Raw genomic sequence first — 107,963 nt, 5'->3', positions numbered from 1 at the left:
GTTGTCGAACTTCGACTTCGTCACGGCGTCGTTCACGTTGATCGCCGGGAAGAGCAGGGTGCCGTCGCGGTGCATCTCGTACAGACGGTGCACACCGGTCGTGGTCTCCTCGGTGACACCGCGGATCTCCGAGGCCAGCCTCGCCCAGTCCAGGGAGCTGTTCTCCAACAGGGCGCGTACAACTGCCAGTTCGTCGTTGTCCGCAGCGGGAAGCTCGCCCGTCTTCTGGTACTCGACGCCCTTGTGGACAAGCAGCGTGGCATCACCGCCGTCGTCCAGAATCATGTTCGGGCCGGCATGCCCGGGCCAGGTCAGCGCCTGCTCCGTGCACCACCAGTACTCCTCCAGCGTCTCGCCCTTCCAGGCGAAGACCGGAATCCCCGTGGCGGCGATCGCGGCGGCCGCGTGGTCCTGGGTGGAGAAGACATTGCAGGACGCCCAGCGCACCTCGGCACCCAACGCCACCAGCGTCTCGATGAGGACGGCGGTCTGCACGGTCATGTGCAGCGAACCGGTGATCCGGGCGCCGGCCAGCGGCCGGGCCGCGGCGTACTCCTTACGGATCGCCATCAGACCGGGCATCTCATGCTCGGCGAGGGCAATCTCCTTACGGCCGAAGGCGGCCAGGGACAGGTCGGCGACCTTGAAATCCGTGAAGTCAGCGATGTTCTGCGAGGACATGCCGTGCACTCCTTGAGGTCAGTACGTTGCGGTGGATATCCAGCGCCGCCGTGGAGCGGTTGAGCGTGATGTAGTGCAGTCCCGGGGCCCCTTCGGCGAGGAGGCGCTCGGCCATGGCGGTGGCGTATTCGACGCCGATGCGGTGGCCGTCCGCAGGGTTGTCGCGCGCGGCCTCCAGGCGGTGCGCCAGTTCCTCGGGGAAGGCTGCGCCGCTGAGCTCGGCGAAGCGTCCGATCTGGCGGACGTCGGTGGCCGGCATGATCTCCGGGATGATCGGGGTGTCGCAGCCCGCAGCGGCCACCCGGTCGCGCAGCCGCAGATAGTCCTCGACATGGAAGAACATCTGGGTGATGGCGTAGTCGGCACCCGCCCGGCACTTGGCGACGAAGTGCCGGATGTCGCTCTCCCAGTCCGGCGAGCGCGGATGCTTCTCGGGGAACGCCGCCACGCCGATAGTGAAATCGCCCAACGAGCGGACCAGTTCGACGAGTTCGCTGGCGTGCGTCAGGCCGTGGGGATGCGGCCGCCAGACGCCTCTGGGGTCGCCCGGTGGATCACCGCGCAGGACGAGCACATCCCGGACGCCCGCATCGGCGTACTGGCCGATGATCCGGCGCAGCTCCGCCACCGAGTGGCCGACCGCGGTCAGATGGGCGACGGGCCGTAGGGTCGTGTCGGCCGCGATCCGGTGCGTCACCTCGACGGTACGGTCCCGGGACGAGCCGCCGGCCCCGTACGTGACCGATACGAAGGACGGCGCCAACCGCTCGATCCGGCGGATCGCCTGCCACAGATACCGGGCTCCGGCGTCGGTCTTCGGCGGGAAGAACTCGAAGGAGAAGGACAGGCTCTCCCGGTCGAGGGTGTCACGCAGCGTCCTCACTGCCGCCCTCCGGGGCCGAAGCGGCCGCCGTCACGGGGAAGCCCGGGGCAGAGCCGGGACTTCTCGCCGGGCTCGGCGCCGGGCGCTGCACGCAGAGCCGGGGCCCGCCCGCGCTGTGCCGCCGCACTCATGACAGTCCCGCAAGCCGCGGTTCGACGGCGCGGGCCACATCATGGCCGTAGGCCCGGTCGATGCGAGCGATCAGGTCCGGCGGGATCAGTTTGTACTCCTGCGTGCCGACCGACTCCAGCACGGTGGTGGCCAGGGCGCAGCCGAGCCGCGCGGCCTGCTCCAGCGGCCACTGCCACGCCGTACCGGCGAGGAATCCGGACCGGAAGGCGTCGCCCGCCCCCGTGGGGTCGGTGATCATGTCCGTGGGTACGGCGGGTATCCGCAGGGCGGGGGCGCCGGACCGGGCCAGCGACACGCCGGCCTCGCCCAGTGTGGTGATCCAGGTGCCGACCCGGCCGAGAAGCTGCTGCTCCGTCCAGCCGGTGCGGTCGAGCAGCAGGGCGGCCTCGTACTCATTGGTGAACAACCACTGTGCCTGGTCGACCAGTTGACGGGCCTGCTCCCGGTCGAGGCGGGCGAGCTGCTGGGAGGGGTCCGCGGCGACGGGGATGCCAAGGCGGTGGGCCGTGGCGGTGTGCCGCAGCATGGCCGCGGGATCGTCGGCCCCGACCAGGACGAGCGTGGGCCGGCCGGTGCGTTCGGCGATCGTGGCCAGGTCGATCCGGGGGGCCTCGGCCATGGCGCCGGCGTAGAAGGTGGCGATCTGGTTCTGGTCCTCGTCGGTGGTGCATACGAAGCGTGCGGTGTGCAGAGTGTCGCTGACCTGTACCGAGGACGTGTCGACGCCGTTCGCCCGCAGCCAGGTGTCGTACTCGGCGAAGTCGATGCCCGCCGCACCCACCAGGATCGGGTCGAGCCGGAGCAGGCCGAGCCCGAAGGCGATGTTGGCGGCGACGCCGCCTCTGCGCACCTCCAGCCGGTCGGCGAGGAACGACAAGGAGACCCGTTCCAGCTGCTCCTTGAGGAGCTGTTCGGCGAAACGTCCGGGAAAGACCATCAGGTGGTCGGTCGCTATCGATCCGGTTACGGCAATACGCACGGAAAGCACTCCTTGAGCCTGGGGCCGCTGTCGACGAAGGATCGGCTCCGGTGGCGGGCGCCACGCGGTGAAGGGGCGTGCTAAGCGGGGAGGCGGTGCGCGGCCGGGGGAACCGCGCACCGCCGGCTGTCGCGCCGGGGGTTTCCGGCGGCGCTCCGCCGTCAGCCCGCTGCCGCTGCCTTGCGCAGGGCGTCGGCGCGGTCGGTGCGCTCCCAGGTGAAGTCCGGCAGCTCGCGGCCGAAATGGCCGTAGGCCGCGGTCTGGGAGTAGATCGGGCGGAGCAGGTCGAGGTCGCGGATGATCGCGGCCGGGCGCAGGTCGAACACCTTGGCGATGGCTGCCTCGATCTTCTCGACGGCGACCGTATTGGTACCGAAGGTCTCGACGAACAGGCCCACCGGATCGGCCTTGCCGATCGCGTACGCCACCTGCACCTCACAGCGGGCGGCGAGGCCGGCCGCGACGACGTTCTTGGCGACCCAGCGCATCGCGTACGCCGCCGAACGGTCCACCTTGGAGGGGTCCTTGCCGGAGAAGGCGCCGCCGCCGTGGCGCGCCATGCCGCCGTACGTATCGATGATGATCTTCCGCCCGGTCAGGCCGGCGTCGCCCATGGGGCCGCCGATCTCGAAGCGGCCGGTCGGGTTGACCAGGAGGCGGTAATCGTCGGTCTCCAGCTTGATGCCGTCGTCGGCGAGCTGGGTGAGGACGTGCTCGACGACGTGCGCGCGAATATCGGGGGCGAGCAGCCCGTCCAGGTCGATGTCGCCCGCGTGCTGCGAGGAGACCACGACCGTGTCCAGGCGGAGCGGCCGGCTGCCCAGGTACTCGATCGTGACCTGCGTCTTGCCGTCGGGACGCAAGTAGGGCACGGTGCCGTCCTTACGGACCTCCGTCAGGCGGCGCGAGAGGCGGTGGGCCAGCTCGATCGGCAGCGGCATCAGGGTGGGAGTCTCGTCGGTCGCGTACCCGAACATCAGGCCCTGGTCGCCCGCACCCTGACGGGCCGTCTCGTCGGCTTCGCCACCCGCGGTGGCGCCCTCGACCCGGGACTCGTACGCCGTATCGACGCCCTGCGCGATGTCCGGGGACTGCGCGCCGATCGACACCGACACCCCGCAGGAGCCGCCGTCGAAACCCTTGAGCGAGGAGTCGTAGCCGATGTCGAGGATCTTCTCCCGGACCAGGGTGGCGACGTCGGCGTAGGCGGAGGTCGTCACCTCGCCCGCGATGTGCACCTGACCGGTGGTGATCAGGGTTTCGACCGCGACACGCGAGGCGGGGTCCTGACGCAGCAGCGCGTCGAGGACGGTGTCGCTGATCTGGTCGGCGATCTTGTCGGGATGCCCCTCGGTCACGGACTCCGAGGTGAACAAACGGCGGGACATGACACTCCAGACATGGTGGGTGGACACATGGCAACAAGTGGTGCGCGGTGAACCCTTCGTGGCAATGTCTCGTGTTCTTCCAAGCTCGGCGGCGCGCGATACCGGCCGGGGTGCGCCGCGCCGGCCCCTGGTGGGCGGAGCCGGCGTGCCGTCGCTCCGTTGCCACCAGGGGCTTCGCGGGTTGGTGACACCGAGCCGGTCCCGGCGGGGCCCACCGCGTTGCTCCGTGCACCGCGGCCGTCGCGTTGCCGGGCCCCGGCTCGGGCCGCCCCGAGCGGGATCAGCGGTTCGCGCCGCTTGTCACTGCGCCTTGCCGAGCTTCCGGAAGACCCAGTAGTCGGCGCCCTCTTCCGCTATGTAGTTGGCGTTCTTCACCGTGAATTCCAGCGAAGCCAGCTCACCGATCTCGCGCGACCGGGCGAAGTCCTCGAAGCCCGTCTCCGTGGCGTAGCTGCCGCGGGTGGACACCAGGATCAGCCCATTGGGCCGGGCGTACTCGATCAGCGTGCGCAGCGCCGTCGGGCGCACATGGCCCAGAGTGAAGACGCCGCTGCTGACGACGATGCCGTACTGGTCCAGCCGCTCGTCCCGCACCGGCTCCGAGAGGTCCACGCCGCCGTAGACCTTCCGGTACGCGTTGGTCTTGACCGCCTCGGCGGCCATGTTTTCCGACAGATCGACACCGTCGATCACATAGTTTCCCAGCGTCTGCAGGAAGGTGCCTACGAGGCCGGTCCCGCAACCGGCATCGAAGATGGTGGTTTCCCGCGTCCCGTAGGCGGAAGCGAGAAAGTGCACGAAATTGGCCGCGACCCGCGGAGCCACCCACTTCTGATCCGCCAGGTCCACGTCGTACCGCGTTGCCCAGTCCTCGTAGTAATTCTTCAGGCCGGAGGCGTCGTCGAAGAACACATGAGACTGCTTGATGTTCGTGAAGGAGTTGCTCATTGTTTTTCCTCCCTGTCGGGCCAAGCCAACGATCATGACTGTTCTTTTCCGTCCCGCTATGTCACCGCGGGCACTTCCGGTGCGTCCAATCCTTCCTTCTCGCTGCCGCCGCTACGGTCCTTCGACCGTGAATTCCTCACGTCGAACACCATGTAGACGCAGATGCCGGCGAGAATGAACAGGGCGCCGCCGACCTCCACCCAGGTGGGCACCCGCTGTTCCACCGGCAGGCTCAGGATCGCTCCGAAAATCGTCTCCGTGGCGAGCAGCGGCCCGACCAGCGGGACCGGGATGCCCTGCGCCGCCTTCACCCAGATGTACGTGCCCCACCAAGAGCCGATGACTCCGAGGAATATGCACCACGCGATAATCTTGAAGAGCGGGTACGGCTCGAAGGTTTCAGCCGGCGTGGAGGCAATGGCGAACGGCAGCAGCACCATGGAGGCACCGCCCGCCCCCATTGCCACCAGAGCCGCCCAGATCTTGGGGTCCGGCTTCGTCTCCCAGGTTCGCTGCGACTGGGCGTTGCGGACCACGAAGTAGGACCAGGTCAGCATGGCCATAATAGCCAGACCGATCCCGAAGATCGAGTCGCTCGTGGTCTCCGAACTCTTCCCCTCGATGAAATCCGAGACGCTGAGGAGAGTGATGCCGACGAGAATCAGGATGACCGGCGCGACGAGTTCGCTCCAGGACATGCGCTTTTCCGCGAAGTTGCCGGCCACGGCGATCGTGATGGGCGACGATCCCACGACGACCGCGGTGATGAATCCGCTGCCCATGGTCGCGGAGTACGAAACGCAGATGTAGAAGACGAAGTACCCCACGAAGCCTATGTACAGGCCGAAGAGGGTCCTCCGGATCGGCATCAGCTTGAGCTGGCTCCAGCCTCGGCACAGCACGTAGAGGCCGCACAGGCCGAACAAGGAGTACCGACCGGTGACCAGGAGCAGCTCGCTCGCGGGCTGCACGGCGGCCGGGGCGACGAAGGCGAAGGCCCAGAGCAGGGCAGCCGTCAGCGCGGCGATCACATTTTTCGGCGTGCTTCCCATTACCGAGTCGGCTCCAATTCACGATTCTCACCGGTGCCGAAGCCGTTCTGCGTCAGCCAGTCCGGGTTGTAGATCTTTGACATGTACTTGTTTCCGCTGTCCGGCAGGACCGTGACGATCGTTGCCGGCTCCGCCAACGTGCGGGCGACTTGCACGGCTCCCCATACATTCGCTCCGGAGGTGCCGCCGCACATGAGCCCCTCGCGTGTCGCCAGGTGCCGGCACGTGGCGAAGGCATCGGCGTCCGAGAACTGAATGACGTCGTCGACGACCGAGAAGTCCATGCATTTCGCCAGGTGATCCTCGCCCGCGCCCTCGACGAAATAGGGCGCAATCTGTGAAGGATCGACAACGCCCTCGTGGAAATATCGGTGATAGATGGACCCGACCGGATCGAGCAGCACCGACGTCACGGAGGGGTTCTTCATCTTGAGGTACCGCGAGGTCCCGGAGATCGTGCCACCGGTGCTTCCCGACGCGACGAAGGCCGTCACCGACCGCCCGAGTGCGTCCCAGATCTCGGGGCCGGTCGAATGGAAATGAGCCTCCCCATTGAGCGGATTGTCATACTGATTGAGCGTGAATGAGCCCGGCGTCTCGGCATGGATACGCCTCGCGCACGACACATAATGCTTTTCGGAACCCGGCGGAGCCGACGTCGGGCAGATGATCACCTCGGCCCCCATCGCGCGCAGCGCGTCCTGTTTCTCCTTGCTCACCTTGTCCGGCATCGTCAGAATCGCCCGGTAGCCACGCGTCGCCGCCAGCGCCGCGATCGACGCCCCGGTATTGCCGGAGGTGTTCTCGACGATCGTCGCCCCTGGCTTGAGAACACCGCGACGCTCGGCATCATCGAGGATGTAGCTGACGATTCGGTCCTTGATGCTGCCCCCCGGATTCATGAACTCGACCTTCGCGAATATCCGAACGCCGACCGGGACATCGAAGGTCGTCAGTTCGACAAGGGGCGTACTGCCAATGAACGATTGGATCTTCATGCCGGTTCCTTACTGAATGCTGCGGAGCGAGGATGTGGCCAGGCGTGACGGACGACGCCAAGGAATGCGGACGGGTCGCGAACCCGGTGGCGGCGGCCGAGCTTTCCTGGTCGGCTCGCCGGCCGCCTCGCGCCCCCTCCGTCATCGCCGGAGGCCCGGTGATGACGGAGGGGACGCGGCTGGGCGGTGGGTCAGGCGGCGGTGTCGGGGATCCGGACGGAGTCGAGGATCGCGACGGTGTGGCCGACCTTTTCGCCCTGCTCCACCAGGGCCAGGGCGTCCACCGCCGATATCTCATGGCGCGACAGCGACTCTTCGATCTCCAGAGCCCGTGCGCCGGCCTCCGCGACGGAGAGGCCCTTGAAGGTGTCGCGCAACACGCTCACCGGGTAGAAGTGGAACGGCCCCAGCCCTTCCCGCTCCCACCGGGCGTAGCCCCCGACCACGTCGTGCGGCTCGGACTGCACCTTCCACGTGTAGGTGAGAATGCTGCCGTTGTAGCCGGCGGCCCCGGACAGGGCCAGGACGGCCGACAGCGGAATGCGCCCGCCGATGGAGGACAGGACGCGGCCGCCGGCCCGCAGGACCGGCCGGGCCTGGCGCAGGGCCAGGTAGTGCAGCGTGATGAGGTTCTTCTCGGCGAAGTCCGGAATCTCCTCGCGGCGCTGCGCGATGAAGGTCGAACTCGTCTGGCCGTCATCGAGGTCGCTGCTCTCGGCCATCGGGATGTTGGGCAGGTTTTCATAGACGACGTCGACATCGGACAGCGCGCCGGCCACGGGAGCCAGGAGATCTCCCGCCCCGTCGATCAGCTCCACGCCCTGGTCCACCAGGTTGCTCTGAATGTTCTCCCGGGCGTGCGCGACCACATCCTCGTGCAGGTCGGTGAAGCCGGCGGTGCGCGCCCCCAGGATTTCCACGGCAGCAAGCACATCCAGCCCCGCCCCCGTCCCGATCGTGCAGAACCGCGGCGCCGACACCCCCATCTGTGCCAGCGTCTTGAACGCCGGCACGGCCACGCTCGCCACCCAGTCGGCGCGCGGGTCGTCCGCCTTGGGCAGATACGAATGATCCGACAGCTTCAGCCCGATGGACGAGCGGATGCGCGCCGTCTCCTTCAGTTCGAAGAACTCGGTCGGCGACACGACCAGTGCGGCATGGTCGACTTGGGTACTCATCTGTGTCTCCCTCGACGTGACAGCACTACCTCGACAAGAAATCCCGGCCCATCCGCGCCGGAGAACGACCGGCGGCCCCGAAAAAAGCGGCCCGCACCGTGGTCGAACTCGCCGCAACCCATCCCGCCCGCAGCCGATCCGGGCATGGAGAATGACGCCTGTTTGTGACGGGTGATGCCTTTGCGGCGGAAGTAACTTCACTATCGTCGGCGCCTGCAAAGTTCTACAAGGGCCTCCCTGTTGTCTCCCGCAAGGCAACAGGACGCAACACCGTGAAAAGCTCCCGATCCGCAGGGCGTTGTTGCAGGCCACATGGTGCGGCCGGCGGTTGTGCGGTCGCCGCCCGCCGATGCCCGGCCAAGGACGGCGATCACGCGCTCCCGGTGCCGAACCCGCCTGGGAGGAGGGCGCATTGACGCGGCGCGGGCGAGTCGGCCCAGCGGCCCCCACGGACTTCTTCAGCACGACCGCGGGCCGACAGGGCGTCACGAAGCCGATGACGTGCGGTTTTTCCTGGGCCCCGAGGTACCAGGAGCTTCGGACGAGCGCAAGAGGATGCTTCCGGTCGCCCGGAAGTGGACTGTTGACGCCGGGAAGAACACATCTCTAGGATGTAACTAGACCGGTGGGTATACATCACCGGGGACGACCTCTCCCCAAGGAGATGCACGCATGTCGCTCAGCCTTGCAGGAAAGGCTGCGAACGGGGCCCCTGAACTCCCCTTGCCCGCCGCCGGATTCGACCGGGTGGCACACGCAATGGGCACTCGGGGGATCCGTCGACGGACCCGGCAGGCGGGTCGAATCCCCGGCATCACATTGTGTGGCCTTCCGTAAGGAACCGGTTCCGGTGAATTCCTGAAGATTCGTCGCGAGAGTACCTCAATTCTCGCTGACCCCTCCCCCACCTACGCAGGGATCAGTCTTGCCCAGAATCAGCCGTCCGACGCACGGCAGAACTCAGATGAACAGCTCGTTAATTCCTTCGGCGATCCTCTCGACGGCATCGCATCGCCGGCCGTACGCGGAGCGCACCGCCCGGCCGGCCCCGGCCCCCGTCGGCGCACTCCGGACTGTCACGGCAGTCCCGCAGGCTCGCGCAGGAGGAGAGAACCCGTGAAGCCCGTATACATCGACGAGGACGCCGAGCGGCAGCGTGCACTTCTCTCGGCCGCCTGCCGCGCCCTGCACGAGCGCGGCTGGATGCCGGGAACATCCGGCAACGTCTCGGTACGATCCGGTGAAGCGGTCGTGATCACAGCCGGTGACCAGCGCAGGGGCACGATCACCCACCACAACACGGTGATGGTCGACCCCCTCGAAGGACTTCCGTTGCTCGGCGAGACCGAGTGGCCCCCGGCCGAAACCCCGGTACACCTCGCCATCTACCGCCAGCTTCCCGACTGCGGGGCGGTCGTCCAGGCACACGCGCCGTACTCCACGGCCCTGGCCACCCTCATCGGCAGCGCCGGTTCCGTCGGCCAGGCGGTCTTCCAGGAACTGGAACTGGCGAAGGGCCTCGGCGTGCCCGATCCCAGCCTGGTCGGGGTGCCGGTCTTCGAGAACTGGCCGGACGCGTCCCGCATCGCCGCCGATGTGACCGCCTATCTCGACGAGTCGGCGGCCGCGGCCCCGCCCGTCCTGCTCATCGGCCGGCACGGCGCAACCACCTGGGGCCGCGACATCGACGAGGCCCGCAACCGGCTGGAGTGTATCGAGGAGCTCAGCCACCTGACCCTGCTGACCGGTGCCTTCGGCCCCGGCACGGCGAAGGAATGCGTCCGATGACACTGCTGCAGATCATGCCGGAAGACGCGCCGGAGACGGTACAGCTGCGCACCGAGGACCTGGACGTCATCCGCGAGAAACTGCTCAGGATCGGTGTACGTTTCGAACGGTGGCACGCCACCCACCGGCTGCCGGCCGGTGCCGACGACTCCACCATCATGAGGGCCTACCGGAGCCACATTGCCCACACCCGTACCGAGGGCGGCTACGGGTTCGTCGACATCGTGCACATGGGGCCCACACCGGCCCACCCGGACCGGCCCCGGAAGACGCGTGCGGCCCGAAAGAAGTTCCTGGCGGAGCACTTCCACGACGACGACGTGGTGCGCTTCTTCGTCACGGGGACCGGCTGTTTCTATCTCCATGTCGCGGGTCGCGTCCACGCCGTGGTGTGTACGGCGGGGGACCTGCTGTCCGTACCCAGCCGGACAGTGCACTGGTTCGACATGGGAGAACGCCCGGACTTCACCGCGATCCGCTTCTTCCAGAAGGAGGACGGCTGGGTCTGCAGGTTCTTGCCGGACAGCATCTCCGCCCGTTTCCCGACCCTCGACGACCTGCTCGTGACGACATGAGCCACGCCGCCGTCCCGGACACCGTCGTCCCGGACGCCGAAGCCATCACGAGCTCCACGGCACGCGTCCAGGACGGCCCGTCCCCTGTGCCCGGGCACCGCCCCCGGTAACCGGCCGCTCCTTCCGGCCACGAGGGCCGGCGCGTCCCAGTGCACACCGGTGCGCGCCCGAAAGCCGGACTCGGCCAGGGAGCCCGGCCGCGCGCCGGCTGCCGATGCATCCGCCGCGCCTGCCGACATGCGCCTGCCCCTGTGCATGACGGGTGCCGGAACCCGATCGACGACTAACAGACCATCGAGCCAACTCCGCTCTGGGGATGGCCACTTAGAAGATCGATCTCTACAGCTCGAAGGGATTGACAGTGGTACGAGAACCGGCGCAGGGCTCGAAAGTGCACCAGCTTGCCCACGGGGGCGCCGACCGCACCCCCATGGCCGGCACTCCGGCGACATTCGGGCAGTTGCTCAGGGCACGCCGCTTACAGCTGGGCCTGTCGCTCGCGCAGCTGGCCGCTCGGGTGCACTTCGACCGGGGTCACGTCAGCAAGGTCGAGACGGACAAACGACCGCCCTCGGTGAGCTTCGCGGAGGCTTGCGACCAAGCGCTGAACGTCGGCAGCACCTTCACCACCATCGCGACGGCTCTGGAGGCGGCCGGACGTCAGCAGCAAGGCTGGGTACGTCCCGCCCAACTGCCCGCGGCGAAGCGTAACTTCGTCGGACACCGAGATGACATGAACCTGCTCGGCAAGGTGCTGCACGGCGATGAGCAATCCCTTGCCGTACCCGTCGCGGTCGTCAACGGCCCACCGGGCGTGGGGAAGACCGCGCTGGTGGTCCAGTCGGCACAACGCGCCGTCGACGCGGGCTATTTCGCCGACGGCCAGCTGTTCGTCAACCTGCAGGGCCCTGGGCGGGGAGCCGCGGCCGAACCGTTCGACGTGCTGAAGGACCTGCTCCGCGCACTGGGCGTCCCCGCCGAGCACATCCCGGCGGATCTGGACCAAAGGGCCGCCACTTTCCGTTCGGTCCTGCACGGCCGCGAGATACTGCTGGTACTGGACAACGCCGCGGACACCCAGCAGATCCTCCCTCTGTTGCCCGGCTCTCCGGGCTGCGCCGTCGTGGTGACCAGCCGCTCCCGGCTGCCCGGGCTGATCTCCCTGGCGGGCGCGGTCACGCTGACCTTGCCGGAGTTGTCCCGGCGTGAGGCGGCCCTGCTGATCCGTTCGGTCATCGGCGACGAACGTGCCGACGCCGACACCGCGGCCGTCGCCGTGCTGGCCGAACGCTGTGGACATCTCCCGCTGGCGCTGGTCCTGGCCGCCGAGCACATCGTGAGCCATCGGCACCACAGCGCCGGGTGCCTTGCCGCCGACCTGAAACCCGAGCATGCCCGGATGGAGCTCGCCGCGGGCGAGGTCGTACTCCGTCATGCGTTCGACACCTCCTACCGAACGCTCGACGAGCCGACGGCACGCATGTTCCGGCTGCTGGGCCTGCTCCCCCGCTATGCGATCAACGCTGCCGCCGCTGCGGCGACCGCGGACGTCGGTCAGGACGAGGCGTCACTGCTGCTGCGCAATCTCGCCGACGCGCATCTGATCCGGCACCAGGACGAACACCACTACCGCTTGCACGAGTTGCTGCGCGCGTACGCGACCGACCTGACGAAGCACCTGGATGCCGAGTCCGAACGTACGGAGGCGATGCGCCGGGCGGCCGACTTCTACCTACGGTGAGTTCTTCGGACAAAGCTGCGGGGAGCTCGGCAACACACCGGGCTCCCGCGCAGCCGCGTCCCTCGGTGACCGGAGGACGAGACCTTGCACATCGCCTGTCACCTCGGGGTCAGGTCGTCGCAGGGTGCCCGGTGAGTGACCTCTCGATGAGAACCGCGGCCATCCGCTCGGCGATGTCGACCGCCCCCTCCACCGAGTGCATGGAATCGGCGATGCAGGCCCCTTCATGAAGGATCAGCAGCTGACCGGCCAGTTCCTCGGGGTCCTCGGCGCGGGCTTCCGTCGCGAGGTCTTCCATGTAGTCGAGGAACCATGCCTTCTGCTCACGGGCGACCTCGCGGCCGGGGTGGTCCGGGGGCAGTTCCACGGAGGCGTTGACGAAGGCGCAGCCGCGCGGATTCCGCTCGCGCATCCATTCGCCCAAGGCGCCGAACGTGGCCAGCAGCTTCTGCGCCGGAGGGCCGTCGTGACCATTGATGTGCTTCACCAGGGTGGAACGCCAAAGTCCGTCACGAGCACGCAAGTAGGCAACGATAAGACCCTCTTTCGAGCCAAAACGATCATAAAGGGTCTTTTTGGTGACGCCTGCTTCCTCGGCGATCGCCTCCACGCCGACCGCGCGGATCCCCTGCTCGTAGAAGAGCCGGGAAGCGGTCTCAAGGATCTTCACGCTGGCCGGCGTCAGGTGCTGCATGCCACGCCGCTTGCCGCCCCGTCCGGTGGTCTCAGTATTCATAGTCACGCCTCGACGGTACACCCAGCGGTATGGTTACGCGCTTTGTCGTACCGGTGCACTTGATTTCGCAACGCCGTGCACCGCGAACCAGTCATCCCGGCGCCGCTCGCGACCCTGCGCAGCTCCGGCTCCAACCGTGCCGTCACGATCCTGATGTGGCAGGTCATCACGGTCGGCGCGGCGCTCCCGCCGCGGGCGATTCACCCTCGAGCGGGACCGGCCGGCACCCCGCGAGGCCGCGCTCCGGGCGCTGACCGGCAGCTTCCCCCTTCCCCCGGAGTGTGCACCCGACTTGGGCGATCCGAAGGAGTACCAGCGTACTTCGGGCCACTTCGGGGCCACTTCGCGGCCACTTCGGGACCGTTGCGCCTCCGGCGGGCCGGGTCCTACCGGTGCCAACGGTACGAGAGGCCCACTGGTGGCGTAATGCCGACCTTGGGCCGTTCAGCCGGGCCAGGATGTGCTGCGGGGGGGGCGGTCGCGCCCGCTCTGCGCCCGGCGCGGTCCACCGGCACCGCCGGCGCCGTGGGAAGTTCCGGGCCGCCTCGTGCCCGACCACCACAGGGAGGAGACCTGATGGCTGAGGCATGCGACATCGACGTCGTCGTCTTCGACATCCTCGGAACGATGGTCGACGAGCCGAGCGGGCTCCGGGCGGCCATTCGCGACGCGGTGCCCGCGCCCGACGGTGCAACCGCCGACCAGCTGCTCACCGTGTGGCAGCACCATGTGGGGCACGAACAGCAACGCATCCACAACGACAGCCGGACGTATGCCAACAGCGACATCATCGACCGCGAGGCAGCCCAGCACGTGGCCGACCGTGCCGGGCTCACCGAGCCGGCGGCCATCGAGCAACTGGCCACCGCGGGTCGGCGCCTGAAGCCCTGGGACGACTCCCTCGCCGGACTCGCACGCCTCGCGCGGCGATTCCCCGTACTGGGGCTCTCCAACGCCAGTCGCGCGGCTCTGCTCCGTCTCAACACATACGCCGGGCTGCGCTGGCACCAGGTCCTGTCCGCCGAAGACGCCCGCTCCTACAAGCCCGCACCGCAGGTCTACCAGCTCGCGGTCGACGCGGCAGACTGCCCGCCAGAGCGCGTGCTGATGGTCGCCGCTCACGCCTGGGACCTGCGCGGAGCCCAGGCACTGGGCATGCGCACCGCCTACGTCCAGCGGCCGTCCGGGGCCCCCCTCGGAGCACGGACACCTTCACATGGCGGTCGAACAGTCTGAACGAGCTGGTAACCATGCTGACGACTCCGTAAAAGGACCTCGCCACCTCGTGCCCGGCAGCTACGGCCCCCTCGTGGACCTGCGGGCTGCTGTGCCCGTTCAGTGCGTCCGGCGTGTTTTCCGAGCACCGCCGATGACGGCGGGCGGGATCACGCAACCAGCGGCTTGGACTGACCCTCACCTACCACTCGGGAAAGCAAAAAGTGCTGGCCGAGATCAACCTCGACCAGCACTCTCACGGCACCCGTGGGCTACCAGTTGGTGTCCGAGGGGGGACTTGAACCCCCACGCCCGATAAAGGGCACTAGCACCTCAAGCTAGCGCGTCTGCCATTCCGCCACCCGGACTAGGTGTTGTCGGCGCGGGGCTTGCCCGCGGCGACATGGACAACAATACCAAGGTTTCGGAGTGGGTTTCACACTCGGATGCGGGGTGGCATAAGCGAGAGTTATGAGTGGGGCGCCAACTCGGCCGGAGGGAGGCGAGTGGAGGTTTGGGCTGGTCACGAGGGGTGGTGGATGGAGGTACGGATTGTGAGGGAGGGAGTGGGGTGCGGGGCGGGGCTAGGTGAGGGGGTTGTCAGTGTGAGGTAGTGGTGGGGACATTCTCTGGGAGGGGTTGCACTGCGTGAGCCTTCGGTTACGAAATGGAGCGGGAGGGGGCCGTCTGCGAAGGTGCCGCGCCAGGAGGTACCGGTGCCGGTGCCGCCAGAGAGTTCTGCACGGTCGCCTCGGGAGCGGTGCGGTTGGGGCCGGTTGAAGGCGCTGATCTGGGGGCGCGGCGGCGGCGTTGATCAGTGGACCGTAGTCGAGGACGGGGAGCGGGTCGGCAGGGTCGGCGACCGCCAGGGGCGGCCGAAGCGGACGTCCCGTACGGCTGGGAGGTACGCGGCCAGGAAATGGGCGAAGGCGGAGCGCTGGACTACGAAGCGGGGGTAGACGGTGCAGCGCTGCTTGGCGTACTCGAAGGTCCTGGCAAGGAGAGGGGTGAGGGCGGGCGAGAGCTCGCTGCTGGACCCGCTGACGAAGGAGTGCGGCACACCCCCACAGCGGACCAGCGCACAAGCCAGGGTGAGGCAGGCCACGCCGCCGTCGGTCGGGGTCTTGCCGATCAAGGCATTGCCCACGTCCGCCTGGGCGAGTTTCCAGGGGTTGCCGATCTTCCACATGAGGAGGAGCGCGGGCAGCTCATGGTGGGCAGCGAGGGCGTCCAGGGTGGCGACGACGCCTTCACTGCGGCCGAGGACACCCTGCCCGACGCGCATCTGTGGAGCAGCGGGCGCATCTTCTGGTTGCTGGGCATGTGGGTGTTCTTTCAGGCGGCCGGTGGCGTTTCCGGCGGAGAAGCTGCGCGAAAGCGGCGGCTGCCGGCCCGTAACGCCATGATGCTGGCGCCTTGGGGACGTTCCTGGGCTGCCTGTCCCCGGCGTACGTGCCGCACGTCGTCGTCGCGTACAAGTGGGCCCGGAGCACAAGGGCGGTAAGACGGGCCTGGTCAACGGCGGTTTTGCGTACGACTCCGTGCCGTTCGTCCGTCTTCCTCTTCACCGCCTATCTGGACCTGAGCAGCTATCAGGTGGTGGTGGTGTCCGTGGCGCGGTGCTCCCGATGGTCGCGGCGAGCGCCGGTGGTTCTCCAAGGACCGCCGAAGAACTGGGGGCGCACGGCGCAGGCGCTGCGCAACGCTGCGCAAAAACCCGCCGGCAGCGAGCCAGTTCACGCCCCGCGAGGCCGTCTGCCGTCTGCCGGGCTGTCGCTTTTCGTGAAGCGGCCGGTGGAACGGGCGGGGGTGACAGCCTCATCCCCGTACGCTCGCCGCATGAGCATAGGATCTTGTGATCTCGAAGCGTCGGGGGCGTTCCCGGCCGGCGTCACGGTGCGGCATCCGCGCCCCTCGGACCACGCGGTGCTCCAGGGGGCGCTGACCGACTGGTGGGGCGGTCAGGGTGGCGAGGCGGGCGGGCAGCAGCGCCGCCTTCTGTTGCCGCGACTGTTCCTCCAGCACTTCTCGGAGACGAGCTTCTACGTGGAGCGGGCCACGGCGCTACGGGCGTTCCTCATCGGCTTCCTGTCCCAGAGCGACCCGGAGACGGCGTACATCCACTTCGTGGCCGTACACCCGGAGGAGCAGCGCGGCGGTCTGGGCAGCGCGCTCTACCGCCGCTTCTTCGATGTGGCCCGTGGCCACGGCCGGTCCCGCGTCCGTGCCATCACCAGCCCGGCGAACCGGAACTCCATCGCGTACCACACCCGCATGGGCTTCCGTATCGAGCCGGGTGATCGCACGGAGGACGGCGTGGGTGTCTGCACGGACTACGACGGTCCGGGCCTGGACCGGGTGTCCTTCGTACGGGAGCTGTGAGCGCTGCGCCCGGTAGCCGCGTCAGACGCCGTTCTCTTCCGCTCCCGCACTCTGCGCGATCGCTTTGTGGTGTCGGACGACCTCTTCGATGATGAAGTTGAGGAACTTCTCGGCGAATGCCGGATCGAGTTTGGCGTCTTCGGCGAGCCGGCGCAGCCGGGCGATCTGCGTGGCCTCACGTGCCGGGTCGGCGGGCGGCAGGCTGTGCCGCGCCTTGAGTTCGCCGACCTGCTGCGTGCACTTGAAGCGCTCGGCGAGCAGGTGCACCAGGGCGGCGTCGAGGTTGTCGATGCTGCCGCGCAGGTACAGCAGCCGCTCCCGCGCCGCCTCGTCCGATACGGAGGCCGCGTCGGAGCGCGGTTCTCCGCCGGCCGTGGTCGGCGCGGCGGGCGTCCACTCGCTCATGTGGTGTCGCCAATCTGGGTCGGGTAGTGCGTGATCGTGGGGCACACTACCCGGCCCGGACGAGGAGCACGTAAGGGACGGAACCCCGTCTCACGGAGTGGCTGCCTCAGGCGGCGACCGGCCGTCCGGCGGCGGAGTCGCGGCTATCCCCGCAGGTGGCGGAGGTGGGAAGCCGAGCGGCGGGCCGTGGTGAGGGAGCCGGCGGGGTTGGCGGCGGGGTCCACGGCGTTGTCTCGTTCAACAATCCAGTTGTGGTACTTGCGGTTGGGCAGGCGGCCCACGCGGCTGAGGAAGTGCCGGTAGTCGATGTCGCCGTCGCCCACGTCCACCATGTGGTAGCCGTCGCGCGCCGCCTCGTCGTGCTCGCCGTCCTTGACGTGGAAGAGCGGGTAGCGGGCGGGGTCGGCGAGCACGTAGTCGAGCGGTTCGAAGGGGGCCGGGGTGCCGTCCGGGCGCTTGGAGAAACGGTACTGGGCGACATAGGCCCAGTAGATGTCCATTTCGAGGCGCACGAGGCTGGGGTCGGTCTCGGCAAGGAGGACGTCGTAGAGCCGCACCTTCGGGTTGTCCGTGGCGAAGGCGAACTCCTCCGCGTGATTGTGCTGGTAGAAGTGCATGCCGCGAGCCTTGGCCGCCGCTCCGTAGGCATTGAAGTCCGCGGCCGCGCGCTTCCAGCCGTCGACGGTGTTCCCGTAGCGGTCGGGCCCGGAGGCCGTGCCCACGTACGGCAGGCCGAGGGCCTGGGCGTCGTCGAGGACCTTGGTGAGGTTGGTCGCGAAGGTGTACGCCTTGGGGTCGGACGAGTAATAGCCGACGTGGCTTCCGATGCCACGCAGGCCGTTGTCCTTCATGAGCCGCTTCAGCTGCGCCAGAGTGATGGCACCGGCCGAGCCCTGGGTGTACCCGGCGAACTCCACCTCGTCGTACCCATAGCGGGCGAGTTCTTCGAAGACTCTGGCGAAGCCCAGGGTCGAGGTCTTGTCGCGGAGTGTGTAGAGCTGGATGCCGAGACGGCCGGGCGGGACGACGGGGCGGTGGCCGTCGGTCGTGGCGGGGCCAGGGCGCGCGCCGGACTGGGCGGCCTGGGCCGACTGCGCGCCGAGGACGGCGGCCGCGGCGGCACCGGCGGCCACGCCGAGGAACCCGCGGCGGGCGAGCCGGTGCGCGAGCTCGGGGTTGCGGGACGTGCGCGGGTTGGGAACGTCGCTGGTCATAACGGCTCCAAGGTCGATTGTCAGTGCCGTGCGGCAAGCTTGAGGAGCAAGGACTTCACGTCGGTCGCAGCGAGGGGGGTGGTGAGCGTGCCTGCGGTGGAACAGATCAGGACGGGTCCGTCGTCCTCGTGGTCCGGGATACGCCCGTGACTGCCGCGCACGGGCTCGGGATCGAGGGGGACGACGGCCATGCGGTAGCGCATGCCGGTCTTCTTGCGGGCGAGCGCGGTGGCGGCGCGTAGCCGTACGTAGGGGTCGCGCGGGTCCATGAAGAGCTCGGCGGGGTCGTAGCCGGGCTTGCGGTGGATCTCGACGAGGCGTGCGAAGTCCGGCGCCCGGGCGTCGTCGAGCCAGTAGTAGTACGTGAACCACGCGTCGGGTTCTGCGACGGCGACGAGTTCGCCGGCGCGTGGATGGTCCAGCCCGTGCTGCTTCTTGCCCGCGTCGTCGAGGAGTTCGCCGAGCCCCGGCAGGTCCGCGAGGGCTTCCCGGGTCGCGTCGAGGTCTTCGGGGCGGCGTACGTAGACGTGCGCGATTTGGTGGTCCGCGACGGCGAAGGCACGGGACGCGGTCGGGTCGAGGTACTCCATCCCGTCCTGGGTGTGCACCTCCAGCAGCCCGGCCCGGCGCAGCGCGCGGTTGATGTCGACGGGGCGGCGGGCGCGGGTGATGCCGTACTCGGAGAGGGCGACGACCGTGACGCCGGCCGCGCGGGCGTCGTCGAGGAGGGGCGCGATGACCGCGTCGAGTGCGGCCGCGGCCGCGTGCGAGCGGGGGTCGTCGGGACCGTAGCGCTGGAGGTCGTAGTCGAGGTGCGGGAGGTAGGTGAGAGTGAGGTCGGGGTGGCGGGTGCGCAGGATGTGACGACTGGCGTCGGTGATCCACTGGGAGGAGGCGAGAGAGGCCGTGGGCCCCCAGTAGGTGAAGAGCGGGAAGGGACCGAGCAGTTCGGTCAGCTCGTCATGGAGGGCGGGCGGTCGGGTGTAGCAGTCGGGTTCCTTGCGGCCGTCGGCGTAGTAGATGGGCCGGGGCGTGACGGTCCAGTCGACGTCCGCGCCCATGGCGTACCACCAGCAGATGTTGGCGACGGTGTAGCCCGGGTGGGCGCGGCGGGCGGCGTCCCAGAGCTTGTCGCCGCCGACGAGCGCGTTGTGCTGCCGCCAGAGGTGGACCTCGCCGACGTCGCGGAAGTACCAGCCGTTGCCGACGATGCCGTGCTGGGAGGGCGGCGCGCCGGTGAGGAAGGTCGACTGGACGGTGCAGGTGACGGCCGGGAGGACGGTACGCAGCGGGGTGTACGAGCCGGCCGCGGCCAGCGCCTTGAGGTGCGGCATGTGGTCGAGAAGCCGAGGGGTGAGGCCGACGACGTCGAGGACGAGGAGGGGCTGCGGCGGCGCGGCGTCGGCGTGCGGCGCGGCGGCGTCCGCGGGGCTGCTCTCGTGCGCGGTCATGGCAGCTCCTTGAGGCCGAGGTCGGTCAGCAGGTCGCGAGCGAGGGCGAGTTCGGCGGCGATGCCGTCGGCGAGCCGGGCGCGGGTGCGCGGCCGCAGCTCGGGCGGCAGGGCCTGCCAGGTGTACGTCTCGACCTCCAGGTGGTGGGTGCGCGGCGGCGCGGCCGGGCCGACGAGGCGGGCGAGGGTGTCCTGGAGCACGGGGAGGGTCGAGGTGAGCGGGGGCTGCGGCGACGCGTGCAGCGGTACGTGGAAGTGGGCGCGCCAGGGGGTGGTGGTGGGCAGACCTGGCTCGGCGGCCGGCAGGCCAGGCCCGGCAGCGGGAAGGCCAGGCACGGCGGCGGGCCCCTGTGTCCCGCCGAGCGCCTCGTCGAGGTCGTCGGTCGCGAGGAGTTCGCCCTGCTCGGTGCGGGTGCGGGTCTGGTGCAGGAAGCGCGGTTCGGCGAAGGCGCCGAGCGCGGCGCGGACGTCGGCCTGTTCGGGGTGCTCGGCGTGCAGCGCGGCGGACAGCTGCGTCTTGACGACCGGGATGCCCGCCCGGTGCAGCGCGTCGAGGGCCGGGCCCGGTTCCTCGAAGGAGGTGGCGAGGTGACAGGTGTCGACGCAGACGCCGATGCGGTGGGTGGGCACGTCCGCCGCGCCGGTCAGCGCGCCGAGGGCATCGGCCAGGGTCTCGATCGTGCAGCCGGGCTCCGGCTCCAGGCCGACGCGGATGCTGCGGCCGGTGGTGTCCTGGAGCGCGTCCAGGCGCGCGGCGAGGGTGCGGAGCGCGGCCAGGGCGGTCGCACGCCGGTGCTCATCGAAATCCGTGCGCCAGGCGAGCGGAAGGGTGGAGATGGTGCCCTCGGCGGCATCGTCCGGCAGCAGCACGGTCAGCAGTCGTGCGAGGTCGGCCGTGTACTCCAGCCGGGCCGGTTCGGTCCAGTCGGGCCGGTAGACCCGGTACTTGACGTGGCTGTCACCGAAACCTTCGTAGGGGAACCCGTTGAGCGTGACGACCTCGAGGCCGCGCGTGTCCAGCTCCCGGCGCAGCCGGCGGAGAGCGACGGGGTCGGAGGTCAGCGCGCGGGCCGCCGCGCGGGCGAGCCACAGCCCGATGCCGAGCCGGTCCCGGCCCAGCCGTTTGCGTACGGGCTCGCAGTGGTCGCGCAGCTGGGCGAGTACGCCGTCGAGCGTCTCGGCGGGGTGGACGTTGGTGCAGTACGCGAGGTGGACGGTGGAGCCGTCGGGGTGCCGGAAGCGCATCGGTCCGCCGCCTCCTCATTCCCCGCCGCGGAGGATGGAGTTGCCCTCGTGGAGGACGCCGGGGTCGGTGATGTCGAGGGAGAGTCGGCCGCTCTGGCCGTAGAAGGCGACGGGGTTGCGCCACAGCACCTGGTCCACGTCGTCGTCGGAGAATCCGGCGGCGAGCATCGCCTCGCCGACGTGCCGGGTCTTGAGCGGGTCGCTGCGGCCCCAGTCCGCGGCGGAGTTGACGAGCACCCGCTCCGTGCCGTGCACGCGGAGGATCCGCACCATCCGTTCCGGGTCCATCTTGGTGTCCGGATAGATGGAAAAGCCCAGCCAGCAGCCACTGTCAGTGGCATCCCCTACGGTTGTTTCATTGAGATGGTCCAGGACGACGCGATCGGGAGGAAGGTCGGATTCGCGCAGGACGTCGAGGGTGCGTTTGAGCCCGGCGGCCTTGTCGCGGTGGGGGGTGTGGACGAGGGCCGGGAGGCCGTGGTCCGCGGCCAGTTGGAGCTGAGCGGCCAGGGCGGTGTCCTCGGCCGGGGTCATCGAGTCGTAGCCGATCTCGCCGACGGCGACGACCGAGTCTTTTACGAGGTAGCGGGGCAGTTCGTCGAGTACGGGGGTACAGCGGGGGTCGTTCGCCTCTTTGGGGTTGAGCGCGATGGTGCAGTGATGGGCGATGCCGTGCTGGGCGGCCCGGAAGGGCTCCCAGCCTAGAAGGGAGTCGAAATAGTCGAAGAAGCTCGCCGGTGAGGTCCGCGGCTGCCCCAGCCAGAAGGCCGGCTCGACGAGGGCACGCACGCCCGCCGCGTACATGGCCTCGTAGTCGTCGGTGGTGCGGGAGGTCATGTGGATGTGCGGATCGAAGATACGCATCGGGGTTACGCCTCCTCGGGGGACGGATCGGCGGACGCGTGGCCGGACGGGCCGGCGGAGGCGTCATTGGGCAGGCCGGCGGGTGCGTCGGCGGACAGGGGGGACAGCTGGGTGAGTGTGAGAACGCGAGGGAGATCGTCGGGTACGGGACGGCCGGCTGAGGTGCGTTCCCGGGCGTAGTCGCCGAGCATGCGGGCGAGTTCGGCGTCGCCGCGGGAGCGTTCGGCGAGACCGGCGACGGCGTCCACCGATACCCCGGTGAACAGGCACTTGAGTACGGCGTGCCGCCAAGCGTGCGCATCGAGGTGCCGTGCGGCGTACGGGCCCACGGCCGCGGCGACCAGCCGCGTGTCATTGGTCCGCAGGGCGTCCTCGATGAGCGGGAGGCCGGCGTGGCCGTCCGTACTCAACGGCAGCCGCGACAGTGCGAGGAGTACGGCCCGGCGTTCGGCGGCCGTGCCGTGCTCGTACAGCCGGGTGACGGTGGCGCCGTCGGCGCGGGCGGCGCACAGGATCAGCACCCGCGCGGCCTCGGCGGCCTCCGGGTCGGCATGATGCGGCGGTTCTCTCCGCACGCAGTGCCGGCCGGCGGAGGCGAATCGGGCCTCCCAGCGGGGAGGAGCGGCCGGGGCCGGCGAGGTGGCCTCGTTCAAGGCCTCGGTCAGCGCCTCGTCGAGCCAGGTGCGGGCGGTGTCGCCGAGGCGGTCGCGGAGTGCCTTGTCGAGGCGGGTGATCCAGGGGTCGTCGGGGGGCGGGTCGGGGGTCAACACGGGGCACCTCCTACGCGCCCGGCCAGGGCGGCGGCCTGAGGGGACGAGGAGAGGAGGTGGGAGCGGAGGAAGTCGAGGGAGGTGCGTGCCAGTTCGGGGCCGGCGTGGGAGTGGCGGGGCAGCTCGACACTGACCAGGCCTCGGTAGGCCGTGTCGCGGAGGGCGGCGAGTACCGGCGGGAAGTCGATCTCGCCGTCGCCGAAGGGCAAGTGTTCGTGGACGCCCCGGCACATGTCTTCCAGCTGGACGTGCCGGGTCCACGGCGCGGCGGCACGGATGCAGTCGGCGGGCGGGACCGGTTCCAGGCACTGGCAGTGGCCGATGTCGAGGGTCAGCCCGAGTACGTCCGGGTCGGGCGCGCCCATGACCGTACGGAGGTGGTGGAAGCCGGCGAGGTCGGAGAGGAGGTGGCCGGGTTCCGGTTCTACGGCGAGCGGTAAGCCGGTGTCCGAGGCTGCCGCGGCGACGGGGGCAAGGGCGGCGGCGAGGCGCTGCCAGGAGTCGGCGTCCGTGCTGCCGGGGTCGCGTACGCCGCTGAAGCAGTGGACGGCGGTGGCGCCCAGGTCGGCGCCGACGCGTACGGCGGTGCGCAGCAGGTCGGTGCGGGCGGCGCGGGCGTCCGGGTCGGGGTCGATGAGAGTGGGGTGGTGTTTGCGGCGGGGGTCGAGTACGTAGCGGGCGCCGGTCTCGATCGCTACGGCGAGGCCCGTGTCGCGCAGGGTGTCGGCCACCCGTGCCGTGCGGGCGGCCAGGCCCGGGGCGAGGGGGTCGAGGTGCATGTGGTCGAGGGTGAGCGCGACGCCGTCGTAGCCGAGGTCGGAGAGGAGGGTGAGGGCGTCGGTCAGGCGGAGGTCGGTGAGGCCGTTGGTTCCGTAGGCGAGGCGGAGGGGCGGCGCTTCCGGCGAGGGGGGCGACGTCGAGGGCACCGGCGGGGGCGTCGAGGTCATGTCGGGCTGACCTTTCGGGACAGGCGCCGGGCGACGGGGATGAGCGCGAGCACGGCGGCGCCGGTGGCCGGCGCACCGGCTCGCGCGGCGAGGGCCGCCTGCAGCGGGATCATCGCGCGGATGCCGCCGCCTACGGCCCGCTGGAGGAAATGGGGTGACGGGTTGAGCGCGGCAACGAGGAGGGGGCGAGCGGCGGTGGCCGCGTAGCCCGCGGCGAGGAGTGGGGGTGCGAGTGTTGCCGGGGTGAGTGTCGGTCGTCGGCCGGCAGTGACTTTGCCGCCTTGGGCAGGTGGTGGGGCTGCCGTGCCGCTCGGGGTGAGGTGGGAGGGCAAGCGGCCGCCTGTCGCGTTGGCGAGGGCGGTTACGGCTGCGAGGGCGAGGAGGGGGAGGGACGAGGAGGATCCCTGGGCTTCGCGGCGAGAGACGGTGGTGACGGTGAAGGTGTGCGCGCCGAGCAGGGCGGCGGAGGGGAGGGCGCGGAGAGCCGCGGTTGTGTGCGGATGAGGGACAGCAGCGTCGGCGCCCGCGCCCACAGCAGCGCCCGTACTCGCACCGCTGCCCCTGCCCGTTGTTGCGACCGCGCCCTGGAGGAGGTCGAGGGCTCGGGCGCAGGCCATGGCGGTGGGGCCGAAGGGAGTGTTCTTGAGGTGCAGGTCGTAGGCCCAGACGGTGACGGCCAGGGCCGTGGCGGTGGCCAGGGCCGGGCGGCCGGCCGCCGCCGCGCACGCCAGGCCCGCCGCCGTCAGCCCGCCGGCCGCGGCGAGGGCTGCGCCAGGGGTGATGCGACCGGAGGGGATGGGGCGGTGCGGGCGTTCGAGGGCGTCGATGTCGCGGTCGGCCCAGTCGTTCAGGGCCATGCCGGCTTCGTACAGGCAGAGGGAGGAGCAGGCGGCCAGCGCGGTACGGGCGTTGGGGCGCAGCCCTGCGGCCGCGGCCCCGGCGAGGAGGTCGCCGGGGACGCTGGCCGGTGCGGAGATCCGCAGCAGCTCCGCCCAGGCGCGGAGCGAGTGGCGGGGACGGCCCTTGCCGCCCGGGCGGCGCGACATGGACGCTGCCGATGCCGACGCCATAGGCACCGCTGGCACCGCCGGCACCGAAGCGGACGCTGAGGCCGAAACCGAAGCGGGTGTCGAAGCCAACGCCGAAGCCGCCCCGCCCGTACGGAGGAACCGTGGAAGAGGGATCATCTGTGCGCCTCCCGGAGTTGGGTGGCGAAGGTGGTGGTGAGGGCCGTGTACTGGTCCGAGAGGGCGGCCGGGCCGTTGTCCGGGTCCTTGAAGTAGAAACCGAGGCCGGGGAGCGGGCCGCTGAGGCCGGCCGCGTGTGCGGCCGCCACCAGGCGGGCCAGGTCCAGTACGAGCGGGGCGGCGAGCGCCGAGTCGCAGCCCTGCCAGATGGTCTGGAGGATCACCCGGCTGCCGAGGAAGCCGTCGACCGCGATGTGGTCCCACGCCGTCTTCCAGTCGCCGAGTGCCGGGACGTTGTCGATGTGGAGGTCGCCGGGCGGGAGTTCGCCGAGGGTGTCGCGGAGTACGGCGGCCTTGCCCGCGTTCTTCGCGGCAGCGGCGGCCGGGTCGGCGAGTGCGGCGCCGTCTCCCCCGCCGAGCAGGTTCGTACCGGACCAGGCGCGTACGTTCAGCGCGCGCTGCGCCAGCATCGGTGCGAGGGCGGCGCGGAGGAGCGTCTGGCCGGTCTTGCCGTCCCGGCCCGCGTACGGGAGGCCGCTGCAGCGGGCCATGTCGCGGAGGAGGGGATGGTGGAGGCCGCTGGAAGGCGTGAAGTTGACGTACGAGCAGCCGGCGCGGAGGGCGGCGAGCGCGTAGAGGGAGCTGGCCGGAAGGCGTTCGGCCTCCGCGTTGCTCGCTGCCGGCTCCGTGGACGCCACGTTGATCACGACCACCCGCTCCAGACCATGCGCCTTGCGGAAAGTGCGCAGGTCCGTGGCGAAGGCAGCAGCCAGTGCTTCGTCGTCGCGGGTGTCGCCCGGCTGCGGCCCACCCGGGCGTATCTCGGCGTCAGCGGCGGCGAGTTCGGCATGTACCGAACGCGGCAGGCCGTGTGGCAGGACGCCGCCCGCGGCGAGCTGCTCGGCCCGCTTCGGCAGCGGGCAGGACGTGATGTCATGGCCGCCGAAGACCAGCGAGGCGAGCGGCGGCAGTGGGACGTCGGCGAACGCGGCGGTCTCGGTGACCATGCCGGTCGGCTCGTGCAGCCCGGCGGCGAGTGCGGCGCACCCTGCGACCACGGTCGTCGCGACCGACCCGCGCGCGCCGATCAGCCACACCCCCGTACGACCGGAACCGGAACCGGAACCGGAACCGGAACCAGAACCACTGCCCGTACCCATACGCGCTCTCCTCTCCCCGTCCCCACTCACCCGCGACCGCCCTTCTCCGACCCCTTCAGCTCCTTCAGCTCCTTCAGCTCCTTGATCCGGATGTCGCGGAACGCCACCTGGTCCTCGGAGCCGTGGTTCTGGATGCCGACGTAGCCCTGGCGCAGGGAGCGGGCGGGGTCGTGATTCGTGAAGTCGTTGACCTTGCGGCCGTTGAGGAAGACCTTCAGGCGTTCGCCCTGGACGCGGATCTCGTAGGTGTTCCACTCCCCCGGCGGGTTCAGGGCCGCGTCCCGGGCCTTGATGTCCGCGGCCTGGAAGCCGTAGACGGAGCCGGTGGTGTGGTCGGGGGTGTCGGTGGCGTCGATCTGGATCTCATAGCCGTTGTTCACCGCTGACCAGGGGTCGTCGGAGGCGGGGAAGCCCACGTAGACGCCCGAGTTGTCGTCACCGGACTCGCTGGCCATCTTCCAGTCCAGCTTCAGGGAGTAGGCGTGCTGCTCCTTGGCCGCGTACCAGAGCATGCCCATGCCGCCCGTGGAGGTGAGCGTGCCGTCGTCCTCGTTCAGGGTGAAAGATCCGGGGCCCGCCTGCTTCCAGCCTTTCAGGCTCGCCGCGGTGCCGTCGAAGAGGGCGGTGTATCCAGTCTCCGGTCGGCAGTCGGCCTGAGCCTGGCCGGTCGCATATTGGATACCGCCGAGGAGGTGAGTGCGGAAGGCGGGCTCGGCGTAGGACTCCTTGGTGTGGCCGGCGCCTGTGTAGAAGGCGCGGCCGCCGCTGTACTCCTGGCACCAGGCGAGCGGGTGGTCCCCGCTCATCGTGCCGCCGGTGTACGTCGACTCGTCGAGGGCGGCGAGGACGTGGGCGCGCTCGCGCGGGTTAGTGCGGTAGTTGTACCACTCGTCGGTGCGGTCCCAGGCCGCCGCCAGGTGGGCGGTGGCGGGGTGGGCCCGGTCCTCGACCCGTACGGTGGCGGGCTGGATGGCCGGGTGCGACTGGAAGTACGCGCCGGCCAGGCCGCCGTAGAAGGGCCAGTCGTACTCGGTGTCGGCGGCAGCGTGCACCCCGACGTAGCCGCCGCCCGCTCCGATGTACTTCTCGAAGGCGGCCTGCTGGGCGGCGTCGAGGACGTCACCGGTCGTGGAGAGGAAGACCACGGCGTCGTAACGGGCGAGGTTGGCGTCGGTGAAGGCACCGGCGTCCTCCGTCGCGTCAACGGCGAAGCCGTGCTCCGCGCCGAGGTCCTTGACCGTGGCGATGCCCTGCGGAATCGAGTCGTGGCGGAAGCCGGCGGTCTTGGAGAAGACCAGGACCCGGGCGCCGTCGGCCGCGCCCGCGCCGTCCTGGGGCGCGGCCGTGCCGGGCAGCGCCATGGTCGCGAGCAGGGCGGCGGCCGCCGCGGCGGTGATGCCGAGCCGCCGTACGGCAAGCCGTCTTGCGGTGGGTCGGTGCGGGGACATGTGCGGAGTCCTTCCTCCAGCAGCGGGGGGGGTGGCTGGGCAAGGGGCCTCGGAGCAAGTGCGGCCGGGCGAGGGGCGGGCGGGCGAGGGGCGGGCGGGCGAGGGGCGGGCGGGCCACCTGGCCCACCCGCCGTGCCGGCCGTCAGTGCGGCAGTGTCACTTCGTGGTGATCTCGAAGTCGTCCACGTCGTACAGCGCGCCCGTGCCACTCCCCTTGAAGACGAGGTAGAGCGTCGTCGTCCCGGCGGGCGGCTTGGCGATGGCCGTGCTGACGTCGGTGTACGTCTCCCAGCCGCCGGTCACCGGTACCTTCGCCGTGCCGAGCAGCCTGCCGTCGGGCTTGCCCGTACGGATCTCCAGCGTGCCGCCGGTGCCCGCCGAAGCGACCCGGGCGGTGAGCTTCGTGGCGTCGGAGACGCGGTACGGGGTGAAGCCGATCCAGTCGCCATTGTGGATATTGCCTACAGTCTTCCCGCCGTGGGCCGGGGTGTGGTTCACGGCCGACACGCCCTCGGAAGAGCTGTAGTGCTCGGCCTGGCGGTGCTTCGGCTGGGTGATGCTCTGGGCGTGGGTGGTCAGCGCCGGCTGGCCGTTGGCGCCCTTGTCGGTGTACTCGGCGTCGAAGACACCGAAGATGTTGGCGTTGGCATCGTGTTCACCATCGGCCAGGGTCTGGATGGTGCCCTCGCAGCCCTTGGCCGAGGTGACGGCGTGGCCGTGGCTGTCGTGGCCGAGGATGTGGGTGACGGTGACCTTCGAGCAGTCGATCTGGCCGTCCTCCGGGTCGGTGACCTTGACCTTGAAGGGGACCTTGTCGCCGAAGGTGAAGAGCTGGCCGTTGCCCGGGAGTTCGAGCGTCACCTTGGGGGCGGTGTTGCCGACCGTGAGGTGCACGCTGGCCGAACCGGTGCGGCCGGAGGGGTCCTTCGCGGTGACGGTCGCCGTGTAGGTGCCGTTCTTCTTGTACGTGTGGGACGGGTTCTGCGCGGTGGACTTGGTGCCGTCGCCGAAGTCCCAGCTGTAGGTGATCGCGTCGCCGTCGGCGTCGGTCGCGCTCGCGCCGAACTTCGCCTTCAGCGGCGCCTGGCCTGAGGTGCGGTCGACCTTCGCCTCGACGACCGGCGAGTGGCCGTCGGTGGCGTTCTCGATGCGGTACAGCGCGGAGTTCGCGTCACCGTTGAAGTAACCCGTGCCGTAGTCCAGTACGTACAGCGCGCCGTCGGGGCCGAAGGCCATGTCCATGACCTGGGTGCCGTTCCAGGGGAAGGCGTTGATGGACTGGACGGTGCCGTCGTCGGCCTTCTCGATGCGCTTGATCCAGCGGCGGCCGAACTCACCGGCGAAGTAGTCTCCGTCGTACGCCTCGGGGAACTTCACCTTGGAGTCGAGGTCGGCGTCGTAATGGTAGACCGGGCCGCCCATCGGGGACTCGGAGCCGCTGCCGAACTCCGGTACGGAGGCGTTGTCGTACGGGATCCACGCGGCCTGGGCCGGGGGCAGGTCGGTCAGACCGGTGTTGTGCACCGAGGTGTTCTTGGGCGCGGCGCAGTCGAAAGCCTCGCCGGACTTCCCCGTGGCGAAGTCGTAGTCGATAAAGGCATCGTTGTCGCCGGTGCAGTACGGCCAGCCGTAGTTGCCGGCCTTGGTGACACGGGCGAATTCGACCTGGCCGGCCGGGCCGCGGGTGGGGCTGGCGGCGCCGGCGTCCGGGCCGTAGTCACCGACGTAGACGATGCCGGTGGGCTTGTCGACGCTCATCCGGAAGGGGTTGCGGAAGCCCATGGCGTAGATCTCGGGCCGGGTCTTCTCGGTACCGGGCGCGAAGAGGTTGCCCTCGGGGATGTCGTACGAGCCGTCGGCGTTGACCTTGATGCGCAGGATCTTGCCGCGCAGGTCGTTGGTGTTGCCGGAGGTGCGCTGGGCGTCGTACGCGGGGTTGCGGTCGGCGCGCTCGTCGATGGGCGTGTAGCCGTCGGAGGCGAACGGGTTGGAGTCGTCGCCGGTGGAGAGATACAGATTGCCCTGCGCGTCGAAGTCGATGTCGCCGCCGACGTGGCAGCAGGTGCCGCGCGAGGTGGGCACCTCCAGGATCTTCTTCTCGCTGGCAGTATCCAGTGTCCCGTCCTCCTTGAGGACGAAGCGGGACAGCCGGTTCAGCCCGTCGAACTTGGCGAAGTCGGCGGTGGTGCCGTTGTCGGGCGCGTCACCGGCGGGGGTGTCCAGCGGCGGGGCGTAAAACAGGTAGATGAACCGGTTGTCCTTGAAGCCGGGGTCGACGCCGACGCCCTGCAGGCCCTCCTCGTCGTGGGTGTAGACGGGGAGTTTGCCGGCGACCTTGGTGTAGCCGGTGGCGTCGGTCAGCCGGAGCGTGCCGTCGCGGGACGTGTGCAGGACCGAGCGGTCGGGGAGGACGGCGAGCGTCATCGGCTCGCCCATCTCGGCCTCGCCCTTGGCGAGGGTGACCTGCTGGAAGTCCTCGGCGGCGGCCGCCGGCGCGGCCGGCGCCGCGGAGGTGGGGGTGACGCCGAGCGCGAGCGAGCCTGCGGCGAGCAGGCCGCCCGTGCAAAGGGCCAGGGCGGAGCGGATTCTGAGACGTCTTCTTTGCACGCGGTGCCTCCCGGGCGGGTTGAAGTGCCGTGCGGTGGGCGGTGCTGGGAGTTCAGTGCGCTGTGCGAGCCTCAAGTACATGTACGTGACACCAGGGGCGAAGGTAGTCGCGTTTGCTCGCTACGGATAGACCTTTGACGTGGGTGATGGGGACTTCTGCCCTCAGGAGGACAAAGACGGATGCCCCGTCAGCTGTCCGCGCTGCCGAACGCCGCGTCGAACGACGCCGTCGGCGGCTCGTAGTCGTACGCCTTGAGCCGGGACAGCGCCTCGGGGGCGCCCTGCAGCCGGTCCATGCCGGCGTCCTCCCACTCCACCGACACCGGCCCCTCGTACCCGATCGAGCGCAGCATCCGGAAGCAGTCCTCCCACGGGACATCGCCGTGACCTGCGGAGACGAAGTCCCAGCCGCGTCGCGGGTCGCCCCAGGGCAGGTGGGAGCCGAGTCGTCCGTTGCGGCCGTCGAGGCGCTTCCTGGCCTCTTTGCAGTCGACGTGGTAAATCCGGTCGCGGAAGTCCCAGAGGAAGCCGACCGGGTCCAGGTCCTGCCAGACGAAGTGGGACGGGTCGAAGTTGAGCCCGAAGGCGGGCCGGTGGCCGACGGCCTCCAGGGCCTGCTGGGTGGTCCAGTAGTCGTATGCGATCTCGCTCGGATGCACCTCGTGGGCGAAGCGGACGCCTTCGGCGTCGAAGACGTCGAGGATGGGGTTCCAGCGCGTGGCGAAGTCCTCGTAGCCGCGCTCGATCATCGACTCGGGGGCCGGCGGGAACATGGCGACCAGATGCCAGATCGATGAGCCGGTGAAACCGATGACGGTAACGACGCCGAACGCGGCGGCCGCGCGGGCCGTGTCCTTGATCTCGGCGGCGGCGCGCTGCCGTACGCCCTCGGCCTCGCCGTCCCCCCAGATGCGGGCGGGCAGGATCGCCTCGTGTCGCTCGTCAATAATGGCGTCGCAGACCGCCTGGCCCACCAAGTGGTTGGAGATTGCCCAGCACTTGAGGCCGTACTTGTCGAGCAACGCGTGACGCGAGTCGAGGTAGGCAGGGTCGGCGAGCGCCTTGTCGACCTCGAAGTGGTCTCCCCAGCAGGCGAGTTCGAGACCGTCGTAACCGAAGTCGCGGGCCAGCCGGCAGACCTCCTCCAGGGGAAGGTCGGCCCACTGGCCGGTGAAGAGAGTGAACTGGCGTGGCACGGTACGGGACCTCCTCAGGCCGATACGGGGGTGTAAACGCAGTTCTTCGCGGCGCTCTCCTCGACGGCGGCCAGTACGCGCTGCACCCGTAGGCCGTCGGCGAAGGACGGCGCGGGGTCGGTGCCCGCCGCGATGGCGTGCACCAGGTCGCGGGCCTGGTGGACGAAGGTGTGCTCGTACCCGAGGCCGTGGCCGGGCGGCCACCAGCCCTCCAGGTACGGGTGGTCGGGCTCGGTGACCAGGATGCGGCGGAAGCCTGCTGCCTCGGCCGGTTCGGTGTGGTCGTGGAAGGACAGCTCGTTGAGGCGTTCCAGGTCGAAGGAGAGCGATCCGCGGTCGCCGTTGACCTCGATGCGGAGGGAGTTCTTGCGGCCCGCCGCGACCCGGCTGGCCTCGAAGGACGCCAGCGCGCCCGAGGCGAACCGGCCGGTGAACAGCGCCGCGTCGTCCACCGTCACCTCGCCCGTGCCGCCGCCCGAGGGCAGCGGCCGCTGCCGTACGAAGGTCTCGGTGACCGCCGAGACGCCCGTCAGCAGCTCCCCTGCGAGATACTGTGCGAGGTCGACAATATGCGCGCCGAGGTCGCCGAGCGCGCCGGAGCCCGCGGTCTCCTTGCGCAGCCGCCAGGTCATCGGGGCCAGCGGGTCGACCAGCCAGTCCTGGAGGTACGTGGCGCGGAGCTGGCGCAGCGTACCGATGCGGCCCTCCTCGACGAACCGCCGGGCGAGCGCCATCGCGGGCGTACGTCGGTAGTTGAAGCCGACCATGGCGATCCGGCCGCGGGCCCGCGCCGACTCGGCGGCGGCCGCCATGGCCTCCGCCTCCGCGACGGAGTTGGCCAGCGGCTTCTCGCACAGCACGTGCTTGCCCGCTTCGAGGGCCGCGAGGGCGATCTCGGCGTGGCTGTCGCCGGGTGTGCAGATGTCGACCAGGTCGACGTCGTCGCGGGCGATCAGCGCCCGCCAGTCGGTCTCGGCCGCGGCCCAGCCGAGGCGGTCGGCGGCGGCGCGTACGGCACCGGCGTCCCGGCCGCAGACGGCGTTCATGGCGGGGCGCAGCGGCAGGTCGAAGACCCGGGCGGCGGTACGCCAGCCCTGGGAGTGCGCGGCGCCCATGAAGGCGTAGCCGACCATGCCGATCCCCAGTGCGGGGCGGCCGTCGGGGGTGGGGTCCTTCGCGTTGTCGTCCATGCATCACCTCATCGGTGGTGGTCAGGTGAGGGAGAGCGGTGGCGCGGCGGCCGGGGCGGCGCGCGGGGCCGACGGCTGCGCCGCGCCGCGCGTCAGTTGAATCCGGTCGGCAGGTAGTCGTCGACGTTGTCCTTGGTGACGACAGCCGAGTACAGGGTGATCGAGGCGGGGATCTCCAGCTCGGCCATGCCGCTGACCCCCTTGCCCTGCCCCAGTGCGCGGGCCAGGTCGATCGCGGAGGCGGACATCGTCGGCGGGTAGAGCACGGTGGCCTTCAGTACGGAGTTGTCCGCCTTGATGGTGTCCATGACCTTGCGGGAACCGGCGCCGCCGACCATGAGGAAGCCGTCTCGGCCCGCCTGTTCGATGGCCCGCTCGGCGCCCACGCCCTGGTCGTCGTCGTGGTTCCACAGGGCGTCGAAGTCGGGGTGGGCCTGCAGCAGCCCGGCCATCTTGGACTGGCCCGACTCGACGGTGAACTCGGCCGCCTGCCGGCCCACCTTCTCGATGTTGGGGTAGTTCTTCAGGGCGTCGTCGAAGCCCTTGGTGCGCTGCCGGGTCAGCTCCAGGTTGTCGATCCCGGCGAGCTCGACGACCTTGGCGTTCTTCTTGCCCTTGAGCTGCTCGCCGATGTAGTGGCCGGCGTTCAGGCCCATGCCGTAGTTGTCGCCGCCGACCCAGCAGCGGTACGCCTGCTGGGACGCGAAGACCCGGTCGAGGTTGACGACGGGGATGCCGGCCCGCATGGCCTTCAGGCCGACCTGGGTGAGCGCCTTGCCGTCGGCGGGCAGGATGACCAGTACGTCGACCTTCTTGTTGATCAGGGTCTCGATCTGCCCGATCTGCTGGGCGGTGTCGTTCGAGCCCTCGGTGATCTCCAGGGTGACGTCCTCGTACTGCTTCGCGCGCTCCTTGGCGTTCTGGTTGATCGCGTTCAGCCAGCCGTGGTCGGCCTGCGGTCCGGCGAAGCCGATGGTGACCTTCTTGCCGGGCTTGTCGTCGACCCCGCCGGCCTGCTGCTGCTTGCCGGTGCCGGCCGAGGCGTTGTTCTCGTTGCTGGTGCAGGCGGTGAGGAAGGCACCGGCGGAGACGGCCGCGGCGCCGAAGAGCATGTTCCTGCGGCTGGTTCCCGGGCCTTCCGGAGTGTGTGCTGTAGACGATCGGGGTGTAGACGATCGGGCTGTCGACGATTGCGGTGTAGACGGTATGCGCTGCGTCATGACTTGCGGCCCTTCTGTACCAGTACGGCGGCGACGATGATGGCGCCCTTGGCGATCTGCTGGACGGCGGTCTCCAGGTTGTTCAGGGCGAACAGGTTGGTGATCGTGGTGAAGACGAGGACGCCCAGGACGGAGCCGGTGATGGTGCCGCGGCCGCCGCTGAGGAGGGTGCCGCCGATGATGGCCGCGGCGATGGCGTCGAGTTCGTACAGGTTCCCGTTGGTGTTCTGGCCCGAGCCGGTCAGCACGATCAGCAGGAAGGCCGCGATCCCGCAGCACAGCCCGGACAGCAGGTACAGCAGCAGCCGCTGGCGGCGTACGTCGATGCCGGCGAGCCGGGCCGCCTCCGGGTTGCCGCCGACCGCGACGGTGCGCCGGCCGAAGGTCGTACGGTTCAGCAGCAGCCAGCCGGCGGCCGTGACGACGGCGAAGACCAGCACGATGGGCGGGATACCGAACAGGTACGCGTCCCGGCGGCCCAGCGCGAGCACCGGCTCGACGGACACCACCTGCGTGCCGCCCTGGCTGATCTGCAGCGCGAGGCCGCGGGCCGAGGCGAGCATGGCGAGGGTGGCGATGAAGGGGACCATGCCGCCGAACGACACCAGCAGCCCGTTGACCAGCCCGCAGCCCAGGGCCACCAGCAGCGAACACAGCAGGATGCCGCCGAGACCGTAACTCTGGGTGGCCACCGTCGTCGCCCAGACCGTGGCGAGCGCCACCATCGCGCCGACGGACAGGTCGATGCCGCCGCCGATGATGACGAAGGTGACGCCGACGGTGACCACGCCGATCACGGACGCCTGGGTGAGGACGAGCTGGAGGTTCTGCACGCTCAGGAACTGCTCGGGCTTGGTGAGCGCGCCGACCAGTACGAGTGCGGCGAGCACCCCGAGCAGCGAGAGGTTGCGGACGTCGGGGCGGTGGCGGGTACGCGCGTGCCGGGTGTCCTTGGCAGTCGGCACGGTGGGGCCCGGCGGTGCGCTGCCCGCCTCGGCCGGGAGGGCGTGTCCTTCGGAGGTGTTCACGGGCGGTCTCCTCGCGGGGTCGGGGCCGACGTGTCCTCGGGGGCTGACGTCTTCTCGGTGACGGATGCCTTTCCGGTGGCGGACGCCTTTCCGGTGGCTGTGCGTCCGGAGGCCGGTACTGGTACGGGGCCGGGGCCGTCGCTCATCACCAGGTCCAGCACCCGGTGCTCGTCCAGCGCCGCCGCCTCGCCCTCGTGCACGACTTGGCCCTCGCGCAGGACGAGCACCCGGTCGGCGAGCCCGAGCACTTCGGGCACCTCGCTGGAGACCAGCAGCACGGTGACGCCGTCGTCCGCGAGCCGCCTGATCAGTGCGTACAGCTCGGCGCGGGCGCCGACGTCCACGCCGCGGGTCGGCTCGTCCAGCAGCAGTACGCGGCAGCCGCGGAGCAGCCAGCGGGCCAGTACGGCCTTCTGCTGGTTGCCGCCGGAGAGGGTGCGGACCGGGCGGTCGGGGTCGTCGGGGCGGAGCGAGAGGCCGCGGGTGGCGGCCAGGGTGCCGGCCCGCTCGGCGGGCCGGTTCAGCCAGCCGGCCCGCGCGAAGTGCGGCAGCGAGGAGAGGGAAACGTTCCGGCTGACGGACTCCAGGAGCAGCAGCGCCTGGGACTTGCGCTCTTCGGGGGCGAGGCCGAGTCCGGCGCGTACGGCGGCGGTGACGCTGCCGGGGCGCAACGGTCGACCGTCGACCAGTACCCGTCCGGCGGTGGGCCGCCGTGCACCGTATACGGTCTCCAGTATTTCCGAGCGGCCCGACCCGACGAGTCCGGCGAGCCCGAGGATCTCGCCGGGATGCAGTCGGAAGCCGACCGGGCCGAACTCGCCGTCACGCGCGAGCCCTTCGACACTGAGGACGGGGGCGGGGCGGTCCGGGTCCGTGCCCGTCGGGTACGGGTGGCCGGTGGCCGCGCGCCGTTCGGGAAAGACGTACTCGACGTCCCGGCCGGTCATCAGGGCGACGATGTCGCGGGTGGGAGTGGCATGCGCGTCCAGGCCGCGGGCGGCCGTCCGCCCGTCCTTCAGTACCGTCACACGGTCGCCGATCCGCCGGATCTCCTCCAGCCGGTGCGAGATGTAGACGACGGCGACGCCGGAGGCGGTGAGCGCGGCGACGATACGGAAGAGATTGTCGACCTCGTCGGGGTCGAGCGCGGCGGACGGCTCGTCCATGACGATCAGCCGTACGTCGTGCGAGAGGGCGCGGGCCATGGACGCGATCTGCTGTCCGGCGGCGGAGAGCCGGCCGACCAGCGTGCCGGGGTCGATCTCGGGGTGACCGAGGCGGGCGAGCAGTTCGGCGGTCCGCTCGCGGGCCTCCCCGGTACGGATGAAGCCGCCTGTGGCGCGCTCGTGCCCGAGGAAGACGTTCTCCGCGACGGACATGTGCTCCACCAGGTCCAGCTCCTGGTAGATGGTGGCAATGCCCAGCCGCATCGCGGCGATCGGGGACTTGAGGGAGACGGTTTCCCCGCGCCAGCGGATGGTGCCGCCGTCGGGCTGGTGGGCGCCGGCCAGCACCTTGATCAGGGTGGACTTGCCGGCGCCGTTCTGGCCGAGCAGGCAGTGCACCTCGCCCGCGACGACGTCCAGGTCGACGCCGTCCAGCGCGCGGACGCCGGGGAAGGACTTGGTGATGCCGGCCATGGTGAGCAGCGGTCCGGCGGGTTCGTGTGCCGCGGGCGGTGGTGGTGCGGGGCGGTGCGCTGGTGCCATGGCGGGCCTCCTCGGCGGTACGCCGGTGAGCGGGCAGGGCGGAACAGGGCAGGGCGGATCAAGGCAGGGCGCGTACGGGCATGCGGCATCGCGAGCTGACGATGCGTCATTTGGCGGCGGTGCGTTGGTACGGCGGTGCTTCAGTGGCGGTACGGCAGTGCTTGAGCAGTGGTACGGCAAGTGGTACGACAGTGCTTGAGCAGTGGTACGGCAGTGCTTCAGCGGTGCTGTGGCGCGCGGTTCCTCAGCCCCCGGCCATGCGGGCTCAGGGGTGTGACTGCATGACTCAGGCAGGCGAGAACAGGTGGTCGCTGATCAGCCGGGCCGCGCCGGTCACCCCGGCCAGCTGCCCCAACTCACCAAGGACGATGGGGAGGTTGCCGGTCGCCAGCGGCAGCGACTGGTGGTAGACCTGCGTACGGATCGCGGCCAGCAGCGTGTGGCCGAGGCCGGTCACACCGCCGCCGATCACCACGAGGCCCGGGTTGAAAAAGCTGACGAGTCCGGCAATGACCTGCCCGGTGCGGGTGCCGCCGTCCTTGATCAGTTCCAGTGCGGTGGCGTCACCGGCCGAGGCGGCCACGGCCACGTCCGACGCGGCGAGCGCGCCCGCCGCCTCAAGGCGGTCGGCGAGCGTGATCGAGCGGCCGTCGCGTGCCGCGTCCTCCGCGTCGCGGGCGAGCGCGGCGCCACCGAAGTACGCCTCCAGGCAACCCGCGTTGCCGCAGGCGCAGCGGCGGCCGTTGGGCTCGACCTGGATGTGGCCGATGTCGCCGGCGCTGCCCGTCGTACCGCGGTAGACCTCACCGCCGACGACGATGCCGCAACCGATACCGGTACCGATCTTGACGCAGAGGAAGTCCTGCGAGGTACGGGCCACGCCCGCGTGCTGCTCCCCCAGCGCCATGAGGTTCACGTCGTTGTCGACCATGACCGGGCAGCCCAGCTCCTGGCTGAGCGCTTCCCGTACGGGGAAGCCGTCCCAGCCGGGCATGATCGGCGGCGCGACGGGCACGCCCTCGGGGAAGCGGACCGGGCCCGGCACGCCGATGCCCGCACCGTCGAACCCCTCGGCGAGTCCGCTGTCCTTCAACTTCGCTGCCAGCGCGAGTACTTGCTCGAACACGGCAACCGGCCCGGCCCGTACGTCCATCGGCTGGGTGAGATGCCCGAGCACCTCCAGCTCGGCGTTGGTGACCGCCACGTCGACCGAGGTCGCGCCGATGTCGACGCCGAGGAAGCGCAGCGAGGGGGCGAGCCGGATGTTGTGGGACCGGCGGCCGCCCCGGGAGGCGGCCAGCCCGTCGGCGACGACAAGGCCGGTATCCAGTAGCCGGTCGACCTCCACCGCGAGCTTGGAACGTGACAGGTCGACCTGGTCGCCGAGCTGTGCACGGGAGTTGGGCCCCTGGTCGCGCAGCAGGCGGAGGAGCCGTGCCTGGTGCGCGTTCGCGGGCCTCGCCGTCATGCGCCTCACGCCGCCCTCCAGCCGTACTCGGCACCGTCGCGTCCTGGTCGGCGCCCGGTGTGTGCGGACGGGCCGTTTTCGGCCGTCCCACCGGGCTTTCGAGGGGAACGTAGCAGCGCTTGTCCGAACGAGGAAGTACTACGGACAGAATCCGCACCGACTTTCTCCTGACTCGGGACAAAGTCCTGCGCGCTGGTACGCCGGGGCTGCGATGTCCACGATCACCGTCAAGAGATGCCTCTACGATCACCGGCGAGGGAAGGGGGACCGGATGGACCGGCACATACGTACTGTCGACGATGTACTGAGGCTCCTGGACGGCCTGTTCGCGCCGGAGGCGGACCGCTGGACGACGGGCGGGGCCTCCTGGTGGGACGACTTCTACGCGGACCGCACCCGAGAGGTGCCGTTCTTCGTGGCGAAGCCGGACGAGAGCCTGGTCTCGTACCTCGAACGCGGGCTGATCGCGCCGGGGCGCGCCCTGGACCTGGGCTGCGGGCCCGGTCGCAACGCCCTCCACCTCGCCTCACTGGGCTTCGAAGTGGACGCCGTCGACCTTTCACCGGCTGCCATCGCCTGGGCGGAGGACCGCGCCCGAGAGGCCGGGTTCGGGTCCGGATCCGGGGCCGAGACCGGTGCCAAGGTCACCTTCCACTGCGGTGACGCCTTCACTCTCGCCGACGGCGCACTCGCCGGTCCGTACGACCTGATCTACGACTCCGGCTGCTTCCACCATCTGCCGCCGCACCGCCGCATCAGTTACCTCGCGCTCCTCGACCGGGCGCTCGCTCCCGGCGGCCACTTCGGGCTGACCTGCTTCGCGGCCGGCGGGATGGGCTCCGAGGCGCCCGACGAGGACTTCTACCGCCGGTCCGAATCCGGCCTGCACGGCGGGATCGCCTACACCGCCGAGTCGCTGCGCTGGATCTTCTCCGATCTGACGGAGGTGGAGCTGCGCCGTATGCACAACGAGCCGCCGGAGTCCCCGCACTTCGGTGAACCGTTCCTCTGGACGGCGCTGTTCCGGAGCGCCGGGGCTGCCGCCGCCCGGCCGTAACGGGCCGGGGAACACGAACCCCCGCACCCGGCACGGTCGTTCAGGACTACCGCACTTCAGGCATCCTGGGCGCGCACCTGCTCGCGGTACGTGCGGCGGGTGTGCTCGGTGTGGGCGCGCATCATCTCCGCGGCGCGGTACCCATCCCCCTCGGCGATCACCTCGATCAGCTCGCGGTGCTCCGCCCACGACTGCTTGCCGCGCTGCCGGGCGACCGGGGTGTAGTACCAGCGCACCCGCCGGCCGACCTGCTCGGCCAGCTCGGCGAGCACGGCATTTCCGGCCATCTCCATGATCTTGGCGTGGAACTCCGCGTTCGCGGCGACGGCCAGGTCCACGGCGTCGTCGCGCACCGCCTGCTCACCCCGGTCGCACAGCTCCAGCAGCTTCTCGATGCCGTCCCCGGGGTCGATCGAGAAGGCGGCGAGCTTGGCCGCCTCCGCCTCCAGCAAGGTCCGCACGCTCAGCAGCTGGTCGGCCTCCGCCTCGGTCGGCTCGTGCACGAACGCGCCCTGCGCGGGGCGCAGATCGACCCAGCCGTCGGTGTTCAGCCGCTGCAGCGCCTCGCGCACCGGCTGCCGGGAGACGCCGAGATGACCGGCGAGTTCGCTCTCGACCAGATGCTGGCCGGGCTGGAGGGCGCGGGTGGTGATGAGTTCGAGCAGTGCTTCGTAGACACGCTCGCGCAACGGGCCGGGGCGTTCGAGCTTCGGCACGGCCCCTTGCGGCAGCCCAGTGGACAGCATCGCGTCCCCTCTACGACTCGGACGCCGGCACTCCGTGGCTCCGCGGGACTCCGCGACTCGGAGACACCGGACGGCAATTGGTTATCGTCTACAGTCTACCGAGCGCAACCTACCGCACACAGCGCGCTTCGGTGACCCGTATCACCTCAACGAGCGGATCGGGCCTCGGTTTCCCTGCGTCGAACCGGACTTCGCGGGTACGCGGGGAGCCCTGCACGTTCACGAGAGGAGGAGCCCGGACCATGTCGAAGATCGAGGAATCGGTCGAGGTGGCCGTCCCGGTACCGGTGGCCTACAACCAGTGGACACAGTTCGAGGAGTTCCCCCGGTTCATGGACGGGGTCGAACGCATCGAGCAGCGCACATCCACACTGACCCACTGGGTCACCAAGGTCGGAGGGGTGACCCGCGAGTTCGACGCGGAGATCACCGAGCAGATTCCCGACGAGCGGGTCGCGTGGACCACCGTGGAGGGTGAGGCGCGCCAGGCCGGCGTGGTGACCTTCCACCGCCTCGACGACCAGCACACCAAGGTGATGCTCCAGATGGAGCACGACCCGGAGGGCATCGCCGACACGGTCGGCGACAAACTCGGCTTCGTCCGCCGTCAGGCCTCCGGCGACCTCGGCCGCTTCAAGGAGTTCATCGAGTCGCGCGGCACGGAGACCGGCGCCTGGCGCGGCGAGGTCTGATCCGCGTGCGACGCACCCGCTGAACCCGGACACGGCGGCCCGGTCGGAACACTCCGGCCGGGCCGCCGCCGCGCTCCGGCGAACGCAGCCACCATGTACAGGACAATGAGATCGTCGAGGTCACCTCGCCGCGCGACAACCCGGCGACCCATGACAACCTCTGCATCAAGGGCCGCTTCGGTCATCAACACGTACAGAACCGGGACTGATCAGTATGGGCAGGGTCACCGAGCGACGGCGCGTCATCCGGATCCGCGACGGAGCCGTGAGCACCCGCCCGGACACCCTGGTCGCCGAGGAGCCGCTGGAGATCCGGCTCGGCGGGAAGCCGCTCGCCATCACGATGCGCACGCCCGGTGACGACTTCGCGCTCGCGGCGGGCTTCCTGGTCAGCGAAGGCGTGCTCGGCAGCGCGGCGGAGCTGGCGAATATTGTCTACTGCGCGGGGGCGACGGACGACGGCAGCAATACGTACAACGTCGTCGATGTGCAGCTCGCGCCCGGTGTCGCCGTCCCCGACATCACCCTGGAACGGAACGTCTACACGACGTCCTCGTGCGGGCTGTGCGGCAAGGCCAGCCTGGACGCGGTGCGGACCACGGCGCGCTTCGCGCTCAAGGACGACGACGCGATGACTGTCGAGCCGGCCACGCTCTCCGTACTCCCCGACCGGCTGCGCGCCGCCCAGCGGGTGTTCGACCGTACCGGCGGACTGCATGCGGCCGGACTGTTCACGGTCGACGGTGAACTGCTGGAACTGCGGGAGGACGTCGGTCGGCACAATGCGGTCGACAAAATCATCGGGCGGGCGCTGCAGCAGGACCGGCTGCCGCTGTCCGACACCGTCCTGATGGTCTCCGGGCGCGCCTCCTTCGAGCTCGCCCAGAAGGCCGTGATGGCGGGTATCCCCATGCTGGCGGCGGTCTCCGCGCCGTCCTCACTCGCCGTCGACCTGGCCGCCGAGACCGGCCTCACCCTGGTCGGCTTCCTGCGCGGCAGCTCGATGAACGTGTACGCGGGCGAGCACCGCATCGCCCTCGACTCGCTGGACCGACGGTCGGACTGACGATCTTCAGAGGCAAGCAGACAGCGCTGCTGGGCTGACGACCCATCAGCCCGACCGCGCCCCTCAAGTGCAGCGATCATCCAGTCCCGGTGCGGCGATCCGGGTGAGCAGGTCGATGAGCTGGTCGCGCTCGGCCGGGCTGAGGGCTGCGGTCAACTCCGCGTTGGCCGCATCGCCGAGCTTCTGCGTACGGCGCAGCGTGCGGGTGCCGGCCGGCGAGATGGTGACGGCGTTCTTGCGGCGGTCGCGGGGGTCGGGCGCGCGGGTGACCAGTTCCTCGGCCACCAGATCATTGACGATCATGACCATGTCCTTGGGGTCGATGCTCAGGCTGCGGCCCAGGTCCGCCTGGGACACCGGACCCAGTTCGGCCACGGCCGACAGCACGGCGTGGTGCATCATCCGCATACCCTCACGGGCCAGCGCGTCGGCGACGAGCCGGTGGCCGCGTGCCGCGGCACGGCCGAGGAGCCAGCTGGGGAGGGCACGAATGCGCGTGGGTACATAGGGGGTTTCGGCCATGCCCTCAGCCTATCGAGCGAACGCAAAAAACATTGGGTCGGCCAATGAAATGCGCGCTATCGTTGGGGCACCCAACGTCTTGGCACACCCCTGGAGATACGCATGCGGCGCGTCCGGTTCTACGAGTACGGCGGTCCCGAGGTACTGCGATGGGAGGAGGCCGAGGCGCCCGTTCCCGGCCCCGGTGAGCTGCTGGTGCGTACGGAGGCGATCGGGGTGACGCTGCCGTCCGTACGCGCGGTGCGCGGCGACGGCAACGGCGGCGGCCCGCCGTTGCCCGGCGCACTCGGCGGCGAGGTCGCCGGAGAGGTCGTCGGCACCGGTGCGGACGTGATGGCGTATACGGTCGGCGATCGGGTCACCGGGCTGCCGTTCACCGGCTCGTACGCCGAACTGGTCACCGTGCCGGTCGCGCCGGCGAGCCGGATACCGGACGGCGCGAGCGCGGTGGACGCGGTGGCGCTGGTGCGCGGCGGCCATGTCGCGCTCGCCGCGCTCCACGCCGCGCAGCCCGTGGCGGGCGCTGCCGTCCTGGTCACGGGTGCGGCGAGCGCGACCGGGCACCTCGCGGTGCAGCTCGCGAAGATCCGTGGCGCGCGGCGGGTGGTCGCTGCCGTGAGCGGCGCCGCCGGCCCGGCCAAGGCGGAGTTCCTGCGCGGGCTGGGCGCCGACGAGGTCGTGACGTACGAGGACGAATCCTGGGGTGAGCCGGCCGAGATCGTGCTGGACGGGGTCGGCGGCGGGCTGCTGCCGCGGGCACTCGCGGCGTGCGCGCCCGGCGGGCGGCTGATCTTCTTCAACTCCGGCGGCGGCACGGTACCGGCGTACGAGCTGCTGGCCGGCGCGAAGACGATCACCGGCATGACGATGCGTCACTTCGTCGCCCGGAATCCGGAGCTGTACGCGCGGCACGGCGCCGAGCTGTGGGTGCTGGCGCGGGAGGGCCGGCTGCGCCCGGCGGTGCACGCGGAGATTCCGCTCGCGGAGGCGGCCCGCGCGCACGCGCTCATCGAGGCGCGCACCAACCTCGGCAAGGTCGTCCTGGTCCCCTGAGCCCCCTCTCCCCCATGTGCGAGCCCCGGCCGGGGCCGGAAGGACACCCCCGGCCAATCCGGGTGACGCACGGTCCTTGCCGGGGCGCCTGCGGGACAAGTACCTTCCTCCGCACGAACATGGGACGTGGGATGTCCATACGTGGGATGTCCAGATGATCCGTCCGGCGGGCCCCCGGGCAAGCTTCCCGAGCCCGCCGCGCGGCCGACGCCGATGCCTCGCCGATGCCTCGAAGGGCAGGTCGGACCATGACGTCAGATCCGAGCGAACACCGCAGTCCCGGCCCGAGACTCGGGCGACGCCGCTGGTGGGCCACGCTGGCCACGGCGACGCTCGCCTTCCTCCCCCCGGCTCCCGCACACGCCCAACCCCCCACCGAGGCGGCCCCGGCCGGCCTCACCCAGCAGGTGCTCTTCAAGGCCGCCCAGGAAAAGGGGTACGCCTGCTTCCGTATCCCCGCGATCGTCACGACCCCGCGCGGCACCCTCCTCGCCTTCGCCGAGGGCCGGGTGAACGACTGCGGGGACGCCGGCGACATAGACCTCGTGCTGAAACGGTCCACCGACGGTGGCCGCACCTGGGGCCCGCTCCAGGTCGTCAACGAGGGCGGCGGCGACACGCATGGCAATCCGGCGCCGGTCGTCGACCGCCGGACCGGCCGCGTGGTCCTCGCCGAGACCTACAACAAGGGCCGCGACGACGGCCGCAACTGCGATATACCGTGCGACCGCAAGCCGCACCTGCAGTACAGCGACGACGACGGCCGTACCTGGTCCAAGCCCCGGGACATGACGTCCGCGCTCCGGCCGCCGTCGTGGAACTCCTGGTACGCGACCGGACCTGTACACGGTATCCAGCTCACCCACGGACGGTATGCCGGACGCCTGGTCTACACCGTCAACGCCGAGAGCTACGGGGGCGGCCGGATAACGGCCAACCACGCCGCCCTCATGTACAGCGACGACGGCGGCACCAAGTGGCACACCGGCGCGATCGACACCTGGCGGACCGCATCGGACGGAACGTTCCGGCAGAAGCCGTCCGAGATGACGCTCGTGGAGCGTGCGGACGGCGGGATCCACGTCAACGGGCGGGAGCAGGACGGTACGGACCTGGGGCACCGCACGGCGGCGGTCAGCCGGGACGGCGGACGGTCCTTCGCCGAGCCGTTCCGGGCCATCCCCGATCTGTACTCGCCCATGGTCCAGGGCTCGGTGCTGCGGCTGCGGTCGCGGGCCGCCGACGGCTACAGCAGGCTGCTGTTCGCCGCGCCCGCCGACCCCGACCGGCGGCGCACCATGATGATCCGCTCCTCCTACGACGAGGGCCGCACGTGGGAGGGTGCCGACCGGGGCGCGCGGATCACCACCGACTGGTCCGGCTACTCGGACATGACGAACATCAAGTCCGGTGAGGTCGGGCTGCTCTACGAGGGCGGCGCGGTGGACGCGCGGGACGAGATCCGCTTCGCGCGGTTCACCGAGGACTGGCTCGGGCCGCGCCGCGGGCCGGACCCGACGACGCCGGACAGCGGGGCCGGTGCCCGGCCGGCCGCCGTGCTGGGCGGCGCCCGTACGGCCGACGGCCGTTTCGGGCGGGCCGTGGTGTTCGACGGCAAGGACGACGCGGTACGGCTGCCGTTCCGCTCGTCGCTGCCGCTGGGCGAGCGCGACTTCACATGCAGCCTCTGGTTCCGGTACGAGGCGAAGAGCGGCGAGCAGCCGTTGCTGTGGATGGGCGGCGTGGGCAGCAGGGCGCCGCAGGTGGCGCTGCGCGCCGACCCCGCGAAGAACCGGCTCACGGCGGACCTCACGGCGCTCGCGGGCGCCGGGCCCGCGAAATCCGCGCAGGCCGCCGTGGCCGGCGCGGCCAACGACGGGCGCTGGCACCACGTCGCGCTGCGCCGGTCGGGCGACCGTCTGTCGCTCACTGTGGACGGTATGCACACCGCCTCGGTGGCCGACGTGCCCGGTTCGGTCAGCCGGAACGACACGTTCGGGGTGCATCTCGGCCAGAAGCCGGATGCTCGCGCGCACTTCACGGGAGCGCTGGACGAGGTACGTGTCTACGGGCGCGCCCTGAGCGACCGTGAACTGGCCGCGGTACGGGAGCACAACGCACCGGCCGCGGCGCCGGCCGTGCTCCGGCTGCCGCTGGACCAGGTACGCGGGGACTGACGGGGAGGCGGGGCGGGGGCGGCCGGTCAGCGGGTCTGGGTGCGGTGCGCCAGGTCCGGATAGTCGACGATCAAGCCGTCCCCGTCGCACTCCAGGTCGCGCTGGAAGGTGCCCGAGGTGTACCGCGCCCGGGCGCCTTCCTCCGTGCGGGCGAGGTGCTCGTAACGCTGCGGGGAGGGCTGTACGGCCAGCTCCGGCACCGACACCCACGCCATCACGAACTCCCGTTCCCCCGGCGAGCGGTGCAGACCGTGGCGCAGCAGCGGCATGGTGTTGGTGAGCGGGCACAGCCCGAGGTCGCAGTCGAGCGCGTCCTCCAGACCCGCCAGCGGCTCGCCGCCCGCGGTCCACCGGCCCTCGTCGTCGCGGCGCAGGTCCAGCTCGCGGCTGCCGGCCGCGCTCTCGGCGCGTACCCGCAGCCGCCGCGTCACGAAGTCCTCGCCGGTCTCCAGCTCGTACGTGATCCAGTACGCCTCCGGTACGGTACCCACCGCCCGGCCGTGCGCGGACAGCGTCCGCTCGCCGAGGTCGACCCACGCGGTCTCGATGCCCTTGCTCGCGGTGACGTCCCAGGTGAGGACGTGATGGCCCGTCATGCAGGCACCCTAGCGGCGCGTCCCCACCGGGCCGGCGGCCGACACGGCACCGGTCCCGCCGTCCGCCGCCTGCTCGGCGACCCCTGCCGCTTCCGCCGCCTCGGCCTGCCGCGCGTACCGCTTGGCGAGCACCGCGCAGACCATCAGCTGCATCTGGTGGAAGAGCATCAGGGGCAGCACCGCGAGGCTGGCCTGCGCGCCGAACAGCACGCTGGCCATCGGCAGCCCGGCCGCCAGGCTCTTCTTCGAGCCCGCGAAGGTGATCGCGACGCGGTCGGCGCGCGGGAAGCCCAGCTTCCGTGAGCCGTACGTGGTCAGGGTCAGCATCACGGCCAGCAGTACGGCCTCGACGGCCACCAGCTCCACCAGCCGCCAGAAGGAGACCCGGCCCCAGATGCCCTGGACCATGCCGGCGCTGAACGCGGTGTAGACGACGAGCAGGATCGAGCCGCGGTCGACGTAGCCGAGCACCTTCTTGTACCGGGTGAGGAAGCCCGAGATCCAGCGGCGCAGCAGCTGTCCGGCGACGAAGGGCACCAGTAGCTGGAAGACGATGGAGAGCAGCGAGTCGGCGGAGAAGCCGCCGCCGTCGCCGCCCAGCAGCAGGGCCGCCAGCAGCGGCGTGACGACGATGCCGACCAGGCTGGAGAAGGAGCCCGCGCAGATCGCCGCCGCGACGTTGCCGCGCGCGATGGAGGTGAAGGCGATCGAGGACTGGATCGTGGAGGGCACCAGGCACAGGAAGAGCAGTCCGGTGTAGAGCTGGGGCGTCAGCACGTACGGCACGAGGCCGCGCGCCGCCAGGCCCAGCAGGGGGAAGACGGCGAAGGTGAACGCCAGGACCGTGAGGTGCAGGCGCCAGTGGCGCAGGCCGTCCATCGCCTCCCGGGTGGAGAGCCGGGCGCCGTAGAGGAAGAAGAGCAGGGCGACGGCGCCGGTCGAGGCGCCCTCGGCGCCGGTGGCCACGGGGCCTCTGGCGGGCAGCAGCGCGGCCAGCACGACCGTGCCGATGAGCGCCAGGATGTATCCGTCCACGGGGAGCCAGGAGGGGATCTTCAGCTGAGGGCGGCGCATGGTCTCTCTATCGGTCGGCGGCTCGGGCTGGGACAAGCGGCATGCCGTATGCGATGTGCAGCATGCGGTGTGCCGTATGCCCCGGGGCATGGACGGTGCCTACTCCAGGGTGCGCCAGTTCATGGCAATCGGGAAGCCCGCTTACCGTAGTCACTGTCATGCCGGAACGTGATGGGCGGGGGTAGGGTCGGAGCGTGTTCGATCCCGTACAGCTGCGGACGTTCCTGGCCGTGGCGCAGACCCTGAGCTTCACGCAGGCCGCGCAGCGCCTCGGTGTGCAGCAGTCGACCGTCAGCCAGCACGTGCGGAAGCTGGAGGCGGCGGCCGGGCGCCGACTGTTCGCGCGGGACACCCACGGGGTGGAGCTGACCGAGGACGGCGAGGCGATGCTCGGCTTCGCGCGCACGATCCTGGAGGCCAACGAGCGGGCCACGGACTTCTTCGCGGGGACGCGGCTGCGCGGCCGGCTGCGGTTCGGCGCGTCCGAGGACTTCGTACTGACCCGGCTGCCGGAGGTGCTGGAGGGGTTCCGCCGTGACCATCCGGAGGTCGATCTGGAGCTGACGGTCGAGCTGTCGGGGACGCTGCACGAGCGGCTGGCGGCCGGGCGGCTGGACCTCGTACTGGCCAAGCGGCGCCCGGAGGATCCGCAGGGGCGGCTGATCTGGCGGGACAAGCTGGTGTGGATCGGCAGCGAGCGGCTGCGGCTGGACCCGCAGCGGCCGGTACCGCTGGTGCTGTTCCCGCAGCCGGCGCTGACCCGGGGCCGCGCGCTCCAGGCGCTGGAGGCGCAGGGCCGCGAGTGGCGCATCGCCTGTACGAGCGGCAGCCTCAACGGGCTGATCGCGGCGACCCGCGCGGGGCTCGGCGTGATGGCGCACTCGCTCGGCATGATCCCGCCGGGGCTGGTCCGGGTGGGCGCCCGGGCGGGCCTGCCGGACCTCGGGGGCGTCGACTTCGTCCTGGTGCACGGCCGCCCGGACGCCCCGGCGAGCCGCCCGGCCGAGGCGCTGGCGGCCGCGATCCTGGCGGGCGGCGACCGGCTGCACCTGCCGTAGGGGTACCGGGGCCCCGCCACAAATCCCCCGCCTCAGAACCCCGTGTCGTCGAACTGATCCAGCAGCACATCCGCCGGTGTCTCGATGGCCGCCGCGCTGGCCCCCGAGAGCTGCTGTTCGGTCCAGATGACCTTGCCGCCGGGGGTGTACCGGGTCCCCCACCGCTGCGACAGATGCGCGACGAGGAACAGTCCGCGGCCGCCCTCGTCCGTGCTCGTCGCCCGGCGCAGGTGCGGGGCCGTGCTGCTGCTGTCCGCCACCTCGCAGATCAGGCAGCGGTCGCGGAGCAGCCGCAGCCGCATCGGCGGCGCGCCGTACCGGATCGCGTTCGTGATCAGCTCGCTGAGGATCAGTTCCGTGCTGAACCCGATGTCCGACAGGCCCCACTCCGCGAGCTGTGCCCCGCACTCGGCGCGCAGCCGGCCCACCTCCGCCGGGTCCGGGGCCACCTCCCAGTCCGCCACCTTCGCCGACGCGAGCAGCCGGGTACGGGCGACCACCAGGGCGATGTCGTCGGACGCGCGTTCGGGCACCATCGCGTCGACGGCGGCCTGGCACATCTCCTCCGGGCTGCGGCCCGCGGCGCCCTCCAGCGCCCCGGCCAGCATGTCCAGGCCGACGTCGATGTCGCGTCCGCGGTCCTCGACCAGGCCGTCCGTGAACAGCACCAGGGACGAGCCCTCGGTCAGCCGCAGTTCGGTGGTCTCGAAGGGGTGACCGCCCAGCCCCAGCGGCGGGGAGGGCGCGACGTCCGGGTAGGTGACCGTGCCGTCCGGGCCCATCAGGGCGGGACCGGGGTGGCCGGCCGTGGCCACGGTGCATACCCCACTCACCGAGTCGTAGATCGCATACAGGCAGGTCGCGCCCGTCACGCCCTCCCAGCCGCGGGCGCCCTCGCTGTCCTCCTCGCTGTCTATACGGGTGACCAGCTCGTCCAGATGGCCGAGCAGTTCGTCGACCGGCAGGTCCAGCGAGGAGAAGTTGTGCACCGCGGTCCGCAGCCGCCCCATCGTCGCCGCGGCGTGCAGCCCGTGCCCCACCACGTCGCCCACCACCAGCGCCACCCGCGCGCCCGGCAGCGGGATGACGTCGAACCAGTCGCCGCCCACCCCCGCCTGGGCCGGCAGATACCGCCAGGCCACGTCCAGCGCATCCTGCTCCGGGAGGCCGCGGGGCAGCAGGCTGCGCTGGAGGGTCACGGCCATCGCGTGCTCGCGCGCGTAGCGCCGGGCGTTGTCGATGCAGACCGCGGCCCGTGCGCTGACCTCCTCGGCGAAGGAGAGGTCCTCCTCCTGGAACGGCTCGGACCCCTCCGACCGCCAGAAATTGACCATGCCCAGCACCACGCCGCGGGCCCGCAGCGGCACCGTCACCAGGGAGTGCACACCGGCCTGCAGCAACGCGGCGCCCCGCGTCCGGTCCTGGTCGGACCACTCGTCCGTGCGCGTCAGGTCCGCCACGAGCGCCGCGCGGCCTTCGTTCAGGGCCCGTACCTGTGGGGTGGTCGACACAAAGTGGATCAGCTCGCCGAGGGGGTACAGGCCGGGCTCGCCCGGTCCGCCCTTGGTCGCGGTCCGCCGCATCCGCCATCCGGCGTGCACCGACGGCTCGTCCCCCTCCGTCACCGCGTCCAGCAGGTCGACGGTGACGATGTCGGCGAACCGCGGCACCGCCACCTCCGCCAGCTCCTCCGCCGTGCGCACCACGTCCAGGGTCGTGCCGATCCGCACCCCCGACTCGTACAGCAGCTTCAGCCGCTCACCGGCGACCTCCGCGCGGCCGGTCAGGGCGGCGAGTTCGGTGGTGTCGCGGAGGGTGGTGACGCTGCCGCGCGGTCCGCCCGCGCGGGCGGTCGACCGTACATTGACGGCCAGCAGCCGCTGGCCCACGTGGTGCACCTCGTCGGTGGCCGACCGTCCGGAGCGCATCAGCTCCACCAGCCGGTCCGGCAGTCCGACCGCGTCGACGGCCCGCCCGTCGAGGCCGTCGGGCAGCTCCAGCAGGCGCCGCGCCTCGTCATTGACCAGCAGCAGCCGCCCGTCACCGCCGAGGATCACCACGCCTTCGCGCACGGCGTGCAGGACCGCGTCGTGGTGCTCGTACATCCGGGTCATCTCGGCCTGGCCCAGGCCGTGCGTCTGGCGGCGGAGCCGCCGGGTCACCAGGGCCGTACCGCCGGCGGCCAGCCCCAGGCCCAGCGCGGCGGCGCTGAGCAGCACCGGCATCTGGCGGTCCAGGGTGCTCCCCGCGCGCTCCAGGGTGATGCCGGCCGAGACCAGGCCCACGAGGGAGCCGTCGGCGCGGGTGATGGGTGCGGTGGTGTCCACGGCGTCCCCCAGGGGGCCGCCGGGAATGATCTCCGTGTACGACTGTCCCTTACGGGCGGCCACCAGGGCCGGGCCGAAGGCGCCGACCACATGCTTGCCGATCAGCTTCCGGTCGGGGTGGGTCACCCGGATGCCGTCCAGGTTCATGACGACGATGTAGTCCACGTCGGCCCGTTTGCGCACCGCTTCGGCGCGCGGCTGCAGCTCCGCCGTGGGGTTCGGGCCGTCCATCGCCCTGGCCGCGCCGGCGGAGGCCGCGAAGGTCTCCGCCACGGACAGCGAGCGGTGCTCCGCCGCGTCGTTGCTGTCCCGCGTGGCCTGGAGGGCCAGGGCCGTGACGGCGGCCACCACCAGCAGCACCACGATGACCACTTGGAGGACGAAGACCTGTCCGGCGAGGCTGCGCGGATTCAGCAGGGAACGCGACCCTGCCCGCAAAGGGTGATGAATCCGACGATGACCCGCCATAACCAATTTCTAACACTGCTGCCTTCCTCCTGCCGCAGGGTCGCGCGCCCGGCCTAAGGGGGGTCCGCGCGCATGCCCTGACCGGACGTCACCCGGGGATGCGCCGACACCGGCTCGGTGGCCGGGCCGGGGCGCAGCAGGCTCAGCCCGAACATCAGTACGCAGTTGAAGGCCACCGCCACCAGACCGGCGTTGATGCCGCCGAGCCCGGGGTCGGTCACGTACAGCACGATGGATGCCGCGATGCCGCCGAGCATCCCCACCGAGACCGCCCACGGCCGCACCCGTCGGCAGAACATCAGCGCGAGCCAGCCCGGTACGAGCTGGCCGAGCAGGTAGTACGTCAGGTTGAGCACCGTCAGCATCAGCGTCGAGGCGGTGAGGGTGAGCACCGCGGCGGCGACCAGGAAAACCGCGACCACCGCCGTGGTGGTGCGGCGCTGGGCCTCGGGGCGGATGTTCGGCGCGAGGTTGCGGGAGACGATGCCGCCGATGGTCAGCGCGGTGACGGCCAGTACCAGGACGCCCGACAGGCCCGCGCCCGCGGCCACCACGCCCACCAGCCAGTCCGGCAGTCGGTCCTGGACGATCGCCATGAAGACCGTGTTGGGGTCCTTGACGTCCGGCCGGTCGGCGAAGGCGAAGTAGGCGGTGGCGACCAGGAACGGATACATCAGCATGTAGACCGGCATCCACACCGTCGAGGACTTGATCGCCCGCTCGGACTTGGCGGTGAAGATGTACGCGGCGGAGAAGCCCAGGTAGAAGGTGACGCTCTGGAAGACGATGGTGGTGAGCGCGAAGACCATCGGCGACCCGCTCATCGTCATCTGCGCGCGCGGCACGGAATGCGGGCCGAAGACCTCCGCCGGGCCGCCGCCCGCCGTCACCGCCACCACCCCGGCCACGACGATGCCCAGCACCATCAGCACGTCCTTCAGGATCGCGACGAAGGCGGGCGAGCGTACTCCGGAGACGGCCAGGTAGAGGAAGGCGATCACGCCCGCCAGGATCACCGACTGCACGGGGGTGATCGGCAGCCCGAGCGCCTGCAGCACGACCTGCATGCCGATGAACTGGTACTGCCCCCACGGCACCAGCGCGAGCAGCAGCGCGCCCGCGGTGACCAGCTCCAGGCTGCGGCTGCGGAAGTGCCGCCCGAAGACGTCCGGGATGGTCATCGCGTCGTACCGCACGCCGGCCCGCCAGATCAGCGGCGCGATGTAGTACCCGAGCGGATAGGCCAGCAGGATGTAGCCGAGGAACCAGATGCCGTAGCTCGCGCCGCCCGCGTAGATGCCCGCCGGAAAGCCGATCATGGTGCCGATGCTGTAGATCTCGCCGACCGCGAGGAAGTACAGCAGCCAGGGCGGGAAGGAGCGGCCGCCGACGAGGTACTCCCCGATCGACATGTTCTTCATCCCGCGCCGGGCGCTGAAGGCGACCAGGACCGAGAGCGCCATGACGCCGAAGAAGATCGCCGCGGTCATCTCGCCACTCCCTCGTCGCTGCGTTCGTCGTCGTCCCGGTACCGCGGTTCGTCGATCCGCCAGGCCACCCACAGGCACAGGCTGGTGAGCGGGAACCAGGCGAACATCCATGCCCACAGCAGCGGGATGCCGAGGATGTACACGTCCGTGTCCGCGAGCAGCGGCATGACGACGAGGATCGCCAGGACCGGCAGCCCGAGCCCGATGCCGACGCTCTTGCGCGCGCCGCTCACCGGCCGTCCCCTCCCCCGGCCTCGGCCGCACGCCCGGCGTCCAGCCCGGCGCCGCACCGCACGACCTCGCCGCCGATGACCGTCGCGTCCACCTGGAGCGCCCGCACCGCGTCCGGCGCGACGGCGCCCGGATCGGCGGAGAGCACCGCGATGTCCGCCAGCTTCCCCGGCTCCAGGCTGCCTTTCTCGCGCTCCTCGAAGCCGAGGTGGGCGGCCTGGCTGGTGTAGCCGCGCAGCGCCGTGTCCACGTCCACCCGCTGCTCGGGCCCCAGTTCGTGGCCGTCGCGGGTCGTCCGGCGCACCGCGCACCAGATGCCCTCCAGCGGCGGCACGGGGACCACCGGCGTGTCCGAGTGCAGGCCGAAGGTCACCCCGTGCTTGACCGCGGAGGCGAGCGGGTCGATGCGCCGCGCCCGCTCGGGGCCGAGGAACCGGTCCCGGTGCCGGTCGCCCCAGTAGTAGACGTGCTTGATGAAGAAGGACGCGAGGATGCCCGCCGCGGCCATCTGGTCCAGCTGCCGCTCGCTGACCATCTGGCAGTGCTCGATACGGTGCCGCCGGTCGCCCTCCAGCGGGTCGAGGCCGAGCTTCGCGTACGCCTCCAGGATCGCCTGGATCGCCCCGTCCCCGTTGCCGTGGATCGCGACCTGCCAGCCCGCCTCGTGCAGCGTGGCCACCCGCCTGCTGAGATCGTCCTGCGGGAAGATCAGCAGCCCGTTCTTGTCCGGCGCGCAGGCGTACCCCTCCGAGACGCAGCCGGTCAGCCCCTGCAGCGAGCCGTCGGCCCACAGCTTCACGCCGGCCACCCGGAAGAGGTCGTCGCCGAGCCCGGCGACGCCCGCCTCCACCGGGCTGAGCTCGCCGCGCGACAGACCGGGGAAGAGGTCCTGCACGAGGTACGCCCGGACGCGGTTGCGCAGCCGTCCCTTGCGGCGCGCCAGCCGGTACGCGTCGAGTTCCGCAGGCCCGCCGACCAGCCCGAGGCCGGTGTCGTGGACGGTGGTGACGCCGGCCGCCAGATAGGCGTCACCGGCCAGCCCGATCGCCTCGGCGAGGTCGGCGGTCTCCGGCTTGGGCATGGCGGCGTAGGCGGCGAACGCGGCGGTCTCCGCGAGCACCCCGTCCGGCTCACCCGCCGCGTCCCGGTGGATCGCGCCGCCCACCGGGTCAGGGGTGTTCCGGTCGATGCCGAGCAGCCGCAGCCCCGCTGTATTCAGTACACAGAAGTGGCCGGAGACGTGCTGGAGGCAGACCGGCCGGTCCCTGGACACCGGGTCGAGGTCGGCGCGGGTGGGGTGCCGGTCGTCGGCGAGCAGCGTGTCGTCGTACCGGTAGCCGCGCACCCAGGTGCCCGGCTCGGCGTCGGCGGCGGCCTGCTCCACCCGGGCGACGATGTCGGCGATGGTGGCGTTGGGCGGGCTGCCCGCGTCGACGTCCGCGGCAAGCGTCAGCCCGAAGAAGGTGGGGTGGTTGTGGGTCTCGATGAACCCCGGCACCGCGCAGCGGCCTTGGAGGTCCAGTACTCGGGTGTGCGGCCCGATGAGTCCGCGCACCGCGGCGTCGTCGTCGACGGCGAGCACCCGTCCGCCGCGCGCGGCGAGTGCGGTACGGGTCGTACCGGCCCGGTCCATCGTGCGGACCGTGCCGTTGAGCAGGACCAGATCGGCGGCTGTGAATGGATCGGCGGTACGGGGTACCTCGGGCATCGAGCGGTCACCACCTGACGCAGGCCGGCGCCTGCTGATCGGTATGGAATTTCCGACATGCTGCCCGCTGGACGACCGGCGGGACAGGACCAGATGGGGGTGGGTTGCACGAGTCCAGCCGCCGGTGACCGCACCGGCCCGGCCCTCTCCGGGTGCGGGCCGGCGAGGGGTGGGGCAGCGTGGTTGCCGTCCCGCCGAACGAGACGAAGGAGTTCCGGCATGGGTGACAAGGGCGCCATGGACAAGCTCAAGGGCAAGGCCAAGCGGATGGCCGGCAAGGCCACCGGCGACAGCCGGACGAAGGGCGAGGGCCGCGCCGACGAGGCCAAGGGCAAGGCGAAGAACGCCATGGACGACGCCAAGGGCCAGAGCCGGGGGATCAAGGACTCCCTGACGGACCGCGACGAAACCTGACCGGCACCACCCGCGCGGCCCGGCGGCCCGCTCCTCGAGAGCGGCCGCCGGGCCGTCGCGTCTTGACGCTCCCAAGGCGTCGTGAGAACGTTCCCACAGTCTGAGCGTGGGAACGTTCTCACTGTCGAAAGGTACTTCTATGCGCCCCTCTCCCGCCTTTTCTCGTCCCCGCGTTGCCGTTCTGGGCGGTGGTGTCATCGGGGTGTCGACCGCTGCGCAACTCGCCCGCCGCGGTGCGGACGTCGTCCTGGTCACCGAGGGCGAACTGGCCGACGGGGCGTCGGGCCGCTCGCTGTCCTGGCTCAACTCCTTCGGCGGCAAGCGCTCCGAGGCGTACCACCGGCTCCGGCTGCTCGGCATGGACCGGTACCGCACGTTCGCCACCCGCGTCCCCTCCTCCGACTACCTGAAGTTCGACGGCGGGCTGACCTGGGCGGCGCCCGGCGCGGCCGAGTCGCACCGGGCGGCGTTCGCGCACATGCGGCACAACGGATACGACGCCGAGTGGCTGACCCGCGACGAAGTCGCCCGGTGGACGCCCGGGGTGGACCCGGACGCGATCCCCGACAAGGGCGCGATCTTCAACCCGGGTGAGGGATGGGTGGACCTCGTCCCGCTCGTCCGGCAGCTCGCCGACGACCTCACCGCGGCCGGCGGCCGGATCCTCACCGGCGCCGGACCCGCCTCCGTCGTGATCGAGGGGGACCGCGCGGCCGCCGTACGGACGGGGGCCGGTGAGCGCATCGACGTCGACACGGTCGTGCTGGCAACGGGGGCCGACGTACCGGGCACGGTACGGCAGTACGGCGTGGAGATCCCGGACGCGACGTCAAAGGCGCTGCTCGTACGCACCAAGCCCCTCGGCACGGCCCTGCGCGCCACGCTGAACACCCCGCGCGTGGCGCTGCGGCCCACTCCGGACGGTGCGCTGGTGATGGACTCCGACGCCACGGCGCGCGAGGTGGTCGCCCATGCGGACGGCAGCTATGAGGTCAAGGACGCCACGGTGGAGAAGCTGCTGCGCGAGGCGTCGGCCGTCCTTGCCGGCCATCCGCCCCTGGAACTGGATTCCTTCGGCGTGGGCCGCAAGCCGATCCCGGGGGACGGCGAGCCGGTACTCGGTGAACTCGACGAGGTGGCAGGGCTGTTCGTGGCCTTCACCCACAGCGGCGCGACCCTCGCCCTGATCGCCGGCGAGCTGCTGGCCGAGGAGATCACCACCGGGGAACGCAGCCCGCTGCTCGCGGCGTTCCGGCCCGGCCGCTTCCGCTGACCGGGGAGAGCGCACTCACCGTCTACAACAGCGCGTTCACCGTCTACAAAAGACAATGGCAAGGAGGTTGCCCACTCCTTGCCATATACAACGTATAACACGGTGGGGGGCTTGCCGCAAGGCCCCGGTCATGCCGCAGAATCACCGCTCACAGCCAGAATCTGCGGAAAACGGGGTTTGTGTTGATTGACGTGATCATTGCCGGCGGTGGACCGACCGGCATGATGCTGGCCGCCGAGCTGCGGCTGCACGGCGTGCATGTGCGCGTACTGGAGAAGGAGGCGGAGCCGACCAAGGTGGTCCGCGCGCTCGGCCTGCATGTGCGCAGCCTGGAGGTGATGGACCAGCGCGGTCTGCTGGAGCGGTTCCTCGCGCTCGGCCAGCAGTACAAGGTCGGCGGTTTCTTCGCCGGCATCGACAAGCCGTGGCCGGACGGGCTGAACACCACCCATCCGTATGTACTCGGTATCCCGCAGACAGTCACCGAGCGACTGCTGACCGAGCACGCCACCGAACTCGGCGTCGAGATCCGGCGCGGCTGCGAACTGGTCGGGCTGAGCCAGGACGACGACGGGGTGACCGTCGAGCTGGCCGACCGCACGCGACTGCGCTCGCGTTACCTCGTCGGCTGCGACGGTGGCCGCAGCACGGTGCGCAAGCTGCTCGGCATCGGCTTCCCCGGCGAGCCCAGCAGGGTCGAAACGCTGCTGGGCGAGGTGGAGTTGACCGCGGAGCCGGAGACGCTGGCCGCGGTGGTGGCCGAAGTACGCAAGACACAGAAGCGGTTCGGCGCCGTTCCCCTCGGGGACGGGGTGTACCGCCTCGTCGCGCCCGCCGAGGGGGTGGCCGAGGACCGTACGGTCCCGCCGACCCTGGACGAGCTGCGGCAGCAGGTACGGAAGCTTGCCGGCACCGACTTCGGCGCGCACTCACCGCGCTGGCTCTCCCGCTTCGGCGACGCCACCCGGCAGGCCGAGCGCTACCGGAGCGGCCGGGTGCTGCTGGCCGGCGACGCGGCGCACATCCACCCGCCGACCGGCGGGCAGGGCCTCAACCTCGGCATCCAGGACGCGTTCAACCTCGGCTGGAAGCTGGCCGCCGAGGTGGCCGGCTGGGCACCGGAAGGGCTGCTGGACAGCTACCAGCGCGAACGGCACCCGGTGGCCGCCGACGTGCTCAACAACACCCGCGCACAGATCGAGTTGATGTCCACCGAGCCGGGCCCCCAGGCAGTACGCCGGCTGATCGCGGAACTGATGGACTTCGAGGACGTGAACCGGTACCTGATCGAGAAGATCACCGCGATCGGGGTCCGCTACGACTTCGGCGAGGGGCATGAACTGCTCGGCCGGCGGATGCGGGACGTGGAGCTGAAGCGGGGCCGCCTCTACGAGCTGATGCACGGCGGCCGCGGGCTGCTACTCGACCGGACCGGCCGGCTGTCGGTGGCGGGCTGGACGGACCGGGTCGACCACGTCATCGACGAGAGCGGTATCAGGGATGTCAGCGATGACAGCGATGACAGCGGCGTCGGCGAGGAGCTGGACGTGCCCGCGGTACTCCTGCGGCCGGACGGCCATGTGGCGTGGGTCGGTGACGATCAGCAGGAGCTGCTCGACCGGCTGCCGAAGTGGTTCGGCGCTGCGGTCGGCTGAGCGCGGCCGGATCGGTCAGGTATCGGAGGCCCGCGGAGGGACGCTCGTGGTGAAGCGGGACGGGGGTGTGCCGAAGGCGCGGGTGAAGGCGGCGGTGAAGGCGGCGGGCGAGGCGTAGCCGAGCCGGCCGGCGACCTCGGTGACCGGCGCGGTGCGCAGCATCGGTACGGCCGCGAGCAGCCGGGCGCGGCCCCGCCAGACGGCCGGGCTGTCGCCGGTCTCCGCGCGGAAGCGCCGGGTGAAGGCCCGCTCGCTCATCGCCGTCCGCGCGGCCCACGTGGCGTTGGTGACACCGGCGTCCGGGGCGGCCAGATACGCGCGGCAGAGCGCCGCGAGATCGGCCGAGGCGGGAATCCCGACATGGAACGGGAGGGGGGTGCGCGCGGCGATCTCGTGCAGGAGGAGCGCGGCGATGTGTCCCTCCCGCCCGGAGAGGCCGTACTCGGCCTCGAACTCGACGGCTGCCAGGAGGAGTTCGCGCAGCAGCGGCGGTACGTCCACGACGGTACAGGTGGCGGGCCACCAGGGGACGGCGTCCGGCTCGATGTACAGGCTGCGGGTGCTCACCCCCAGCATGCGGACCCGGTGCGGGGTGGCGGCGGGAATCAGGACGGCACGCTCGGGCGGCACGGTCCAGCTTCCCGCGTCGGTGTCGACGACCATGACCCCGGTGGCGCCGTAGAGGAACTGCGCGCGCCGGTGCTCGTGCCAGTCCAGTACGTGGCCGGACGGGTAGTCGGTGCCGATCGGCAGGACGGCCCGGTCGACGTGGTCGACGGTATCCAAGGGCACGTTCTTCACCCGGCCACCGTACGGGCCCACTGGCTGAGGCGCGAAAGAAGGGAGCCGACTTTCGCATGCGGGAAGACCGGCCGGGCTGGTGGACTGGATCCTGTGGACGTTATGGCATTGATCGGGATCGGGCTCCTCACCGGGGTGACGACCGTGTTGTTCGGGTTCGGCGGCGGGTTCGTCGCGGTCCCGGTGGTGGTGTGGGCGGATGCCGCGCTCGGCGCGGACGCGATGCGGGTCGCTACGGCCACCTCGGCCCTGGTGATGGTGGTGAACGCTGGATTCGCGACCGCGGTCACGCCGCGGCGGGTGCTCGTCGCGCTGCGCGGCAGCGGCACGCTCCTTCTCCTGCTGGCGGCCGGCGCCGCGGCCGGTGCGCTCGCCACGCGCGTCGCCCCGCCCGCGCTGGCCCGCTGGGCATTCATCGCGTACGTCACTCTGACCATCGTCGATCTGCTTCTGCGCCCCGGCTTTCTCCGCCCACGCACACGGATCGAGGCGCCCTCCGACGCGCCGCGGCCGCTGCCGGCCGCCTTCGGCGCGCCCGTCGGCGCGGTCGCCGCCTTCCTCGGCGTGGGCGGCAGCGTCCTGACCGTCCCCGCGATGCGGCGGGCCGGGCACACGATGCATGTGGCGACCGCGCTGGCCAACCCCCTCACCCTCGCCATCGCACTCCCAACCGCCATGATCTCCCTGGGCGGCTACGCGCTCCCGGCCGGCGCGGACGCGCAGGTACACCTGGTGGGCCTCGTCGACCCCGGCGCCGCCGCCGCACTGCTGCAGGGCGCCCTGCCGGTGATCGCGCTACTGCGCCGACGCCCACCGCGGATACCGGACCGCATCCACGCGTGGTCCTACATCGCACTGCTCGCGGTGGTGGCGGCCGCGATGCTGCCGGCGGGCTAGGCCGTGTCCGCAAAGCAGGGCGGGGCTTTATGCATCGGGCCGAGGCGCGGGAGGCTGCCGATTAGGCGTGTGGGCTCGGGACGCGTAGTGTTGCGGTTGTCGACGCGGGGTGGAGCAGCTCGGTAGCTCGCTGGGCTCATAACCCAGAGGTCGCAGGTTCAAATCCTGTCCCCGCTACTGATTCCCGGGGCCCGGTGGATGTCATCCACCGGGCCCCGGGCATTTCCGGTCGCACTCCCCCTCAGCCCTGTTGTGTGAAGCGCACCTCCATTTCCGGTGCGAGTCCCAGTTGCGGGCCCGTGCGGAGGTCGGAGGTGTGGATCAGGATGTTGTAGTGGTTCGGGAAGTGGCAGGCGTCGAAGCCCAGGACCGTTCCGATGCGGCGGCCTTCCGTCCAGACCTCGTCGCCGCGGTCGATGACGCCGGCGCAGCCGATCTCCAGGAAGCCCAGGAATCCGACCCGGTCGATGCGGGCCCCGGCGGCCGTTTCGGTGTGATCGGTGGTCACCAGTTCATGCACCTCGCCACGGCGGACGCACCGGCCGGCGAACGGCTCCAGGGTCATGCCCCGGTCCTCCCGCCGGTGGGTGAGGATCTTCACCAGCTGCCCGTGGACCGCGCGCTTGGGCCCGTCCTCTCCTGGTGTCATGGGCGGGCTGCCTCCTGTCCTGAGCGGGTGCGGTCGGCGCGTTCGTGTGCGTAGGTGTCGGCCACCAGCTCCAGGGCGGCGAGGCCGTCCGGGCCAGGGGGATGACCGGCGGTGCGACGCCCGGCCAGTACATCGGTGAAGTCGCGCAGTACGCCCACGTACTCGTGCCACAGCGAGCCCTTGAATTCGGGGTGGCCCGCGAGCATGTCGGCGCTGTCGACGGTGCCATCCGCCAGCCGCACCTCGATCGTCTTGCGCTCCCCCGGGTAGGACCAGTCGAGTTCGACCCGTGCCACCGCGCCGGACGCGGCGGCCAGCCGTACGGACGCCTGCCGGTCCACGCCGTGTGCGTCGCGGCGTACGGCGGCCTCGGTGACGTGGGTGTCGCCGAGGAACAGGCGTACCAGGTCGAAGGCGTTGGGTCCGTTGTCGGCGACGCAGCCGCCCCCGCAACGGTCGGGGTCGAGGTACCAACGGTCCTGGCCGGCGTGTTCTTCGATCATCTCCTCATAACGCACCGTCAGAGAGGTGATCGGTGGGTGGGAGGGGAGCCGGTCGAGGAGGGCGTTCACCTCGGTGTTGTAGCGCCGGTGGAAGGAGGTGAACAGTGGTACGCCGGCGTCGAGGGCGAGCCGTGCGAGGTGGCGTGCGTCGCTCGGCTTCGTGGTGAGTGGTTTCTCCACGCACACCGCGCGGCCCGCCGCCAACGCGTCGCGGCACACGGGGTAGTGCAGATCGTTGGGGACGTTGACCACCACGGCGTCCACGTCCGCGTGGTGCAACAACTCGTGGTGGTTCCGGTAGCGCGGTACACCGGGCGGTGCGGCGGCGAGTCTGGTCTCGTCCGGGTCGCACACCGCGGCCAGCTCAGCGCCCGCCTCGCGGGCCAGTGCGGCCAGGTAGAAGCGCGAGATGACACCGAGGCCGATCAGGCCGATACGGGGTACGGTCATGCCGCGCCTCCCGCGTGGGCGGTCGCCATCGGTGCCGGGAAGCGGAGGTGGCTGGTCCGGGCCAGGTCGAGCATCTCCTCGTACAGGGTCCGCGCGAGGGGCACACCGTTGGCACGGCGTTCGCGGGAGCGGGCGTCCTCCGGCCAGCCGGGGTAACGCACCGGCTCGTCGGGGCGGATCGGCGGACAGTCCAGCAGGGCGCCGAACATGCCGGTGGCCTCGGTGCGGAAATCCGCCTCGGGCCGGAGCCGGCCCGGCGCGATCGCCAGTGTCAGGTAACCGATGTCGTCGTCACGGCCGTTCGGCTGCTCCCCGGTCTCCGGGTGTGGGCCGAGGCCCGCTCCCGGAACGAGCGCGGAGAGTATCTCCACCAACAGCCCCAGCCCGAAGCCCTTGTACGCGCCGGTGTCAAGGTCGCCGCCGAGCCAGCGCAGGTGCGCCTCGCCGCGGTCGAAGGCGGCCGGGTCGGTGACCGGCGCGCCGTGGTCGTCCGCCAGCCAGCCGGCCGGCACCTCGCGCCCGGCGCGCGCCGCCTCGCGCACCTTGCCGGTGGGGACCACGGTGGTACTCATGTCCAGGACGAACGGCGGGTGGTCACCGGCCGGGGCTGCGAGGGCGAGCGGGTTCGTACCGAGCATCGGGGCGCGGCCGCCGACGGGCCGAGTGAGCTGCTGCCAGCCGCAGTTGGCGGTGACCAGGCCCACCATGTGGTGATGGACGGCGCGCAGGGCGTGGTACCCGGCGCAGCCGAAGTGGGTGGCGCCGCGGACCGAGACCATGCCGACGCCGTACTGGCGGGCCCGCTCGACCGCCAGGTCCATGGCGTCGGAGGCCGCCCACAGGCCGAGGCCCCGCCGCGCGTCGAGGAGTACCGAGGCGCCCCGGTCCTCGAGCACGCGGGGGCGCGCCCGCGGGTCGCACCGGCCTGAATCGAGCATGGGCAGGTAGAGGCGGGTGAGGTTGGTGATGCCATGGCTCGTGAAGCCGGTGAGATCGCCGTGGCACAACGCCTCGGCCGCGGCACGTGCCCGGGCGTCCGGCAGGCCCCTGGTGCAGAAGACGTCGGTCACGAAGGCGAGGAGGTCCTGGTACGGCACCCGCACGGTGGTCTCGTCGGTCGGGTTGTCCGGGAGGGCGTCGGTGGTGGGGTGGCTCGAGTGGGTCATGGGATGGTGATCTCCTCGGCGTCGGTGTCCTGGATGACGTGACCGGCCGTGCCCCGGAGGGCCTGGCGGGTGAAGCCGATGAGCACGCGGGCGATGTCGTCGGCGTACCTGTCGAGCTCTGCGGCGTCGGCGTACTCGCCGTCGGCGTGTGCGCGGTTGGCGCCCAGATGTCCGGGGCCGAGTACGGCGGTGTATGTATCGGGGACGCCGTTCATCCAGATCGCGTCGCAGGTGAAGGGCGGTTCGTCGGGCGGCCAGCGGGTCAGTCCCGCGTGGTCCGCCAGCAGCGCTTCGGCCCATGGTGTGCGGCCCGGGTTCTCCAGGGCGGGCAGGCCGCGCTTGTACCACTGCAGGGAGGTGATCGCCTGGGCGTCGGCCGCCGTCCGGGCGAGGTCGGGCGTGCCGGCGGCCCGGGTGGTGAAGTCGGCGAGGGCCTCGCGCAGCGACTGCTGGAGCGCGGCCTCGGCGGCCCGGCCGGCGGCCGGTGAGCCGTAGGAGATGTTGAGCAGCAACTGTCCGGTGCCGTAGACGCGGTTGTGCCGTTGTCCGGTGTGCAGGCCTGCCACGCACACCCGGCCGTCGGCGATCCTCGGGGGCAGAGTGCGGGCCAGATGGCTGCTGAGGTGTCCCAGCAGTACGGTCGCGTTGTGACCGGCCTCCGGCTGGTCGTCCACCGCGTCCTCGCCCCGGACACGCACCCCGGCCGTCATCGACGCCGTGGCACGGGGCAGGTAGCGGTGGCCGGTGGGCTCGCAGAACAGGTTCAGCCGGCCGATGAAGCCCTGCTCGACCAACGGCCGGGTGCCGAACGTCCCCATGGCGCCGCCCTCCTCGCCGGCGACCGCCTGGATGAGGACGCCGACCCGTGTGCCCAGGGCCGGTTCCGCCGCGCGGGCGGCCCGGATACCGGCCAGCAGGGCGACCGCCGGGCCCTTGGCGTCGATGGCGCCCCGGCCGCTGAAGCGGGTGCCGTCGAAGCGGGCCGGCCACCAGCCGGCCACAGTGTCGAGGTGGACGTTGAGCATCAGCGTTGCGTACTGCGGCAGTTGGGGCCCCAGGCGCAGTACGAGGCTGGGCTGACACGCCAGGAATCCGGGCTCGCGGGCCGCGGCCTCCCGCACGGTCTCGGGGACGTCGTCGCGGTCCAGCACCGCCGGGTCGGCGGGTGCGTGGCGCAGCACTGTGAAACCCAGCGTTCCGGCGGCCGCCGCGTACGCCCGGCCCGCCTCCCAGAGCTGTACGGCGAGGCCGTCGCCGCCGGTTTCCAGCGGACCGGCCGTAGGGGTGTCGAGCAGGTGAAGGAGCAGCTCGCGGTCGGTCCGGGTCAGCCGTGCGGGACGGGCGTTTTCAGGCACGGGCACCCCCGTCGTCGGCGGCGACCACCGGCCCGGCGGTGACCTCCCGCTGTACGAGCTCTACGAGCCGTTCCAGCGCGCGGCCGTAGCGGACGAACGCCGCGATGCCGTCATCGTCGGTGGCGTTGTGATCGTCGTGCGGGCGCAGATGGGTGTGCGGTTCGATCGACCAGACACCGGTGTAACCATGGCGGAGCAGCGCCGTCAGACACTCCCGTACCCCGGACTCCCCTTCTCCGGGCAGTGTGTAGTCGACCTGGCCCCCCGCCCTCGTGCGGGCGTCCTTGACGTGTACGTGGGCGACGTGCCCGATGACGGCATCGAGCACTGCGCGGGCGTCGTAGCCGTACGGCACTCCGTTGCCGATGTCGAACAGCAGCCGCAGGGCGGGGCTGTCGATGTGCTGGAGGAGGTCGAGCATCCGGTCGGCGCGGATCCCGGCCCAGCCGCTGCAGTTCTCGTGCAGCAGGACCAGGCCGTGCTGCTCGGCCTCCTGGACCAGGTGGGTCATTCGACATAGTGCCCGTCGGCCCCAATCGGCATCGCTGAGGCCCGCGTTGGGGTAGGACATGACCCTGATGTACCGGGTGCCCAGGGTGGCGCAGCGCCGGGCGAGGATGCGCAGTTCGTTCAGGTCGTCCTCGAAGCGGCCGGTGATCGGGCGGGCCCAGTTGGCGATGCGGGAGTCGACGCAGACGACGTCGGCCCCGGCGGCGTCCAGCTCGCCGGACAGCCGGGCGAACGCGCGGTCGTCCAGGTCCGCGATCGCGATGCCGTCCACCGTGCGCAGCTCGATCGTCCGCCAGCCCAGCCGCTGCAGGGCGTCGAGTTGCCCGGCCAGATCCGGCGCTGCCTCGTCGCCGATCCCGGCGTACTGGATGCCGGGGAGCCGGCCGTCCGTTACTGAAGGTGCGTCAGCTGACATGAGTGAGCGACTCCTCACGGCCGACGCTGTCCACGGCCAACTGCTTTGCGTCGTCGAGCAGTTCGGCGGTCCGCGCATGGAGCCGCAGATCGTCGCCGCCCGATCCGCTCGCGTAGCGCCGGTACGCGCGCAGCATGAACGACGTGAGCGCGTCGTCCTCGAAGACCTCGCGCACCGTCCGTCCGGCGCGGACCGTCTCCAGCTGGGCGAAGTCGTCGTCCTGGCCGACCGGGTAGTGCCCGACGACGGTTCCCCCGGTCATGTCGAGGGTGATCTGCCGCTGTCGCACCGGTGCGGTCAGATCGGAGACAATCTCGCTCCGGGCTCCCCCGTGGTGCTGCAGTGTCAGCCGGGCGCCGCCCATGCGGGGCACCGCATTCTCCCCGAGGGACAGGTCGGTGCAGGATGCCTCGCGTACCTCCGCGTCGCCCAGGAGGCTGAGGAGGACACCCAGGGAGTGCGGCACCTCCACCTCGAAGGCCGAGGTGTGGCCGCTGTTGGCGAGTGACCGGCGGAAGCGGGGCTTGTGCTGTGCCACGGTGACCGTACGCACCGTACCCAGCCCGCCGCCCTCGACCACCGCGACGAGCCGTTCGGTCAGCGTGCTGTGGAGCCAGGGCGCGACCACCGACAGGGACAGGCCATGGTCCCGCGCCACGGCCAGGACACGCCGGAGCGCCTCCCGGTCAGTGGCGAGTGGCTTCTCCACCACCACCTTGGAGAAGCCGAGCAGGGCGATGTCGCGGAGCACCTCGGCGCGCACCGACGGCGGGGTGCAGACATGCACGACCGTGTGTGCCGGGTCGAGCAGCTCCCGGGCCTGCCGCAAGGAGCCAGCTATCACGAGGTCCTGCTGCGGATGGCCGGGGGGCGCGGCCCCGGTGTCGACCGCCACCACCGGCTGGTCGGCGAACGTACCGGGGGCCTGCGCCCGCGCCTTGAGCAGTACGGGTACGTGCAGGCCCAGGCCCGCGCGCCCCAGGCCGACGATCAGCGTACGCAACATGGTTCGCGTCCTCCTTCGGCTTCGGTTCGGTTCCGATGCCCGGGCCCCCGGGAAAATGGCCGGAGCGGCACACATGAGCATTTTTTCATTACCGCTTCTCCATCTGCCCCACCTCGGCGCACGGGAAAACCTGGGACAGTCTGCGAAAAAATCATTGACCAAAGGTAATGGTGACCAAAAAATGCCGAGTGCGGACCGGAAGTGCGGTGTCACCGACCGGATTTCCTGCTTCCCCATGACTCGCACAACGCATTGATGTTGATGAATCGAGCCAGGTGGGCTGGGGTCCTGGCGGCCTGGTGCGCACCCGACGTACGCCATTGCGCGACCGGGCGCGACCGAACGGCTTGGCGATTTTTACTCGTCAGGTTCAACTGGAGGTATCCCGTGGGCGGGCCGCCGTTGACGAAGCGCGAGGGCGACAAGTACGTTGATCGCACATTTCCTGATTGATGCCCCGGGCACGCCCCGCGGACCACGCCTCGAATATTTCTATTTTCGAGACGCATGCCGGGAAAACCTGACTCAGTAAGGCTCGACCGCGTTACCAATTTTCTCTCTCTACCAATTGTCGCCACGGCATTTTCAGCAACCAAGGAAGAGAGGAACAGTCATGCCCACCAACGTGCAGGAACAGCGGCTGCGTCGTCGTTTCGAACTGTGGGACCGGGACCACGACGGCCGGATCGAGCGCAGCGACTGGGAAAGCGAAGTGGAGCGCCTTCTGAGCGCGTTCAACGAGACCGCCAACAGCCCGAAGGGTCAGGCCCTCCGCTCGGCCTACCTGGGCATGTGGGACAACATGGCCAGCCAGGCCGGGGTCAAGTCCGGCGACTCGGTGGACTTTGAACAGTTCAAGAACGCGGCTGCGAAGCAGATGCTCGACCAGGGGAAGGCCGGCTTCGACAAGGGGCTGCGCCCCACGATCAAGGCGATCCTCGACCTGGCCGACACCGACGGTGACGGGCAGGTGAGCCGCGAGGAGTTCCGCACCTGGATCAAGGTCGCAGGCGGCGAGGAGTCCAAGGCCGACGAGGCTTTCCAGCGCATCGACACCGACAACAGCGGTCAGCTGTCGGTGGAAGAACTCATCGAAGCGGTACGCAAGTTCCACTCCGGCGAGCTGGACGTCTCGCTCTTCTGACCGCGGACGGTCCGTCGGCGTCCCGGGACGCCGGCGGACCTCACCCGATCGGCCAAGTCGGTTCTCTCTCCCCCCTGTTCGACGGTTGCCGCACCCTCGGCCACCGCGTGAGAGGAAACATGCGCGATATATCTTCCGATCAGAGGTGTGGCACAGCGGTCCGGCCATTCCAGCCGGTGCCCTTCTTCAGCCAGGCCAAGACCTTTGAGGAGTTATGGCCGGACATCCGGTCGCGGCTGAACGACGTCGTCGACGACGGCAAGTACTCGCACGGCCGGCAGGTCGCGCTGTTCGAGGCGGCCCTGGCGCGGTGGACGGGTGCGCGGTACGCGGTGGGGGTGAACAGCGGTACCGATGCGCTGGTACTGCTGTTGCGCGCATGCGGCCTGGAGCCCGGTGACGAGGTAATCGTGCCCGCCTTCACCTTTGTGGCGTCGGCGTCCGCCGTAGTACTGGCCGGCGGCCGCCCGGTCTTCGCCGACATCGACCCGGTCGGTTACGGCCTCGACCCGCGGTCCGCGGCCCGCGCCGTCACACCGCGTACGCGGATGATCATGCCCGTCCATCTGTTCCACCAGATGGCCGACATGAGCGGGCTGTCGGTCGTCGCCCACCGCCACGGGCTGACCGTGGTGGAGGACAGCGCCGAGGCCATCGGGATGCGGTGGGGCGGGGTGCACGCCGGCCTGCTGGGGGCCGGCGGGGTGCTGTCGTTCTTCCCCACCAAGACACTCGGCGCCATCGGCGACGCCGGTGCCGTACTGACCGACGACCCCGAACTGGCCGAAAGAATCTCCGCGTTGCGCCACCACGGACGGTACGGCCGGACGCTGGCCCACTTCCCCGGCATCTCGAACCGGACCGTGGACAACGGCGTCAACAGCAAGATGGACGACATCCAGGCGGCCGTCCTCCTCGCCAAGCTGACCCGGCTGGACCAGGACATCGCCCGGCGGGCCGAGCTCGCCGCCGCCTACACCCAACGGCTGTCCGGGATACCCGGCGTCCTGCGACTGCCCACGTTGGTACCCCGGGACACCGACACCAACCCGGTCCACTACGTCTACGTCATCGAGGCCGAGCACCGCGACGACCTGGCCGGGTACCTGGCCGAACACGGCGTGGGCACCGAGACGTACTACCCGGTCCCGCTCCACCTCCAGGCGTGCTTCGCCGAACTCGGCTACCGGCGCGGCGACTTCCCGCACGCCGAGGCGGCCTGCGAACGCACCCTGGCCCTCCCCTTCCACCCGGACCTGACCATCGATGACATCGACTCGGTGTGCGGGATCGTCCGCCGCTTCTTCACGGGGAGGCCGGTGTGACGACGATCCCCTTCTTCGCCACGGACGCCTTCGACGCGGACCGGGAGGTACTGCTCGATCTCGTCCACGAGATCGGCACGGCGCCGGAGCAGAAGTTCATCCTCGGGGAACGCACCGCCCGCTTCGAGGAGGCCCTGCGTACCTCGTTGGGCGCGGCCGACGTCGTGGCCTGCTCCAGCGGCACCTCGGCACTGACACTGGTACTGCACGCGATGGACGTGGGACCGGGCGACGAGGTGGTGGTACCGGCCTACGGCTGCGCCCCGCTGGCCAATACCGTGGCCAATCTCGGGGCGACGCCGGTGTTCGCCGACATCGATCCGCTGACCATGGTCGCCGACCCCGAGCGGATGGAACAGGCGGTCACCGACCGGACCAAGGCCCTCATGCCCGCCCATATGTTCTCGGTGATGGCGGACATGCCCCGGATGCGGGAAATCTCGCGGCGCCGTGGGGTGCGGCTGGTCGAGGACTCGGCGGTGGCACAGGGCGGGACCCTCGACGGCATTCCCGCCGGCACGTGGGGCGACGCCGGCGTGTTCTCGTTCGTCCAGGTCAAGACCTTCGGCACCGCCGGTGAGGGCGGGGCCGTCGTCACCATGGACCCCGGGCTCGGACAGACGGTCCGGTCGTTGCGGAACCACGGTCAGGACGCACGGTTCATCTACGGGCGCACCGGCTACAACAGCCGGTTCGACGAGGTCCTCGCGGCCTTCCAGCTGCACCGGCTCCCCGGCTTCCCCGAGCGGCTGGAGCGCCGGGCCCGTATCGCCGGCTATTACACCGAACGCTTCACTCCCTTGCGCGACCGCGGTGTGACACCACCGCCGCCGGGCCGCAACGGGCGTTGTTACTACGTCTATTCGCTGCTCGCCGACGAGCGCGAGGCATTGCGGGAACACCTCGCCGCGCGGGGAGTCGCGAGCCATGTGCACTACCCGCTCCCTCTGCCGCACCAGCCCGCCTTCGCCCGGTTCGCGACCGGCGGCCGCCGCTGGCCGCACGCCGAGAGCGCGGCCCGGCGCCAACTGGCGATCCCCGTCCACCCGCGTCTCACCGACGCCGAGGTGGAGCACATTGCGGACGCCGTCTGTGAGTTCGCCGCCGGCAGGAGGGGCCGATGAGCAGTGAGGTGGAGTTACCGGCCGGGGTGCGCCCCGCGCCGGCCACAGCCAAGGTCCGTGCGTACGTACGCCTGGCCAAGCTCGACATCATCGACTACTACCTGGCGCTGCCCGTCGCGCTGACGCTGCTGCTCGCGACCGGGCAGCGGCTGTCACCCGGCACCCTGCTCACACTGGTGCTGTTCGGGCTCGGCGAGCTGTGCGTCATCGCCGCCTCGGTCGCCTTCGACGATGTCACGGGATACCGCGACGGCAGCGACGCGGCCAACTACGGCCCCGACGCCCCCCGCCGCCGCCTCGCCCGGAAACCACTGCTCGCCGGGACGCTGACGCCCACGGAGGCCATTCGCTTCGGCTGGGCCGCGGCCGTAGCCGGGGCTCTGCTGTGGGCCGGCGCGGCGGCAGTGGCACCGCACCGGTCCGCCTGGACCCTTGTCCTCGCGGCTGCCTGCCTGGTCACCGCCGTGCAGTACTCATGGGGCCTGAAAATCAGCTATCGCGGCTGGCAGGAGGTCTTCCTCTGCGGCTTCGGCGTGGGCATGGTCCTCGTGCCGTACGGTCTGCTGTCCGCCTCGCTCAGTGGTTTCGCGGTCGTCCAGGCGGTGCTGTTCGGCGCCGGTCCCATGCTGTTCGGGCTGTACTCCAACACCCACGACATCGAGGGCGACGCCCGGGTGGGGCGGCCCACCGTCGCCGTGCTGACCTCCCCGCGCGGCAACGCGCTCTTCATCACCGCCATGACGCTCGCGCAGGTCGGGCTCGTCGTCTGGTCCGCGGTCGCGGGCGTGGCACCGTGGTGGTTCCCGCTGGCCATGCTGCCGATGATCGCCCTGCGCGGCACCGAGCTGGACATCGCCTTCCGGCGCCGCGACATCCTGCTGGCCCGCCGGACCGCGATCCGCAACCACCGGGTCACCGTCGTCCTGCTGTGCGCGGTGAACGTCGCACTGCCACTGCTGCCGGGCAGCACACCGTGACGGCACACGCGAACGGGGCTCAGCCGGGCCCTCCGGCCCGGAAAGGGGTAACCCATGACGACTGATCTCGATGTGGCAGTGGTCGGCGCCGGCGCCGCCGGCCTCGCCGTGGCGCACGCGCTGCGCAGGGCCGGACGCCGTGTGCAGGTGCTGGAGTCGTCCGACGCGGTGGGCGGGCGGATGCGTACGCTCCGTCAGGACGGCTATCTCATCGACACGGGCGCCGAGATGCTCGCGCCCCGCGGCTACGGGGCGACCTGGAAGCTGATCCGGGAGACAGGACTGACGCCCGACGAGGTACCGCGCGTCCCACAGTCGATCGCCACCTGGCGGGACGGGCGGATCCGCCCCGACACCGGCCGCGCACGCGGCCTGCTCACCGGGGCCGGCCTGTCCGTACGGGGCCGGCTGAACCTCCTCCGGTTCCAGGCGGACACCGCCCGCCGCCGGAAGGAGTTCGCCCCGGACCATCCCGAGCACACGCCCCTGGGCACCAGTACCGTCGCCCAGCTCGCCGACCGCTACGGGGATGACCTCGTCGACTATCTTTTCCAGCCGCTGACCAGCGGATTCTGCGGCTGGGACACCCACCGGTCGGCAGCAGGCCCGTTCGTCGCCCACCTTCTGGCGACCGGCAGCACCGCCGCCTGGCGTACCTACCGCGACGGCATGGACACCCTCACCCGCAGGCTCGCCGAACGGCTGGACGTGACGACGGGGCTGCCGGTCGATCAGGTCACCCGGCATCCCGACGGAGCTCGTCTGGAGTGCGGGCACAACACTCTCACCGCGCGCTCGGTGGTGCTGTGCGTACCGGCGCCGGTCGCCGCCCGGCTGTACCCGGACGCTCCCGAGGACGAGCGCGACTACCTCCACGCCTCGACGTACACCCCGATGCTGAAGGTGAGTTGCACCCTCGACCGGCCGCTGCGGCTGCGCAGCCGTCGGCCCGTGTACGCGCTGATGATTCCCGCAGTCCATGACAGTGTGCTCAACGGGATCGTCATCGACCACGTCAAACACCCCGGCCGGGTCCCTCCCGGCGCCGGGCTGGTGTCCCTGGTCGCCACACCGGAGGTCACCCGGGAACTGCTCGACGCCCCCGATGACCAGGTCGTACGCCGACTGCGGGAGCGGGGCGAGCACTACCTGCCCGGTCTGGGAGAGGCGTTGCGGACGGCCCGGGTGCACCGCTTCCGGCACGGTCTGCCCGAGGCGACCCCGCGGGCCCTGCGGCTGCGGACGCACTTCCTGCGCCGGCCCTCCCGCACGGTGGAGTACGCCGGGGACTGGCTCATGCAACGCCCCAGCAGCGAGGGGGCGTTCCGGTCGGCGGAGTGGGCGGCGGCCCGCGTCCTCGCCCACTCGGGACACCCGGCCACCGGCGCGCAACCGGAGGTGACGCATGGCTGAGCAACCACAACAGCCGAACGCTCCCGGCGGAGACCGGTACGTCTTCGACACCTTCGACACCGGGTTCGCGCAGGAGGAGGAACGGCTCGCCCTCGGCGAGGCCCTCTGGGACGCGGGCACCACCGACCGGCTGGCGGCCGTCGGCGTGGCACCGGGCTGGCGCTGTCTGGAGGCCGGTGCGGGGCGCGGCTCGGTCGCCCGCTGGCTGGCCGGCCGGGTCGGCCCGACCGGCGAGGTACTCGCGACCGACCTGCGGGTGGACCGGCTGAAGTGGCTGACCGACCACGGTATTACGGTGCGCCAGCTCGACCTGGTCAGCGGTGACCCTGGCGACGAACTGCCGTCGTCCTACTTCGACTTGATACACGCCCGGCTCGTGCTGCAGCACGTCACCGACCGGCAGAAAGCCGTCGACCGGCTGTACCGGGCGCTTCGCCCGGGAGGACGCCTGGTCCTCGAGGACACGGACATCGCTTCGCTGTTCAGCCACCCGGAACGCGAGGGCTTTCTCCGGGAGGTCAAGCGCGCTGCGTACGAGGTGATGGGTGCGGCCGGATACCATCCGCGCTGCGGCCTGCTGAACGTCGAACTGGCCACCCGGGCCGGTCTGGTGGACGTACGCGGCGAGGGCCGCTCCACGGTAGTGCGGGGCGGGTCCGAGGCAGCGCGCTGGTACATCCTGTGGATCGAGCATCTGCGAACCGCGATGCTCGCCCGCGGTGCCGTCACCGAAGACCGGATCCAGCAGGCGGTCGACAGTATGGCGGATCCTGCTCACCACTGGCTCTCCCAGGTCATGGTCACCGTCACCGGCCGCCGGCCCCCAACGGACGCGGGTGAGAGCACCGCAACCGCGGGGAGCCGCCGCCCATGACCACCCGGACCCGCGCCGCCGAACTACGCGATCCCGCCAGGCCGCCCGAACTGGGCACGCTCTTCGACCTGTTGGCCGACCGCGGCAGCCCCACCACCGTGCACCTCAGCCGTCCCTTCGACATCTGTCCCGACGGCGGCGTCACCTTCGGCATCGGCCGCCTCGCCCAGCTCGTCAAGGAGGCCGCCGGGTGGCTCGCCGCCGCCGGGACGCGTCCGGGCGACCGGGTGGCCGTGGTCAAGGCCAACCACTGGGACGTGGTGCTGCTGGCGTGCGCGGCGGCACGCATGGGCGCCGTCCCCGCCCTGATCTCCGACGACCTGCCCGCAACGGCACTGCAGACGCTGCTCGAGCGGCTGGACCCGGCGCTCCTGGTCACGGACTCCCGGACGGTCGAAGCGGTACGCAATGCGGGGACCGATCCGGCGGTCTTCGCACCCCGGACGCTCACCCTGGACAGGAGGACAACGGGAACACTGGGGCTCGACGACGTACGCGGTTATCAACCACCGCCGGTCCTGCGGCGCCACCCCGATGACACCCTGGTGGTGCACCACACCTCGGGGACCACCGGTGTGCCCAAGCTCGTCGAGCACACCACCCGCACCATCGTTCACCGGCTGGCGCACTTCGAGTGCCACCGCACGCCGATCGTGGCCAGCCGGCGCGACGACACGGTGGCCGGCGCCGACCCGTTCGTCCATGGCCGGGCCGTACCGTGGACCATCAGCGTGTTCCACCTCGCACCGCGCAAGGTGGTCATCCTCGCCGACACCGATCCGGCCGTCGCCCAACGCACCCTGACCGCGCATCCGCCCACAACGGTCGAGGCATCGCCCGCCACCTACGTCCGGTGGCAGGGGCTGGCGGCCGGGCCCGGCAATCCCTTCCGTGCGGTACGCCTGTACATCAGTACCTTCGACTCGGTGCATCCGCCCACGGTGCGCAACTACCTCAACGCCTCCCGGCGCCGGCATCCGGTGTGGCTGCAGGGCTGGGGCCAGACGGAGACCGGGCCGCTGACCTTCCGCCTGCTCACCCGCAGGGCGCTCGCCGCCACCGGCGGGCGCCACCCGACGACCCGCAACCTCGGCCGGCCGGTACCCGGCCGCACCGCACTGCGCGTGGTCGACCCGGACACCTTCCGGCCGGTCGGGCGTGGCAGGCCCGGCATCATCCTGGCCCGGACGAAGGCCCGCTGCACCGGATACGTGGGCGAGGAGGACCGCTGGTCCCGGAAGGCCCTCGGACCGTGGTGGAACACCGGGGACATCGGCTTCCTCACCCGGTCCGGCAGCCTGGTGCTGCTGGACCGGGAGGTCGACGCGGTGCCCGGCACGAGCTGCGTCGAGCTGGAGGACGTGATCGAGGACCGGCTGCCCGCCGTGCTGGAATGCACCGTCCTGGGCGCTCCCGGACGCACCCTGCTGCCCGTTGTGGTGACGGCCGACGGGTGGCTCGACGCCGCTGCCTGGCGTGCGGCCGTACGGTACCTGCCACCGCTCGCCGACCCCCTGGTCCGCAGCTGGGCGGACATCCCCCGCACCGGCACCGGCAAGGTCCGGCGCCTCGCGCTGCGCGCTCAACTCCTTCCGGACGCACCGACGTTCGGTACGGGCCACTGGACGTGAACGGGAGGACAGCATGACCACGGGTACGCAACGGCGGGTCCTCGTGCTGGGTGGGGGAACGGCCGGCTTGCTGACGGCACACGTCCTGGCGGAGTACGCGGACTCGGTGACCGTGGTGGAACGCGACGCGCTGCCACCGGGCCCGGAGCACCGCCCCGGCGTACCGCAGGCACACCACCTCCACGTCGTGCTGCCCGGCGGGCAGCGCGCACTGGACGAGCTGTTGCCCGGGGTGGTCCAGGAACTGTGCGCGCTCGGAGCCTTCCGGATCGGGATCCCGCGGGACGCGGTGCTGTGGTCGGCCGGCAGCTGGGCCCGCCGCTTCCCGACCACCATGCATCTCCTTTCCTGCACGCGCCCGCTGCTCGACTGGGTCGTCCGCGAACGCGTGCGCAAGCACCCGCGGATCCACCTCATGGAGCGGACCACGGCCCTTGCCTTGCTGGGCGATGCGACGCGTGTGAGCGGGGTGCGGGTGTCGGCGCGCGCCAGCGGTCCGCGAGAGCCGTACGACCTGCACGCGGCCCTGGTCGTCGATGCCACCGGGCGCTCCTCGGCGGCACCGAAGTGGCTGGCCGCACTCGGCCCCGCCACCCCTCTCGCCGAATGCGTGGACCCTGGGCTCTCCTATACGACGGTGCAGTACAAGGGAGCGCCGGGGAGTGACGTCCCGTTCCTGGGCGTGCACATCCAGCCCGACCGGGACCATCCGCGCGGTGCCGTGCTCCTCCCGGTGGAAGCGGACCGCTGGATACTGACCGCCTACGGGATGCGCGGACACCAACCGCCCACCGACCAGGCCGGTGTGCTGCACTTTCTGGGAGGTCTGGCGGACCCGGTACTGCACGAGTGGGCACGGCACAACGAACCGGCCGCGCCGCCCCGCGGCTTCCGGAACACGGCCAATCGCAGGTACCTGTACGAGCGTGCCGGCGCAGCACCGTCCGGCTTCCTCGCCGTGGGCGACGCCTGCTGCACCTTCAACCCCATCTACGGGCAGGGCATTTCGGTCGCCGCGCTGCAGGCCGTCGCCTTGCGCGCCGCCCTCTCCCGCAGGCAGCCGGGCCGGCGGACCACCACCCGTACTCTCCAGCGAGCGCTGTCGACCGCCTACCGCCCCGCCTGGCAACTGGCGACGGGATCCGATCTGCAGTATCCCGCAACCACCGGCGAACGCCCCGGCATCACCGTCCTCCCCCAACAGTGGTACATCAGCCGGGTCCTCGCGCGGGCCAACGGCAACCGCCTGATCGGCGACGCGCTCCGCGACGTCCTCGGACTCACCGCCCCGCCGGCCCGGCTGTTCAGTCCCAAGGTCGCGGCGGCCGTACTCTTCGCCCCCGCCCCGCAGCCCCTCGGCACACTCCCCCTGCACGCAGAGCGGTAAGGAGCACACTGTGAACAGCGTTGCTGTCATCGGGCTCGGCTACACCGGCCTGCCCCTCGTGCGCGAGGCGTGCCACGCGGGAATGAAGGTCGTCGGAATCGACGAGAACCCGGCGCTGACTGCCGCACTGATGTCCGGCCGCTCCCACGTCCCCGATGTCACCGACGGCGACCTCACCGCCATGCTGGCGGCCGGGTTCCGGGCCTCCACCGACGTGAGCCTGCTGGCGGAGGCCTCGGTGACCGTGATCTGCGTACCCACACCGCTGGACGGGACCGGGCGGCCCGACCTGTCCCACGTCCGCCGGGCCGCGACCGCGCTGGGCGACCACCTCAAGCCGGGATCGCTGCTCGTCCTGGAGTCCACGTCCTTTCCCGGCACCACGGACGATGTGGTCCGCAGAGCCGTTGAGCAGGCTTCCGGGCTCAGCGCCGGTACGGATTTCTCCCTCGCCTTCTCACCGGAACGCATCGACCCGGGCAACGACACGTTCGGGGTACGCAACACTCCGCGCGTCGTCGGCGGGTACACCCAACGGTGCACCGCGGTCGCGGCCGAGTTCTTCCGGCGGCTGTGCGACGAGGTCGTGGAGGCGGCCTCGGCACGCGAGGCCGAGCTGGCGAAACTGCTGGAAAACACCTACCGCAGCGTGAACATCGCCCTGGTCAACGAGCTCGCGGTCACGGCCAGGGCGCTCGGCGTCAATGTCTGGGACACCATCGACTGCGCCCGCACCAAGCCCTTCGGCTTCCAGGCGTTCCGCCCCGGCCCGGGCGTGGGCGGCCACTGCATCCCGGTCGACCCCGCCTACCTCACCCACTGGGCCCGCGACGCCGGAGCCCCGCTCCGCCTGGCCGAACTGGCGCAAGAGGTCAACGCCGGGATGCCCGCCCACGTCGCCCGCCGTGCCGAGGACCTGCTGCGCCGCGCGGGAAAGCCCATGCGCAACGCCGAGGTCCTCCTCATCGGGATCACCTACAAACCCAACAGCCCGGACCTTCGCGCCACCCCGGCCGCCCCACTCCTCCACCTCCTGCGCGAGGCCGGCGCCCACGTGAAGTACCACGACCCGCTCATCGATGCCTGGTCCCCGGACGGCTCACCGGTGGAATCCACCACCGACGCACTCTCCGCCGCCACCACCGCCGACCTCACCATCCTCCTCCAGGACCACCACACCATCCCGGTCGACGACCTCCCCGCCCACTCCCCCCTCCTCCTGGACACCCGAGGCCGCCTCCGGGGCACTGCGGCCCATCAACTCTGAATCGAGCAACCGGTGAAGTCCCTTTGAAGAGCAGGGTTGTTCGCCCGAGCCCTCCGATTCACTAAACATGTACTTAACTAAACGCTGCGTCTAGACATCGTTGTCAAGCCCGTGCAGAGTGTTCCGCCAAGTACCGGACCGCCCGACCATGTAGGGAGCACGGGATGACAAGGAGACTGGCCGCTGTGGTGGGAGCACTGCTCACCGTCGCCGCCTCGATGTTCGCGGTACCGGCGTCCGCCGGAGCAGCGCCCGCACCGGGGTTCCACGTCAGCGACGGACGGCTGCTGGACGCCAACGGGAAGGAGTTCGTCCTGCGGGGCGTGAACCACGCACACGCCTGGTATCCGGACCGGACGAACAAGGCGCTGGCGGACGTCAAGGCGCTCGGCGCCAACTCGGTGCGCGTCGTACTCGGCACCGGTGACCGCTGGGCGAAGAACGACACGGCGGACGTCACCGCGGTGGTCGACCAGTGCAAGAAGAACCGGCTGATCTGCGTGCTGGAAGCACACGACACCACGGGGTACGGGGAGCAGAGCGGCGCCGTGTCCCTGTCCCGCGCGGTGGACTACTGGATCAGCGTCCAGAACGCGGTGAAGGGACAGGAGAAGTACGTCATCCTGAATGTGGGCAACGAGCCGTTCGGGAACACCGGTTACGGCAGTTGGGCTTCCGACACGTCGGGCGCCGTCAAGCGACTGCGCGCCGCGGGGTTCCGGCACACCCTGATGGCGGACGCCCCGAACTGGGGTCAGGACTGGTCGTTCACCATGCGGGACAACGCTGCCGGTGTCTTCGCGAGTGACCCGCAGCGCAACACCGTGTTCTCGATCCATATGTACGGCGTCTTCGACACGGCCGCCGAGGTCGATGACTACCTCAACCGGTTCGTCAAGGCCCGACTGCCGCTGGTGGTCGGAGAGTTCGGTGACAAGCACTCGGACGGCGACCCGGACGAAAACGCGATCATGTCCCGTACCCAGCAGCTCGGCCTGGGGTACATGGGCTGGTCCTGGAGCGGTAACGGCAGCGGTGTCGAGTACCTCGACATGGCCACCGGCTTCGACGCCAACCGGCTGACCGGCTGGGGCCAGCGGTTCCTCAACGGGGCCGACGGCGTCAAGCAGACCTCCCGCGAGGCGAGTGTGTTCAGCGGCTGACAGCCCGCCACCGAAGTGGTCCGCGGTCCGGCCGGGCGCACGCCGCCCGGCCGGACCGCGGGCGCTGTGCTGCCTCTCCCCCACTCGAAGGAGTCCCCTCCTTGCCGTTCACCGATCTCCCCCTCGAGCAACTGCGCGCCTTCCAGGCGGAGGTGACCGCCCCCGTCGACTTCGACGCCTTCTGGAAGGAGTCACTGGCGCTGTCGTACGCGTCGGCCGATGCACCCACGGTCACCCCGGTCCGCGACACGCTGCTGACCACCATCGAAGTGGCCGACGTAACGTTCCCGGGCTGGCGCGGACAGCCGGTCGCGGCCTGGCTGGTCCGGCCGGCGGGCGCTGACGGGCCGCTGCCCACGGTCATCACGTACCTCGGCTACGGCTGCGGTCGCGGCCGGCCGACCGACCATCTGCTCTTCCCGTCGGCCGGCTATGCCCAACTGGTCGTCGACAGTCGCGGCCAGGGCCATGACACGCCCGACCTGGAGGAGGGCGACGCACCGCAGTGGGTGGGCGGCTTCATGACCCGCGGCATCGCGGACCCCCGCCACCATTACTACCGTCGGCTCATCACGGACTGTGTGCGCGCCGTCGACGCGGCCCGCGCGCTGCCGTACGTCGACGCGCAACGCATCGTCGTCCAGGGCGGCAGCCAGGGCGGTGGGCTGGCGCTCGCGGTCGCCGGTCTCACCGGGGACCGCGTCGCCGGTGTACTGGCCGACGTGCCCTTCCTGTGCCACTTCCGCCGGGGCGCCGCGATCGCCACGGACGGCCCGTATGCCGAGCTCGTGCAGTATCTGCGCCAGCACACGCGTGACGATCCGGAGCGGGCCTTCGGGACGCTCGACTACTTCGACGGCCTCCACTTCGCCGCCCGGGCCTCGGCACCTGCGCTGTTCAGCGTGGGCCTGATGGATCCCGTCTGCCCGCCGTCCACGGTGTACGCCGCCTTCAACCGGTACGCGGGCAGGGCCGCCATGAAGGTCTGGCCGTACGCCGACCACGGCGGTGGGCAGGGTTCGACGCCCCCCGAGCAGCTGCGCTGGCTGCGTGACGAAGGGCTGTCGCCGGGCGAGGGGCACTGACGGTACGGAGAGCGGGGCCGGGCCTTTGTGGCCACGGCCCCGCCCCTCGTACCGTCATCCCGTCCGCGGCGGCGGGGCGGTGGAGCCGCGCGGGGTGAGGGAGGGGGTGGGCACCTGGTGGGAGGCCGGGACCGGTCCGTTGATCACGTCGAAGAGGGTACGGGCCACCTCCGTGCCGAAGTTGTGCACGTCGTGACTCATCGCCGACAGCGTCGGGTGGGTGAGCCGGCACAGCTGGGAGTCGTCCCAGGCCAGCAGGGAGACGTCCGCCGGGACGGAGAGCCCCATCTCCGCCGCCACCCCGGCACCGGCGACGGCCATGATGTCGTTGTCGTAGAGGATCGCGGTCGGCCGGTCGGCGGAGAGCAGCAGCGAGCGGGTGGCACGGGCCCCCTCCTCCCCCGCGAACCCCGTGGCGACCTGCCGCCCGCCGTCCAGCCCGAGGTCACGCATGGTGGACTCGAACGCGGCGGCGCGGATCGCGCTGTGGCCCAGCCCCGTGGGCCCGCCGACCCGGGCGATGCGCCGGTGGCCGAGCGCTGCCAGGTAGCGGACCGCCTCGGCGGCCGCGGTGGCGTCGTCCGTCCAGACCGAGGGCAGCCCCCCGGTGAGCGAGGGGTGTCCGACGGCCACCGCCGGCAGGCCGAGCTGCTGCAGTGCGGGCACGCGCGGGTCGTTCTCGTGGAAGTCCACGAGGATGGAGCCGCCGATCAGCCGCCCCTTCCACCAGCTCTCCTGGAGCGCGATCTCCTCCTCCAGGTCCCGCACCAGGCGCAGGAGCAGCGAGCAGGAGCGCTCGGCCAGCACGCTCTCGATGCCGGAGATGAACTCCATGTAGAACGGTTCCAGGCCGAGCAGCCGGGCGGGGCGGCAGATGGCCAGGCCGACGGCGCCCACCTGCTGGTTGGACAGGCTGCGGGCGGTGAGGTTCGGGGCCCAGCCCAGCTCGCGGGCCGCTTCGAAGATGCGCTCCCGGGTGGCGTCCGAGACCCCCGGCTTGTGGTTGAAGGCCAGGGAGACCGCTCCCTTGGACACCCCGGCCCGGGCGGCGACCTCCTTGATGGTGATCCGCCGCGCGGGAGCGCTCACGGGGTCTCCACGCAGAAGAGCGCGGCCCGGGCATCCGTCGCGTCGAGGTCGGTACGGCCGCTGACGCGGATGCGCGCCCGCTCACCGGGGAGCAGGGTCATCAGGCCCCGGTCCGCGCCGACGTGCGGGCCGAGCCGGTCGGCCTGCAACAGGAGATCTCGTACCAGCGTCTGTGCCGTCACCACGACGTCAACTTTATCCTCCTGCCCTGCCACGGGCTCCACGGCGACGTCGAATCGCGGGCGGGGGTACGCGAAGTCCCGGTCGGGGGCCGTGAAGAACACCGACCGCAGGCCGTCCGCGTCGGCCACGAGGAACTCCTTGGCGGAGCCGGCGGCCGGCGCGAGATCCGCCGGTACCGGAACACGCCGTACGGACCGGGGCTCGGCGGTGACATCGAGGGACGTCTCGCGCACCGTCGTGCCGTCGGCCTCCAGGAGCCGCAGTGTGACCGTGGTGCGCCAGGCGTCGGCCGCCTGGTTGATCACGGCGAGGTAGGGGGTGTCGTCGCCGGGCTGGAGGGTGAGAAGGCGGTCGGCGTAGACCCGGCGCAGCTCGTGGTGGAGCGGCTTGAGCCGGCCGTCGCCGTCGACGGCGGACCAGGAGCTGACCGGCCAGCAGTCGTTGAGCTGCCAGACCACGGTGCCCGCGCAGACCGGCCAGTGCGCGCGCCAGTGCTCGATACCGGCGGCCACGGCGCGGGCCTGGACGACCTGGGTGAGGTAGTGCCAGCGGTCGAAGTCGCCCTCGGGCAGGGCGAAGTGGCGGGCCACACCTCGGTTCAGCTTGCCGTTGCCGTCCTCGGCCTTCTGGTGGTGGAGCATGCCGGGCGAGTCCGGGGCCAGTTCCTCACCGGGCAGGGCCCGGCGCAGGGTCGCGAGGGCGGGCGGCGCCTGCCAGCCGAACTCGGCGACGAACCGCGGCACGTTGGCACGGTATTCGGCGTAGTCCTGGCGGTTCCACACCTCCCACGAGTGGTACGTGCCGTGCGCGGGGTCATTGGGATGGTGGTCCCACGAGCCGGACCAGGGGCTGCCCGCGGTGTACGGGCGGGTGGGGTCCAGCTCGGCGACGATGCGCGGCAGCAGGCCCAGGTAGTAGCCCTCGCCCCAGGAGTTCCCGGCGAGCTCCGGCTCCCAGTCCCAGTCCCGGAATCCCCAGAGGTTCTCGTTGTTGCCGTTCCACAGAACGAGGCTCGGGTGCGGCATCAGGCGGACGACGTTCTCGCGGGCCTCGGCGTCGACCTCGCCGCGCAGCGGCTGCTCCTCGGGGTAGGCACTGCAGGCGAAGAGGAAGTCCTGCCAGACCATGAGCCCCAGTTCGTCGCAGGCGTCGTAGAAGGCGTCGTCCTCGTAGATGCCGCCGCCCCATACGCGGACGAGATCGACGTTGGCCTCGGCCGCCTGGGTCAGCCGGTGCCGGTACCGTTCGGGCGTCATGCGGGAGGGCAGCGCGTCGTCGGGGATCCAGTTCACGCCGCGGGCGAAGATCCGCTCGCCGTTGACCACGAAGGTGAATCCGGTGCCGTGCGCGTCGGAACTGCAGTCCAGCTCCACGGTGCGGAATCCGATGCGGCGGTGCCAGGCGTCGAGTGCACCTCCGGCAGCGTCGGTCAGCGTCAACTCAAGCTCGTACAGCGGCTGTTCGCCCAGGCTCCGCGGCCACCACAGCTCCGGGCCCGCCACCTCCAGGGTCAGCGCCGCCTCGTCCCCCTCGAAGGTGAGCAGCGCCTCCGTCCCCGCGACGGTCGCCCGCGCCGTGAGTGGGCGGCCGGCGCCCCGCTGGGTGCGTTCCACCTCGATGTGCAGTGCCACCCGGCCGGTCGTGCCCTCGACCGTGACCAGCGGGCGGACCCGGGCGATGCGGGCGGTCGACCAGTGTTCCAGCCGGACCGGCCGCCACATTCCGGCGGTCACGAGGGTGGGGCCCCAGTCCCAGCCGAAGCTGCACGCCATCTTGCGGAGGTACTGCGAGGGCTCGGGATAGACGTTGGGACGCTCCCCGGCGACCGCGCGCACGGCGGCGGCTTCGTCATAGGCGGAGGCGAACCGCACTTCCAACTCGCCGGTGCGCCCCGTGACGTCGAACCGGTAGCCGCGGTGCATGTTGCGCGTACGGCCCAGCGCCCGCCCGGCGAGGGTGACCTCCGCCGCGGTGTCGAGCCCGTCGAAGACCAGGTCGGTGCGCTCGTGGTCGCTCTCGTACGCGAGGTGCCGGGTGTAGTGCCACTCACGCTGTCCGACCCAGGCGACGTCGTGCTCGTTCAGGCCGAGGTACGGGTCGGGTATGCGCTGGGCGGCCAGCAGATCGGTGTGCACGCAGCCCGGTACTCGGGCGGGCAGCAGTGCCCCGTCGTGGTGCAGGTTCCAGCCCTCGCCGAGCTGGGTGACGTCCTTCATGGTGCGGGCTCCAATCGCCTGACTCACGCCCCGTGGGGGCGCCGGACAACCTAGCTCCCCTTCACTCGACTGTCTATAAACCGGTCAAGCAAAGACTGATCTCGTACACCGCTCCCCAACCATCCGCCTGCCAGGCGTTACTACGTGCACGACAGGCCCGCCCGGTAACGATTGGGCATCACGGTGGAAACTCAAGCTTTACCGGTTCACCCAGGACTGCCATAGTGCCGACAACCACGGAGACCTGAGCCGTAACCCTGGAAGGAGTGGGGCACATGGGGAGGAAGACGCTCGCGAGCGCGCTTCTCACCGCCGCGATGCTGACCGTCGCGGGGTGCGGCGGCGGAGGCGCCGCCACGGGAGAGACGGCGGCCGCCCCCGCCGACCCGGGCGACGCCTCGGGAGAGATCACGGTACTGACGCACCGGACCGACCTCGTGCAGAACGGGACGATGAAGCGGTACGCCGCCGAGTTCAACAAGACATACCCCAAGGTCAAGGTGAAGTTCGAGGGCATCACCGACTACGAGGGCGAAGTCAAGATCCGTATGAACACGGAGAACTACGGCGACGTCCTGATGATCCCGGCCGCCATCGCCAAGAACAACTACCCCAAGTTCTTCGCCCCGTTGGGCGACTCCGCCGAACTGTCCAAGAAGTACCGCTTCAGCGACAAGACGGAGGTCGGCGGCAAGGTCTACGGCATCGCGAGCTTCGGCACGGCGAACGGCTTCCTGTACAACAAGGCCGTGTGGAAGAAGGCCGGCATCACCGACTGGCCCACCACGCCGGAGCAGTTCCTCAAGGACCTGCAAGCGGTCAAGTCCCGGACGGACGCGATCCCGTACTACACCAACTTCAAGGACGGCTGGCCGCTGAGCAGCCCCTGGACCAACAGCATCGGCTCGGTCACCTGCGACGCGAAGGCCGGTGACAAACTTGCCACTTCCGCCGCGCCCTGGGCCAAGGGCAGCGACCTGAACACGATCGACACACTGCTGTACGACATCGTGCACCGCAAGCTCTCCGAGCAGGACCCCACGACCACCAACTGGGAGAGCTCCAAGAACCTGCTCGCCAAGGGCGAGGTCAGCAGCATGTTGCTGGGCTCCTGGGCGGTCGCGCAGGTCCAGGACGCCGCGAAGAAGGCGGGCGCCGATCCGGACGACATCGGTTTCATGCCCTTCCCCGCCCAGCGGGACGGCCGGTTCTGCGCCACCCTGGCCTCCGACTACCAGCAGGCGGTGAACATCCACTCCGAGCACAAGCCCGCCGCCCGGGCCTGGATCGACTGGTTCACCGAGAAGTCGGGCTACGCGCAGCAGGAGGGCGGGGTGTCCGCGCTGCGGACCGCCGCACTGCCGAAGTCCCTGAAGCCGTACACCGACAACGATGTCAGGCTCATCGAGCGTTCCGAGGTGAAGACCGCCCAGGTCAACGCCATCGACGATGCCGCCGAGATCGGCCTCGCCAAGCACGACTACCGGCAGAAGCTCATCGACACCGCCCGCGGCGCACAACAGGGCAGCCTCGACGACTTCTTCGCCGACCTCGACAAGCGGTGGAACGAAGCCGCCAAGACCGCCGGCTCCTGACGGACGGCGGAGGCGGGCCCGGGCCGCGCGACGCCGGCCCGGGCCCGGCACTCCCCCGCACCCGCGGCAGACGAAAGGCCGACATGACCAAAACGACCAACAGGGCCACGGCGCACTCCGCCGGGACGGCCGTCTCCCCGCCCGGCAGGACGGCGATACCCAGCGGACCGCCCGCCTCGCCACCACGCTCCTGGCGGAGCCATCCCCTGCGGCGGGCCACCCCTTGGCTGTTCCTCGTCGTCCCCCTGGCCCTGCTGATCACGTTCACCTACGTCCCGGTGGGCAACATGCTCTACTACAGCTTCACGGACTGGGACGGGGTGAGTCCGACCCGCAACTTCACGGGCGTCGACAACTACAAACAGCTGTTCACCCGGCCGGAGTTGTTCCGGGTCTTCTTCGTGAGCTTCTACTACCTCGCGGCGTCCGTCGTACAGATCGCCATCGCGCTGTACTTCGCCACGGTGCTCAGCTTCGACCTGCGCTTCAGGAACTTCTTCAAGGGCATCCTGTTCTTCCCCTACCTGATCAACGGGGTCGCCATCGGCTTCGTGTTCCTCTACTTCTTCCAGGACGGCGGCACCCTCGACTCGGTGCTGTCCTGGTTCGGGGCCGACACCGGCCACGCCTGGCTGGGCGATCCCGAGTCGGCGAACACCTCGCTCGCCGGGGTCTCCGTATGGCGCTTCACCGGCCTGAACTTCGTGCTCTTCCTCGGCGCGATCCAGTCGATCCCCGGTGAGCTCTACGAAGCGGCCCAGTTGGACGGCGCGAGCAGATGGCAGCAGTTCCGGCACATCATCGCGCCGAGCATCAAGCCCGTACTCAGCCTGAGTGTCATCCTGGCGGTCTCCGGCTCCCTCGCCGTCTTCGAGATCCCCTACATCATGACCGGCGGCGCGACCGGCACCTCGACGTTCGTCATCCAGACGGTCAAGCTCGCCTTCCAGTTCAACAAGACGGGCCTGGCGTCGGCCGCCGCCGTCGTGCTGCTCCTGATCATCCTGCTGATCACCTGGATCCAGCGCCGCCTCGTGCCCGATGAAAGGGTGGATCTCGTATGACCGCACTGCTGCCGGCCCCCCGGCGCCGCCGCCCGGGGATCGGCCCGGTACTCACCTACCTGTCCCTGATCGTCGCCGCGTCGGTCGTACTCATCCCCCTCGTCGTCGTCCTCCTGACCTCGCTGAAGACCTCGCGCGAGGTCGCAGGCGGCGGCGCCCTGTCCCTGCCGGACGACTGGCTGAACCTCGGCAACTACGCCACGGCCTTCTCCGACGGCAAGATGCTCACCGCGTTCGGCAACACGGCGTTCATCCTGCTCTTCTCGGTCGCGGGCACCGTGGTGATCGGCTCGATGACCGCGTACGCCATCGACCGCTTCGACTTCAAGGCCAGGAAGCTCGTCGTCGCCCTGTTCCTGATCGCCACGCTCGTGCCCGGCGTGACGACCCAGGTCGCCACCTTCCAGGTCGTCAACAGCTTCGGGCTGTTCGACACCCGTTGGGCGCCGATCCTGCTCTACATGGGCACCGACATCGTGTCGATCTACATCTTTCTGCAGTTCATCAGGGGCATTCCGACGTCGCTGGACGAGGCGGCCCGCCTGGACGGCGCCAACGCGTTCACGATCTTCTGGCGGATCATCTTCCCGCTGCTCAAGCCCGCCATCGCCACCGTGGTCATCGTCAAGGGAATCACCGTCTACAACGACTTCTACATTCCCTTCCTCTACATGCCCTCGGAAGAACACGGCACGATCTCCACGGCCCTCTTCCGCTTCAAGGGCCCGTTCGGCGCGCACTGGGAGAACATCTCCGCGGGCGCGATCCTCGTCATCGTGCCGACCCTGATCGCCTTCCTCTTCCTGCAGCGCTACATCTACAACGGCTTCGCCCAGGGCGCCACGAAGTGAGCGCCCCGGGCGAAGCCGGCCTCGGCAGCCGTCAGTCGTCGATCGTCTTCATGACGTCGGCAAGGTCCACGAACTTGAAGTCGGTGGCCTTGCGGTCGTCGTCCGCCGGTGCGTCGTGGCCGTCCTGGACGACGAGGAGGCCGTGCGGGTACTTCGTGCCCAGGGGTGCGTTGAGTACGGCGGCGCCGTCGCACTCCTCCGAGCCGTCGAGGGTCGCCGAGGCGGCGGTGACGCGGAATCCGCCCTCGTACTCGTTGTCGTCGCCCGGTTCGCGGTCGTAGGCGGCGAAGGTGTTGTCACCCTGGCTGGAGGCCAGCAGGTAACCGTCCCCGTCGTCCTCCGTGAGCAGCGTCAGCCCCTCGACGTCGGCCGCGAGCCGGGTGCCGCCGTAGCCGGGGTCGGCGCCCGGCACGCACTCCTCGGTCCCTTCGTCGTACTCACCGGAAACCCCGTACTCGCGCACCTTGTCGACGAGTTGCGGCGAGCCGGTGAGATCGGCGCGCATCCGCCAGATGCCGACGTCTTCCTGGCCGGCGTACAGGGTGCTGTTGGCCGGGTCGACGACCATGCCCTCGACCTGGGGCAGCTCGCCGGGCTCGGCGCACGGCGTCCAGGAACTGCCGTTGGGGAGCCGGAAGGCGGACGGCAGGTCCAGCGTGCGCACCTTGTGATACCCGACCTTGCCGCCGGGCTCTGCGGTCAGTTCGAGCAGGGCGAGGGTGGTGCGGTTGCGCCGGCTGACCAGCGCGTACGACCGTCCGGTCGAAGTGTCGGTCCAGGTGGCAAGGCCGTAGGCGGTCTGCTGCTCGTTGATCTCGTCCTGGTCGGCGGAGAACACCGGCGGCGCGCCGGGGTCGGTGACGTCGGCGAGGGGGCCACCCGGCCGGTCGCGGTCGATGCGGTAGATCCGCAGTGTGTCGCGCCCGCGGTCGCTGGCCACGGCCAGGTCGGCCCGGCCGGACGACAGGCGCAGGCCGTGTACGAGGTCCACGTTGTTGAAACGGCCCGGTGCGTCGTCCGGCCCCGGCGCGGACGGCGCCGGCAGGGACTGTACGGGCCGGGCGTCGAGGTCGTAGACCCGCAGTCCGCCCTGCTTGGCGGTGGCGATCACCAGGCTGCGGCCGGGCTCGGCGGCATTCCGCCAGATCGCCGGATCATCCGCGTCGGCGTCTCCGCCCGCCTCGTCGTCGTACAACGCGGGCGTCTCGGCCCGGGGACTCACCGCGGGCAGGGCACCGGCGCTCCGACCGCCGGCCTCGGCAGGCACGGCGGGCACGGCCGCTGCGAGCGTGGCGAGGGCCGTACCCAGTAACAAGGCGATGGATCTCCGGCCCTGACGGTTGGTCAGCCGTCGCTGCATTCGGTTGCTCTCCTCGGCGTGGGGGATGGTCGTTTGGTCAAATCCCCTGCCGAGCCTGGGACTTCGGGATGTCGACAGCGTGAACGAACCATGCACCACCGCCCGGCCGGGGCGTGATCACGCGGTGAATCGGCGGCACTACTCCCGGCCGAGGGCGGCCCCGCTGAAGAGGCCGACGCGGTACGGCTGTTCGTCTCGAATGGCCAGGTGCATTGTCGCCGGGCCCGCCGGGGGCGCAGCGAAGTCGAGCCGCTGCTCGTCCGGATGTGGGTGCGGCGGCCAGTCACTTATGGCTAGGGACCCGCGCCACTACGCCTACGCATCCCTCCTTCACTCCAACGTCGCCAGGAGCGCCCGGCACGCCTCCGCGCAGCGTCGGCATGCCTCGGCACACACCGCGCAGTGCTCGTGCGTCTTCGCGTGGCGCTCGCACTCGGCACCGCAGGCCAGGCATACCGTGGCGCAGGTCTCCAGCACGTCCCGGACGACGTCGGCGTCGTCGCCGCCGTATCGCGACAGGACTCGCGCCGTGGCGTTGCAGACGTCCGCGCAGTCCAGGTCGGTACGGATGCACCTGCGCAGCTCGGACATGTGCTCCTCGGCCAGGCAGGCGTCGGCGCAGAGCGTGCACGCCTGTGCGCACTCCAGCACCTGGTCGATGCAGGTCACCAGTGCCTCTCGGGTGACCCGGCCGAGGCCGGTGGGGTGGGTGTCCAGCATTTTCCCGGTCACAGACATTTCCGACTCCCTCGTCACACTCACGGCGGCCCTTGACACCGCACGGAGTCCCCGGCGCGGGAGCCGGGAAACACAGCTGTCCGCCGGCGGGCGAACGGCTTCCCCGGTTCAGCCCAGCGCAGGCGGTGGGGTGCGGCTGCTCGCTCAGGCGGTGCCGTGGGATCAGTCCGCGTCCCAGATGATCGCGTCGAACATGTTTCGGTGGTCGCTGCCGATGCCGTCGGAATCGAGCTCAGTGAGCTCAAGGCGGGCGATATTCCCGGCGCTGGTACGTACGCACAGCACCGCGTTCTTGGTGAGTTGCTGCTTGTTGGTTCCTTCCGCGTTGACCGTGTTCGAGCACTCCTCGTAGCCCGGCAGACCGGTCGTGCGTCCTGACCAGAGAGAGACCTTGGTGCCGTTCCAGCCCTCGATCTCGTTCCCGGGCAGTATGTACACATCACCTTCGTCGGCATAGCCGACAGCGACGGGCTGTCGGGCGTCCAGGTCCTTGGGCTCGGTGTCGAGCAGCAGTGAGCCTCGCCAGAGTTCGCTTCCCGCGGGCGAAGAGCCGTGATCCGGCCCGGTCGTCTCGGTCTGTTTTGACGGCGAGGTCTGTTTCGACGGCGAGGCGGAGGCGGGAGCGGATTCTGGCGCCGCGGTGGCAGCCGGTGAAGTCGGCACGATGGGCGGGGCACCGTCGGTCTTGTCCTCATCGGAGGAGCTGAGAATGGGCACCACGGCCGTGATCAGGGCGGCGAGGACCGTCCCCCCGGCAGCGATCCAGGCTGCCTGTTGATGTCTGCTCAACCAGCCTCCGCCCGCCCCACCGCCCTGCCCGCCGTCCGGCGTCGGCGGGTCCGTCGGCGGCGGGGGCGGCGATACAGGCGGCTGTACACCGTCCACGTGGTCGCCGCCCTGGCCGGATGTGTTTGCAACAGGTCGATCGTCAGCCGCCATGCTCAGCGCCCCCACTGCTGCCGCCGGTCTACATACGTTACGCAGAGGCTAACTGCCCACGCGGGCCTCGCCGGTAACGTGCCGCACGGCCGCGAGCCGAACACGCGCTGCGCAAGACAGCTCAATCATCTCAATCACCGCGTCGAGCTTCGCCCACCATGTACCGCCACCATGTACCGCCTTCAGAAGCCGGCCCCGGCGACATCCCGTGCCGAGCTGGTGTAGCTGGTGCTGAGTTCGTACCGCTTGAGCACTCACCAAGCGTTTTGCGCACCCCGCCGCCGAGCCAAGCAATACCGCGGTCGCCGGCCGCGTGCCCGGCGATATGACGCTCGGCCCCAGTACCGATCCGGACCTGTTGTCCGACACGGCCCGGGTCCTGCTCCTCCCCGACCAGTTGCTCGGTGATGGGCGTGCAAACGACCCCAAGGACCGCGACGGCTACAACCCATCCGGCACCCCGATACCGGGCGAGCGGCTGCGCACCACCTGAACGGCTCTTGACCACTTACAGAACAGCCTTTACGCCCCGTACAACGTTGGCCTTGTGGCGACATCGTGGAGCGCTGACCGGTAGCCGTGCGTTGATCGACGGAAGTCAGCAGAACACCGGACTGACGACGGAGGTGATCGCTGAACCTGTCGCCGAATGAGCCCTGCTCTGCTGCGCGCAGCGGGAACGAGGCCTTCGACCACCCATAGGGGCAGTGCGCATAGCGCTCCATCAGCTGGACCACGCACACCCCTCACCTGGTACGGGACTATGAACGGCTGCCGCAGCACAGTGAGTCCCTGATCACCTGGGCGGCGATCACGCTGGGGACCGCCGCCTGACCCAGCCGGCCTGCCCGTGCCCCGAACGGCCGACGCCGGAGCCTGTCGGCGATCTTTCGCAGGCCCTGGGGCGATGGCCCATGACATCCGCTGTCCATCACTCGGAAGCCGACCGCATCGCGGGCTGTCAGCGTGGCGCGGTGTGTGCGGCGCGTACATCCGGAAGATGGAGAGGTCGTTGGTGCCAGCAGTCAGAAAGGGGTATGAGGTGACGGTGCTCGCCTGGCGCAGTCCTGGCCGACCGGATACGGGGCGGGTGCGGGTCGTGGGGGGCCGGTGATGAGTCCGGCGGGGGCTCTCGATCTGAAGCTGTTCGATGAGACCGTGGCGGCGGTCGCATTGTTCGCGGGGCCCGAGCACCGATTGATCTACCAGAACGCGGCGTGTTCCAGGATGCTCGGTGCCCGGCCTTTGGGGAGGCCCGCGCGGGAGGCCTTCGCCGAACCGGACGCCGGGGAGTTCTTGACCGTCCTGGACGACGTTGTGGCCACGGGGCAGCCGCGCCAGCTCCCCGACTCCCGTGAGCCTGACCCCGGCGCCTCGGAACAGGCCCGGTACTTCGTCTACTCCTGTACGCCCGTCACCACGCCTCACGGTCCCGGCGCCATGGTCGTCGCGCTGGACACCACGGCCGAAACCATGGCGTTCGAGCGTTACGAGGCCCTGGTCGCAGCGGTGTCGCAGATGGTGTGGGTGCTGCGTGCGGACGGCTCCGCGCAGGAGATCGTCCCCGGTTGGCAGGAGCTGACCGGAGCCCCCTGGCACGGCTGGATGGACGAGCGCTGGGATGCCTACATCCATCCCCGTGACCGCGAGGGGCTCAGGCAGGCCTGGCGCTCGGCCGCCGCCCAGGAGCCTCCGGGGATCTTCGAGCACACCTTCCGGGTCCGGGCCGCAGGCGACTCCTACCGGCACATGTCCACCCGGTGCGTGCCCATCCTGCGCAACGGCCGTGCCGAGGAGTGGGTCGCCGCGACGACCGATGTCGAGGACACCTGGGGTGCCGCGCTGCGTGAACGTCTTCTCGCGCAGGTCGCGGAGGTGTCCGGCGGGAGTCTGGAGGAGGCCTTCGCCGCAGTGGTGAAAATCATCGTGCCCGAACTCGCCGACGCATGCGTGATCCTGCTGCTGTCCCACGAGGAGTGGCCGCTGCCGGAAAACGCCACCGTCACGGCCCGCCGGGTCGCCTCCGCCACCCGCCCGGGGCTGCCGGCCCGGCCCGCTCTGCTGGGCCAGAGTGTCATCGTCACCGACACCGTGCGAGAGGTGCTGCAGAGCCGCACCCCGCGCACCTTCCACCTGCTGGGAGACGGGCAGGCGCCGCCCGGCCTGGTGCCGGCGGTCACCGAACGGTGGCTGACCGCGGCGGACGCCACCAGCCTGACGCTCATCCCGCTGGTCGTCGACGACATCGTCCTCGGCTACGCCGCCGCCAGCACCAACGGTGACACCCCTGTCCCCGGGCCCGCCGACATCGAGCTGCTGCGCAGAGTCTTCCACCTTGCACAACGGCCCATCCGCAGGGCCCTCGATCTCCAGCAGGCCCGCCGCACCGCCCTGCGCCTCCAGCGCGCCCACCTCACCCACCCGCCGGCCGTGCCCGGCGCGCGCCTGGCCGCCTGCTACCAGCCGGCCAGCTCGGCCAACGAGATCGGCGGCGACTGGTACGACGCCGTGATGTTCTCCGACGGCACCCTCGTCCTCGACATCGGGGACGTCGCCGGCCACGACCTCACCGCAGCCACCGCCATGGGCCAGATGCGCAGCATGCTCCGGGGCCTGGCCTGGAACAAGGGCCCCGACTGCACGCCCGCGACCGTCCTGGCCATGCTCGAGGACGCCGCCGAAGGGCTGGACATCGCCTCCTTCACCACTGCCGTCCACACCCACCTGCGACGGGAACCCGACGGCACCTGGCGGATGACCTGGGCCAACGCCGGACACCCGCCCCCTCTCCTCCTTCCCGCCCAGGCAGAGCCCTACTTCCTCGCCGGCACCGACGAAGACCCCCCGCTGTGCGTCGCCCCCGACATCCCCCGCACCACCCACACCCACACCCTCGCCCCCGGCGACACCCTCCTGCACTACACCGACGGTCTCATCGAAACCCCCACCGCCTCCCTCGACGACGGCCAGCAACGCCTCCTGCAAGCCGCCATGCACCACCGGAGCCAGCCCCTCCCCGACCTCCTCCGCCTTCTGCTGGGCCTGTCCGACCACCGCGACGACACCGCCATGATTGCCTTCCGCGCCGATGCGCCCAACTGACCCCTCTCGCTCGAATGGCACGTGGGGCGCACAGTTACCTGGACCAGCGGGGCGCGGTATCGGCCCAGGCCCGTTCCCAGTCGGCCAGGCGTCGCCGGTTCAGTACGCGGTTGACCGTGGCGTAGGCGGCAACACCGGTGAGCGCCACTCCTGCGCCGGCGAGGCCGGCCCAGCCCATGGCGCGGCTGCGGATCTCCCCAGCTGCCATGGGCGGGTCAGTAAGCTCGCCGTTGCCGTTGATCCAGAGCTGGACGGTGCTCTTGGCAGGTAGCCCGGGCCGCACTTTGGTTTCCCCGGTCCGTGTACGGCCGTTGGTATCCGTGAAACGGACCTCTACCGGGTAGCGGGTTGCCTTCTCCTCGTCCGACCCGGGTTCCAGGTGGTGGGGTGCGGGATGAAGCAGGACTGCCGTAGTGCGGTGATTGGCTCGAGTGTGGTCCTTTGCGGCTTGCTGTAGTGAGTGGTCAACGGCGTTGCCGACCAGCAGCATGGCCAGCGGGACCCCTGCCAACACGGCCAAGGTCAGGGCCAGACCGACCCAGGCCTGCAGGAGGTCTGTGGGGCGGCGCAGGGGACTGCGTCGCAACCGCACCAGCCATGGGATGTGCGCTGCCGGGGGCGGCTGGGCGCGCGGTGGTATCTCCTCAATCATGTTGCTTCTCTCTCCCACACCGAAGACAGCGAGTTGGCCGGGGCGGTGCTGACCGACCCGGCGGCTATGAGGTTGTCGGCAGGTGATCGGCAAGAGCCGTGACGGAGGGGTGGCGGTGAGCCGACTCAAGGATCTTCGCCGCGCCGCGCAGAGCCGCTTGGTGAGGGGCGGGAACCGGCCGCACGGGCACGCGGAGTTCGTCGGTGAGCCGGTGGGCGAATTCAGGGCGCAAAGCACCGCCGCCGGCCAGGAACACCCCGTTGTGCAGGGCGTCGAGCGTCTGCGCAGTGCGGTCCGCCCTGAGCATGGCGGTCACCGTCGCGGTCACCGCCTCGGTGACATCGCGGTAGGTGGTCGTCTTGTTGAGATCCTCGGTGCCCAGGACGAGACTGTGGGCGTCGACGACGGCGCCGTCGGTGAGCAGGAAGACCTCGGTGAGGTGGGCGCCGACGTCCACGATGAGGAGCGGGCGGTTCATGTCCTTGCCGGAGCCCAGCGCGACGGCTGTGGCGCTGGGGAGGGTCAGGACGGTGCGGGGCTGCAGTACCTCCAGCGCGGTGCGCGCTGCCTTGCGGTAGGCGATGCCGCCCAGGACCGGGGTGGTCAGGACGATCAGGGGGCGGCCGGAGCGCAGGACACGACGGGCCAGGAGACGCTCCAACATGTGGGCGACTCCCCCGACGTCGACGATGTTGCCCCGCTGGATAGGGGCGGAGCCCCCGATACCGGGAAAGGTCACCGTAGGGGTGTCGAAGATGATGCCGCGGCCCAGCTCCCAGGCCCGGGTACGGACGCTGCCCAGCTCCAGGGCAAGGCCCGGGCACAGCCGGCACACCGGCCAGGCCGTTGTTGCCGAGCGACGGGGGAAGAGGAAACCGGGGCGCATGGCGGTCACCGCCCTGCCTCCTTCACCTGCTGGCAACGGCTGCAGTACCGGGCTTGGGGCACGATCTGCAGGCGCTCCAGGGCGATGGGCCGCGTGCACAGATGGCACCTGCCGTATCTGCCGTGGTCCATGCGCTCCAAAGCGGCTTCCACATCGGTCAGAACCATGCGGGCGGAGGCGGCGAGCTCGATGCGGGCCTCGACCTGGCTCCGCGCCTGCTGCTCCCGCAGCCGGCCCGCACGAGACGCTGAGCTCCCTGCGATCCGCTGCAGCTGCTCTTGGCGGAAGAGGCGCTGCTCCTGCAGGCTCTCGCGCAACGCGGCGAGATCGGCAGGACACAAGCCCGCGTGGTCGACGCCGATGACCTGATTGTTCACTTCTTCACGCCTCCACACAGCGCAACACGACAGCGCCCACACGCCGCTGAACGTCTTTGTCAAGCGGTGCGGCGCTGACACCCGACGCAGCAGCGCGCGTACGGCAGGATCTCCAACCGCTCGACGGGGATCGGCTGACCGCAGTCCTGACAGGTTCCGTAGGTGCCGTCATGTATCCGCTCGAACGCCTTCTCGACCTCTTTCAGCACTCGCTGCAGGGACTCCTGCTGTGCGGCCATGAGGTGATCGCTCGCATCCCGCTCGGTCTCTTCGATCGCCCTGAGCTGCAGGAGCCGCGAGTTGCGCTCGTGCTCAAGACGCTGGCGGGCCTCATGCGCGGTGAGGCGTTCGGGGCGGGACTCCGAGCGGGCGGTATCGAGCGGCATGGGAAGGCAGTCCTTTCACAGGCGGCGGTGGCCCGGCAGGGCGCACTCGCGAGCGGGGCTCACGCTGCCGCGCCGGGAGCCACAGCTCTCCATGGTCGCGGCCGCCTCGCTTCATGACCGCCACCCTGGCCGATCGGGACAGCAGGAACCATCGGCCGCGATACCCATTTGCGGGGGGCTTGAGGATGCATACGGCAAAAGGCCTCAGGTTGGCCGCAGGTCCCAGATGGTTGGGGCACCCCCTCGACGCACATGCCGTGCGGCAGACAGGCTGGCCGGGGCAGAGCAGCGGCCCAAGGCTGCTCAGCGAGCACGCCCGCGACAAGACCAGAGCCGGCGGTAGCCGATAGTGGTGGGAACAGTGCAATGAAGGAGGCGTAACCCGCTGTGTCCCTGTTCTGGCGGATTTTCGGACTCAACGCCCTGGTACTGGGCACGGCCACGGCCATGCTCTTGTGGGCACCGGTGACCGTCTCGGTGCCGGTTCTGCTTACCGAGGCCGTGATCCTGGTCGGCGGCCTGGCCGTCATGCTGGTCGCCAACGCCGTCCTGCTGCGTATCGGACTGGCCCCGCTGGACCGGCTCACCCGACTGATGACCAGGGTGGACCTGCTGCGTCCGGGCCAGCGACTACCAGTGACCGGACACGGTGGGGTAGCCGAACTGATCCGTACCTTCAACGCCATGCTCGATCGACTGGAAACCGAACGCGCCACCAGCAACGCCCGCGCCCTGTCCGCCCAGGAAGCCGAACGGCGACGCATCGCCCAGGAACTGCACGACGAAGTCGGACAGAGCATGACCGCCGTCCTGCTCGGCCTGAAGCGCACCGCGGATCGCGCCCCTGAGCCACTGCGCACCGAGCTGCAACAGGCGCAGGAGATCACACGCGAAAGTCTGGATGAAGTCCGCCGGCTCGCCCGCAGACTGCGACCCGGCGTCCTGGACGACCTCGGCCTGATCAGCGCCCTGACAGCGCTGACCACGGACTTCGCCACCCACACCGGACTGCGGGTGAAACGTCATTTCGACGCAGACCTTCCACCGCTGGACCCCAAAGCAGAACTGGTGCTCTACCGCGTCGCCCAGGAGGCGCTGACCAACATCGCCCGCCACGCCGAAGCCGAACGGGTCGAGCTGAGCCTGCGAGGAAGCGCCGTCTGTGTGTTGTTGTGCATCAGCGACGACGGACACGGCAACGGGATCGTCCGCGAAGGAGCCGGCATCCGCGGGATGCGCGAACGTGCCCTTCTCGTCGGCGCCACACTCGACATCGCCCCCGACACCGGGAATGGCACACGGGTCTCCCTGTCCGTGCCCGTCATGGCAGAACAGGACACCGCCCATGCCTGACCGGACCACCGCAATCCGCATCCTGCTCGCCGATGACCACGCGCTGGTACGCCGCGGCGTGCGGCTCATCCTTGAGGGCGAACCCGGCCTCGAAGTCGTCGCCGAGGCCGGCGACGGCGCCGAAGCCATCACCATGGCCCGCACCCATCCTGTGGACCTTGCCGTGCTGGACGTCGCCATGCCGCGGATGACCGGACTGCAGGCAGCACGGGAACTGTCCGCGCTCCAACCTGGCCTGCGCATCCTCATGCTGACGATGTACGACAACGAGCAGTACTTCTTCGAGGCCCTCAAGGCCGGCGCCTGCGGATACGTACTGAAGTCCGTCGCCGACCGCGACCTGATAGACGCCTGCAGAGCGGCGATGCGCGGCGAGTCGTTCCTCTACCCCGGCGCGGTCACCGCCCTCATCCGCAACTATCTCGAACGCGTGCGAGGCGGAGAAGAGGCCCCGGACCGCATCCTCACCGCTCGCGAGGAAGAGGTCCTCAAACTCGTCGCCGAAGGCCACTCGTCCAAGGAGATCGCCGAGACGCTGGTCATCAGCGTCAAAACCGTTCAACGCCATCGCGCGAACCTGCTGCACAAACTTGGCCTGCGCGACCGGCTGGCCCTGACCCGTTATGCCATCCGGGCCGGTCTGATCGAACCCTGACCATCCGCACGAAGAGAACCCTGCCCACCGTGGAAGTCCTCACGGCCATGTGCGGGCCGCTGTGCACCGTCATCGCAGACTCCGGACCCGTAGACACCCCAGCCCGAGCACGATGAGGTGTGCTCCTTCGAGGCACCGGGCGGCAAGAGGCTGCGTGAGGCCGTCATCAACGAAACCGGGCCCGTCCTGATCATCCGGCTCCGCGTACATCGTCCCGGTGGGCAGGCGCAACCGGTCAGCTCATGAGAGTGTCCTCCCACTCGAAGAACCGGATGTGTGGGGGATGCGGTGGGTGTAGGGCCGAGTGGCCATGGGTATGGAGAAACCCGTCAGCGCCTTTGAAACCACCGCTGGCGTGGTACGGCCGGTCGTCGGCTTGGCTGTGCGCGCCGTTCCCAACCGACTGCCGGTTCGGAGCAGCCCGGTACTCCTTGTGGAAGTGCCCCTTGCACGACGGCGCTACCGGGGCCCCGCTCATATGGTGAGGGTTGTGGAAGACGACAACGCTGCGCTCCTCGAAACCGCGGACTTGCGCTATCTGGCCCTGTGCGCCGCTCTTCTCCTGGCCGCCGCCCTGGTCCGCGCGATCGTGTACGTGGCATTGCGGCCGTGGAGAGCCGCCGCTCCTGCGCCGTGCTCCCTCAACCGTTACGACGTGGCGATGCTGACAGGTGGCTTCGAGCGCGTCGTCGCCTCGGCGATTGCGGGCTTGGCCGATGCGGGGGCCGTTACCCTCCACCCGGGTGCCGTCTCGGAAATCCGCCCGAAACCGCTGGCCCGGCCGCATCAGGACCCCGTCCAGGCGCAGGTGCTTGACCTCCTCCCCGGCTATCCGAACGGGCATCGACTGGTGGAGGCTTTCCGTCACACCTCCACCGCTGCTGACCTGCAACGTAAGCTGGTGTCCTCGGGAATCATGCTGCCGCACCGGTGGAGGTTTGTGCTCGCCAGGTGGTTCTCCGGTGCTCTGGTTCTCATCGCCATGTCGGTCACGGTCGTCGTGCAGTGGGGGGAGCTGCCGATGGACAAGTTCAGTGGCCTGCTGTTCCTCGAACTGATGATGTGCGGCGTGTTGGTGGTGCTGTGCGGCCAGTATTTGCCGCTGACGCTGTCGCGGCAGGGGGAAGCGCTGGCCACGAGCCTTGAGCAGGTGGGAGATCAGGAGCCGTCGGCCGACCAGACCGGGGACGCGGGGAGCGGCGTGCTGGATGTGCCCGATGGCGCTGAAGAGTGGCGCCTCGAACCCGGATGGGTCGGCTCCCCTGCCGGGAGGGTGGCCCTCAAGGGGTGGGATGAGTACCACGACAGGTGGGGGCAGCCCATCCCGTTGCAGTTCTGGGAGTTGCTGCCCGACAACGTCAGCCGGACGCCTGAAGAACACCAACGCCGCGGTCTGCTCTACCGAATCCTGGGCGCGGTGTGCGGGGTGCTCGCGATCCCGTGTGCCGTGTTCACCTTCACCGGGGTGCACTGGGTCGGTGTGTTCTGGCTGCTCTTCGCCTGGGCCGGCGCCCGGTGCGCGATTCTGGCCAGGAAACACCGAGCGGCGGGCAGGCGTGATCCACACCGCGTGACGCAGGACCCCGGTGCCGGCGTCTCCTACTCCCACCACCCGGGCGCTCCGTACCCTCATCGCCCCAGCGTGCTGTATCTCCGGTCGTTCGCGCACCACGATGCTTCTCTCGAACGAACCGCGCCATGGCAGAACATCAAGACCGCGATTCTGGGCTCCCACACCTCCTACATCGAGGAACTCGACCACACTCTCCGAAATTTCGGCCCGCCCGTCGCGATCGGGAATCCGGGCGCGGCGCTGCCCGGCCTGGGCCCTGCCCAGTTCTTCGTCCCCCCGGACCCCCGCCGCGACGGATCCGGCGGGCAACTCGAACGCTGGCAGGCCGAAGTGCTCAGGCTCATGGACAACTCGGCGCTCGTGGTGATCGCAGCAGGGCTTGGGGAGGGCCTGCTGTGGGAATTCCGGCAGGCGGCGTTACGCCTGCCCCCGCACCGGCTGGTCGTCATCGTTCCGCTCGACTGCGAGGGTTACGCCCTGTTCCGGGAACATACCGGCGCCTGCTTCCGTCGCGGCTTGCCCGCTGACACCCGCGAGCCCGACCGCAGGGGAGAGATAGGCCATGCGTTGATCTACTTCGACCACGACTGGACGCCCCGTTTCGCAGCATTCGCGGACCACCCGATGATCCAGCTGCACCTCGGCCGTATAGCGACCCGCTTCAGCGCGCGAAGATATCGAAACCAGATCGCCCACGCGATGTATCCGGTGTTCCGCGCCAACGACGTTCGTTGGCCGGGAACGGAGATTCCTGTTCCCTTCGGACGAGCCAGCCGGCAGATGCTCGTCCCGGGCATGTCCCTGGGCCTCGCCGTAGCCGTTGTCGCGCTGGGCGGCCCGGTGATCGCCCTCGGCTTGTCGGCGCTGCTGTAATCGCGTGCCCCACCTGCCGTTGGCCGTCCGAGGCGAACGCGGTACCGTCACTCGCGCTGCTCCGCGGAGACCACGTACTGGGCGAGATCCTCCTCGCTGACGACGCCCTCCCCCTCGCCCTCGACGAGCAGCAGCTCCGTGGAGGTCAGTGCATAGGCGCTGGCGAGGTTGTCGTACTGCTTCACCTCCAGCCAAGCCCCGCCCGCCGCGACCAGAACGGCCAGCAGGCTACCCAGATCGAAAGTCGTGACGTTCAGCAGGAGAAGTAGGGCCCTGAATACGCCGACAAGTTCAAGACCCAGTAGCGACAGTCGCCAGCGCTGCGACCGCTCCGCGTTGAACCTGGCCTTTCGCGCGTACCACAAGCGCTGATCTTCAACGCGTCCGCACTTGTACGCGGTGATTCGTATGGACAGCGGAGCTTGGCGCAGTTCCCGCATCCTGGTGCTGATCTGGGCCGGCAACTCCGATGCCGGTACGACGCCTTCGGGCAGTACGTCGAGGACCGACCGGATCTTACGGCGGAAGAGGGCCGCGGCCTCGTCGTCCCCGACGCCGTGAAACGGCTGGGCCCGCGTCGCGTACTTCCAGGCCAGGGACTTCAAAGACTCGGCCACGGCACGCCCCTGGTACCACGTCTCTTCCGGACGGGTGCGCAGCAGGAGGACTTCGGCTGCCAGGGCAATGATGAACGCCATGAGGGAGGTGGCGTCCAGTCCGTTGTCCACAAGCTCGGGAAGACCGTCGCTCAGACCGATGACTCCGCAGAGGGCGGGCCGCCACCGTGGCCCACAGTCGGATTCGCGTCAGGCGCTCACCCTGTTTGCTCCTCCCCCGAAGGTCAGCAGACTGTACGTACCACAGGGCGGTGCCGACAAGTCTGCCGGATCTCGTGCACCATCTACCTGTGGATCGCTTTGGCGGAAGATGACGGCGTGCTGCCAGGGCAGGTCAGCGCCGTAGCCGGGTCTGCTGCGGCCCTGGTAAGCCCACGTCCGCAGGGATAAGGGGGAGGGCGAGATGTGTGCCGAGCATATCCGCGATCAGCTACGGCCCGGGCGCCCTCGGGCAATCCCCGCGTCGCCAGCGCCGCACCCGAATTTCATCGGGGTTGATGTGCCGATGCCCCACCGCCCGTGCCCGCGCGGTCATGTTCTGCGCGAGCTGGGCGTTGGGCAGCTCCGCGCGTTCCATTAAGTGACTCAGGAGCACGTTGGGTTGCTTGGCCAGCCGCTTTCCGGCCTGTCACCGACTCTTACCGCCTCGCCGCCAGCACCCGAGTCCGAGCCACGGAGCCCGCCTGGGTCGACTGCCCTACCGTTACTTCCCTTGATGGTCCGCCGCCCTCACGGGCGGCGGACCATTATTCGCTCAGCTCGCCAACGTGCCCTGGTGAAAGTACATGCGCCAGTCGGTTTCCGTCATACGCCATAGCGAGCTCCGCCATGCTCGGCGCCCTTTGCTGTCGGCGAGGTACGTCAGGTGAATGATGCCCGGAGCGAGTACGACCCCGGACATCTCACTGACCTCGACCGGAGACTCCGCGTCCACTGAACCAGCACTCGTCACGGTGAGAATCGACGTCGCGTCCCAGCGCCTGCCAGACGCTCCGATCTCGGTGAACTCCGGGTCCAAAAGCTCCGAGACCAGGACTGAGGAAGCACGCACGTCAGGGTCGAGAAGCCGCATCTCCGCCGCAATAGCCGCCTGAACGGCCCACTCACTCTCGTCCGCCATGCATGAACCCTACGGACAGTCCCATCCCGCCATACCGAATAGTTGACGCAGGGCGGGGAGCGGCCGACAGCGTCGTCCTCATCTCGTCAACAATCCGGATCGGGCTGATCACCAACTGCCGTCGGAACCCATGCACAAGCTGTCACTGGGCACGAAGCCACGGTCGGCGGGCGACGCCGCCCGCTGAGCAGCACCGCGCAGGCCGTTGTGGTCAGCAGCCCGCCGGCAAGGAAAGCGGCCCGCACGCCGACTGATGCCAGGAGCAGTCCCCCGAGCGCGGCGCCGGCTGCGATACCGGCGTTGTAGGAAGCGGAGTTCGCCGCGAGGGCGATGTCCGTACGGCCTGGTGCACAGTGCAGCATCTCGTTCTGGGTGGCCATGAACACCGGTCCGAGTGCGCCGCCCATCAGCACCAGGAACACCACCGCTGCCACCGGGTCGGCACCGGCCGCGTACAGGCCGAGCAGGCCCCCGGCCTGCGTGGCCACGGCCGCGGCCAGGGTCGCGTGCGGAAAGCGGTCGAGCAGTGCCCCGGTGAGGGTCACTCCGGCCAGACAGGCGACTCCGAAAGCCACGAGCAGGGCGTTGACCGTGTTCGGAGAGAACCCGCTCACGTCGCCCAGGAACTTCACGAGGTAGGTGAATCCTGCGAATGCCCCGGTGACGGACAGGGCGCCGACCACGAGCACGGTGGCGAACCGGCGAGCGTCGGGAGCGGTCCCGAAGGCGGCGCGTGCCTCTTCCGGGCGTGTGGTCGGCAGGAGAGCGGCGATCGTCACGAGGGAGACGAGCCCCAGGCCCGCCAGCATGGCGATCGGTACCTGCCAGGCGCTCTGCCGGCCCAGCCAGGTCCCGGCGGGCACACCGAGCACGAGGGCCAGCGACCCGGCGACGGACAGTGCCCCCACCACACGCCCCCGGACCTCGGGTGCGAACAGTCCCACCGCGACCGGGCCCATCACTGCCCAGAACAGCGCCTGCGCCAGCGCGGTCAACAGCCGCGCCCCAAGAAGCAGCGGATAAGAGAGGGACAGCGCCGCGATCAGACTGGACACGGCGAGCGCGGCCAGCAGGCCGGTGAGCACATGACGCCGGGGCAGCGACTGTGTGACGCGGGCGAGCGGCAGAGATGCCACGGCCACCGTCACGCCGTAACCGGTGACCAGGAGACCGACCGCGGACACGGACACCGCTATGTCCTCGGAGATGAGTTCTAGGAGGCCGACCGGCAGGTTCTCTGCGGTGTTGAAGGTGAAGGCGGCCAGCATCAGAGCCAGGAGCACCGCCCGTCGGCGCCATGGAGCCGACGGTCGAGTGCTCCCGCGGCCCTGGCCCGCCCCCACCCGTTGCTCTCGCTTCGTGGCACCGCTCATAGAGGTACCTCACCGGGACCGCCGGACTCCCCGCAACCGGATTGATACCGGGTCCGGTTCGCCCACGCGTAACGGGCCGTCACGGACCAGTGGTTCTGACACAGCTACTCAGAGGCGTGCTGCACTCTTGCACGGTGAGCGAGAGTGCCGTGAACAAGGCGCCCGAAGACGTGCGAGCGGGCCCGGCGTTCTGCTACCAACAGGACCTGCAGAGGAACAAGGCAACAGTCAGGATCGGGGTCGTCCAGATGACGGACGAGGCGGCAGAGGAGCGGCGGCTGGGGAACCTGCCGGAGGAGACGAACCGTCTGGTCGGGCGACAAACGGAGCTGGCGCAGGTGGCGCGGCTGTGCCGGCGGGCGCGGCTGGTGACAGTGACCGGGGTGGGTGGCGTGGGCAAGACCCGGCTCGCGCTGGAGGCCGCGGCCGGGCTGCGATCCCGCTTCCGGGACGGGGTGTGGTGGGTGGAGCTGTCGCCGCTGCGCAAGGGCGGGCTATTGCCGCACACCATCGCCCAGGTGCTGCCGCTGGCCGACCAGACCGCCCGCCCGGTGATCGATGTCCTGGCCGACTACCTGGCGGACCGGGAGCTGCTGCTGGTCCTGGACACCTGCGAGCATCTGACCGACGCCTGCGCGCTGACCGTACAGGCGCTGGCGCGGGCCGCACCGGGCCTGCGCATCCTGGCCACCAGCCGCCGCACCCTGAACGTCCCCGGCGAGGAGGTGTGCACGGTCGAGCCGCTGCCGGTCCCGGAGACCGACGATCCCGCGGCGGCGCAGGCGGATGCGGTAGTGCTGCTGGCCGAGCGCGCCGCCGCGCACGCCCCCGGCTTCGCGGCCACCGACGCCCGCCGGGCAGAGCTGGTCGGCCTGTGCCGGCGCCTGGAGGGCCTGCCGCTCGCCATCGAGCTGGCCGCGGCACGCCTGGGCGAGCTGTCGGTGCGGGAGTTGACGGTGCGGCTGGACGACCGGTTCGCGGTCCTGGGGGAGACCGACGCGGTGGTGGAGGGGGCCGAGCCGCCCTGGCACCAGGCCCTGCGGACCGCGATCGGCTGGAGCCACCAGCTCTGCAGCCCGGCCGAACGACTGCTGTGGGCCCGCCTTTCGGTGTTCGCCGGTTCCTTCGACGCCGAGTCGGCCCGACTGGTGTGCGCGGACGCGTTCCTGGCCACCGAGCGCATCACCGACCTGCTGGCCACACTGGTCGACAAGTCGATCCTGACCTGGCAGCCCACCGGCGGCGGAGAGCGCTACCGCATGCTGGACACCCTCCGCGAATACGGCACCGGCTGGCTGCGCCGCCTGGGCGAGGAAGAAGCGCTGCGCCACCGGCATCGGGACTACTACCGGACCCTGGCCTACCGGGCGGACGCCGGCTGGATCGGGCCGGAGCAGATCGCCTGGTACGAGCGGACGGTCGCCGAGCACGCCAACCTCCGCACCGCCCTGGACTTCTGCCTCACCGAAGGGGACGGGCACGCCGCGCTGGAGATGGGCGGTGCGCTGTGGTTCTACTGGTTCGCCTGCGGCTTCGCGAGGGAAGGCCGGCACTACCTGGACCGGGCGCTCGCCCTGGCTCCGGCCCCCGGTCCGGCCCGCGCTAGGGCCCTGTGGGCCTGCGGCCTCGCCGCCATCGCCCAGGGCGACACGGAGACCAGTCTCCGCCTAGGCGGCGTCTACCGGGCGGCCATGGCCGATGGAACCGACGAGACCCCACCGATCGTCGCCGTCCACCTGGAGGGCGGCAGTCTCGCGCTGAGAGGTCAGCTGACGCAAGCGGCCGAGGTGCTCGATGCGGTGCTGCATCTCCGGCCTGTCGACGGGCGTTATCTCGGGGGGTGGCTCGTGGCACTGAGCGCTCAGGCCTTCGTCCACGCCCACCTCGGGCAGTACATCGAGGCCGCTGCCGTCGCCGAGGAACTGCGCGTGGTCTGTGTCCGGCGCGGTGAGATCTGGGCCCGTGCCTGGGGCGAGTACACGTGCGCGCTTGCCGCGCTGGGACTGGGACAGCCGGAGGAGGCCGCGGTCCATGCCCGCGCCGCCCTCGACGGCAAGCGCCGCCTGCACGACAGCCTCGGCATCGCCACGGTCATCGACGTGCTCGCCTCCGTGGCGATCGCGTCCGGACACGCCGAGCGGGCCGCCCGGCTCCTGGGCATCGCCGAACAGATCTGGCAGACCCTCGGCATCCCCCAGATGGGCTCGCCCGACCTCCTCGCTACCCGCATCGCATGCGAGACCCAGGCCCGCCGCCTCCTCGGAGACGACGCCTACCAAACCGCCTTCCACGCCGGCTACCACACCGACCCCGACACCGGCATCACCTACGCCCTCACCACACCGGACACCCCACCAGCCGTACCGCACGGCGTACCCGGCTGAGCGCCAGCCCCGGGACGCCGCTGCGAGCACCGCGACCCGCCGCCCCGGGGCTCAGGCCGCCGCCATCCACCGGACAGCAGAGATCGACAAACTTGACGAAGTGCTACTAGTCCGTGCAGGTGAGCGAGGGGCCGCGACTCAGATATCCGGGTAGCGGCCCCTTTAGTGCCTGTTTGCGATCCTCCGCGAGGTGCCTCGTGGACGAGTGGCGCGGGCGTTGGGTTGGTGCTGAAAAGACCATGGTCCAGGGCATAGTCTGATGGCAGGTCAGTGCTGATTGTTTCCGGGTGTTCTCCACCCAGTCCCTGTGCATGATGCTTCCGGTCCGGTCGCTGACACCGCCGATCGGCGGCTGACATGCCCCTACCGCCTCTGCCCGCGGCAGGCCCGCCCCCCCCCGGACAGGCCCCCGCCCTCGCGTGAGATGCGGGTGGCGGCCGCGCTGATCGATCTGGCCGACACCCTGGTCGCCGATTTCGACCCGGCCGATTTCCTGTACCGGGTTGCCGAGCACTGCATGGACCTGTTGGACATCGGCGATGCCGGGGTGATGCTGGCCACCCCCGGCGGTCCGCTGCGTCTGGTGGCGACCACCTCCGAGCGGGTCCGTCTGGTGGAACTCTTCGAGCTCGACGCCCGGGAGGGCCCCTGCCTGACCGCTTACGTTGAGGGCGTCCCCGTCGACCACACCGACCTGCACGCCCCTTCGTGCTGGCCGGGCTTCAGCGTCCGCGCCCGCGGCGCCGGCTATGTCTCCGTGCATGCCTCTCCGATCCGGCTGCGGAAGGAGACCATCGGCGTGCTGAACCTCTTCCGCCGCATTCCCGGCCCCCTGTCCGACGCCGACTGCCGCCTCGCCCGGGCGCTGGCGGATGCCACCGCCATCTCCCTGTTCCAGCAGACCACCCTGGATCACCACCGCACCCTCAGCGCACAGCTTCAAGGAGCCCTGGACACCCGCACCGTCATCGAACAGGCCAAGGGCTATCTCACCCGCCTCCATGCCACCGATCCCGACACCGCCTTCCACCGCCTGCGGGCTCACGCCCGTCACCACCAGATGCGCATCGCCGACCTGGCCCGCGACGTCATCGACGGCACCGTCATCCTCCCGCCCGATACCGAGGGGAGCCCTCGGTGCGACGGAACCGTGCCCTGACCCGTCCGAGCGGGTTTCTCACCCTCCTTTGGAGGTGCGGTCGCACCGCGGCTTCACGGCCCGCGCGGTGAGGGTGAAGAGGTCCAGCAGTGCCCGGATGGACAGGCCGGCCTCTGCCGGATGGCGGAGGGAACCGTTCAGGTTGAGGGTGCAGTGCGTGCGTCGCCCGATCCGTTCCCGACTGAGGTAACCGGCCGCTTCGAGGTCGCAGACGATGGCCTGGGCAGTGCGCTCGGCGATACGGCAGGCCGCTGCGATGTCGCGGATGCGCGTTGTGGGGTCCCGCGCGACGGCCAGGAGACGCGGGCGTGGTTGGTGAGGAAACTCCACCCTGCGCCCTGCCGGTCCACGATTCCCCTGCCCCTTCGACACCGCCCGTCGGCACGCCGGCCGGCACCGGCCCTTGGCCACGGCACTGGGCAGCTGCTTCCTAACTCCCCAGCCTTCGCTGCCGGGACTGCAGCGTCCCCATACGCCGCGCGTCTGCCCGCAGAGGGCCAGACAAAACCGGTGGCTGTAACGCGCCCGAAGTCGCTGACGAACGACACCGCAACTCAGGCTCTGACCCACTTGTTGTGGAGAGCTCATCGGTAGTGATGTCAGTGGCGTGTGGTGAGGTGGCCGCGCTCTGCCAGAGCCTGTCTTTGAACCCCCTGGTGAGCTGGCGGGCCTTGGCCACGTAGCCCGCCCGTGGAAGCCGTAGCGTCAGGCTGATCATCTGGGCTAGGCTCCACGACCATGACTACCGGGACGGCTTCGCGCCACGCACGGATCGGTGACCCGGTGCTCCGCTGAGCGCCGTACGGGCCGATGCGGGCCCCGTTGCACGAGCTCCGCCTTCGTCGTGTTGATCGCAGGTTCAACTGGCAACGACGATGGGAGAGTTCATGACTGTCAAGACGCTGGAGATTCCGACCGTGGACGGCGTGGCCGACGGATTCGCCGCCTTTCCCGGGGGCGGTGGGCGGCACCCGGGCGTGCTGATGTACCCAGACGGGTTTGGAATTCGGCCCGTACTGCGGGAGATGGCCGAGGAGTTGGCGGGACACGGGTACTACGTGCTCGTGCCGAATGTCTTCTACCGGCACGGGCCCGCGCCGGTGGCCGAGCTTCCCGAGTTCGTCGGGGCGCAGGACCGGGAGCGGGTCATGGGTGCGGTGATGCCCTTGATCCAGGCGCACAGCCTCGAGCGTGTTCTGCGCGATGCCGAGGGCTACCTCGGGTTTCTCAGCGCCCAGGCCGAGGTCGCCGCCGGGCCCCTCGGGGTGACCGGGTACTGCATCGGCGGGCTGTACGCCGTGCGCACCGCCGCGGCCCATCCGGGGCGGGTCGGCGCCCTCGCCGCGTTCCACGGGCCCGTCGGCGTCGACGGACCCAGGCTCTTCGAGACCGTCACCGCGCAGGTCCATCTCGGGCACGCCGAGGGTGACTTGACGCCCGATGCGCTGGGCGAGCTCAATCGTGGGCTGGATGCCGCGGGGGTCGCGTACACCTCCGAGATCTACCCCGGCACCGTCCACGGGTTCACCATGGCCGACACCGAGACCTTCAGCGCGGCCGGGCTGAAGCTGCACTGGGAGCGGCTGCTGCCCCTGCTGGAGCGCACCCTGAACGGCGGGTAGGGCTCAGAGCCTGTCTTTGGGCCCCCGCCTGCGCCTGACGAGGGCTCAAAGGCAGGCACTCGGTCGCTGTGGAGGAGGTCGTTCTTTGTCCGGGTACCGTCGCTGAGCCGGTGCCGGTGGGCGGGTGGATGATGATGCGGGCGCTCATAGGCCCTGTCCGAACCGCGGGACGTCGGCCGGGGCGAGGTCACTGCGAGGGCGGAGCGGCCGGAGGTGGTGCCGCCAGCGGCCGGCGCCGTCCAGGGCGGCGTCGGCCAGCTGCGTGGTGCGGTCGCCGCGATGCGGCCGGCCGCATCGCGGCGGCCGAGCAGCAGTGTGCCGGGACGGTGCAGGGAGCCGGTGACGGCCCCGACGATGGCCTCGGTGGACTCCCGTACGCGGTACTTCCGCCACCCGCCCGCCCACTCGCCTGGGACGTACGGCTGCTGCTGCCGCTTGAACACACAGCCCTCGTTTTCGCCTGCGACGTCGGTCAACAGGGGGCGCAGCCGGCGGTGGCGGGGGCAGAGACGCGGGCGAGCGTTGGGGGAAGCGTCCTACAGGCGCTTCCCCCGACCCTCTTGCCGGTGAGTCAGTCCTGGGCGAGGCGGTCGAGGAACTGGCCGACCAGTTCCAGGCCGGTGCGCAGCGTCCGGGTGTCGTCGGCGAAGCCGATGCGTACGGTGTGCTCGATGTCGAAGGCGGCGCCGGGGGTGAACATGACGCCGGTCTCCTGAAGGAGGCGGGTGCAGAACTCGTAGGAACCGATCGGGGCGTTGTAGTGCAGGAGCGCGGTGGTGCCCGAGGCCGGCTTCACATAGGTGATGTCGTCGCGGCCGGTGACCCACTCATCGAGGATCGCCGGTGATCCAGCCCAGGCGCAGCCCGGCCAGGGAGTACGGCTTGGACATGCTGCCGGTGGAGATGCCGCGCTCGTACAGGTCGGCGATCGAGGCGGTGAAACCGTCGCCGTCCTGGTCCACGCCCCGGTAGACCTCGTCGCACAGCACCCACGCCCCGACACGGTCGGCGATCTTCGCGATGCGGGTCAGCCCGGTGGCGTCGATGAGGGCGCCGGTGGGGTTGTTGGGATTGTTGACGGCGATGAGCTTCGTCTCCGGGGTGACCAGGCGGTCGAGTTCGTCCAGATCGGGAAGCCAGCCGTGCTCCTCACGCAACGTCAGATGGTCGACGCGGGCGCCGTAGCTGTCCGGGATGGAGTAGTGCTGCTGGTAGGTGGGGACGACGGCCACGATGTGGTCGCCCGGTTCGACGAGGGTGGTG

92 protein-coding genes, 2 tRNA genes and 4 pseudogenes are annotated in these 107,963 nt (G+C 70.3%); 40 read left to right on the top strand and 58 right to left on the bottom strand.

The window, feature by feature from the left end:
• From IF04_RS0131790 to IF04_RS0131755, 8 genes are all read right to left on the bottom strand, one after another.
• A partial coding sequence (locus tag IF04_RS0131790; protein WP_030265792.1) for an adenosylhomocysteinase occupies positions 1-681 on the bottom strand: 681 nt, incomplete at its 3' end.
• The gene (gene metF, locus IF04_RS0131785) at positions 659-1,564 is read right to left on the bottom strand and encodes a methylenetetrahydrofolate reductase [NAD(P)H] (RefSeq protein WP_030265789.1); all 906 of its coding nucleotides are present in this window, start codon (positions 1,562-1,564) and stop codon (positions 659-661) included. The genes metF and IF04_RS0131790, both read right to left, overlap by 23 nt.
• 127 nt (positions 1,565-1,691) lie before the next feature.
• Positions 1,692-2,675 carry a carbohydrate kinase family protein gene (locus IF04_RS0131780; protein WP_030265787.1) on the bottom strand — a complete coding sequence of 328 codons (984 nt, stop codon included), beginning with the start codon at positions 2,673-2,675 and terminating at the stop codon, positions 1,692-1,694.
• Between the two features lie 161 nt (positions 2,676-2,836).
• A complete protein-coding gene (gene metK / locus IF04_RS0131775) occupies positions 2,837-4,063 on the bottom strand; it encodes a methionine adenosyltransferase (protein WP_030265784.1) in 1,227 nt (408 codons plus the stop codon).
• Between the two features lie 300 nt (positions 4,064-4,363).
• Positions 4,364-5,011 (bottom strand): class I SAM-dependent DNA methyltransferase, encoded by a 648-nt coding sequence (locus tag IF04_RS0131770; RefSeq protein ID WP_030265781.1) that lies wholly within the window; start codon positions 5,009-5,011, stop codon positions 4,364-4,366.
• Positions 5,012-5,067: 56 nt separating this feature from the next.
• Entirely contained in the window at positions 5,068-6,063 is a 996-nt protein-coding gene (locus tag IF04_RS0131765) for a DMT family transporter (RefSeq protein WP_078601051.1), read from the bottom strand.
• Entirely contained in the window at positions 6,063-7,061 is a 999-nt protein-coding gene (locus IF04_RS0131760; RefSeq protein WP_051831748.1) for a PLP-dependent cysteine synthase family protein, read from the bottom strand. Before IF04_RS0131760 ends, IF04_RS0131765 begins: the two co-directional genes overlap by 1 nt.
• Positions 7,062-7,252: 191 nt before the next feature.
• A complete protein-coding gene (locus IF04_RS0131755) occupies positions 7,253-8,206 on the bottom strand; it encodes a class I SAM-dependent methyltransferase (RefSeq protein ID WP_245654578.1) in 954 nt (317 codons plus the stop codon).
• Positions 8,207-9,355: 1,149 nt separating this feature from the next.
• Here IF04_RS0131755 and IF04_RS0131750 point away from each other — a divergent pair.
• From IF04_RS0131750 to IF04_RS36220, 3 genes are all read left to right on the top strand, one after another.
• Positions 9,356-10,027, top strand: a complete 672-nt coding sequence (locus IF04_RS0131750; protein WP_051831747.1) for a class II aldolase/adducin family protein — start codon at positions 9,356-9,358, stop codon at positions 10,025-10,027.
• Positions 10,024-10,602 carry a 1,2-dihydroxy-3-keto-5-methylthiopentene dioxygenase gene (locus tag IF04_RS0131745; protein WP_030265765.1) on the top strand — a complete coding sequence of 193 codons (579 nt, stop codon included), beginning with the start codon at positions 10,024-10,026 and terminating at the stop codon, positions 10,600-10,602. The genes IF04_RS0131750 and IF04_RS0131745 overlap by 4 nt, the downstream gene beginning before the upstream one ends.
• Before the next feature lie 430 nt (positions 10,603-11,032).
• Entirely contained in the window at positions 11,033-12,343 is a 1,311-nt protein-coding gene (locus IF04_RS36220; protein WP_051831746.1) for a helix-turn-helix domain-containing protein, read from the top strand.
• A gap of 109 nt (positions 12,344-12,452) precedes the next feature.
• Here the strand turns inward: IF04_RS36220 and IF04_RS0131730 are convergent, their stop codons facing one another.
• A complete protein-coding gene (locus tag IF04_RS0131730; RefSeq protein WP_245654577.1) occupies positions 12,453-13,079 on the bottom strand; it encodes a TetR/AcrR family transcriptional regulator in 627 nt (208 codons plus the stop codon).
• 576 nt (positions 13,080-13,655) lie between these two features.
• On the opposite strand from IF04_RS0131730, the pseudogene IF04_RS36215 reads away from it, so the two are divergent.
• Positions 13,656-14,347: pseudogene (locus IF04_RS36215) on the top strand (haloacid dehalogenase type II).
• 227 nt (positions 14,348-14,574) lie between these two features.
• Here IF04_RS36215 and IF04_RS0131720 read toward each other — a convergent pair.
• Together IF04_RS0131720 and IF04_RS40455 are read right to left on the bottom strand one after the other, a co-directional pair.
• Positions 14,575-14,662 (bottom strand) — tRNA-Leu (locus tag IF04_RS0131720).
• A 429-nt stretch (positions 14,663-15,091) separates the two neighbouring features.
• Positions 15,092-15,552 (bottom strand): annotated as a pseudogene (locus IF04_RS40455) (aldehyde dehydrogenase family protein); the annotation flags it as partial.
• Between IF04_RS40455 and IF04_RS40005 the strand changes: the two are divergent.
• Both IF04_RS40005 and IF04_RS0131710 read left to right on the top strand, forming a co-directional pair.
• Positions 15,508-15,971: pseudogene (locus IF04_RS40005) on the top strand (MFS transporter); the annotation flags it as partial. The pseudogenes IF04_RS40455 and IF04_RS40005 overlap by 45 nt on opposite strands.
• Before the next feature lie 162 nt (positions 15,972-16,133).
• Positions 16,134-16,676, top strand: a complete 543-nt coding sequence (locus tag IF04_RS0131710; RefSeq protein WP_051831745.1) for a GNAT family N-acetyltransferase — start codon at positions 16,134-16,136, stop codon at positions 16,674-16,676.
• 21 nt (positions 16,677-16,697) lie between these two features.
• On the opposite strand, the gene IF04_RS0131705 is transcribed toward IF04_RS0131710, so the two are convergent.
• The 17 genes from IF04_RS0131705 to IF04_RS0131620 all read right to left on the bottom strand — a co-directional run bounded on the left by IF04_RS0131705 (position 16,698) and on the right by IF04_RS0131620 (position 37,784).
• Positions 16,698-17,081 carry a chorismate mutase gene (locus tag IF04_RS0131705; protein WP_037961430.1) on the bottom strand — a complete coding sequence of 128 codons (384 nt, stop codon included), beginning with the start codon at positions 17,079-17,081 and terminating at the stop codon, positions 16,698-16,700.
• Between the two features lie 143 nt (positions 17,082-17,224).
• The gene (locus IF04_RS0131700) at positions 17,225-18,295 is read right to left on the bottom strand and encodes a sugar phosphate isomerase/epimerase family protein (RefSeq protein WP_030265748.1); all 1,071 of its coding nucleotides are present in this window, start codon (positions 18,293-18,295) and stop codon (positions 17,225-17,227) included.
• Positions 18,296-18,315: 20 nt separating this feature from the next.
• Positions 18,316-19,746, bottom strand: coding sequence for an alkaline phosphatase family protein (locus IF04_RS0131695; RefSeq protein ID WP_030265745.1), 1,431 nt, complete (start codon positions 19,744-19,746; stop codon positions 18,316-18,318).
• Positions 19,743-20,990, bottom strand: coding sequence for a metabolite traffic protein EboE (gene eboE / locus IF04_RS0131690; RefSeq protein WP_030265741.1), 1,248 nt, complete (start codon positions 20,988-20,990; stop codon positions 19,743-19,745). Before eboE ends, IF04_RS0131695 begins: the two co-directional genes overlap by 4 nt.
• Before the next feature lie 15 nt (positions 20,991-21,005).
• Entirely contained in the window at positions 21,006-21,854 is an 849-nt protein-coding gene (locus tag IF04_RS0131685; RefSeq protein ID WP_030265739.1) for a TatD family hydrolase, read from the bottom strand.
• 5 nt (positions 21,855-21,859) lie between these two features.
• Positions 21,860-22,624 (bottom strand): EboA domain-containing protein, encoded by a 765-nt coding sequence (locus IF04_RS0131680; RefSeq protein WP_063829557.1) that lies wholly within the window; start codon positions 22,622-22,624, stop codon positions 21,860-21,862.
• Positions 22,618-23,571, bottom strand: coding sequence for a sugar phosphate isomerase/epimerase family protein (locus IF04_RS0131675; RefSeq protein ID WP_051831744.1), 954 nt, complete (start codon positions 23,569-23,571; stop codon positions 22,618-22,620). Before IF04_RS0131675 ends, IF04_RS0131680 begins: the two co-directional genes overlap by 7 nt.
• A complete protein-coding gene (locus tag IF04_RS0131670) occupies positions 23,568-24,758 on the bottom strand; it encodes an SCO3242 family prenyltransferase (protein ID WP_030265730.1) in 1,191 nt (396 codons plus the stop codon). Before IF04_RS0131670 ends, IF04_RS0131675 begins: the two co-directional genes overlap by 4 nt.
• Positions 24,755-25,918, bottom strand: coding sequence for an inositol-3-phosphate synthase (locus IF04_RS0131665; protein WP_051831743.1), 1,164 nt, complete (start codon positions 25,916-25,918; stop codon positions 24,755-24,757). The genes IF04_RS0131670 and IF04_RS0131665 overlap by 4 nt, the downstream gene beginning before the upstream one ends.
• Before the next feature lie 26 nt (positions 25,919-25,944).
• A complete protein-coding gene (locus IF04_RS0131655) occupies positions 25,945-27,366 on the bottom strand; it encodes a ThuA domain-containing protein (RefSeq protein ID WP_051831742.1) in 1,422 nt (473 codons plus the stop codon).
• Positions 27,367-27,522: 156 nt separating this feature from the next.
• A complete protein-coding gene (locus IF04_RS0131650; protein ID WP_030265722.1) occupies positions 27,523-29,973 on the bottom strand; it encodes a PQQ-dependent sugar dehydrogenase in 2,451 nt (816 codons plus the stop codon).
• Positions 29,974-30,161: 188 nt separating this feature from the next.
• On the bottom strand, positions 30,162-31,169 hold the full coding sequence (locus tag IF04_RS0131645) for a sugar phosphate isomerase/epimerase family protein (protein WP_030265720.1): 1,008 nt from the start codon (positions 31,167-31,169) through the stop codon (positions 30,162-30,164).
• Positions 31,170-31,183: 14 nt separating this feature from the next.
• Positions 31,184-32,359 carry a Gfo/Idh/MocA family protein gene (locus IF04_RS0131640; protein ID WP_030265717.1) on the bottom strand — a complete coding sequence of 392 codons (1,176 nt, stop codon included), beginning with the start codon at positions 32,357-32,359 and terminating at the stop codon, positions 31,184-31,186.
• A gap of 92 nt (positions 32,360-32,451) precedes the next feature.
• Positions 32,452-33,471, bottom strand: a complete 1,020-nt coding sequence (locus tag IF04_RS0131635) for a substrate-binding domain-containing protein (protein WP_030265714.1) — start codon at positions 33,469-33,471, stop codon at positions 32,452-32,454.
• A 104-nt stretch (positions 33,472-33,575) separates the two neighbouring features.
• Complete coding sequence (locus IF04_RS0131630) at positions 33,576-34,544, bottom strand: ABC transporter permease (protein ID WP_037961462.1); 969 nt, start codon at positions 34,542-34,544, stop codon at positions 33,576-33,578.
• Between the two features lie 59 nt (positions 34,545-34,603).
• The gene (locus IF04_RS0131625) at positions 34,604-36,316 is read right to left on the bottom strand and encodes a sugar ABC transporter ATP-binding protein (RefSeq protein WP_051831741.1); all 1,713 of its coding nucleotides are present in this window, start codon (positions 36,314-36,316) and stop codon (positions 34,604-34,606) included.
• A 286-nt stretch (positions 36,317-36,602) separates the two neighbouring features.
• Entirely contained in the window at positions 36,603-37,784 is a 1,182-nt protein-coding gene (locus tag IF04_RS0131620) for an ROK family transcriptional regulator (RefSeq protein ID WP_030265707.1), read from the bottom strand.
• Positions 37,785-38,055: 271 nt separating this feature from the next.
• Between IF04_RS0131620 and IF04_RS0131615 the strand changes: the two genes are divergently transcribed.
• Positions 38,056-38,841 carry a class I SAM-dependent methyltransferase gene (locus IF04_RS0131615; protein ID WP_030265704.1) on the top strand — a complete coding sequence of 262 codons (786 nt, stop codon included), beginning with the start codon at positions 38,056-38,058 and terminating at the stop codon, positions 38,839-38,841.
• Between the two features lie 56 nt (positions 38,842-38,897).
• Here IF04_RS0131615 and IF04_RS0131610 read toward each other — a convergent pair whose 3' ends face one another.
• The gene (locus IF04_RS0131610; RefSeq protein WP_030265701.1) at positions 38,898-39,587 is read right to left on the bottom strand and encodes a GntR family transcriptional regulator; all 690 of its coding nucleotides are present in this window, start codon (positions 39,585-39,587) and stop codon (positions 38,898-38,900) included.
• Between the two features lie 242 nt (positions 39,588-39,829).
• Here IF04_RS0131610 and IF04_RS0131605 point away from each other — a divergent pair, with 242 nt between their 5' ends.
• From IF04_RS0131605 to fdhD, 3 genes and pseudogenes are all read left to right on the top strand, one after another.
• Positions 39,830-40,279 carry an SRPBCC family protein gene (locus IF04_RS0131605; protein ID WP_030265699.1) on the top strand — a complete coding sequence of 150 codons (450 nt, stop codon included), beginning with the start codon at positions 39,830-39,832 and terminating at the stop codon, positions 40,277-40,279.
• 92 nt (positions 40,280-40,371) lie between these two features.
• A pseudogene (locus IF04_RS37905) lies at positions 40,372-40,488 on the top strand (2Fe-2S iron-sulfur cluster-binding protein); the annotation flags it as partial.
• 5 nt (positions 40,489-40,493) lie between these two features.
• Positions 40,494-41,345 carry a formate dehydrogenase accessory sulfurtransferase FdhD gene (gene fdhD, locus IF04_RS0131600; RefSeq protein WP_030265697.1) on the top strand — a complete coding sequence of 284 codons (852 nt, stop codon included), beginning with the start codon at positions 40,494-40,496 and terminating at the stop codon, positions 41,343-41,345.
• 63 nt (positions 41,346-41,408) lie between these two features.
• On the opposite strand, the gene IF04_RS0131595 is transcribed toward fdhD, so the two are convergent.
• On the bottom strand, positions 41,409-41,867 hold the full coding sequence (locus tag IF04_RS0131595) for a MarR family winged helix-turn-helix transcriptional regulator (protein ID WP_030265695.1): 459 nt from the start codon (positions 41,865-41,867) through the stop codon (positions 41,409-41,411).
• A gap of 102 nt (positions 41,868-41,969) precedes the next feature.
• Here IF04_RS0131595 and IF04_RS0131590 point away from each other — a divergent pair, with 102 nt between their 5' ends.
• Positions 41,970-42,920: a quinone oxidoreductase family protein gene (locus IF04_RS0131590; protein ID WP_030265693.1), complete on the top strand. Its 951-nt coding sequence runs from the start codon at positions 41,970-41,972 to the stop codon at positions 42,918-42,920.
• Between the two features lie 248 nt (positions 42,921-43,168).
• A complete protein-coding gene (locus IF04_RS0131585) occupies positions 43,169-45,097 on the top strand; it encodes a sialidase family protein (RefSeq protein WP_030265691.1) in 1,929 nt (642 codons plus the stop codon).
• A gap of 26 nt (positions 45,098-45,123) precedes the next feature.
• On the opposite strand, the gene IF04_RS0131580 is transcribed toward IF04_RS0131585, so the two are convergent.
• Both IF04_RS0131580 and IF04_RS0131575 read right to left on the bottom strand, forming a co-directional pair.
• Positions 45,124-45,693 (bottom strand): putative glycolipid-binding domain-containing protein, encoded by a 570-nt coding sequence (locus IF04_RS0131580; protein ID WP_030265690.1) that lies wholly within the window; start codon positions 45,691-45,693, stop codon positions 45,124-45,126.
• A 9-nt stretch (positions 45,694-45,702) separates the two neighbouring features.
• Positions 45,703-46,767, bottom strand: coding sequence for a bile acid:sodium symporter family protein (locus IF04_RS0131575; protein WP_037961426.1), 1,065 nt, complete (start codon positions 46,765-46,767; stop codon positions 45,703-45,705).
• A 194-nt stretch (positions 46,768-46,961) separates the two neighbouring features.
• On the opposite strand from IF04_RS0131575, the gene IF04_RS0131570 reads away from it, so the two are divergent.
• On the top strand, positions 46,962-47,825 hold the full coding sequence (locus IF04_RS0131570; protein WP_030265684.1) for a LysR substrate-binding domain-containing protein: 864 nt from the start codon (positions 46,962-46,964) through the stop codon (positions 47,823-47,825).
• A gap of 32 nt (positions 47,826-47,857) precedes the next feature.
• Here the strand turns inward: IF04_RS0131570 and IF04_RS0131565 are convergent, their stop codons facing one another.
• From IF04_RS0131565 to IF04_RS0131550, 4 genes are read right to left on the bottom strand one after another with little or no spacing between them, the layout of a single operon-like run.
• Positions 47,858-50,620, bottom strand: coding sequence for a SpoIIE family protein phosphatase (locus IF04_RS0131565; protein WP_078601047.1), 2,763 nt, complete (start codon positions 50,618-50,620; stop codon positions 47,858-47,860).
• Positions 50,621-50,673: 53 nt separating this feature from the next.
• Entirely contained in the window at positions 50,674-52,110 is a 1,437-nt protein-coding gene (locus IF04_RS0131560; protein ID WP_051831740.1) for a sodium:solute symporter family protein, read from the bottom strand.
• Complete coding sequence (locus tag IF04_RS0131555) at positions 52,107-52,343, bottom strand: DUF3311 domain-containing protein (protein ID WP_030265681.1); 237 nt, start codon at positions 52,341-52,343, stop codon at positions 52,107-52,109. Before IF04_RS0131555 ends, IF04_RS0131560 begins: the two co-directional genes overlap by 4 nt.
• Complete coding sequence (locus tag IF04_RS0131550) at positions 52,340-54,049, bottom strand: amidohydrolase (protein WP_063829556.1); 1,710 nt, start codon at positions 54,047-54,049, stop codon at positions 52,340-52,342. Before IF04_RS0131550 ends, IF04_RS0131555 begins: the two co-directional genes overlap by 4 nt.
• A 219-nt stretch (positions 54,050-54,268) precedes the next feature.
• Between IF04_RS0131550 and IF04_RS0131545 the strand changes: the two genes are divergently transcribed.
• The 3 genes from IF04_RS0131545 (at position 54,269) to rox (ending at position 57,391) form a co-directional block, all read left to right on the top strand.
• Positions 54,269-54,463, top strand: coding sequence for a CsbD family protein (locus IF04_RS0131545; protein WP_030265679.1), 195 nt, complete (start codon positions 54,269-54,271; stop codon positions 54,461-54,463).
• Between the two features lie 139 nt (positions 54,464-54,602).
• A complete protein-coding gene (locus tag IF04_RS0131540) occupies positions 54,603-55,736 on the top strand; it encodes an NAD(P)/FAD-dependent oxidoreductase (RefSeq protein WP_030265678.1) in 1,134 nt (377 codons plus the stop codon).
• Positions 55,737-55,918: 182 nt separating this feature from the next.
• On the top strand, positions 55,919-57,391 hold the full coding sequence (gene rox, locus IF04_RS0131535) for a rifampin monooxygenase (protein ID WP_030265676.1): 1,473 nt from the start codon (positions 55,919-55,921) through the stop codon (positions 57,389-57,391).
• Between the two features lie 15 nt (positions 57,392-57,406).
• Here rox and IF04_RS0131530 read toward each other — a convergent pair whose 3' ends face one another.
• Complete coding sequence (locus IF04_RS0131530) at positions 57,407-58,192, bottom strand: AraC family transcriptional regulator (protein ID WP_037961423.1); 786 nt, start codon at positions 58,190-58,192, stop codon at positions 57,407-57,409.
• A 102-nt stretch (positions 58,193-58,294) separates the two neighbouring features.
• On the opposite strand from IF04_RS0131530, the gene IF04_RS0131525 reads away from it, so the two are divergent.
• Positions 58,295-59,089: a TSUP family transporter gene (locus tag IF04_RS0131525; protein ID WP_037961420.1), complete on the top strand. Its 795-nt coding sequence runs from the start codon at positions 58,295-58,297 to the stop codon at positions 59,087-59,089.
• Between the two features lie 103 nt (positions 59,090-59,192).
• Positions 59,193-59,266 (top strand) — tRNA-Met (locus tag IF04_RS0131520).
• A gap of 64 nt (positions 59,267-59,330) precedes the next feature.
• Here the strand turns inward: IF04_RS0131520 and IF04_RS0131515 are convergent.
• From IF04_RS0131515 to IF04_RS0131490, 6 genes are read right to left on the bottom strand one after another with little or no spacing between them, the layout of a single operon-like run.
• Positions 59,331-59,738, bottom strand: a complete 408-nt coding sequence (locus IF04_RS0131515; protein ID WP_030265669.1) for a DUF6917 domain-containing protein — start codon at positions 59,736-59,738, stop codon at positions 59,331-59,333.
• Complete coding sequence (locus tag IF04_RS0131510; protein ID WP_030265666.1) at positions 59,735-60,691, bottom strand: Gfo/Idh/MocA family protein; 957 nt, start codon at positions 60,689-60,691, stop codon at positions 59,735-59,737. The genes IF04_RS0131515 and IF04_RS0131510 overlap by 4 nt, the downstream gene beginning before the upstream one ends.
• Positions 60,688-61,857 (bottom strand): Ldh family oxidoreductase, encoded by a 1,170-nt coding sequence (locus tag IF04_RS0131505; protein ID WP_051831739.1) that lies wholly within the window; start codon positions 61,855-61,857, stop codon positions 60,688-60,690. Before IF04_RS0131505 ends, IF04_RS0131510 begins: the two co-directional genes overlap by 4 nt.
• Positions 61,854-63,212: a M20/M25/M40 family metallo-hydrolase gene (locus tag IF04_RS0131500; protein ID WP_063829558.1), complete on the bottom strand. Its 1,359-nt coding sequence runs from the start codon at positions 63,210-63,212 to the stop codon at positions 61,854-61,856. Before IF04_RS0131500 ends, IF04_RS0131505 begins: the two co-directional genes overlap by 4 nt.
• Positions 63,205-64,137, bottom strand: coding sequence for a sugar phosphate isomerase/epimerase family protein (locus IF04_RS0131495; protein WP_051831737.1), 933 nt, complete (start codon positions 64,135-64,137; stop codon positions 63,205-63,207). Before IF04_RS0131495 ends, IF04_RS0131500 begins: the two co-directional genes overlap by 8 nt.
• Positions 64,127-65,143 carry a Gfo/Idh/MocA family oxidoreductase gene (locus tag IF04_RS0131490; RefSeq protein ID WP_051831736.1) on the bottom strand — a complete coding sequence of 339 codons (1,017 nt, stop codon included), beginning with the start codon at positions 65,141-65,143 and terminating at the stop codon, positions 64,127-64,129. Before IF04_RS0131490 ends, IF04_RS0131495 begins: the two co-directional genes overlap by 11 nt.
• 613 nt (positions 65,144-65,756) lie before the next feature.
• On the opposite strand from IF04_RS0131490, the gene IF04_RS0131485 reads away from it, so the two are divergent.
• The 11 genes from IF04_RS0131485 (at position 65,757) to IF04_RS0131435 (ending at position 78,533) form a co-directional block, all read left to right on the top strand.
• The gene (locus tag IF04_RS0131485; RefSeq protein ID WP_030265651.1) at positions 65,757-66,287 is read left to right on the top strand and encodes an EF-hand domain-containing protein; all 531 of its coding nucleotides are present in this window, start codon (positions 65,757-65,759) and stop codon (positions 66,285-66,287) included.
• Between the two features lie 176 nt (positions 66,288-66,463).
• Positions 66,464-67,612 carry a DegT/DnrJ/EryC1/StrS family aminotransferase gene (locus IF04_RS0131480; RefSeq protein WP_037961417.1) on the top strand — a complete coding sequence of 383 codons (1,149 nt, stop codon included), beginning with the start codon at positions 66,464-66,466 and terminating at the stop codon, positions 67,610-67,612.
• On the top strand, positions 67,609-68,736 hold the full coding sequence (locus IF04_RS0131475) for a DegT/DnrJ/EryC1/StrS family aminotransferase (protein WP_030265647.1): 1,128 nt from the start codon (positions 67,609-67,611) through the stop codon (positions 68,734-68,736). Before IF04_RS0131480 ends, IF04_RS0131475 begins: the two co-directional genes overlap by 4 nt.
• Positions 68,733-69,713, top strand: coding sequence for a UbiA family prenyltransferase (locus IF04_RS0131470; protein WP_030265643.1), 981 nt, complete (start codon positions 68,733-68,735; stop codon positions 69,711-69,713). The genes IF04_RS0131475 and IF04_RS0131470 overlap by 4 nt, the downstream gene beginning before the upstream one ends.
• A 54-nt stretch (positions 69,714-69,767) precedes the next feature.
• The gene (locus tag IF04_RS0131465; RefSeq protein ID WP_030265638.1) at positions 69,768-71,126 is read left to right on the top strand and encodes a protoporphyrinogen/coproporphyrinogen oxidase; all 1,359 of its coding nucleotides are present in this window, start codon (positions 69,768-69,770) and stop codon (positions 71,124-71,126) included.
• Positions 71,119-72,000 (top strand): class I SAM-dependent methyltransferase, encoded by an 882-nt coding sequence (locus IF04_RS0131460; protein WP_051831734.1) that lies wholly within the window; start codon positions 71,119-71,121, stop codon positions 71,998-72,000. Before IF04_RS0131465 ends, IF04_RS0131460 begins: the two co-directional genes overlap by 8 nt.
• On the top strand, positions 71,997-73,631 hold the full coding sequence (locus IF04_RS0131455) for a class I adenylate-forming enzyme family protein (protein WP_211259884.1): 1,635 nt from the start codon (positions 71,997-71,999) through the stop codon (positions 73,629-73,631). The genes IF04_RS0131460 and IF04_RS0131455 overlap by 4 nt, the downstream gene beginning before the upstream one ends.
• 13 nt (positions 73,632-73,644) lie before the next feature.
• The gene (locus tag IF04_RS0131450; RefSeq protein WP_030265628.1) at positions 73,645-75,018 is read left to right on the top strand and encodes an FAD-dependent oxidoreductase; all 1,374 of its coding nucleotides are present in this window, start codon (positions 73,645-73,647) and stop codon (positions 75,016-75,018) included.
• Between the two features lie 10 nt (positions 75,019-75,028).
• Positions 75,029-76,285, top strand: a complete 1,257-nt coding sequence (locus IF04_RS0131445; RefSeq protein WP_030265625.1) for a nucleotide sugar dehydrogenase — start codon at positions 75,029-75,031, stop codon at positions 76,283-76,285.
• 164 nt (positions 76,286-76,449) lie between these two features.
• Positions 76,450-77,448 carry a glycoside hydrolase family 5 protein gene (locus tag IF04_RS0131440; protein WP_030265624.1) on the top strand — a complete coding sequence of 333 codons (999 nt, stop codon included), beginning with the start codon at positions 76,450-76,452 and terminating at the stop codon, positions 77,446-77,448.
• 101 nt (positions 77,449-77,549) lie between these two features.
• Positions 77,550-78,533, top strand: coding sequence for an acetylxylan esterase (locus IF04_RS0131435; protein WP_030265623.1), 984 nt, complete (start codon positions 77,550-77,552; stop codon positions 78,531-78,533).
• A 54-nt stretch (positions 78,534-78,587) separates the two neighbouring features.
• Here the strand turns inward: IF04_RS0131435 and IF04_RS0131430 are convergent, their stop codons facing one another.
• Both IF04_RS0131430 and IF04_RS0131425 read right to left on the bottom strand, forming a co-directional pair.
• A complete protein-coding gene (locus IF04_RS0131430) occupies positions 78,588-79,622 on the bottom strand; it encodes a LacI family DNA-binding transcriptional regulator (RefSeq protein WP_030265622.1) in 1,035 nt (344 codons plus the stop codon).
• Positions 79,619-82,021 (bottom strand): glycoside hydrolase family 2 protein, encoded by a 2,403-nt coding sequence (locus tag IF04_RS0131425; protein WP_030265621.1) that lies wholly within the window; start codon positions 82,019-82,021, stop codon positions 79,619-79,621. The genes IF04_RS0131430 and IF04_RS0131425 overlap by 4 nt, the downstream gene beginning before the upstream one ends.
• Before the next feature lie 275 nt (positions 82,022-82,296).
• Between IF04_RS0131425 and IF04_RS0131420 the strand changes: the two genes are divergently transcribed.
• The 3 genes from IF04_RS0131420 to IF04_RS0131410 all read left to right on the top strand — a co-directional run bounded on the left by IF04_RS0131420 (position 82,297) and on the right by IF04_RS0131410 (position 85,531).
• Entirely contained in the window at positions 82,297-83,616 is a 1,320-nt protein-coding gene (locus IF04_RS0131420; protein WP_030265619.1) for an ABC transporter substrate-binding protein, read from the top strand.
• A gap of 83 nt (positions 83,617-83,699) precedes the next feature.
• Entirely contained in the window at positions 83,700-84,680 is a 981-nt protein-coding gene (locus IF04_RS0131415) for a carbohydrate ABC transporter permease (protein WP_030265616.1), read from the top strand.
• Positions 84,677-85,531 carry a carbohydrate ABC transporter permease gene (locus IF04_RS0131410; protein ID WP_030265614.1) on the top strand — a complete coding sequence of 285 codons (855 nt, stop codon included), beginning with the start codon at positions 84,677-84,679 and terminating at the stop codon, positions 85,529-85,531. The genes IF04_RS0131415 and IF04_RS0131410 overlap by 4 nt, the downstream gene beginning before the upstream one ends.
• 31 nt (positions 85,532-85,562) lie before the next feature.
• Here IF04_RS0131410 and IF04_RS0131405 read toward each other — a convergent pair whose 3' ends face one another.
• From IF04_RS0131405 to IF04_RS0131395, 3 genes are all read right to left on the bottom strand, one after another.
• Positions 85,563-86,891: a phytase gene (locus tag IF04_RS0131405; protein ID WP_030265611.1), complete on the bottom strand. Its 1,329-nt coding sequence runs from the start codon at positions 86,889-86,891 to the stop codon at positions 85,563-85,565.
• Positions 86,892-87,221: 330 nt separating this feature from the next.
• Entirely contained in the window at positions 87,222-87,629 is a 408-nt protein-coding gene (locus tag IF04_RS0131400) for a four-helix bundle copper-binding protein (RefSeq protein WP_030265609.1), read from the bottom strand.
• A 162-nt stretch (positions 87,630-87,791) separates the two neighbouring features.
• Entirely contained in the window at positions 87,792-88,418 is a 627-nt protein-coding gene (locus IF04_RS0131395) for a hypothetical protein (RefSeq protein WP_157847736.1), read from the bottom strand.
• 463 nt (positions 88,419-88,881) lie between these two features.
• Between IF04_RS0131395 and IF04_RS38915 the strand changes: the two genes are divergently transcribed.
• Positions 88,882-89,061, top strand: coding sequence for a hypothetical protein (locus tag IF04_RS38915; protein ID WP_157847735.1), 180 nt, complete (start codon positions 88,882-88,884; stop codon positions 89,059-89,061).
• A gap of 620 nt (positions 89,062-89,681) precedes the next feature.
• On the top strand, positions 89,682-91,670 hold the full coding sequence (locus IF04_RS0131385; RefSeq protein WP_078601045.1) for a SpoIIE family protein phosphatase: 1,989 nt from the start codon (positions 89,682-89,684) through the stop codon (positions 91,668-91,670).
• 34 nt (positions 91,671-91,704) lie between these two features.
• Here the strand turns inward: IF04_RS0131385 and IF04_RS40450 are convergent, their stop codons facing one another.
• The 4 genes from IF04_RS40450 to IF04_RS0131365 form a co-directional block, all read right to left on the bottom strand.
• Positions 91,705-92,322 carry an Rv1733c family protein gene (locus IF04_RS40450; RefSeq protein WP_030265601.1) on the bottom strand — a complete coding sequence of 206 codons (618 nt, stop codon included), beginning with the start codon at positions 92,320-92,322 and terminating at the stop codon, positions 91,705-91,707.
• A 64-nt stretch (positions 92,323-92,386) separates the two neighbouring features.
• Positions 92,387-93,208, bottom strand: a complete 822-nt coding sequence (locus IF04_RS0131375; protein WP_051831749.1) for a rod shape-determining protein — start codon at positions 93,206-93,208, stop codon at positions 92,387-92,389.
• 5 nt (positions 93,209-93,213) lie between these two features.
• Positions 93,214-93,585: a TraR/DksA family transcriptional regulator gene (locus IF04_RS0131370; RefSeq protein WP_030265595.1), complete on the bottom strand. Its 372-nt coding sequence runs from the start codon at positions 93,583-93,585 to the stop codon at positions 93,214-93,216.
• Between the two features lie 59 nt (positions 93,586-93,644).
• Positions 93,645-93,971: a TraR/DksA family transcriptional regulator gene (locus IF04_RS0131365; RefSeq protein ID WP_030265592.1), complete on the bottom strand. Its 327-nt coding sequence runs from the start codon at positions 93,969-93,971 to the stop codon at positions 93,645-93,647.
• 387 nt (positions 93,972-94,358) lie between these two features.
• On the opposite strand from IF04_RS0131365, the gene IF04_RS0131360 reads away from it, so the two are divergent.
• From IF04_RS0131360 to IF04_RS0131345, 3 genes are all read left to right on the top strand, one after another.
• The gene (locus tag IF04_RS0131360; protein WP_030265589.1) at positions 94,359-95,324 is read left to right on the top strand and encodes a HAMP domain-containing sensor histidine kinase; all 966 of its coding nucleotides are present in this window, start codon (positions 94,359-94,361) and stop codon (positions 95,322-95,324) included.
• Positions 95,317-95,979 carry a response regulator gene (locus IF04_RS0131355; RefSeq protein ID WP_030265586.1) on the top strand — a complete coding sequence of 221 codons (663 nt, stop codon included), beginning with the start codon at positions 95,317-95,319 and terminating at the stop codon, positions 95,977-95,979. Before IF04_RS0131360 ends, IF04_RS0131355 begins: the two co-directional genes overlap by 8 nt.
• Positions 95,980-96,469: 490 nt before the next feature.
• Positions 96,470-98,425, top strand: a complete 1,956-nt coding sequence (locus tag IF04_RS0131345; RefSeq protein WP_157847734.1) for a TIGR04222 domain-containing membrane protein — start codon at positions 96,470-96,472, stop codon at positions 98,423-98,425.
• Between the two features lie 47 nt (positions 98,426-98,472).
• Here IF04_RS0131345 and IF04_RS0131340 read toward each other — a convergent pair whose 3' ends face one another.
• The 3 genes from IF04_RS0131340 to IF04_RS0131330 all read right to left on the bottom strand — a co-directional run bounded on the left by IF04_RS0131340 (position 98,473) and on the right by IF04_RS0131330 (position 101,430).
• Positions 98,473-99,153 carry a DUF4231 domain-containing protein gene (locus IF04_RS0131340; protein WP_051831732.1) on the bottom strand — a complete coding sequence of 227 codons (681 nt, stop codon included), beginning with the start codon at positions 99,151-99,153 and terminating at the stop codon, positions 98,473-98,475.
• 643 nt (positions 99,154-99,796) lie between these two features.
• Entirely contained in the window at positions 99,797-100,162 is a 366-nt protein-coding gene (locus IF04_RS0131335; RefSeq protein WP_030265574.1) for a nuclear transport factor 2 family protein, read from the bottom strand.
• Between the two features lie 86 nt (positions 100,163-100,248).
• Positions 100,249-101,430, bottom strand: coding sequence for an MFS transporter (locus IF04_RS0131330; protein ID WP_211259886.1), 1,182 nt, complete (start codon positions 101,428-101,430; stop codon positions 100,249-100,251).
• Between the two features lie 239 nt (positions 101,431-101,669).
• Between IF04_RS0131330 and IF04_RS0131325 the strand changes: the two genes are divergently transcribed.
• Both IF04_RS0131325 and IF04_RS0131320 read left to right on the top strand, forming a co-directional pair.
• Positions 101,670-103,919 carry an ATP-binding protein gene (locus tag IF04_RS0131325; RefSeq protein WP_157847733.1) on the top strand — a complete coding sequence of 750 codons (2,250 nt, stop codon included), beginning with the start codon at positions 101,670-101,672 and terminating at the stop codon, positions 103,917-103,919.
• 424 nt (positions 103,920-104,343) lie between these two features.
• On the top strand, positions 104,344-105,078 hold the full coding sequence (locus tag IF04_RS0131320; RefSeq protein WP_051831730.1) for a GAF and ANTAR domain-containing protein: 735 nt from the start codon (positions 104,344-104,346) through the stop codon (positions 105,076-105,078).
• 18 nt (positions 105,079-105,096) lie between these two features.
• Here the strand turns inward: IF04_RS0131320 and IF04_RS36210 are convergent, their stop codons facing one another.
• Positions 105,097-105,408, bottom strand: a complete 312-nt coding sequence (locus IF04_RS36210) for an AsnC family transcriptional regulator (protein WP_342668235.1) — start codon at positions 105,406-105,408, stop codon at positions 105,097-105,099.
• 557 nt (positions 105,409-105,965) lie between these two features.
• Here IF04_RS36210 and IF04_RS0131310 point away from each other — a divergent pair.
• On the top strand, positions 105,966-106,700 hold the full coding sequence (locus tag IF04_RS0131310) for a dienelactone hydrolase family protein (protein ID WP_030265564.1): 735 nt from the start codon (positions 105,966-105,968) through the stop codon (positions 106,698-106,700).
• 571 nt (positions 106,701-107,271) lie between these two features.
• Here IF04_RS0131310 and IF04_RS39390 read toward each other — a convergent pair.
• A complete protein-coding gene (locus IF04_RS39390) occupies positions 107,272-107,496 on the bottom strand; it encodes a hypothetical protein (RefSeq protein WP_051831729.1) in 225 nt (74 codons plus the stop codon).
• Between the two features lie 31 nt (positions 107,497-107,527).
• Positions 107,528-107,963: aminotransferase class I/II-fold pyridoxal phosphate-dependent enzyme (locus IF04_RS39385; protein ID WP_211259883.1), on the bottom strand; the 436-nt coding region annotated here is incomplete at its 5' end.

Source organism: Streptomyces violens, from assembly GCF_000717745.1.
GTDB classification, from domain to species: Bacteria; Actinomycetota; Actinomycetes; order Streptomycetales; family Streptomycetaceae; genus Streptomyces; species Streptomyces violens.
The sequence above is the reverse complement of the archived record's forward strand: the minus strand, read 5'-3'. Positions and strand labels throughout refer to the sequence as shown.

Bases quoted from the DNA above. Each gene is read 5' to 3' on its own strand.
- metK (WP_030265784.1), bottom strand. From the start codon at position 4,063: ATGTCCCGCCGTTTGTTCACCTCGGAGTCCGTGACCGAGGGGCATCCC.
- IF04_RS0131770 (WP_030265781.1), bottom strand. From the start codon at position 5,011: ATGAGCAACTCCTTCACGAACATCAAGCAGTCTCATGTGTTCTTCGAC.
- IF04_RS0131765 (WP_078601051.1), bottom strand. From the start codon at position 6,063: ATGGGAAGCACGCCGAAAAATGTGATCGCCGCGCTGACGGCTGCCCTG.
- IF04_RS0131760 (WP_051831748.1), bottom strand. From the start codon at position 7,061: ATGAAGATCCAATCGTTCATTGGCAGTACGCCCCTTGTCGAACTGACG.
- IF04_RS0131745 (WP_030265765.1), top strand. From the start codon at position 10,024: ATGACACTGCTGCAGATCATGCCGGAAGACGCGCCGGAGACGGTACAG.
- IF04_RS36220 (WP_051831746.1), top strand. From the start codon at position 11,033: ATGGCCGGCACTCCGGCGACATTCGGGCAGTTGCTCAGGGCACGCCGC.
- IF04_RS0131730 (WP_245654577.1), bottom strand. From the start codon at position 13,079: ATGAATACTGAGACCACCGGACGGGGCGGCAAGCGGCGTGGCATGCAG.
- IF04_RS0131710 (WP_051831745.1), top strand. From the start codon at position 16,134: ATGAGCATAGGATCTTGTGATCTCGAAGCGTCGGGGGCGTTCCCGGCC.
- IF04_RS0131705 (WP_037961430.1), bottom strand. From the start codon at position 17,081: ATGAGCGAGTGGACGCCCGCCGCGCCGACCACGGCCGGCGGAGAACCG.
- IF04_RS0131700 (WP_030265748.1), bottom strand. From the start codon at position 18,295: ATGACCAGCGACGTTCCCAACCCGCGCACGTCCCGCAACCCCGAGCTC.
- IF04_RS0131695 (WP_030265745.1), bottom strand. From the start codon at position 19,746: ATGACCGCGCACGAGAGCAGCCCCGCGGACGCCGCCGCGCCGCACGCC.
- eboE (WP_030265741.1), bottom strand. From the start codon at position 20,990: ATGCGCTTCCGGCACCCCGACGGCTCCACCGTCCACCTCGCGTACTGC.
- IF04_RS0131685 (WP_030265739.1), bottom strand. From the start codon at position 21,854: ATGCGTATCTTCGATCCGCACATCCACATGACCTCCCGCACCACCGAC.
- IF04_RS0131675 (WP_051831744.1), bottom strand. From the start codon at position 23,571: ATGACCTCGACGCCCCCGCCGGTGCCCTCGACGTCGCCCCCCTCGCCG.
- IF04_RS0131670 (WP_030265730.1), bottom strand. From the start codon at position 24,758: ATGATCCCTCTTCCACGGTTCCTCCGTACGGGCGGGGCGGCTTCGGCG.
- IF04_RS0131665 (WP_051831743.1), bottom strand. From the start codon at position 25,918: ATGGGTACGGGCAGTGGTTCTGGTTCCGGTTCCGGTTCCGGTTCCGGT.
- IF04_RS0131655 (WP_051831742.1), bottom strand. From the start codon at position 27,366: ATGTCCCCGCACCGACCCACCGCAAGACGGCTTGCCGTACGGCGGCTC.
- IF04_RS0131640 (WP_030265717.1), bottom strand. From the start codon at position 32,359: ATGGACGACAACGCGAAGGACCCCACCCCCGACGGCCGCCCCGCACTG.
- IF04_RS0131635 (WP_030265714.1), bottom strand. From the start codon at position 33,471: ATGCTCTTCGGCGCCGCGGCCGTCTCCGCCGGTGCCTTCCTCACCGCC.
- IF04_RS0131625 (WP_051831741.1), bottom strand. From the start codon at position 36,316: ATGGCACCAGCGCACCGCCCCGCACCACCACCGCCCGCGGCACACGAA.
- IF04_RS0131620 (WP_030265707.1), bottom strand. From the start codon at position 37,784: ATGACGGCGAGGCCCGCGAACGCGCACCAGGCACGGCTCCTCCGCCTG.
- IF04_RS0131615 (WP_030265704.1), top strand. From the start codon at position 38,056: ATGGACCGGCACATACGTACTGTCGACGATGTACTGAGGCTCCTGGAC.
- IF04_RS0131610 (WP_030265701.1), bottom strand. From the start codon at position 39,587: ATGCTGTCCACTGGGCTGCCGCAAGGGGCCGTGCCGAAGCTCGAACGC.
- IF04_RS0131605 (WP_030265699.1), top strand. From the start codon at position 39,830: ATGTCGAAGATCGAGGAATCGGTCGAGGTGGCCGTCCCGGTACCGGTG.
- fdhD (WP_030265697.1), top strand. From the start codon at position 40,494: ATGGGCAGGGTCACCGAGCGACGGCGCGTCATCCGGATCCGCGACGGA.
- IF04_RS0131595 (WP_030265695.1), bottom strand. From the start codon at position 41,867: ATGGCCGAAACCCCCTATGTACCCACGCGCATTCGTGCCCTCCCCAGC.
- IF04_RS0131590 (WP_030265693.1), top strand. From the start codon at position 41,970: ATGCGGCGCGTCCGGTTCTACGAGTACGGCGGTCCCGAGGTACTGCGA.
- IF04_RS0131585 (WP_030265691.1), top strand. From the start codon at position 43,169: ATGACGTCAGATCCGAGCGAACACCGCAGTCCCGGCCCGAGACTCGGG.
- IF04_RS0131580 (WP_030265690.1), bottom strand. From the start codon at position 45,693: ATGACGGGCCATCACGTCCTCACCTGGGACGTCACCGCGAGCAAGGGC.
- IF04_RS0131575 (WP_037961426.1), bottom strand. From the start codon at position 46,767: ATGCGCCGCCCTCAGCTGAAGATCCCCTCCTGGCTCCCCGTGGACGGA.
- IF04_RS0131565 (WP_078601047.1), bottom strand. From the start codon at position 50,620: ATGGCGGGTCATCGTCGGATTCATCACCCTTTGCGGGCAGGGTCGCGT.
- IF04_RS0131560 (WP_051831740.1), bottom strand. From the start codon at position 52,110: ATGACCGCGGCGATCTTCTTCGGCGTCATGGCGCTCTCGGTCCTGGTC.
- IF04_RS0131550 (WP_063829556.1), bottom strand. From the start codon at position 54,049: ATGCCCGAGGTACCCCGTACCGCCGATCCATTCACAGCCGCCGATCTG.
- IF04_RS0131545 (WP_030265679.1), top strand. From the start codon at position 54,269: ATGGGTGACAAGGGCGCCATGGACAAGCTCAAGGGCAAGGCCAAGCGG.
- IF04_RS0131540 (WP_030265678.1), top strand. From the start codon at position 54,603: ATGCGCCCCTCTCCCGCCTTTTCTCGTCCCCGCGTTGCCGTTCTGGGC.
- IF04_RS0131525 (WP_037961420.1), top strand. From the start codon at position 58,295: ATGGCATTGATCGGGATCGGGCTCCTCACCGGGGTGACGACCGTGTTG.
- IF04_RS0131515 (WP_030265669.1), bottom strand. From the start codon at position 59,738: ATGACACCAGGAGAGGACGGGCCCAAGCGCGCGGTCCACGGGCAGCTG.
- IF04_RS0131510 (WP_030265666.1), bottom strand. From the start codon at position 60,691: ATGACCGTACCCCGTATCGGCCTGATCGGCCTCGGTGTCATCTCGCGC.
- IF04_RS0131505 (WP_051831739.1), bottom strand. From the start codon at position 61,857: ATGACCCACTCGAGCCACCCCACCACCGACGCCCTCCCGGACAACCCG.
- IF04_RS0131495 (WP_051831737.1), bottom strand. From the start codon at position 64,137: ATGTCAGCTGACGCACCTTCAGTAACGGACGGCCGGCTCCCCGGCATC.
- IF04_RS0131490 (WP_051831736.1), bottom strand. From the start codon at position 65,143: ATGTTGCGTACGCTGATCGTCGGCCTGGGGCGCGCGGGCCTGGGCCTG.
- IF04_RS0131485 (WP_030265651.1), top strand. From the start codon at position 65,757: ATGCCCACCAACGTGCAGGAACAGCGGCTGCGTCGTCGTTTCGAACTG.
- IF04_RS0131470 (WP_030265643.1), top strand. From the start codon at position 68,733: ATGAGCAGTGAGGTGGAGTTACCGGCCGGGGTGCGCCCCGCGCCGGCC.
- IF04_RS0131465 (WP_030265638.1), top strand. From the start codon at position 69,768: ATGACGACTGATCTCGATGTGGCAGTGGTCGGCGCCGGCGCCGCCGGC.
- IF04_RS0131460 (WP_051831734.1), top strand. From the start codon at position 71,119: ATGGCTGAGCAACCACAACAGCCGAACGCTCCCGGCGGAGACCGGTAC.
- IF04_RS0131455 (WP_211259884.1), top strand. From the start codon at position 71,997: ATGACCACCCGGACCCGCGCCGCCGAACTACGCGATCCCGCCAGGCCG.
- IF04_RS0131450 (WP_030265628.1), top strand. From the start codon at position 73,645: ATGACCACGGGTACGCAACGGCGGGTCCTCGTGCTGGGTGGGGGAACG.
- IF04_RS0131440 (WP_030265624.1), top strand. From the start codon at position 76,450: ATGACAAGGAGACTGGCCGCTGTGGTGGGAGCACTGCTCACCGTCGCC.
- IF04_RS0131425 (WP_030265621.1), bottom strand. From the start codon at position 82,021: ATGAAGGACGTCACCCAGCTCGGCGAGGGCTGGAACCTGCACCACGAC.
- IF04_RS0131420 (WP_030265619.1), top strand. From the start codon at position 82,297: ATGGGGAGGAAGACGCTCGCGAGCGCGCTTCTCACCGCCGCGATGCTG.
- IF04_RS0131415 (WP_030265616.1), top strand. From the start codon at position 83,700: ATGACCAAAACGACCAACAGGGCCACGGCGCACTCCGCCGGGACGGCC.
- IF04_RS0131410 (WP_030265614.1), top strand. From the start codon at position 84,677: ATGACCGCACTGCTGCCGGCCCCCCGGCGCCGCCGCCCGGGGATCGGC.
- IF04_RS0131405 (WP_030265611.1), bottom strand. From the start codon at position 86,891: ATGCAGCGACGGCTGACCAACCGTCAGGGCCGGAGATCCATCGCCTTG.
- IF04_RS0131400 (WP_030265609.1), bottom strand. From the start codon at position 87,629: ATGTCTGTGACCGGGAAAATGCTGGACACCCACCCCACCGGCCTCGGC.
- IF04_RS0131385 (WP_078601045.1), top strand. From the start codon at position 89,682: ATGAGTCCGGCGGGGGCTCTCGATCTGAAGCTGTTCGATGAGACCGTG.
- IF04_RS40450 (WP_030265601.1), bottom strand. From the start codon at position 92,322: ATGATTGAGGAGATACCACCGCGCGCCCAGCCGCCCCCGGCAGCGCAC.
- IF04_RS0131375 (WP_051831749.1), bottom strand. From the start codon at position 93,208: ATGCGCCCCGGTTTCCTCTTCCCCCGTCGCTCGGCAACAACGGCCTGG.
- IF04_RS0131365 (WP_030265592.1), bottom strand. From the start codon at position 93,971: ATGCCGCTCGATACCGCCCGCTCGGAGTCCCGCCCCGAACGCCTCACC.
- IF04_RS0131355 (WP_030265586.1), top strand. From the start codon at position 95,317: ATGCCTGACCGGACCACCGCAATCCGCATCCTGCTCGCCGATGACCAC.
- IF04_RS0131335 (WP_030265574.1), bottom strand. From the start codon at position 100,162: ATGGCGGACGAGAGTGAGTGGGCCGTTCAGGCGGCTATTGCGGCGGAG.
- IF04_RS0131330 (WP_211259886.1), bottom strand. From the start codon at position 101,430: ATGCTGGCCGCCTTCACCTTCAACACCGCAGAGAACCTGCCGGTCGGC.
- IF04_RS0131320 (WP_051831730.1), top strand. From the start codon at position 104,344: ATGCGGGTGGCGGCCGCGCTGATCGATCTGGCCGACACCCTGGTCGCC.
- IF04_RS0131310 (WP_030265564.1), top strand. From the start codon at position 105,966: ATGACTGTCAAGACGCTGGAGATTCCGACCGTGGACGGCGTGGCCGAC.